97 protein-coding genes and 1 pseudogene (1 of these 98 running past the window's edge) are annotated in these 115,343 nt (G+C 40.2%); 45 read left to right on the forward strand and 53 right to left on the reverse strand.

Translation table 11 applies throughout. The annotated features are described in order from the left end of the window. The coding region (locus P162_RS15895) for a tyrosine-protein kinase family protein (protein WP_031428806.1) at positions 1–642 on the forward strand (642 nt) is incomplete at its 5' end. A 95-nt stretch (positions 643–737) separates the two neighbouring features. On the opposite strand, the gene P162_RS15900 is transcribed toward P162_RS15895, so the two are convergent. Further along, entirely contained in the window at positions 738–1,481 is a 744-nt protein-coding gene (locus P162_RS15900) for a tyrosine-protein phosphatase (protein ID WP_031428807.1), read from the reverse strand. Between the two features lie 79 nt (positions 1,482–1,560). Between P162_RS15900 and P162_RS15905 the strand changes: the two genes are divergently transcribed. Then, entirely contained in the window at positions 1,561–2,898 is a 1,338-nt protein-coding gene (locus tag P162_RS15905) for a capsule assembly Wzi family protein (protein ID WP_031428808.1), read from the forward strand. Positions 2,899–3,038: 140 nt separating this feature from the next. On the opposite strand, the gene P162_RS15910 is transcribed toward P162_RS15905, so the two are convergent. From P162_RS15910 to dnaA, 4 genes are all read right to left on the reverse strand, one after another. Further along, on the reverse strand, positions 3,039–3,764 hold the full coding sequence (locus P162_RS15910; RefSeq protein WP_031428809.1) for an SAM-dependent methyltransferase: 726 nt from the start codon (positions 3,762–3,764) through the stop codon (positions 3,039–3,041). Between the two features lie 2 nt (positions 3,765–3,766). Further along, positions 3,767–5,152: a PQQ-dependent sugar dehydrogenase gene (locus P162_RS15915; RefSeq protein WP_031428810.1), complete on the reverse strand. Its 1,386-nt coding sequence runs from the start codon at positions 5,150–5,152 to the stop codon at positions 3,767–3,769. 49 nt (positions 5,153–5,201) lie between these two features. Next, entirely contained in the window at positions 5,202–5,654 is a 453-nt protein-coding gene (locus P162_RS15920; RefSeq protein ID WP_031428811.1) for a low molecular weight protein-tyrosine-phosphatase, read from the reverse strand. 110 nt (positions 5,655–5,764) lie between these two features. Next, positions 5,765–7,195, reverse strand: a complete 1,431-nt coding sequence (gene dnaA / locus P162_RS15925; RefSeq protein WP_031428812.1) for a chromosomal replication initiator protein DnaA — start codon at positions 7,193–7,195, stop codon at positions 5,765–5,767. 201 nt (positions 7,196–7,396) lie between these two features. Here dnaA and P162_RS15930 point away from each other — a divergent pair, with 201 nt between their 5' ends. After that, positions 7,397–7,804: an acyl-CoA thioesterase gene (locus P162_RS15930; protein ID WP_031428813.1), complete on the forward strand. Its 408-nt coding sequence runs from the start codon at positions 7,397–7,399 to the stop codon at positions 7,802–7,804. Here P162_RS15930 and P162_RS15935 read toward each other — a convergent pair. The 4 genes from P162_RS15935 to P162_RS15950 all read right to left on the reverse strand — a co-directional run bounded on the left by P162_RS15935 (position 7,801) and on the right by P162_RS15950 (position 10,844). Further along, entirely contained in the window at positions 7,801–8,412 is a 612-nt protein-coding gene (locus P162_RS15935; protein WP_031428815.1) for an IMPACT family protein, read from the reverse strand. The two genes, P162_RS15930 and P162_RS15935, sit on opposite strands and share 4 nt — an antisense overlap. Before the next feature lie 228 nt (positions 8,413–8,640). Further along, a complete protein-coding gene (locus P162_RS15940; protein ID WP_051908098.1) occupies positions 8,641–9,234 on the reverse strand; it encodes a DUF4136 domain-containing protein in 594 nt (197 codons plus the stop codon). A 132-nt stretch (positions 9,235–9,366) separates the two neighbouring features. After that, entirely contained in the window at positions 9,367–10,230 is an 864-nt protein-coding gene (locus P162_RS15945) for an EamA family transporter (protein ID WP_031428817.1), read from the reverse strand. Continuing rightward, complete coding sequence (locus P162_RS15950; protein WP_031428818.1) at positions 10,230–10,844, reverse strand: HAD family hydrolase; 615 nt, start codon at positions 10,842–10,844, stop codon at positions 10,230–10,232. Before P162_RS15950 ends, P162_RS15945 begins: the two co-directional genes overlap by 1 nt. Before the next feature lie 389 nt (positions 10,845–11,233). On the opposite strand from P162_RS15950, the gene P162_RS15955 reads away from it, so the two are divergent. Next, on the forward strand, positions 11,234–11,776 hold the full coding sequence (locus P162_RS15955) for a ferritin (RefSeq protein WP_031428819.1): 543 nt from the start codon (positions 11,234–11,236) through the stop codon (positions 11,774–11,776). Between the two features lie 145 nt (positions 11,777–11,921). Here P162_RS15955 and P162_RS15960 read toward each other — a convergent pair whose 3' ends face one another. Continuing rightward, positions 11,922–12,083 (reverse strand): DUF1328 domain-containing protein, encoded by a 162-nt coding sequence (locus P162_RS15960; protein ID WP_031428821.1) that lies wholly within the window; start codon positions 12,081–12,083, stop codon positions 11,922–11,924. Positions 12,084–12,450: 367 nt separating this feature from the next. Then, positions 12,451–13,725: an alginate export family protein gene (locus P162_RS15965; RefSeq protein ID WP_031428823.1), complete on the reverse strand. Its 1,275-nt coding sequence runs from the start codon at positions 13,723–13,725 to the stop codon at positions 12,451–12,453. Between the two features lie 186 nt (positions 13,726–13,911). On the opposite strand from P162_RS15965, the gene cobA reads away from it, so the two are divergent. Continuing rightward, complete coding sequence (gene cobA / locus P162_RS15970; protein ID WP_031428824.1) at positions 13,912–14,679, forward strand: uroporphyrinogen-III C-methyltransferase; 768 nt, start codon at positions 13,912–13,914, stop codon at positions 14,677–14,679. A 17-nt stretch (positions 14,680–14,696) separates the two neighbouring features. Here the strand turns inward: cobA and P162_RS15975 are convergent, their stop codons facing one another. From P162_RS15975 to nirB, 8 genes are all read right to left on the reverse strand, one after another. After that, the gene (locus P162_RS15975) at positions 14,697–16,145 is read right to left on the reverse strand and encodes a rubredoxin (RefSeq protein WP_031428825.1); all 1,449 of its coding nucleotides are present in this window, start codon (positions 16,143–16,145) and stop codon (positions 14,697–14,699) included. After that, positions 16,142–19,663 (reverse strand): nitrate reductase, encoded by a 3,522-nt coding sequence (locus tag P162_RS15980; protein ID WP_031428827.1) that lies wholly within the window; start codon positions 19,661–19,663, stop codon positions 16,142–16,144. Before P162_RS15980 ends, P162_RS15975 begins: the two co-directional genes overlap by 4 nt. A gap of 126 nt (positions 19,664–19,789) precedes the next feature. Beyond that, positions 19,790–21,217, reverse strand: a complete 1,428-nt coding sequence (locus tag P162_RS15985; protein WP_031428828.1) for an MFS transporter — start codon at positions 21,215–21,217, stop codon at positions 19,790–19,792. 347 nt (positions 21,218–21,564) lie between these two features. After that, positions 21,565–22,257 carry a response regulator transcription factor gene (locus P162_RS15990; protein ID WP_241077817.1) on the reverse strand — a complete coding sequence of 231 codons (693 nt, stop codon included), beginning with the start codon at positions 22,255–22,257 and terminating at the stop codon, positions 21,565–21,567. A gap of 32 nt (positions 22,258–22,289) precedes the next feature. Continuing rightward, the gene (locus P162_RS15995) at positions 22,290–24,092 is read right to left on the reverse strand and encodes a type IV pili methyl-accepting chemotaxis transducer N-terminal domain-containing protein (protein WP_241077818.1); all 1,803 of its coding nucleotides are present in this window, start codon (positions 24,090–24,092) and stop codon (positions 22,290–22,292) included. Positions 24,093–24,101: 9 nt separating this feature from the next. Beyond that, positions 24,102–24,677 (reverse strand): DUF4202 domain-containing protein, encoded by a 576-nt coding sequence (locus P162_RS16000; RefSeq protein ID WP_031428832.1) that lies wholly within the window; start codon positions 24,675–24,677, stop codon positions 24,102–24,104. 14 nt (positions 24,678–24,691) lie between these two features. Continuing rightward, positions 24,692–25,069 (reverse strand): nitrite reductase small subunit NirD, encoded by a 378-nt coding sequence (gene nirD / locus P162_RS16005; protein ID WP_031428833.1) that lies wholly within the window; start codon positions 25,067–25,069, stop codon positions 24,692–24,694. 37 nt (positions 25,070–25,106) lie between these two features. Beyond that, a complete protein-coding gene (nirB, locus tag P162_RS16010; protein WP_031428834.1) occupies positions 25,107–27,611 on the reverse strand; it encodes a nitrite reductase large subunit NirB in 2,505 nt (834 codons plus the stop codon). 391 nt (positions 27,612–28,002) lie between these two features. Here nirB and P162_RS16015 point away from each other — a divergent pair, with 391 nt between their 5' ends. The 11 genes from P162_RS16015 to P162_RS16065 all read left to right on the forward strand — a co-directional run bounded on the left by P162_RS16015 (position 28,003) and on the right by P162_RS16065 (position 38,893). Next, positions 28,003–29,016 (forward strand): XdhC family protein, encoded by a 1,014-nt coding sequence (locus tag P162_RS16015; RefSeq protein ID WP_031428836.1) that lies wholly within the window; start codon positions 28,003–28,005, stop codon positions 29,014–29,016. A gap of 2 nt (positions 29,017–29,018) precedes the next feature. Then, on the forward strand, positions 29,019–29,624 hold the full coding sequence (locus P162_RS16020) for an NTP transferase domain-containing protein (protein ID WP_051908101.1): 606 nt from the start codon (positions 29,019–29,021) through the stop codon (positions 29,622–29,624). Continuing rightward, positions 29,621–30,799 (forward strand): gephyrin-like molybdotransferase Glp, encoded by a 1,179-nt coding sequence (gene glp / locus P162_RS16025; protein ID WP_031428838.1) that lies wholly within the window; start codon positions 29,621–29,623, stop codon positions 30,797–30,799. Before P162_RS16020 ends, glp begins: the two co-directional genes overlap by 4 nt. Positions 30,800–30,831: 32 nt before the next feature. Then, complete coding sequence (locus P162_RS16030; RefSeq protein ID WP_031428840.1) at positions 30,832–31,068, forward strand: MoaD/ThiS family protein; 237 nt, start codon at positions 30,832–30,834, stop codon at positions 31,066–31,068. Positions 31,069–31,070: 2 nt separating this feature from the next. Continuing rightward, positions 31,071–32,111, forward strand: a complete 1,041-nt coding sequence (locus tag P162_RS16035) for a HesA/MoeB/ThiF family protein (protein ID WP_031428841.1) — start codon at positions 31,071–31,073, stop codon at positions 32,109–32,111. Beyond that, the gene (locus tag P162_RS16040) at positions 32,108–32,542 is read left to right on the forward strand and encodes a molybdenum cofactor biosynthesis protein MoaE (protein WP_031428843.1); all 435 of its coding nucleotides are present in this window, start codon (positions 32,108–32,110) and stop codon (positions 32,540–32,542) included. The genes P162_RS16035 and P162_RS16040 overlap by 4 nt, the downstream gene beginning before the upstream one ends. A gap of 186 nt (positions 32,543–32,728) precedes the next feature. After that, positions 32,729–33,631 (forward strand): bifunctional molybdenum cofactor biosynthesis protein MoaC/MoaB, encoded by a 903-nt coding sequence (moaCB, locus tag P162_RS16045; RefSeq protein WP_031428845.1) that lies wholly within the window; start codon positions 32,729–32,731, stop codon positions 33,629–33,631. 1 nt (position 33,632) lies between these two features. Further along, positions 33,633–34,640: a GTP 3',8-cyclase MoaA gene (moaA, locus tag P162_RS16050; protein WP_031428847.1), complete on the forward strand. Its 1,008-nt coding sequence runs from the start codon at positions 33,633–33,635 to the stop codon at positions 34,638–34,640. A 136-nt stretch (positions 34,641–34,776) separates the two neighbouring features. After that, the gene (locus P162_RS16055; protein WP_051908103.1) at positions 34,777–35,553 is read left to right on the forward strand and encodes a 2Fe-2S iron-sulfur cluster-binding protein; all 777 of its coding nucleotides are present in this window, start codon (positions 34,777–34,779) and stop codon (positions 35,551–35,553) included. A gap of 100 nt (positions 35,554–35,653) precedes the next feature. After that, positions 35,654–36,646 (forward strand): FAD binding domain-containing protein, encoded by a 993-nt coding sequence (locus P162_RS16060; RefSeq protein ID WP_031428849.1) that lies wholly within the window; start codon positions 35,654–35,656, stop codon positions 36,644–36,646. Positions 36,647–36,718: 72 nt separating this feature from the next. Then, a complete protein-coding gene (locus P162_RS16065; protein ID WP_031428850.1) occupies positions 36,719–38,893 on the forward strand; it encodes a xanthine dehydrogenase family protein molybdopterin-binding subunit in 2,175 nt (724 codons plus the stop codon). Positions 38,894–39,211: 318 nt separating this feature from the next. Here P162_RS16065 and P162_RS18090 read toward each other — a convergent pair. From P162_RS18090 to P162_RS16100, 6 genes and pseudogenes are all read right to left on the reverse strand, one after another. Further along, positions 39,212–39,274 (reverse strand): annotated as a pseudogene (locus P162_RS18090) (hypothetical protein); the annotation flags it as partial. A 440-nt stretch (positions 39,275–39,714) separates the two neighbouring features. Then, the gene (locus tag P162_RS16080; protein WP_031428851.1) at positions 39,715–41,862 is read right to left on the reverse strand and encodes a cation:proton antiporter; all 2,148 of its coding nucleotides are present in this window, start codon (positions 41,860–41,862) and stop codon (positions 39,715–39,717) included. 1,034 nt (positions 41,863–42,896) lie between these two features. After that, positions 42,897–43,451, reverse strand: a complete 555-nt coding sequence (locus P162_RS16085) for a DUF6933 domain-containing protein (protein ID WP_031428852.1) — start codon at positions 43,449–43,451, stop codon at positions 42,897–42,899. Between the two features lie 201 nt (positions 43,452–43,652). Continuing rightward, positions 43,653–44,783 carry an epoxide hydrolase family protein gene (locus P162_RS16090; RefSeq protein ID WP_031428853.1) on the reverse strand — a complete coding sequence of 377 codons (1,131 nt, stop codon included), beginning with the start codon at positions 44,781–44,783 and terminating at the stop codon, positions 43,653–43,655. 851 nt (positions 44,784–45,634) lie between these two features. Next, positions 45,635–45,799, reverse strand: a complete 165-nt coding sequence (locus tag P162_RS17770; RefSeq protein ID WP_164076281.1) for a hypothetical protein — start codon at positions 45,797–45,799, stop codon at positions 45,635–45,637. Positions 45,800–45,864: 65 nt separating this feature from the next. Beyond that, positions 45,865–47,532 carry an alpha-amylase family glycosyl hydrolase gene (locus P162_RS16100; protein ID WP_031428855.1) on the reverse strand — a complete coding sequence of 556 codons (1,668 nt, stop codon included), beginning with the start codon at positions 47,530–47,532 and terminating at the stop codon, positions 45,865–45,867. A gap of 138 nt (positions 47,533–47,670) precedes the next feature. On the opposite strand from P162_RS16100, the gene menA reads away from it, so the two are divergent. The 5 genes from menA to P162_RS16125 all read left to right on the forward strand — a co-directional run bounded on the left by menA (position 47,671) and on the right by P162_RS16125 (position 52,772). Next, positions 47,671–48,573 carry a 1,4-dihydroxy-2-naphthoate octaprenyltransferase gene (gene menA / locus P162_RS16105; RefSeq protein WP_031428856.1) on the forward strand — a complete coding sequence of 301 codons (903 nt, stop codon included), beginning with the start codon at positions 47,671–47,673 and terminating at the stop codon, positions 48,571–48,573. Between the two features lie 504 nt (positions 48,574–49,077). Then, positions 49,078–50,112: an o-succinylbenzoate synthase gene (gene menC / locus P162_RS16110; RefSeq protein WP_031428857.1), complete on the forward strand. Its 1,035-nt coding sequence runs from the start codon at positions 49,078–49,080 to the stop codon at positions 50,110–50,112. Positions 50,113–50,115: 3 nt separating this feature from the next. Beyond that, positions 50,116–51,099, forward strand: a complete 984-nt coding sequence (locus tag P162_RS16115) for a CPBP family intramembrane glutamic endopeptidase (protein WP_031428858.1) — start codon at positions 50,116–50,118, stop codon at positions 51,097–51,099. Positions 51,100–51,110: 11 nt separating this feature from the next. After that, the gene (locus P162_RS16120; RefSeq protein WP_031428859.1) at positions 51,111–52,193 is read left to right on the forward strand and encodes an AMP-binding protein; all 1,083 of its coding nucleotides are present in this window, start codon (positions 51,111–51,113) and stop codon (positions 52,191–52,193) included. A 102-nt stretch (positions 52,194–52,295) separates the two neighbouring features. Next, positions 52,296–52,772, forward strand: coding sequence for a hypothetical protein (locus P162_RS16125; protein WP_051908105.1), 477 nt, complete (start codon positions 52,296–52,298; stop codon positions 52,770–52,772). A gap of 90 nt (positions 52,773–52,862) precedes the next feature. Here P162_RS16125 and P162_RS16130 read toward each other — a convergent pair whose 3' ends face one another. Then, positions 52,863–53,438 (reverse strand): PepSY domain-containing protein, encoded by a 576-nt coding sequence (locus P162_RS16130; protein ID WP_031428862.1) that lies wholly within the window; start codon positions 53,436–53,438, stop codon positions 52,863–52,865. 293 nt (positions 53,439–53,731) lie between these two features. On the opposite strand from P162_RS16130, the gene P162_RS16135 reads away from it, so the two are divergent. Further along, positions 53,732–55,045 (forward strand): M24 family metallopeptidase, encoded by a 1,314-nt coding sequence (locus P162_RS16135; protein ID WP_031428864.1) that lies wholly within the window; start codon positions 53,732–53,734, stop codon positions 55,043–55,045. Positions 55,046–55,380: 335 nt separating this feature from the next. On the opposite strand, the gene P162_RS16140 is transcribed toward P162_RS16135, so the two are convergent. The 11 genes from P162_RS16140 to P162_RS16190 form a co-directional block, all read right to left on the reverse strand. Then, on the reverse strand, positions 55,381–55,938 hold the full coding sequence (locus tag P162_RS16140) for a hypothetical protein (RefSeq protein ID WP_031428866.1): 558 nt from the start codon (positions 55,936–55,938) through the stop codon (positions 55,381–55,383). A 55-nt stretch (positions 55,939–55,993) separates the two neighbouring features. Continuing rightward, complete coding sequence (locus P162_RS16145; protein WP_031428868.1) at positions 55,994–56,218, reverse strand: DUF6095 family protein; 225 nt, start codon at positions 56,216–56,218, stop codon at positions 55,994–55,996. Beyond that, on the reverse strand, positions 56,205–57,029 hold the full coding sequence (murQ, locus tag P162_RS16150; RefSeq protein ID WP_031428869.1) for an N-acetylmuramic acid 6-phosphate etherase: 825 nt from the start codon (positions 57,027–57,029) through the stop codon (positions 56,205–56,207). The genes P162_RS16145 and murQ overlap by 14 nt, the downstream gene beginning before the upstream one ends. Before the next feature lie 42 nt (positions 57,030–57,071). Next, positions 57,072–57,878, reverse strand: coding sequence for a DUF4249 family protein (locus P162_RS16155; RefSeq protein ID WP_031428871.1), 807 nt, complete (start codon positions 57,876–57,878; stop codon positions 57,072–57,074). After that, entirely contained in the window at positions 57,878–60,253 is a 2,376-nt protein-coding gene (locus P162_RS16160) for a TonB-dependent receptor (RefSeq protein ID WP_031428873.1), read from the reverse strand. The genes P162_RS16155 and P162_RS16160 overlap by 1 nt, the downstream gene beginning before the upstream one ends. Positions 60,254–60,338: 85 nt before the next feature. Next, positions 60,339–61,211, reverse strand: a complete 873-nt coding sequence (locus tag P162_RS16165) for an ATP-binding cassette domain-containing protein (RefSeq protein ID WP_031428875.1) — start codon at positions 61,209–61,211, stop codon at positions 60,339–60,341. 9 nt (positions 61,212–61,220) lie between these two features. After that, complete coding sequence (gene modB, locus P162_RS16170) at positions 61,221–61,895, reverse strand: molybdate ABC transporter permease subunit (protein WP_031428876.1); 675 nt, start codon at positions 61,893–61,895, stop codon at positions 61,221–61,223. Continuing rightward, a complete protein-coding gene (locus tag P162_RS16175; RefSeq protein ID WP_031428878.1) occupies positions 61,892–62,293 on the reverse strand; it encodes a TOBE domain-containing protein in 402 nt (133 codons plus the stop codon). The genes modB and P162_RS16175 overlap by 4 nt, the downstream gene beginning before the upstream one ends. Beyond that, positions 62,290–63,063, reverse strand: a complete 774-nt coding sequence (gene modA / locus P162_RS16180) for a molybdate ABC transporter substrate-binding protein (RefSeq protein ID WP_031428880.1) — start codon at positions 63,061–63,063, stop codon at positions 62,290–62,292. The genes P162_RS16175 and modA overlap by 4 nt, the downstream gene beginning before the upstream one ends. 26 nt (positions 63,064–63,089) lie before the next feature. Beyond that, on the reverse strand, positions 63,090–64,427 hold the full coding sequence (locus tag P162_RS16185; RefSeq protein WP_031428881.1) for an MBL fold metallo-hydrolase: 1,338 nt from the start codon (positions 64,425–64,427) through the stop codon (positions 63,090–63,092). Between the two features lie 94 nt (positions 64,428–64,521). Beyond that, positions 64,522–65,397 (reverse strand): sterol desaturase family protein, encoded by an 876-nt coding sequence (locus P162_RS16190; protein WP_031428883.1) that lies wholly within the window; start codon positions 65,395–65,397, stop codon positions 64,522–64,524. Between the two features lie 202 nt (positions 65,398–65,599). Between P162_RS16190 and P162_RS16195 the strand changes: the two genes are divergently transcribed. Together P162_RS16195 and P162_RS16200 are read left to right on the forward strand one after the other, a co-directional pair. Next, entirely contained in the window at positions 65,600–66,610 is a 1,011-nt protein-coding gene (locus tag P162_RS16195) for a dipeptide epimerase (RefSeq protein ID WP_031428884.1), read from the forward strand. 1 nt (position 66,611) lies between these two features. Continuing rightward, positions 66,612–67,670 (forward strand): pyridoxal phosphate-dependent aminotransferase family protein, encoded by a 1,059-nt coding sequence (locus tag P162_RS16200; protein ID WP_031428885.1) that lies wholly within the window; start codon positions 66,612–66,614, stop codon positions 67,668–67,670. 95 nt (positions 67,671–67,765) lie between these two features. Here P162_RS16200 and P162_RS16205 read toward each other — a convergent pair whose 3' ends face one another. From P162_RS16205 to P162_RS16220, 4 genes are all read right to left on the reverse strand, one after another. Then, positions 67,766–69,274, reverse strand: coding sequence for a SusD/RagB family nutrient-binding outer membrane lipoprotein (locus tag P162_RS16205; RefSeq protein ID WP_051908106.1), 1,509 nt, complete (start codon positions 69,272–69,274; stop codon positions 67,766–67,768). Between the two features lie 3 nt (positions 69,275–69,277). Beyond that, the gene (locus P162_RS16210; RefSeq protein ID WP_031428887.1) at positions 69,278–72,373 is read right to left on the reverse strand and encodes a SusC/RagA family TonB-linked outer membrane protein; all 3,096 of its coding nucleotides are present in this window, start codon (positions 72,371–72,373) and stop codon (positions 69,278–69,280) included. A gap of 307 nt (positions 72,374–72,680) precedes the next feature. Beyond that, on the reverse strand, positions 72,681–73,406 hold the full coding sequence (locus P162_RS16215; RefSeq protein WP_031428888.1) for a YebC/PmpR family DNA-binding transcriptional regulator: 726 nt from the start codon (positions 73,404–73,406) through the stop codon (positions 72,681–72,683). Between the two features lie 162 nt (positions 73,407–73,568). Further along, a complete protein-coding gene (locus P162_RS16220) occupies positions 73,569–73,853 on the reverse strand; it encodes a 4a-hydroxytetrahydrobiopterin dehydratase (protein WP_031428889.1) in 285 nt (94 codons plus the stop codon). A gap of 140 nt (positions 73,854–73,993) precedes the next feature. On the opposite strand from P162_RS16220, the gene P162_RS17775 reads away from it, so the two are divergent. From P162_RS17775 to P162_RS16240, 6 genes are all read left to right on the forward strand, one after another. Next, positions 73,994–74,134 carry a hypothetical protein gene (locus P162_RS17775; protein WP_164076282.1) on the forward strand — a complete coding sequence of 47 codons (141 nt, stop codon included), beginning with the start codon at positions 73,994–73,996 and terminating at the stop codon, positions 74,132–74,134. Positions 74,135–74,511: 377 nt separating this feature from the next. Next, the gene (locus P162_RS16225; RefSeq protein WP_031428890.1) at positions 74,512–75,975 is read left to right on the forward strand and encodes an aminoacyl-histidine dipeptidase; all 1,464 of its coding nucleotides are present in this window, start codon (positions 74,512–74,514) and stop codon (positions 75,973–75,975) included. Positions 75,976–76,154: 179 nt separating this feature from the next. Continuing rightward, positions 76,155–76,643 (forward strand): hypothetical protein, encoded by a 489-nt coding sequence (locus P162_RS16230; protein WP_031428891.1) that lies wholly within the window; start codon positions 76,155–76,157, stop codon positions 76,641–76,643. Positions 76,644–76,700: 57 nt separating this feature from the next. After that, the gene (locus P162_RS17965) at positions 76,701–76,835 is read left to right on the forward strand and encodes a hypothetical protein (protein WP_262493931.1); all 135 of its coding nucleotides are present in this window, start codon (positions 76,701–76,703) and stop codon (positions 76,833–76,835) included. A gap of 169 nt (positions 76,836–77,004) precedes the next feature. Then, positions 77,005–78,351: a DEAD/DEAH box helicase gene (locus tag P162_RS16235; RefSeq protein WP_031428892.1), complete on the forward strand. Its 1,347-nt coding sequence runs from the start codon at positions 77,005–77,007 to the stop codon at positions 78,349–78,351. 417 nt (positions 78,352–78,768) lie between these two features. After that, complete coding sequence (locus P162_RS16240) at positions 78,769–79,149, forward strand: hypothetical protein (protein WP_031428893.1); 381 nt, start codon at positions 78,769–78,771, stop codon at positions 79,147–79,149. Positions 79,150–79,222: 73 nt separating this feature from the next. Here the strand turns inward: P162_RS16240 and P162_RS16245 are convergent, their stop codons facing one another. From P162_RS16245 to P162_RS16255, 3 genes are all read right to left on the reverse strand, one after another. Beyond that, positions 79,223–79,597 carry a DUF2237 family protein gene (locus P162_RS16245; protein WP_031428894.1) on the reverse strand — a complete coding sequence of 125 codons (375 nt, stop codon included), beginning with the start codon at positions 79,595–79,597 and terminating at the stop codon, positions 79,223–79,225. Positions 79,598–79,707: 110 nt separating this feature from the next. Further along, positions 79,708–80,052, reverse strand: a complete 345-nt coding sequence (locus P162_RS16250) for a DoxX family protein (protein WP_031428895.1) — start codon at positions 80,050–80,052, stop codon at positions 79,708–79,710. Continuing rightward, positions 80,053–80,397: a DoxX family protein gene (locus tag P162_RS16255; RefSeq protein WP_031428896.1), complete on the reverse strand. Its 345-nt coding sequence runs from the start codon at positions 80,395–80,397 to the stop codon at positions 80,053–80,055. It lies immediately after the preceding gene. 178 nt (positions 80,398–80,575) lie between these two features. On the opposite strand from P162_RS16255, the gene P162_RS16260 reads away from it, so the two are divergent. The 12 genes from P162_RS16260 (at position 80,576) to P162_RS16315 (ending at position 98,004) form a co-directional block, all read left to right on the forward strand. Next, positions 80,576–81,838, forward strand: coding sequence for an NAD(P)/FAD-dependent oxidoreductase (locus P162_RS16260; RefSeq protein ID WP_031428897.1), 1,263 nt, complete (start codon positions 80,576–80,578; stop codon positions 81,836–81,838). A gap of 20 nt (positions 81,839–81,858) precedes the next feature. Next, complete coding sequence (locus P162_RS16265; RefSeq protein WP_031428898.1) at positions 81,859–82,077, forward strand: VF530 family DNA-binding protein; 219 nt, start codon at positions 81,859–81,861, stop codon at positions 82,075–82,077. A gap of 38 nt (positions 82,078–82,115) precedes the next feature. Next, on the forward strand, positions 82,116–83,678 hold the full coding sequence (locus tag P162_RS16270; protein ID WP_031428899.1) for an NAD(P)/FAD-dependent oxidoreductase: 1,563 nt from the start codon (positions 82,116–82,118) through the stop codon (positions 83,676–83,678). Positions 83,679–83,860: 182 nt separating this feature from the next. Further along, complete coding sequence (locus P162_RS16275) at positions 83,861–84,808, forward strand: alpha/beta hydrolase (protein WP_031428900.1); 948 nt, start codon at positions 83,861–83,863, stop codon at positions 84,806–84,808. Between the two features lie 15 nt (positions 84,809–84,823). Next, positions 84,824–85,180, forward strand: coding sequence for a response regulator (locus tag P162_RS16280; RefSeq protein WP_031428901.1), 357 nt, complete (start codon positions 84,824–84,826; stop codon positions 85,178–85,180). A 175-nt stretch (positions 85,181–85,355) separates the two neighbouring features. Next, positions 85,356–88,478, forward strand: a complete 3,123-nt coding sequence (locus tag P162_RS16285) for a SusC/RagA family TonB-linked outer membrane protein (protein ID WP_051908108.1) — start codon at positions 85,356–85,358, stop codon at positions 88,476–88,478. A gap of 5 nt (positions 88,479–88,483) precedes the next feature. Continuing rightward, a complete protein-coding gene (locus tag P162_RS16290) occupies positions 88,484–90,070 on the forward strand; it encodes a RagB/SusD family nutrient uptake outer membrane protein (protein WP_031428903.1) in 1,587 nt (528 codons plus the stop codon). A 187-nt stretch (positions 90,071–90,257) separates the two neighbouring features. Continuing rightward, complete coding sequence (locus tag P162_RS16295; RefSeq protein WP_031428904.1) at positions 90,258–91,682, forward strand: glycoside hydrolase family 125 protein; 1,425 nt, start codon at positions 90,258–90,260, stop codon at positions 91,680–91,682. 99 nt (positions 91,683–91,781) lie between these two features. Then, the gene (locus tag P162_RS16300) at positions 91,782–93,971 is read left to right on the forward strand and encodes a GH92 family glycosyl hydrolase (protein WP_031428905.1); all 2,190 of its coding nucleotides are present in this window, start codon (positions 91,782–91,784) and stop codon (positions 93,969–93,971) included. A 27-nt stretch (positions 93,972–93,998) separates the two neighbouring features. Next, entirely contained in the window at positions 93,999–94,817 is an 819-nt protein-coding gene (locus tag P162_RS16305; protein ID WP_031428906.1) for an alpha/beta hydrolase, read from the forward strand. Positions 94,818–94,824: 7 nt separating this feature from the next. Next, positions 94,825–96,780, forward strand: a complete 1,956-nt coding sequence (locus tag P162_RS16310; RefSeq protein ID WP_031428907.1) for a glycoside hydrolase family 97 protein — start codon at positions 94,825–94,827, stop codon at positions 96,778–96,780. Positions 96,781–96,870: 90 nt separating this feature from the next. Further along, positions 96,871–98,004, forward strand: coding sequence for an ROK family protein (locus tag P162_RS16315; protein ID WP_031428908.1), 1,134 nt, complete (start codon positions 96,871–96,873; stop codon positions 98,002–98,004). Positions 98,005–98,057: 53 nt separating this feature from the next. Here P162_RS16315 and P162_RS16320 read toward each other — a convergent pair whose 3' ends face one another. From P162_RS16320 to P162_RS16350, 7 genes are all read right to left on the reverse strand, one after another. Beyond that, entirely contained in the window at positions 98,058–98,738 is a 681-nt protein-coding gene (locus P162_RS16320; RefSeq protein WP_031428910.1) for an SGNH/GDSL hydrolase family protein, read from the reverse strand. Between the two features lie 89 nt (positions 98,739–98,827). Next, positions 98,828–99,640, reverse strand: coding sequence for a sugar phosphate isomerase/epimerase family protein (locus tag P162_RS16325; RefSeq protein WP_241077822.1), 813 nt, complete (start codon positions 99,638–99,640; stop codon positions 98,828–98,830). 250 nt (positions 99,641–99,890) lie between these two features. After that, positions 99,891–102,212, reverse strand: a complete 2,322-nt coding sequence (locus P162_RS16330; protein WP_031428914.1) for a GH92 family glycosyl hydrolase — start codon at positions 102,210–102,212, stop codon at positions 99,891–99,893. Between the two features lie 245 nt (positions 102,213–102,457). Beyond that, on the reverse strand, positions 102,458–104,758 hold the full coding sequence (locus tag P162_RS16335) for a GH92 family glycosyl hydrolase (protein WP_031428915.1): 2,301 nt from the start codon (positions 104,756–104,758) through the stop codon (positions 102,458–102,460). A 4-nt stretch (positions 104,759–104,762) separates the two neighbouring features. Beyond that, the gene (locus P162_RS16340) at positions 104,763–105,737 is read right to left on the reverse strand and encodes a glycoside hydrolase family 43 protein (protein WP_031428917.1); all 975 of its coding nucleotides are present in this window, start codon (positions 105,735–105,737) and stop codon (positions 104,763–104,765) included. A 74-nt stretch (positions 105,738–105,811) separates the two neighbouring features. Next, positions 105,812–106,891 carry a Gfo/Idh/MocA family protein gene (locus P162_RS16345; protein ID WP_206340706.1) on the reverse strand — a complete coding sequence of 360 codons (1,080 nt, stop codon included), beginning with the start codon at positions 106,889–106,891 and terminating at the stop codon, positions 105,812–105,814. Between the two features lie 23 nt (positions 106,892–106,914). Beyond that, entirely contained in the window at positions 106,915–107,952 is a 1,038-nt protein-coding gene (locus tag P162_RS16350; RefSeq protein WP_031428921.1) for a LacI family DNA-binding transcriptional regulator, read from the reverse strand. Positions 107,953–108,586: 634 nt separating this feature from the next. Between P162_RS16350 and P162_RS16355 the strand changes: the two genes are divergently transcribed. Together P162_RS16355 and P162_RS16360 are read left to right on the forward strand one after the other, a co-directional pair. Continuing rightward, positions 108,587–111,265, forward strand: a complete 2,679-nt coding sequence (locus P162_RS16355; RefSeq protein WP_051908110.1) for an MGH1-like glycoside hydrolase domain-containing protein — start codon at positions 108,587–108,589, stop codon at positions 111,263–111,265. A 289-nt stretch (positions 111,266–111,554) separates the two neighbouring features. Beyond that, a complete protein-coding gene (locus P162_RS16360; protein ID WP_051908112.1) occupies positions 111,555–112,580 on the forward strand; it encodes an endonuclease/exonuclease/phosphatase family protein in 1,026 nt (341 codons plus the stop codon). A gap of 7 nt (positions 112,581–112,587) precedes the next feature. On the opposite strand, the gene P162_RS16365 is transcribed toward P162_RS16360, so the two are convergent. Further along, positions 112,588–113,772: an MFS transporter gene (locus P162_RS16365; RefSeq protein WP_051908114.1), complete on the reverse strand. Its 1,185-nt coding sequence runs from the start codon at positions 113,770–113,772 to the stop codon at positions 112,588–112,590. A 1-nt stretch (position 113,773) separates the two neighbouring features. Then, positions 113,774–114,640, reverse strand: a complete 867-nt coding sequence (locus P162_RS16370) for a hypothetical protein (RefSeq protein WP_031428926.1) — start codon at positions 114,638–114,640, stop codon at positions 113,774–113,776. A 405-nt stretch (positions 114,641–115,045) separates the two neighbouring features. On the opposite strand from P162_RS16370, the gene P162_RS16375 reads away from it, so the two are divergent. Beyond that, positions 115,046–115,343, forward strand: the 5' end (the start) of a protein-coding gene (locus P162_RS16375) for a sugar phosphate isomerase/epimerase family protein (protein WP_031428928.1). 566 nt of this gene lie beyond the right edge of the window; only the first 298 of its 864 coding nucleotides appear in the window; it begins with the start codon at positions 115,046–115,048; its stop codon lies off the right edge, out of view.

Genomic DNA, 115,343 nt, shown 5'->3' on the forward strand with positions numbered 1-115,343 from the left:
AAATTACAAAGTTCTAAGGTTCTCTATATAACATCAACCATAAAGGGGGAAGGGAAGACATTTACAGCCTTCAATCTTGCATTAAGCCTCAATAGTACTGGAAAGTCTGTTTTAATTATTGGTGCAGACGTTCGCAATCCGCAATTACATAGATATATTGGCAAATCTGAAGCTACCAAAGGGCTTTCAGAATATTTATATGATGAAAGTATCGATATAGAGTCTATTACGAACGATCTTGAAATCAACAGGCATCATCTCAAAATCGTACTTTCCGGGAGAATACCACCTAATCCAGCTGAATTGTTAATGAGTGACCGTTTTGGTAAACTAATAGAAGATGCAAAAGAGCGCTATGATTTTGTGATCGTAGATACGGCACCCACCATGCTGGTTACTGATACCTTATTGATAAGTCAGCATGCTGATCTCACCCTCTACGTCTGTAGGGCAGAATACACTGATAAAAAACTTTTAAATTACCCCAAAGAACTTCACACAGACAAAAAGCTCAATAATATGGCTTTTGTTGTCAATAATGTGAGTTACTCAAATTTTGGTTATGGTACAAAATATGGTTATGGCTACGGAGTAGATGAAGAGAGCTGGATAAAGAAATCTTTGAAGCGTATACTCAAATAATAAAGGAGTTTTTTTATTAGTAAGAAGGGCTATATTTATTTTAAATGCTACTATAAGAATACTAAGGTTAGGTTTCAAACTTTAATGAGTAATTCTTATAAAGCAAACGAATCCGTAGTTTGATAAATAACTTGTTGCAGGAGTTTTTTATACTTTTTCTTAAAAATTATTTTTTTAAGTTGGGTGATATGCCTGAAGGAATGAACATCTGTTCCTAGAAAAGTGTATTGACCGTTTTCAAGGAGTTCTAGTGCCATTTTCTTTACAGAACTACCATAGTAGTCGCTCAAAGAAAGTGCATTTAATTGCAATAAACATCCTAGGCGCTGCAGTTCAGCGTAGTATTCTGGTCTTTTATGATAATAACTGTAACGTTCTGGATGGGCAAGAATAGGGATGTAACCGGCATGGGTAAGATCAAAAAGTAGCTCCTCTAAATTAATAGGTGGCTGTAGATAGGATATTTCGATTAGGATATGCTTATCTGAAGTAAAAGGCATTAAATCCCCGTCTTTAAGATGCGTACTGAATCCCTCGTCAAGCATATACTCAGAAGATGTTTGTATTAGGGAAGTATTGCCCTTTGCCATTAGGGATGTGCGTAAAGTGTCAGCGGCGTTATTAATAGTTTCAGGGGTATTTGGATAATAATCGCCCATGGTATGCGGAGTACAAATAAAATTACTGATCCCTATTTCATTAAGCTGACTGACAAGCGCTACAGATTCCTCCAAATTTTGAGCTCCATCATCAATACCGGGAAGAATATGATTATGGATATCTGTATAACCATCAAAAAGATTAACCAGGTAATTTTTTGATTTTAAAATGGAAAGCATAAAGGTATTTTATCTAAAATTAAACTAAGTAAGTTGCCATGAATTCAACAGAATATCCAGTTTACAAATATATTCATTTATGAGGAGATGGTGCGCATTACTCCTTTCTGCTATTCCTTTAATAGCTTCTTCCCAGGAGAATTTCTATGGAAGCCTCTCTTCAATGAGCAATGTTTCAAATAGTAGCACAAATCCATTCTGGACGTATGCCAATAAATATGGTCGTCTGGATAAGGAAAGTACTTTTTTCATTTTAGGAGAAGCAGGCTACGGTACTCAAATTAATAGTTCTAATCGCTTGGAAGTGCATGGAGGCTTGTTTAAAGGGGATGGATCAAACCGATCTTTTAGAATAGACCAGCTTTATGCAAAGTATACGTATAAAAATATACTCCTTAATATAGGATCCTGGCATCGTAGTGTGGAGCTTCATGATTTATCCAGTGTGGGAGGCGATATTATATGGAGTGGAAATGCCCGTGCACTCCCGGGGGCTGAGTTACAATTTCTAAAGGGTACGCACATTTTTAACTGGCTGGAATTTAAAGGTAAATTGGGTCATTATTTTTTAGGTAACGACCGTTATGTTGAAAATGCTCAGGTACATTATAAAAACCTGACTTTCGTAATGACCTTATCTGAGAAAGATCTATTTACCATAGAATTAGATCATTACGCGCAATTTGGCGGTACATCTAAGACTTACGGTAAGCAACCGAGTGCTTTTTCTGATTATTTAAGAATATTTATAGGCAGTAATGGTGGGGCAGGGGCTACAGAATCAGACCAGGCGAATGCATTGGGTAATCATTTGGGCTCTTATACATTTACATATGATATGCAGCGCAGTGACTATGATATAAAGCTTTACCATCAAACTATATTTGAGGACACATCAGGAAGGGAATTCCGGAATTTTCCCGATGGTGTTTGGGGAATATATTTCAAACCTCAGAAAAAAGGCTTCGTCAACGCATTCCTATATGAATTTGTACAAACAGTGTCTCAAAGTGGAAAGTTCGTTCCACCACCTAACGGTAATTTTAGAGGTGGGGATAATTATTTCAACAATAGCATGTACCAATCGGGATGGACGTATAAAGGACGTATTATAGGTTTACCTTTTATTATACCGAATGAAAATGGTAGAGGTATAAAGATAAACCGATCTTTTGTTCATCACTTAGGTTTATCTGGTAGTTTTTATACTATTGAGTATACTTTAAAAACAAGTTATGTGCGTAATCTAGGAACTTATAACAAACCATTCGATGCTATAGAAGAAGCGGTCTATTCTTATCTGGGATTTGATTATCCTACAAAAGTTGGCGTTTTTAAAGCACAATTTTCTGCCGACTTCAGTAATCAGACAGACAGGATATTGGCTATTGGGTTTGGGTATCGTATAAATTTCTAGAAAAGAACCTTTCACTAAGGGGAAATAAGCAGTTCGACACGTAAGATATAACTTCCAGATTAACGCAATATGATTAATTCTGTCCTCAGATATATACGTTACTTTGCTACAGGATTAAGTGTATAAAACCGTAATAAATACTAGCCAATCTTTTGAATAATAAAAATTGCCGGTCTTTTGTGAAGGTCTGGCAGGTTTGATCCCCATTCTGATATGGACTTTGTAATGATATATTCAGTTGGTAAGGAAATATCGCAGGCTACACATAGTTGTGTCTGATCGTTGAGAGTTTTGCTCAATTCTTCCAGCATTTTATTATTGCGATACGGCGTTTCAATAAAGGATTGCGCCTGATTCAATTCTGCAGAAATGCGTTCCAATCGTTTTATCTCTTTTCGCCGTTCTTGTTTATCAATCGGCAGATATCCATTGAAGGCAAAATTTTGTCCATTAAGTCCACTTCCCATCATGGCCATAAGTATGGAAGATGGCCCCACAAGTGGTACTACCTGAATACCACGGCGATGCGCAGCCGCAACAACTTCAGCCCCGGGATCTGCAATGCCCGGAGCACCAGCTTCCGAAAGGATACCTATGGATTTTCCATTCATACATGCGTTGAGAAATCCTGGGATGTCACTAGATTCTGTGTATTTGTTAAGTGTATGCAGAATGAGATTTGGCTGGGATTTTTCAGGTGTAATACTTTTGATGAATGCCCTGGCCGTTTTGTCGTTCTCAACGATATACTCATCAATTTGTTCTATAATTTGTTTAACCGTATGTGGTAAAACATCAAGTGGTGGAGTATTGCCTAAAGTTGTAGGTATGAGGTACAGTTTTCCCGTAGCCTTAAAAGTATGCATACTTATTTTACGATTAGTTTTTGTGTATAGGAACGTAATTCGGCACTTTCAATAGTTGCGAAGTATATTCCTTTTTTCAGATTTGATATGTTGACCCTGCTTTTTGCGGAAGTTATACTTTTTTCAAGAACTTTTTTACCCAAAATATCGAAAATAGCCAGGTTTACATTCCCCTCGTTTTCTCCTAAAGAAACATTTAAAACACCATTTGCAGGATTAGGGTACAAAGCTATATTTTGAAGCTGTTTTTGGTTCAAGCCAAGTGCATTTTGGTCTACAACAGCATAAATTATTCCGGAGATAAGACCAGCAACATAAAGTTCATTGCTGTTATTTATCCCAAAGCTACTAAATCCAGTATTGGGAAAAGGACCAAAATAAGCAATAGCATCAGAATAACCATTGACATCTAAAGTGCCCAATTCGTTACTCACAAAATCAGCAAATATATAAGTACCTTTAAGATCTGGAAACCGATCCCCACGATATACATAACCGCCCGTAATTGAAGCTCTGTTATTTTCATGGGGATAAACAGCAACAGAAAAGGTTAAATCTGAATCATCAGGACAATTACCATTAGCATTAAAAATGGTATTGCCTTCATAACATCTCCAGCCATAATTAGCACCGGAAAGGCTGAACGGTACTTTGTTAATTTCCTCAAAAGCATTTTGACCTACATCAGCGATCCAAAGGTCGCCCGTCGTACTGTCAAAAGAAAATTTCCACGGATTTCTGAGTCCATAACCCCATATTTCACTACGTTTAGTATCATCTCCTGCAAATGGATTCCCGTCAGGTATAGCGTAAGGTAAAGTTCCATTTACATCAATGCGTAAAATACTACCATATAAGGAAGAGGTATCCTGAGAACGGTTACCAGGATCACCACTATCCCCACCATCTCCCAATCCTATATACAAAAAACCATCTGGACCAAAGGAGAGACAACCTCCGTTGTGGTTAGAAAATGGTTGGGTAAGATTAAGCATTTCCAACTCGCTACCTGCGTTAGCCGCACTCACATCAGATGTATTTACGCTAAAGCGGGAAATTTGAGTATTCCCGTCAAGATCTGTATAATTGACATAAAATAGACCATTTTCGGCATAATTTGGATGAAAAACCAGACCTAATAGTCCGCGTTCACCTCCCATACTTATACGATCGCTAATGTCAAGAAAAGGAGAGGCGTTTACACTTCCATCGGATTGGATAATTTTAATGAGTCCACCTTGCTCAACCACAAACAGGCGGTCGTCGCCCGCATTTTGAATATTGAGGGGTCTATTAAAACCAGTAGCAAAAGGTACAATACCTACGTCCTGAGAATAAAGGATAGCGCAAAAGAGAAAGAGAAAAAAAGAGTGTAGTAATTTTTTCATAGGACATCATTTAAATGCCCTGAAAGATAGATTATTGTATATACTTATCCTATAGCCTATTAGCGATTTTTGTGGTTGCTTCGTCCAGCATTTGATACACATTTTCAAAACCCTGTTCACCGCCCGTATAAGGATCTGGAACATCAACCTGTTCGGCTGGAAAAAGCTCATCAAGTATAAGTTTTACTTTATCGCGCTGTTCTTGATTATCAGCCATACGTATCACATTTGTATAATTGGATTGATCCATAACAAATATGTGATCGTACTGTTCAAAAAGGGATGGCTTAAACTGCATTCCACGTTGCGCAGAGATATCTAAATTGTGTGCCTTCGCTACTTTTACGCTACGAGGATCTGGAGGGTTTCCTACATGCCAGTGACCAGTACCTGCGGAATCAACTATAAAATTTTCAGTATCAAGTTTTGACTTCAGCAAACCTTCTGCCAGCGGTGATCTGCAGATATTGCCCAGACAAACCATAAGTATCTTAGTTTTCATAGGTTTGGGTAAAAAGATGGTTAATTGTATCGTATTTGAGAGATATAGTTAGTAAACTAATCTACACATACGATACATTTTAAAAAGATTACAAGGTGAAATTTACAATTTTAGGAAGTCAGTTTTTTATTCAAATCTTCAACATATTTCTTGAACTGCTTATCTGTAGTAGATAGATTATCTACCGTTTTGCATGCATGTAAAACGGTTGCGTGGTCACGCTGACCTATTTGAGAACCTATACTTGCCAGGGAAGCTTTGGTTAACCTTTTCGCAAAGAACATAGCGATCTGTCTCGCCTGTACAATATGTCTTTTTCGGGTTTTTGACTGTAGGGTTTCCACATCCATTTGAAAATAGTCACTTACCACTTTTTGTATATACTCTATTGAAACCTCCCTTTTGGTATGTTTCACATAGTTTTCAACAATTTTCTTAGCCAGGTCTAATGTAATCTCTTTGCGATCATAAGAGGAATGCGCGATCAATGAAATAATGGCACCTTCCAGTTCCCGAATATTGGTCTTGATATTATTTGCAAGGAATTCTACGATTTCTTCGGGCATTTCTACCCCATCCTGATACAACTTGTTTTTAATGATACTTACACGTGTTTCAAAACCAGGCGATTGCAACTCTGCTGATAATCCCCATTTAAAGCGGGAAAGCAGGCGTTGCTCAATGTCCTGCATATCAACGGGTGCTTTATCACTGGTGAGCACGACCTGTTTGCCATTTTGATGCAGATGGTTGAAAATGTGAAAGAAAACATCTTGTGTGCCAGCCTTACCTGAAAGCAACTGAATATCGTCAACGATAAGCACATCAATGATTTGATAGAAGTGTATAAAATCGTTACGATTGTTCTTCTTGACGCTCTCTATATACTGCTGTGTAAATTTTTCGGCGGAAATATAAAGGACGGTCTTATCTGGATATTTATCTTTTATCTGAACGCCTATGGCGTGTGCCAGGTGGGTTTTGCCCAGTCCTACACCACCAAAAATGAGTAGTGGATTAAAAGAAGTGCCTCCCGGTTTGTTTGCGACTGCAATACCTGCGGAACGTGCCAATCTATTGGAATCCCCTTCAAGGAAATTATCAAAGTTATAGTTGGGGTTCAATTGAGATTCAATCTCCAGATTACGTATCCCTGGTATTACAAAAGGATTTCTTAACTCGGGGTTTTTATTTTTAGACGGGGCGTCAACATCCTGGGATTTATAGGAGTTGGATCTGTTAGAGCTGGGTATTTTTTCCGTAAAGGGCTGCTTATTGCCATAAGTGTTTTCCATCCTTATGACATAGACCAGTTTAGCGGTTTCCCCAAGTTCCTTTGTGAGTGAAACTTTAAGGAGTTTTACATAATGTTCTTCCAGCCATTCATAAAAGAATTTGCTGGGAACTTGTATACTAAGGGCATTGTCTGTTAGCTTTACGGCCTTGATAGGCTCAAACCAGGTTTTGTAAGCCTGCTTCGTGATATTGTCCTGTATAAACAAAAGACAATTATCCCAAACTGATTGCGCAGTCATACTCATGGTGGTGGTTAAGTTTAAAGTTTTGTTATGTAAATAGAAGATTAAAAAACAGCAAGATTAGGGACCTTTTTCCATTCTTTAATACAGGGCAAATATGTGAACAAAATATGTAAATAAAAAAATTAATAAGGTTGTATTTCCTGTATTTTTTTCGCATACTCCATTGTTTTAAATCTATTCATTTTAATTGTTAATAAACTTATGTTTACATACAGATCAACGCTACGGGTGCGTTACGCAGAAACTGACCAAATGGGCGTCGTACATCATGGTAATTATGCTTCTTATCTAGAATTAGCTCGCATTGAATGGCTTGAGAATCTGGGATTTTCCTACAAAAAATTGGAAGCCGATGGTGTAATGTTGCCTGTTTACGATTTGAAGTTTTCCTTTAAAAGTCCGGCGTATTTTGATGATACTTTGACGGTTGAAACTACACTTGCGACACTGCCCAGTGCGAGTATAATTTTTGACTATAACATCTATAATGAAGACCAGAAATTGATCACCACGGCGCAGAGTACATTAGTATTTGTTGACATGAAAACAAGGCGTCCCATACGCTGTCCAGAGAACATCCTTGATCGACTTAAACAGGAGGGAAGTTAATTATCTAAAACTTCTACGGCCATACCATGAATTGCTTCAAAGCGCGCTTTAATTTTAGCAAGTTTCAGTTCTCTTACAGCAAGGTCAATTGTGCAATTTAAATGCATTTGCTGATCTGTAATTTTAAGGTTTTGCTCTTTGATGATGCGCATCGCGACATTCATGAGCGCGTATTCAAACTGAAGCCTTAGTGTTATTTTAATAGTTCGGGTTACAATATTTCCGCTTTCCAGCGTGAGCTGGGCACACGTTTTATAGGCGGTAATTAGTCCGCCCACGCCCAGATTTGTGCCACCGTAGTAGCGTACAACGGCCACAAGGACGTTAGTAATACCAGCGCTTTGTAACTGACCATAAATAGGCATCCCGGCAGAATTATTGGGTTCTCCATCATCATTCGCTCTATAGTGTTCATAACGTTTGCCCAGTTGCCAGGCATAACAGATGTGAGAAGCTTTGGGATGTTGTTTCCAGAGTTGTTCTAGGCGCTCTTTAGATTCTTCTTCAGTAGTTATGGGATAACCATAACCTAGAAATTTGCTGCCACGGTCTTTGACCAGACTTTCAGGACTGGGGGCAGCGAGTGTTTTAAACGTATCCTTTTGCAAAATATAAGTTTTGAATAGCTGGCACTAAATTTCAAATATAGGAAAGAAAGGTTTTGGAGTATGCAATCTTACATGCTGATTGCCTATGAAAACCTTTTACTTTTTAAATAAATACATAAAATAGAGCAATATTTAATAAAAATTGCCCTAAAATCGGCTTGTAGAGGCGGTTTTTAGGGCAATTTAGCATGTTTAGGAAACTACAGAAGTGAAAAAAAATTATTCCAATCAATCCCTTATTAGTGGGTATTTTTTAAATATTTCGTTCACAAGGTTTGCGATAGCATCCGCTTGATTTTCATCGTACAGACTCTCTGAGCTTGTTCCTTTCCATACGGTTTTCTTTGTTTTGCGATTGATTATATCAACGACAACTGTACCATTTTTATACGAATAGCTATCTGTATTATAACCTTGTATCCCACCGTAATTTGCATAATCAGCATAGTAATAATCACCATAATACGTACTAACTGCAGTAGCCCCCGTCGTATAGGGATAGCTCGCATAGGATGTAGCGGGTACGGTCTCACTGTCATAGTTGACTTTTGTACTTACTAAAACCAGTAGGTCAGGATTATTTCTATTGATGGAGTAGCCTGCGTCCTGTAGGTTTGAATTAATGGTTTTTATCACCAGTTCATTGACGTCCTCATCATTTTCATTGACCTTAGGCACTTCTATACTGGTATTGGGCAGATATGCGAAAGTGTTGAACCTGCTCAAATTCACATCCTCTTGTTGCGAAGTACGCACCGTAGGGCCACAGGCTGTACATATCATAAGTAAAAAAAGTGCCGCGGTACAGTGTATTGCTTTCATAAATGTTGATTTTGTTAAAAATTATTCAATTATACTGTATAAAACGGTACCTGTAATCCTGTTTAGCTAGAGTTTAACGGTAGGTAACAGCGCCTTTTGCAAGGCGTTTCAAGCCTAAATACCGAGTTGTACTTATTTTGAGAGACTTACCAGTATAATGCCCACGATAGCGAGCAAAAGGCCGAACCAATTTTTCCGGGACATTTGCTCTTTGAACAAAAGAAGGGCGATCAACGTTGATAAAACCACAATTCCCACATTGTTGATAAGAAATACGGTGGAGCTTTCCCAGCCGTTCCGTAACGCGCGTACCAGGAAAAAGATCGAAAAATAGTTGGGCAACCCAAGTGCTATTCCCGCCAGTATATTTTTAAAATCGAATTTTGAAGGTTGCTTTCTAAAACGGAAAATCAATAATACCAATCCTACGACGAAGGCAAAAGCAAATATTACTGCCGAAAATAGGGGAACATCCTTTTGCGCTATGTAAGTCTCTTCAAGAAACTTGATACTCGTATCTATAATCCCGCTTCCCATAAAAACCAGTATGGGCAATATCAGGTTCTTCCTGTCAAGACCCAAACCCAAATCAGTTTTAAGGGATACCAGATAAACTGCCAGCAAAGCGAGAACAATGCCAAGAAGTTTTATGGCGTCAAGTGAATCCTTAAAATAAACAATTCCGAAAGCGACTGGAATGACAACGCTCATCTTGGTAGCCACAGATACTACCGCGATGCCGTTACGCTGGGTCGTGAGCGCCATGAGATAGAATATGGCAATAAAGAGAAACCCAAGTAAAAGTGCACCAGGAAACCAATTTTGGTTCACAATCTCCAAATAACTAAAAGAGTGTTGGTAAAAAAATAGCCCCGCAAAACAGGCCACCATGTAGTTGACCACAATGGCCTGTAAACGGTCTATATTAAACCTGGGAAACAGTTTAAATACGATAAAAATAATGGTGGAAGAAAGGATGCTATACAGCAGGTACATTAAAAGAGTTCCTTTTTGAGTTTAAACAGTTGGGTGATATCCTCTTTTCCTGGTTTGATATTCCATGTTTTTAAGCCTATTTTTTCTGCTGCGCGTGTGTTTTCCGGTATATCATCAATAAATAGTGTTTCGTTAGGTTTTAAGTTATTCTCCCGTATGACATATTCAAAGATTTCAGGATTTGGTTTGCGCAATTTCAGATCCTGGGAAAGGTAAAATTTTTCAAAGGCACTTTTAAACTGTATAAAGCGGGATTCATCCATATTTTTCATGACCCTTTCCATATGAAGATCATTGGTATTGCTCAGCAGAAAAAGCCGATATTTTCTGGATTGGGCCAATTCTTTGATCCAGTCCAGCCGTTTTTGAGGAAAGTACTGTATAATGCTGTTCCACGCTGTGGCAAAGGAGATGGGATTGAGCCTAGGGAAGCGCGCAATATAATGGTCTACAAAGGCGGAAGTACTCAACTGGCCACGTTCATAATCCAGGTTCCACTGGCGCATTTCGGGATCCATTTCATGAATGTCAAAACGGGAAAAGAATTCTTTAGGTGCATTTTTATCAAGATCTATAAAAACATCTCCAAAATCAAAAATAATATTCTTAATCATATGCAATTGGGTGCTAATTATTAAAGCCGCCGCTGGGTTGCGATCGTTCGCAATTTAAGTGATACGGTATATTTGCTGAAATCCATACGATGTTATATATCGGTTAAATCTTTATTTCAACGATGTTATTTTTTCGAATCCTTAATTATTGCGGTAATTTCTAGAGATTTAATAAAATCATAGGTCCTTGGGAATAATAAGTACTGAACAAAACCCCTTCGTGGATGCTTTTATTAGACGTAGGTACCATTTATCTCGGTTGCATAAAACAATCTTAAAAATTAAATAGTGTACTTCTATATTCCGAAATTTAAACTTTGAAATGACCGGTGAATAAAAAGCAAGATCCACCAGTTCAAAAGCTATGTAACAACCTAAATTTTTAGAATATGAGTACAAAAAGAATATCTGATGCTATGGAAAAAGCACTCAACGACCAGATGACCCGTGAAGCGTTTCAGGCGCAGGTTTATCTTTCCTACGCTTCCTGGGCAGAGGTGAACAGTTTCTCTGGTATAGCAAATTTTCTATACAAGCATATGAATGAAGAACGTGAACACATGTTCAAGATTTTAAAGTATATCAATGACAGGGGAGGGGAAACAAAAATTGAGGCCATAGGCGCTCCTCCAGAAAATCCAAGTGACATCAAAGATTGTCTTGAGAAAATCCTACAGCACGAGGTCGATAATTCTGCTGAGATCGATAAATTAGTGAATCAGGCTCATGAAGAAAAGGACTGGGCAACGTTCAGTTTTACGCAATGGTTTGTGAAGGAACAAATAGAAGAAGAAAGCCTTATTAATGGTTTACTGGACAAATATACCCTTGCTTCTGAGCAGAAAGAAGGTAATGCCAATTATTATGAACTGGATAAAGATCTCAATAAGGCCCCACAATCTGCTGAAATACCAAGGGAAGAAAAGCTGTAACTGTTTGTTATTGAACGAGAAGCATGGGAATTTGTAATTCAATCCACATATTTCACTTCTCAATTTAATCAAATAATTAGAATACCAAACGAACATGAAAAAGGGCTTTTAAAGCCCTTTTTTTTATTGTTACTATTTATTAAAATTATAATTTCTTACGCCCCATAATCAGGGTTATAAGGAAGAGTACTAGAAATATAAAAAATAGCACTTTAGCAATACCGGCAGCGCTTTCAGAAACTCCGCCAAAACCAAAAATAGCTGCTACTATGGCAACAACAACAAAAATAATAGTCCATCGTAACATGATTCGTGTTTTGATTAGTACTTTAAATGTATTCATTTCTAATAAAATTTGACGTAGATTTTACCTGGATATTCATTATTTTATCATTTATTTTGGAAATGTTTTAAATATCTCATAAAATTTTCTAATCTTTTAAAGAACTTTCTAAGAAATATTTATTCAATGTTTAATATTCTTTACTCGATAAAGTGAAATATAAGTATTCTTAAACAAAATTATTATATGGAAAATCTCTCCTATATATTATAATTAATTCAAAAATTCACTATTTAGGGTTAAAAACCTTCTAATTTCAATCAAAAATGGTTGGTTTTATTGATAATTAGGTGTTTATAGTGGTATTTTGATTCTTTTTTGAACGTTCATTTCATTTTTCAAAGTTATAGTTAAACAATCTGGGGTTTATGACTAACATTGCCCAAGCCCAATTGTTAACATTTTCTGTAGTCGTTCCTCCTTTTATAAGACCCATGCTTTCAGATGCGAACATGTGGGAATACCCTACTTGTAAATTGACATCTTTGAAAAGGGGCTGGGTGTAGACCAAATCAATTTCGGTACCTAAATAGGAATTCGCATCTGCAGCTAATTTGCCATTTGCTGCAAAGTAATGCGCAGCAAGTAGTAGGTTAGAATTTTCACCGGTCTTTAGAAGTGCACTGGTATAAAAATCGTTAAGTCCCACACTATTTAGATGGTTTCCTACATAAAAATAATCCATAAACCCATTAAACTTATGATTGGTTCCGTATAAAGGAAAGAAAGACCAGCGTGCCGAACTTCCTTGATCAGAACCGCTTAGTAGTTCAGCACCTACTTTAAAAAGGATTTTTCCCGTGGAATAATTAATTTCTAAAGTTGCTTGATAAGCAGATAAATTTTCGGCTATGGGATAAGCGTCGCCCAACTGATAATATGCGCTCCCCGTTATAGACAAAGGACCTACCGGAAAAGTAAAATACGATCCCAGTGTTTGCATATAATACATGCCATCCGCTAAGGTGTTTTCCGGAAAATCTTCGAAATTTTGATAGCCTGTATTTAAGGCTAATAAACTTAGGGATGCTTTTGCCCAGGACTTTTTAAAATAGGCATATTGCATTGTTTTATAAGTAAAAAAACCCGGAATAGTGTACGTATTGCCCAATGTAGGCTCTCCTTGTTGACTATAGGCAACCCCTAAATCCATTTTAAAACTTTGTTTGTTATATTTAAGTAACGCAGCATCGTGAAAACGTCCCTGCATCGCCCAATCCAATCCACCAAAAATGCGCTGATCATCGTAAGCAATAACCTGTCGGCCCAATTTAACGGACCAGTCCTGAGTTATGGTTAGCGCCTCCCAGGCCTGAAACAACATGAAGGAGTCATTGCCGTCTATACTTAAAATCTGCCGGGTATCGCCCCAGGTACTCACATCTTGTAATGCTATGAAAACCTGCAATTTTTCCGCGGAATAGTTAAAATTCAATCGGGCACGTTGCCTTACAAATGCAGCAGGTTCTGTATTATCTGGAAAAAGAGTACTAAAACCATGACGGTATTCAAAGCGCTGCCTCAAATCTGCATCTATTTCAAATACCTGAGCATTTAAAAAGGTAACTGTCAACAATGTAAAATAAAAAAGAATAGTTTTTTTCATGTTTTAATTGGATTTTATTCCGAACAAATATATCTAGAAATTGTATTATTAAGTATAAATACTTAATATATTTGAATATTTTTATAATTATGGGGAATAACTTAGCATCTAACTTCTATATATTACGTATTTTGGACTTTTAATACGTACTAATTTGTTTTCGTGTACTTAATTTAAATGTTTCTCATGACTCACATACAATCAAAAATTATGCTTATTGGAGCAGGACCCGGTGATCCTGAATTATTAACGCTTAAAGCAGTACAAGCGCTTAAGGAAGCAGCGGTTGTTTTATATGACGCCTTAGTAAATCCTGAAATTTTAGAACATGCCCCATCACAAGCCGAATTAATCTACGTAGGTAAGAGAAAAGGTTGTTATGCTTTTCAGCAGGATCAAATTAATGAACTACTTGTCGCGCGCGCCAAAAGTAAAGGTTTGGTTGTGCGGTTAAAAGGGGGTGATCCCTTTATATTTGGTCGGGGATCTGAAGAAATGGAATATGCTCAAAAGCATGGAATCCCTACAGAATTAATTCCTGGGATCTCGTCTTGCCTGGCAGTGCCGGCCCTGCAAAATATTCCGCTTACTAAGCGCGGTGTTTCTGAAAGCTTTTGGGTAATAACGGGTACAACTAAAGATCATGAACTATCCCAGGATGTTCATCTGGCCGCAAAGAGCAATGCTACGGTCGTCATACTTATGGGTACTGCTAAACTTGCAGAAATCGTTGCCATTTTTAAAGGGCAGGGCAAAGAAGAGCTACCCGTTGCCATTATTCAAAATGGGACAATGCATAAGGAGAAAATTGGCGTGGGTACTGTGAATACCATTCAGCAGATCTATACGGAAAAAGGTTTGGGAAACCCCGCCATTATTGTTTTAGGAGCAGTTGTGAATAACCGAAGGGAGATGCATATGCTTATAAAGCATACGGCTGTAGCTGATGGCTAGAAATCCCTCAGTCGTTATTATCTCGATTCCATTTGCTTCTCTACCAGAACATTTTTTTCATATTCCTCTTTAGGTGCATCGCAGAGGGAACAATTGTAATTTTCCGGCAGTTCAGAAAACAGGGTGCCTACGGGTATATCTTGGGTACTGTCCCCGTATTTTGGATCATAAATAGTACCACATAATGTACATTGATGTACCGTAATTTCCTGTGCATTTGACACTGTTTTTTTTGGAGGTTGCAGAACTGGAGCCATACCCAGATTCTCAAAATAGAGTCGGCTTAACTCCATCAACAACTGCGGTAATTTTACTTTAACAATATCCTGTACATAGAAAATGTAATCCCTTGTGTTGGGATCAAAATCCCGCGCGTAGAGAATGTTATAAGTAGGCGGAATATTTAAATTTAAAGCAAAATTTGTGGGCAGGTTACGTTCAATGACAATAGAGGTAAAGTAAGAAACCCGCTGGGCGACATCTGTAATCCCAAAGGTGAGTCCGTAGGTGCTTATATCGCTATTATTAAAAGAATTGACCAGATATTCCTTTAATTCAAGGGCATCAACATTCGCTACGGGCATGTGCCAGTTCAATTCTAACATGCTGTGACGTACGTTTATACCTGAAACTCCTAAAAACTTTTCCCATTTCAATTTATCTTCGGAAGGTATTCCTTTTACAATAAATGAGTTAAAAGGGGTGATTGATATTTTTCCTATTTTAGCTTCTGCACACAAATCACAGAGCTCTTTTAGAAACTTTATATCGTATTTGTTGTTTCTCCAGTATAATCCCAGCCAGTACCTGTCTCCCGCCATACGGTTCATACCCTCATAATAGGGAAAAGGCCTAAAATCTACTTTTAATGATTTATCTAGAGTCCGACTGTTCAGGTCTATGGCGTCTATCACTAGGGAAAAAACCATTTCCACGCTTTCTGGCTCTTCCTGAAGAAAATTTTCGATGGCTTTTGCAACTTTTGCCAGATCCCAACTGTAGATAAGTACAGGATATTCCTGTATTTTTCCCCACTTCGGAAGGCGTAGATAGAGATACCAGTAATCATCAAAAGCAGAAGCTACAAAATTTAAATGTCCTGTAAATAAAGGTACCAGACGCTGCTTAGGATCAACAATATTGATTTTTAAATGCGGAGTGTTCTGAAATTGTTCGAGTAAATATAAATACCGGTCTGCGGTCAACCACGAGGTGCTGGGAAACAGATCACTGGATACATAAGACGAAACAATGTTTTCTACACGTTGAACAGAGGCGGTAACCGACTCAAATTTTTGGTTCTGTAGTTGTTCCGGTGGAATTTGTTTTTCAAAGACTATATCCTGACGAGAACCAAAGGCAATCGTTTTTAGTCCAAAGTGTTCTGCGGCCTCCAGTATATTTTTGAGTTCCAGGGGGGATAAAACGCCACCTTTAACAATTACACGTGAGAGTTGTTTTTTCATACTACCTCTAGATTTTGCATTAAAATATCCCGCACTTCGGTTTTGCAACTACCACACCCTAAACCCGCGCCGGTCTGGTTACATAAGTTCGTGAAATCTACACAGCCTTCTGCGATAGCTTCTTCAATATTACCGGTTCCTACCTGACTGCACGAGCAGACCAGCTTCCCTTTTAGAGGTTGTTGCTTGGAGGCACCGCGCAAGAGTTGGTCTCTTTTTTCTGCAAGCTCAATTTTACTTTCAATAAGGTTTTTGAATTCGGCAAACTCTTGTTTATCCCCAATCAAAACAGCTCCGACTAAAAGGTCGTCTTTTATGATGCACTTTTTATAATAGCGTTTGGCCACGTCCATAAAAATAACCTCTTCGTAAGATAAATTATCCTTGGGAACCTCAATATTACCGATACTGCATAAGTCCAGATCATCAAATTTGAGAATATTCATCAGGACAGAACCGTTGTACGATGTGCTAATATCCCCACTTAAGTAGCCCGCCAAGATAGCGGCCTGTTCTTCTGCCGCCGCGGTAATGCCAAAAGTCTGGTTCCTGAACTCTGCAATTTCCCCTAGGGCAAAAATGTCGGGATCTGAAGTTTGTAAAAATTCATTGACTTTTACGGCCCGGCCCATTTTTAAACCTGCCGTACGCGCAATCTCAATATTGGGGCGTGTACCTATTGCATAGACAATGGCATTTGCCTCTAGTACTTTTCCGCTTTTTAGGGTTACTTCGAGGATACCGCTTTCATCAGTATCAAAGACAGTACTCACTTCATTATCAAAGTATATTTGAATTCCACGCTCCTGTACATCCTTAGCAAGCATCCTACTCGCCAGTTTATCCAGCTGCCGCTCCATAAGATGCGATGAACGTTGTATGATAGTTATTTTAACCCGCTGGTGCCGCAAAGCAGCTGCAAGTTCAAGGCCTAGAAGACCGCCGCCAACAATAATAACCCTTCTTTTTTCAATCGGGATTTCAGTTTTTTCGAGATAGGTTTTGAACCGGTCAGCATCTTCCTTATCCCGCATGGTAAACCTTCCGGGAAGTTCTAAATGGGCATCTGGGGGCACAAAGGCCCTGCTTCCCGTAGCGATTATCAGCTTATCGTAAGTATACGTTGTACCCTTGCAGTCTTTCACGGTTTTTGATGCACGTGCTATTTCGGTTATAGAATTTGAGGCGTGCACGGTAATGTTCAAAGTCTTGAGACGATCTTTTTTTGTTTTGAGCAGTTGTTCCCAGGTAAGTTCTTCGGTGATATATTCAGGAAGGAGAACACGGTTGTAAAAGGGATTTTGCTCTTTCGAAAAAACAATAATTTCGTCAATTTTGTTACTTTCACGATAGTTTTCCACAAAACGAAAGGCAGCGGCACCAGAACCGATAATTATAATTTTCTCCTTTTCTTTCTGATATTCTTTGACCTCAACAGCTGTGAATTTAAAATCGGGTTCCTTGCTTTGGGGATCCACCATGTTTTGAGTGAGGTTATTGGCTCTGTTGAGGTCTTGACCCAACTTTTTACCCCAGTGCATAGGCATAAATACGACTCCCGGCCTTACATTTTCGGTAAGGTTGGCCTGCACGCGCACCGCTCCATTTGCACTAAGTACTTCTACTACGGTTCCTTCCTTAATGTTTAAAGGCAAAGCATCTGCTGGATTAATTTCAAGCACCGGTTTGGGATAGTGGGTGTTTAAACGAGATACTTTTCCGGTTTTGGTCATGGTGTGCCATTGATCGCGCACCCGCCCGGTGGTCAAAATAAACGGATACGCTTTAGAAGGCATAGTGGAACAATTGGTAATCGTATATGGGGTATTGAATATAGCCTTCTGCGAGGGGGTATAAAATTTTTTGTCCTCAAACAAGCGGGGAGTACCTGGGTGTCTATACTCATTAACGGGCCATTGAAAGGTTCCTTCAGTTTTTAAACGGTCGTAATTAAGGAACGATATGTCAATTTTAGTCCCTTTGGTCATGGCGCAATACTCCTGATAAATTTCTTCCGTATTGTAGTAATTAAAGGCGTTGTATCCCATACGCTGCGCAAAATCACAGAGTATTTCAACATCGGGTCTTGCCTCGCCAGGGGCGGGGACGACCTTGGGTAAATACGCGATACGCCGTTCAGAATTGGTCATGGTGCCTTCCTTTTCCAACCATCCCGCTGCCGGAAGTACAAGATCTGCAAATGCCAGGGTATCCGATTTGTTTGATATGTCCTGAACCACGACAAATTTTGCATTTTTCAGCGCCTTTTCAACCCGGGACAAATCAGGCAGGCTCACTGCGGGATTCGTACAAATAATCCAGACAGCTTTTAGTTTTCCACTTTCCAGCTCCTGAAACATTTCTGTCGCCGAATAACCGGGTTTTGATGAAATCTCCTGTACTCCCCAAAACAGGGCAACTTCCTTGCGATGCTCGGGATTCATCAGGTTTTTATGAACAGCGAGTAAATTCGCCATACCACCCACTTCACGCCCTCCCATGGCGTTGGGCTGTCCCGTTAGCGAAAAAGGCCCCGCGCCAGGTTTGCCCACCTGTCCGGTAATGAGGGACAAGTTAAGAAGCGCAAAATTTTTATCTGTACCTATAACGCTCTGATTGAGTCCCATGGCCCACATGCTCATAAAACCTTTGGAAAGGCCTATCAGGTCTGCCGCTTTTTTAATATCGCTTGCCGGCACCCCACAAAGTTTAGAGGCTTCTTTAAGCGATGTTTGATTGATTTGCGCTTTATAGGATGCAAAACCTTCGGTATGCTTGTTTATGAAGTCCTTATCCAGAAGACCGCGCTCCATAATACGCCTTGCAATAGCATTACAGAGAATAATATCAGTTCCAGGTATGAGCTGCAAGTGTAAGTCTGCCGCTAAAGCGGAATCTGTACGCCGCGGGTCAATCACTATAACCTTTACATCCGGATTTTTTTCTTTGTGCTGTTCTAACCTTCGGAATAAAATAGGATGGCACCACGCAGGGTTTGCACCGGTAATCAGAAAACAATCGGCAAGCTCAATATCAGCATATGCGATGGGAACGGAGTCTTCTCCAAATGTTTTTTTATAGCCTACCACAGCACTGCTCATGCATAGGCGCGAATTCGTATCTATATTATTTGTTCCTAAAAATCCTTTGACCAGTTTATTGGCAATGTAATATTCTTCCGTAAGGCACTGCCCAGAGACATAAAAACCCACACTATCAGGACCATGTTTTCTTATGATACTTTTAAAAACCTGTGCTGCACGGTCTAGGGCGGTATCCCAACTTACCTGTTCCAGTGGGTGGGACTTACTCCATCGCATTTGTGGGTGCAGGAGCCTGTCTGAAGTGTCGTTTACCACATAATGCAAATTCATCCCTTTAGAACAAAGCATGCCCCGGTTGACAGGATGGTCAGGATCTCCGGATACTGTAACTTTCTCATCAGCACCTTTGTGTACCAGAATACCACATCCCACACCGCAATAAGAGCAGGTAGTTTTAATGGGTTTATCGGTCATAATAATGAAATTTTGAATACTAATTTTATGTTTTTTGAATAGAATTCAAAGATTTAACTGTCGATTTGCCAAAACATTAGAAAATCTGGTTAAAAACAGCAAAAAAAGGATATTAAAAGCCCTTTTTTAAGCATTTAGAGGTTGCAAACCTTCGGTGGAAATGGTTTCAGTATCTTCCATGGCATTTTTTTCATCCTCAGTTGAAAAACGAATGGCCAAAGCAAAAACTCCTGTTACAAATACAGAAATGCCCAGTATAAAATATCCACTCGATACGGCGAGCGCCGCGGCTTCAGATTGCGCCATTCTTGCCACCTGCTCATCCATTCCTGCATGAGTGGACAGTGCAGCCTGTTCTGCGGCAGCCGACTTCGATTTTAAGAGCATTGCAGCGAGAAATGCCCCTACGTTACCACCAGCACCCACAATACCAGATATAGAACCAATGGCTTTTTTATTTATAAAAGGGACCACCGAAAATGTTGCACCTTCTGCCATTTGTACCGAAAGGCTAAAACCAATAAGAAATAAAATCCCTGCTACCAGACTGGTAATCATAGAGAATGTCATGAGCATAACCCCTTCTATGGAAAGAATGACCACTAGAAATAGTACGCGACCGCGAAGTCCTTTTAACTTTCCGAATTTGTCACCAAAATAGCCCCCCAGCGTACGCGCAAATAGATTCATAAGCGCAAAGGAAAGCACAATATTACCTGCCGTAATGCGGCTTAAACTAAATGTATTCTGAAGATAATCGTCCATCGTACCGTAAACGGTAAGCTCCATACCAAAACAAGCCGCATAGACTACAAAAAGAATCCACACCCGGTAATCTTTTAGCGCTTCCAGAAAGCCCACTTCATCCTTTTTCTTGCCTTTTACAGTCTTGCCCGCTTCTTTGAGTTCCTTAAAATTTCCTTCTGGGGTATCTTGTGTAAAGTAATAGTATACTATTCCCATAAGAAAGCAGGCAATACCAGCGATTATGAGAGAATATCTCCAGGCATTCATCTCGGCAACCCCCATCCCTATAACAGCGGCTGCTATTAAAGGCATTCCGAGACGGTTTGCACCACCTCCTAGATTTCCCCAGCCCGCAGAGGTTGCATTAGCGGTACCTACGATTGTAGATGAGAACATAAGTGAGGTGTGTACTTGTGTAATAACAAAGCTTGCGCCTATAAAACCAATAAATAGCCTGCATATTAAAAACTGTAGCGGTGTTTGAACCAGGCCACAAAGGATCACTGGTATGGCCCCTAGGATGAGCAACCAGGTATAGCATAGTCTCGGACCATACATATCGCATAGTTTACCTATGATCAACCTTGCGAATACGGTACCTGATACCGCCAGTATAACCGAGTTCCATTTTTGCGAGGGTGATAATCCTAAATCACGAACTACATCTGGCATAAAGGGCACCACGCCAAACCAAGCAAAAAAACATAAAAAGAACGCAAAAGAGGTGATCCAAAACGTTCTCATGGGAACGCTGGTAAAATCTTTCAAATTGAGGCGGTTAGCCTTCTTAGATGTAATTGTTTTCATAGTTAAGTGTTTATACAAACAAATATAAGTACAAATACTTAATTTTATCTAAGTAGTAGGTAGTTTTAAGGATATTAAAAATTGGGAGCAATAAATCTTACACATCAATAATATAACATTGAAAAGAACCTTGTTTTTTCCAAAAATCAATAATAGAATGGAAGCTGCTTTCTGAAAGTAAAGAAAATTTTTGAAGGTTAGTTACGTATATTCAACCAAATAACTCCCGTTTGGATTGCGGTATGCCAATTAAAAAAAGTGAACTTTTAATGATGAAGTATATTCTATAAAAAAGAAATAGCCATGCATAGTATCAATAATGGGCAGAACTATACACCACAATATCCCTAGGCAACATTATACTTAGTTGCCTTATTGGCCAATTCTATTAAATTTTTTACATCTAACTTTTTCATTAGATTGAAGCGGTGCACTTCTGCAGTGCGTTTACTTATAGACAGCTTATCGCCAATTTCTTTATTGCTTAGACCCTCAAGAACAAGTCCCAGGATTTGGTGTTCGCGTTTGGTTAGGCTGTATTCTTCCGTAATAGATTCTTGTGCAGGTTCTGGTTGGCCGGTGGTTTTCCCGTTGACGAAATTATTAATGATGATTGAAGAAAGTTCACCAGCAAAATATTTCTCTCCGGAAGCTATGGTTTGAAGCGCTTTTAAAAACTCTTCCTTACTGGATCCTTTGAGTAGATAACCATCTGCACCAGCCTGAATAGATTGTAAAACGTACTCCTCGCTATCGTGCATAGAAAGTACCAGGGTTTTGACGTCAGGGAAATCTTTTTTAACGGCATGCACTACCTCTATACCATTTAATTCTGGCATACGTATATCTACCACGAGCACATGGGGCTGGTGTTTAGCAATGACCTCAAGAGCCTCCCTACCGTTAGAAGCTTCATCAAGAACGTGAATATCACGCTCATCTTCCAATAGCGCTTTAAGGCCATCGCGTACTAAAACATGATCATCTGCTAATATTACCTGAAGTGTTTCCATAGCTATAGTATCCTTTGTTAGTGGCATAAATCTGTTTTACCACATCTTTATTAAGACCATTATTGGTCTATAGGAATATTTAAGGTTATACGTGTACCTTTTTCAAGCTCCGAATTTACGAAAAGTCTGCCATTAATGTAATTGGTACGCTCCCGCATGAAGGTCATTCCCATACCGCCATCTCCGCGACGCTCCTTTTTTGTTTCTTCAGTTTCAAATCCTTTACCGTTATCATTAATGGATATACTCAGTAAGTTTGGACTATGCGCAATCCGAACGAGAATATAATCTGAGGCTGCATATTTAATGGCGTTATTAATCGCTTCCTGAGTAATACGATACGCGTTGATTTCAATAAGCAGATCCAGGCGTTTATTAAAGTCCGTTTTGTTTTCGAGCTGTATGGCATTACCAGTGAGATTACTAAGTTCTTTGGCAAGTTTTGCCAGTGCGGGTACCAGACCGTGGTCTGTGAGTTCTGGCGGGGTGAGATTAAAGGTGGCCGTACGTATGCCCTTGATAATTTCAAGGGAAAGCATTTTGAGATTTTCTAATTTTTTCTCCGTTTTTTCTAAATCGCTGAGGTCTATGCTCTCCAGGTTGTATTTTAGACCCGTAAGCATTTGCCCTATACCATCATGTAGATCTTGTGCGATTCGTTTTTGTTCTTGTTCCTGATTTTCAATGAGCTGTCTGGAAATTGTCTTTTGATGAATGATACGCTCTTCAAAACGCGCTTTGGTAAGGCGTTCTATTTCTTCGTGCGCTTCCCTTCTTTTGGTTATATCCAGGAATATGATCAATAATTCACTTTTGTTGTTGCCACGCATAAATGGAAGCAGGGACATTTCAAGCCATAGATCCCTACCGCTGGGGGCGGTTGCTTTGAGTTCTCCCTGCCAGCCGGTCTTGCGGTGATCCTGTAGAATCTGCTCCAGCGCGCGTTGCTCTGCTACAACGGTAGAGATCACCTCGCTCAATTTTTCTGTTCCGTTAAGGAAACTCAGGTTAAATAGTTTTTTGAATTTGTCCCCTGTGTGGAGTAAATTTCCATCAGTATCTACGCGTACAAAGAGCAAAGTCTTATCCATAGCCTGGTTTAGCGCTGTAGACTCCCAAAGGAGTTTTTCTTTTGCTTCTGAGAGGGAATCAGCATCCAGGGCCATCTTCTTAGAACGTTTTTCTGCCGTAATTAGTTCTGCCATTACCTTTTTGACCATTTTTGCAGTGGGCCAAAAAATAAATATAAACTCAAGCAGCAGCAGTAGGAGGGTGATAATGACCAGCACAAGTTCCACAGACCGCAGTCGTTCAATTTTGGCTTCTGCTTCCTGATCGTATTGGTTCACGATATGATCCATCAAATCTAAAAACTGCCCTTCATAAGCTTCAATGTTGGTTAATGCTTTTTGAAGTTCAACGTTAGAAACTTCATTATCTATGGTATCCGCTACCAACACCTCAGCTGCTTTATAAATGGAATCAAAAATGGGATTGATTGTCTGATAGGAGGTTGCTATTTTTTTAGAATTCTTATCAGGAATATCCAGGGAATCGCTACCGCGCTGCAGTGCTAGGTGACTATCGCGCCATAGCTGCCGTGTGGCTTTGAGGGTGTCTTGAAGAATGGAACGGGATTCAGCATCTGTGCTATTTACTAACTGATACGCTTCTTTTGTAAGTTTCTGGCTCAGCATACGCTGTCGACCGGCAATATTTATAACTGTTGAATCTGTTGATTGTGCGTCCAGAAATTTACGTACCAGGGACTGGCTTATAAGTACAGAAAGTGCAATAAGACTTAAGGCAATTATATATAAACGCCTGAGTTTTTTAAAGGTGCGCTGGTCTAAGCTTAACATATGTTCCATTTAAGCCAGGGCTTTGCCCACAAGATCTTTAGTCCTTTCGCTTAGTGGAAGTTTTAAAGCGCTGCGATGACCTTTAGGAGACATCTTTGACCATGTTTTCTGAATAATATCGATTATTTTTTCATCGGGGTGTTTTGAGGCGAAATGCTCAAAGTAATACTGAAGAAAAACAAGGCATATAACATCTTCGAGTATTTGTGATTCTTCTTCTTTCTTGATCATTTTTTTACGTATCAAAAACCTGACCCTTTCAATAGCCTCTTTTGAATAGTGCAGGCCTTCCAAAATACTTCCGGTTAGTTCTGCATGCATTTTTTTTAAATCTTCGCGCCATTTTAAATAACCTACCCGATCTTGAGGATAAGCATCCCGCGGACTCTTCCAGCGGCATATATGCTGTGCACGTGCAGCAATTTGCAGGGCCTCGCTTGCTTCGGGTTCAAAATGAAGCAGTTGTTGCGTCATGCGCTGGGAATATAATAATTCCTTTGGAACTTTATTTCCATTGACTTCCTCGTGATTGGGGTCTTGCGCATTATGTGCATCTATAGCTTCTAGGGCTTCCTGTAGCGGCATGGTATATAATTTTCTTATTCTGCAAAACCAATATACACCATATTATCCTCAATTTTTACGGGATAGACAGCGATTTTATAATCTTCGCCATTTAAATTGGAGCCATCTTCAAGGGAAAAGGTTTTTTTATGTAATGGGCAGGCAACCTTTGGGATGCTTTCCATATCACCTATCATACCGCGGGAAAGTACCATCTCCATTTTATGCGGACATAGATTCTGGCAGGCATACCAGCTAGATTTTAAGGTGAAGTTGAATACGGCTATTTGTTTGTTCTGGTGCTTTATACAGGCGCCCCCATTTTCGGGAAAATCGTTAATGTTGCCTACTTTGACCCATGTTGCGGCTTCACTGGGCCGCACAGTATTGTAGTTATTGAGCAGTTCTTCCATAATCAGGATAGGATTTTAAGTTTGGTGGTTGAGGTTATTACCATTTTTTTGGCATTTTTTGATCTCTTAGGGAAACAAATTCAACGTTGTCATCGGTATCGTCAGAATTTACAAAATGCTTAAATCTGGACATCATCGCAGGATCTTCAATGGCTTGTTTCCATTCACATTCATACTTATTGACCAACTGTTGCATCTCGTGTTCTAGATCTTCCGCAATTCCCAGACTGTCTTCTAGGACCACTTTCTTGAGATATTCAATACCACCATCCAGTTTTTCCAACCAGGGCGCGGTACGCATCAAGGGCGCCGCTGTACGGATGTAAAACATTAAGAAACGGTCCAAATACTTAACACAAGTCTCGTCATCTAATTGTTCTGCCAGTAGAATAGCATGTCTGGGCGTTACGCCACCATTACCGCATACATAAAGATTCCACCCCCCATCTACTGCAATAAGACCAAAATCTTTACCCCGTGCTTCTGCACATTCCCGAATACATCCGGAGACTCCGCCTTTAAGTTTATGGGGCGAGCGCAAGCCCCTGTACCGGTTTTCTATCTCTATCGCAAAGCTTACCGACTCGTGCATCCCGTAGCGGCACCAGGTAGAGCCTACACAGCTTTTTACGGTACGCAAGGATTTACCGTACGCATGGCCGCTCTCAAAGCCAACGGCTATAAGTTCTTTCCAGATAAGGGGCAGCTCGTGAAGATGGGCACCAAAAAGATCGATTCGCTGTCCGCCAGTGATTTTAGTATAGAGATCGTACTTTTTTGCCAACTGCCCCAAGACGATAAGTTTATCTGGCGTGATCTCGCCGCCGGGTACCCTGGGCACAATAGAATAGGTCCCATTACGCTGAATATTTGCTAGAAAACGGTCATTTGTATCTTGAATAACCGGTTGTTTATTGGCCGTTTCCATATAAATACTGGAAAATATGGAAGCTATTACCGGCTTGCAAATCTCGCAGCCACAACCTTTGCCCAACTGCGACAGGGCTTCTTCAAAATTTTGTAATTTCTTTACTTTTACCAGATCGTACAGCTCCTGCCGACTGTATTCAAAATGTTCACAAATTGTGTCTTTTATTTCTTTTCCTAAGGATTTTAAGGTTTCATTGACCAGATCTACCACCATGGGCTTGCAACCGCCACAGCCAGTGGTAGCTTTAGTATTCAATATAATGGATTTTAAATCCAAACAACTTCCATTTTCAAGGCTGGTGCAGATTGCGCCTTTTGAAACACTTTCACAAGAGCAGATCTGCGCTGTATCAGGTAGGTCGAGCACGCTACCAAGAATGCTCTCCCCGCCACGGGATCCCAGGATAAGATCTTCGGGATTCTCTGGAAGTTTCATTGCATTATAATAGATCTGGAACAAGCTGTTGTAGGCAGAAGAATCACCCACTAGTATACCACCAAACAAGCGTGTACCATCTTTTGCGACGTTGATGCGCTTGTAGATTCCGCTATGTTTATTCACATATGTGATGGCAACGACTTCTTTATTTTCAATAAACGGGTCACCAAAACTTGCTACTTCGGTACCTATAAGTTTTAATTGGGTTGACATATCTATAGAAGCGGCCATGGTCTTTTGTCCCCCTGTAATCTGCGCTACTGCCACGTCTGCCATCTCATAACCAGGCGCAACCAGTCCATAAATACCTTCATTATACAAGGCTACTTCGCCTATTGCATAAATACCTTCCTGTGTGGTCTGCATTTTTTCATTAACATAAATACCACCTCGCGGACCTACTTGCAAACCACATACTCTTGCCAATTCGTCCCTCGGGCGTATTCCTGCGGAAATAATAAGCATATCCGCATTCAGGTGGGTATCATCTGAAAAGTCCATACGCTGTATTGCATCGTCACCACTAATTTCTTTGGTAGCTTTGTTTAAGTGAATCCCTATCCCCAGAGCTTCTATTTTAGATTGCAGCATATCGCTCGCCGCCTGATCCAGTTGACGCGGCATTAGGCGGTCTGCAAATTCTACCACATGGGCATCCATACCTAGCTCTTTTGCTGCGTTTGCAGCTTCTAAACCTAATAAGCCGCCGCCCAGGACTACTGCGTTCTTTTTACCTTTTGTTTTGAGCTTACCCGCGTAGGCCTTCATAGCATCGAGGTCTTCTAAGGTTCGGTAGACAAAAACACCTTCCTTGTCAGCGCCTTTAATGGGTGGCACGAAAGGGGAGGAGCCCGTTGCAAGAATCAAATAGTCATAGGTCAGTTCATTTTCTTTATGGGTACGTATTTTTTTGGCTTCGACATCAATAGCGGTTACCAGTTCAGAAGTACGTAGGCTAATGCCATGGTCTGCATACCAGTTTAAGGGAGCAAGAAGCAGCTCATCAGCAGATTTCTCTGAAAAATATGCACTTAGGTGAACCCGATCATAAGCAGGTCTTGGTTCCTCACCAAATACCGTAATTTCAAAGGCTTCAAAATCAACGTGTGCAGCGAGTTTCTCACAGAATTTAAAACCCACCATACCATTTCCTATAACAATGACTTTTTTCATGACCTACGTATTTTGATTTAAATTTAAGTAAATATACTTAATTTAATATACGTAGGAACCTATGGACTTAATATTTTTTAATAATGGAAATGTTTTTCAGTAGGAATAAACCTGGTTTTATAATCCAAAATTCTTGATGCATTTTCTTGCGAAACTTTCTCGATTTCAAAATTGTACACTATTATTCTGTGTAAACACTTTTAAAACCCCTTAAACTCTTCCTAATCCGCAAAATGGGTTAAATCCGTTGCATTAACTTTACAGGTAAAGAACAACTGTAAAATGTAAGTTTTGTAGTGAAATATCGATTAAATTAAAGGGAAAATGGCTTTCTTTATAAAACGTATAGGACTATTCCTTTTCAATTACCTACTTTATAAATAGTTTATCAATGACGCATGAATTTATAGCCATAGTGGCGCAGGCGAGACGCGATCAGGAGAACGGAATACAGTCCGTACTCGCCACCGTGGTTGCTCTTGACGGTTCATCATACCGCAAACCTGGCGTGCGCATGTTGCTTTCAGAAAATGGACTGATGACTGGTGCGGTGAGTGGCGGCTGTGTTGAGAAGGAAGTTCAGCATCGCGCAGCCACGGTGTTTAAAGATCAAAAGCCAAAAGTGATCACGTACGACGGTCGCTATAGACTGGGCTGCGAGGGAATTTTATATATTTTACTGGAGCCTTTTACGCTTTCTACGGAATATGTAACGCAATTTTATAATGCAATCAACCAGAGGCGTCCATTCTATATAAGTAGTTTTTATAGAAAGGAAGATGAAGCGTATGGCAATTTTGGTTCGGTATTTTATACCGAACATGGTGAAAAAATGCCTTTTTCGACCAATTTTTCACCTGATGGATCAAATTCCCAATTTGAACAGACCATGCAGCCCCTTTTTAAATTGCTAATCATTGGTGGGGAACACGACGCCGTGAAGCTTTGCAACAGCGCCGCATTATTGGGCTGGCAGGTGGATATCATCACTTCGGTAAACGATCCTAAAACGGAAATGAATTTTCCGGGTGCGGCAACAGTTTCTTCCGCAACTCCTGAAACACTGGTAATGGAAACTCTAGATGAGCAAACCGCTGTAGTCCTGATGACCCACAATTATGCGCAGGATCTCAAGTTTTTATTGCGCTTACAAAGCGTGGATGTGGCATATTTGGGACTTTTGGGTTCATCGAAGCGCAGGGACCAGTTACAAAATGATCTTTTAGAACATGCGCCAGAACTTGCGCTTGAATATCTGGAAAAAATATACAGTCCAGCGGGACTCAACCTGGGGGCGATTACCCCGGAAGAAATAGCGCTTTCCATCCTTTCGGAAATTGTTTCGGTCACCCGTGACAAAACCCCTTATTCCCTAAGGGAAACTATAGGGCAGATACATTCCTAGTTATGACATCACAAAATATAAAAATACTTGTACTGGCGGCAGGGAAATCCAAACGCATGGGCAAACCAAAACAATTGCTGCCCGTAGCAGATTTAACCCTCATCGAACTGGCTTTGCGCTCTGCAGAAAAAGCGCGCGTTTCCGGAGTTTATTGTGTGCTGGGCGCCAACGCCGAAGCAATAAAACCGGTAATTGCAAATCATGACATTAGCATTATCGAAAATGCGCAGTGGGAAGAGGGAATAGGCAAAAGTATTTCTGAAGGGGCAAAAGCCATTCTTGAAAGGGAACCGAAAACTACCGGAATTCTTATCCTTTTAGCAGATCAACCGAATATTGATGCCAACTATCTCGAAAAAATCATAACCAATTTTGAGGAACGTCCAGATACGGTCATTGCTTCTGATTATGGCGGTTTTTATGGCGTTCCTTCTTTATTTTCAAAACCGTATTTTGATATTTTGACAGGATTCACAACCGATTCTGGAGCAAAAGATTTTCTCAATGATCCTTCCATTCCCGTTATTGGTGTTAAATCGGTTGAAAAACTAAATGATATTGACACTCCAGCCGATTATGAGGCATTTCTAAAATCCCAAAATATATGATTGCAGTCAAAGAGGCACTAAAATGTATAGAGGAGCAAACGCAAGCCGGTAAAAAAGTCAAAATTCCTATTGCAGAAGCTTTTGCGCATGTTTTAGCTGAAGATGTGTTTACGACTATTTCCATGCCGCCCTTCCGGCAATCTGCAATGGATGGATATGCCATAAAATGGTCTGATGAAAAAGAATATACCGTAATTGGGGAAGTCCAGGCGGGTGCTGCAACAGATCAAGCACTCAACCCTGGCCAGGCCGTACGTATCTTTACAGGTGCGCGGGTTCCAGATGATGCAGATACCGTAGTCATTCAAGAGCATACTTCGCGTACCGACGAGATAATGCTTATCGATAAAATGCCCAACAAAGGTTCGAATATCAGGCCCATTGGGGAGCAGGTAAAAAAGGGCGATTTGGTACTTGAGGAAGGGACATTACTTAATGAAGCTGCCATTGGTTTTTTAGCGGGCTTGGGTATTGACGAAGTATCGGTTTATAAATTTCCAAAGGTTGGTATACTCGTAACCGGTAACGAACTTCAGGAGCTGGGCAAGCCTCTGCAGGAAGGTCAGATTTATGAAAGCAACGCCATCACCCTACAAATGGCGCTTAAACGTGCCGGTATTCATCAGATTGAAGTGAAAAAAGTGGGTGACGCTCTTAAAAGTACCGTAAATGCCATTCACGGATTGTTGGAACGTTGTGATTTTGTGCTTATTTCAGGTGGGATTTCAGTGGGCGATTATGATTTTGTGAAAGAAGCGTTGGAAATCAATAAGGTGGAGGAGTTTTTTTATAAAATAAACCAAAAACCCGGTAAACCCCTTTGGTATGGTAAAAAGGATCAGAAACATGTATTTGCGCTTCCCGGCAATCCTGGTTCTAGTCTGACCTGTTTTTATGTTTACGTCTGGCCCGCTTTACGGAAAATAAAAGGCTTCAAAGATTATAAAAACAAGTTGCAAAAAGCAGTACTGGAAACACCTGTTACGAATACCTTTGGTAAGGTTTTGTTCATAAAAGCGACCGTATATGAAGGGAAAGCCCATCAGTTAACGGGACAAGCGTCTTCCATGCTAAAAGCGTTTGCGATCTGTAATGCTTTGCTGATCGTTCCTGCCGAAACAGCCCAATTAGAAAAAGGAAATGAAATTGAATATATAGCACTGGATCAGTTTTAAAGCCTGAAATTTTAAACCTACAAACCCACACCATGCAAAAAGTTCATTATTACGGTGAAATTGCCGATAAGACCGGTTGTGAAAGTGAGCAACTCACGCTGCCTAATACCACGTTATTCAATTTACTTCTAGAATTACAAAAAAAATACAACCTTGAACAGGGCGATTTTCAGGTGGCGTTAAACCATAATCTTATTGATCCCACACAGGAATTAAAAATAGAGGAAACAGACGAAATTGCCATATTATCGGCTTTTGCAGGAGGATAAAAATGATTGAAAACAACAGATACAGCAGGCAGGTTAATTTGCCGCAAGTGGGAATGACAGGACAGGAAAAATTAAAAAACGCACGCGTCCTGGTTATAGGAGCTGGCGGACTAGGATGTGCCGTTTTACCGTATTTGGTCGCTTCCGGAATTGGTCATATTGGACTAATGGATGGCGATGTGGTTTCCCAAAGCAACTTGCACAGACAAGTGCTTTATACCGATGCCGATATTTTAAAACCGAAAGTTACTATTGCCGAAAAAAGATTAAAAGCGCTCAATCCAAATGTCGAAATTGCCGCAATAAATGGCTATTTTACCGGTAAAAATGCCCAGGAAACGGTTAAATCCTATGATTTGATCGTAGATGCCACTGATGCCATTGCCGCACGTTATCTGATTAACGATGCCTGTGTTCTTTGCAACAAGCCTTTTGTACATGCTTCCATTTACCGTTTTCAGGCGCAGGTTTCGGTGTTCAATTATAACAACGGCCCAACATACAGGTGTTTATTTCCCAATCCGCCAAAAGAGGCACCAAGTTGTGCGGAAGCCGGAGTTCTTGGTACTTCTGTGGCACTGGCAGGGATGCTACAGGCGAATGAAGTGATGAAAATAATTTTGGGTATTGGTGAAGTACTTTCAGGGCAATTGCTTCTCAAGGATGGGTTATCGAACAAGCAGGAAATTTTTCGGTTTAAAAAAAATGAAAGGATCAGTATTACCCAACAGCGTTTTGAAAAAGAACATTTGCAGGAACTGCGCATGATTGATTTTTCTTCCGCAAAGGAAAAAAACGGAATATTTCTGGATGTACGTGAAAAACAGGAAAAACCGACTATAAAACTGCCTAATTTGGTTCAAATTTCGGTTCAAAACCTGCGTGATGCACTGGGCGAATTGCCACGTGACCAACCTATTTTTATTTTCTGCCAGAGTGGAAAACGAAGTAAAAGCAGTTATAAACTGCTTAAAGAAAGTGATTTTGACGAGGTGTACTGTCTCAAAGAAAATGCACCAGAACTAGAACAATTAGTATCATGAGCAAGAAAAATATATTCATAGACGGCGCCATACCGGCGCAATTCATAGCAGATTCAATTGCCAAGCATCAAAGTAAGACGCGTATTGGGGCGCACAATATTTTTTTAGGTCAGGTGCGCGCAGATACTGTTGATAAAAAAACCGTTACAGGTATTGAATTTTCCCATTATGAAGAAATGGCGGAGAAGAAAGTAGCGCAGATCAGGGAGGACGCTTTTGATAAATTTGACCTGGTATGTATGCATGTTTACCATAGTATTGGGAAGGTTGCGGTAGGGGAAATTTGTATTTTTGTATTTGTTTCCGCAGGGCACAGGCCACACGTTTACGAAGCCACGGAATATATTGTTAATCGAATCAAGACAGAAGTTCCGCTTTTTGGAAAAGAATATTTTGATGATGCGGATTATCAATGGAAGAAGAATGGTTGATACTTTTTTGATTTCGCTATCGCTACACCAAAAACACTCATAGTAATATAGTAGCTTTATTATACTATTGATTGGTACGTTGGAAATTAGTGATATTGATTCTACCCTCAGCCAAAAGAAATAAACAATACCCAAAATAATTTCAATAACAATACCAATAAAAATACCCAATAATAATACTTAAGAATGGTTGATATTACCCATAAATCCAATACGTTACGCAGCGCGACCGCCCAGGCTATTGTCAAAGTAAGTCATCAGGCAACTATTGAGGCCATTAAGGAAGATAAAGTGCCTAAAGGGAACGTTTTTGCGATGAGTAAAGCCGCCGGATTACTGGGTGTAAAGAAAACCGCAGACCTGTTGCCGGACTGTCATCCTATGCCCATAGAATTTACGGGCATTGAATACGAAATACAAGGACTGGAAATTTTGGTAAAAATGACCGTTAAAACCATTTACAAGACCGGGGTAGAGGTAGAAGCCATGCATGGTGCAAGTATTGTTGCCCTAAATATGTATGATATGTTGAAACCTATCGACAAAGGGATTGAGATAGGCAGTATCAAACTTTTAGACAAAAAAGGCGGCAAAAGCACCTATAAACCACCAAAAACAGACGGAATTAAGGCGGGAATCGTCGTTTGTTCAGACCGGGTTTCCAAAGGAACTGCAGAAGACAGATCAGGCAAACTGATTAAAGAACGTTTGCAACAGTTTGACATAGCCGCTCAGGTCGTAGTGATTCCAGATGAGGTTGATGCCATACAGCAGCAAATCAAGGAACTGGTCAAAGAAAGAAATTTTGTTATCATCAGCGGCGGTACAGGATTGTCCCCCAGGGATGTTACGCCAGAAGCGCTTCTACCACTACTTGATAAGCGAATCACCGGGGTGGAGGAAAAAATAAGAAGCTATGGTCAGGACCGCATGCCTTACGCGATGCTTTCCAGAAGTGTGGTAGGTACGATAGGCAACAGTTTGATCATGGCATTGCCCGGTAGTTCAAAAGGGGTAGGTGAATCGCTAGATGCGGTTTTGCCGCACTTATTTCATATATTTTCAATTTTAAAAGGAGAAGCACATTAATATGGGTAACACCACAGCTATTTTACAGGATTCTTTCGGAAGACAGCATAATTACCTGCGCATTTCACTTATAGAAAAGTGTAATTTGCGCTGTACCTATTGTATGCCAGAAGAAGGGGTCATGCTTACTCCTCGCGAGCAATTGATGACCGCTAAGGAAATAATCGCAATTGCGCGTATTTTTGTGGAAAATGGCGTGGATAAAATACGCCTTACCGGTGGCGAACCCTTACTGCGAAAAGATTTTTCTGAAATTGCCGCAGCACTTTCAGAACTCCCGGTGCGTCTTTCCATAACGACAAACGCTATTTTAGTAGATCGTTATCTGGAGGATTTTAAAAAATATCGTATCTGGGATATCAATGCCAGTCTGGACACCTTAAAAACCGATAAATTCAGGACAATAACCAAAAGGGATCAGTTTCACCGCGCGTTCAATAACATTAACAAGCTTATTGAAGAAGATTTTAATGTTAAGCTTAACGTGGTCCTGATGAACAATTTCAACCAGGAAGAAATCACAGATTTTATTGCACTTACGCAAGACCGAAAGTTGAGCGTACGTTTTATAGAATTTATGCCCTTTGACGGCAACCAGTGGAACAAATCAAAACTGGTTTCTGAACGGGAGATACTTGATCGAGCAAATGCTTTCTTTGGAGAGTCACGTGTGGAGCGACTTCCCAATGAGAAAAATTTTACCGCGCGCAATTATCAGGTCAGCGGTTTTAAAGGGAATTTTGGGATCATAAGTTCGGTTACCAATCCTTTTTGCGACTCGTGCAACCGTATACGGCTAACCGCAAATGGAACGATAAAAAATTGTCTGTTCTCAAATAATGAAACCAATTTATTGGAAACCTTCCGCAACGGCGGAAAAATAGAACCGCTTATTCAAAATCTTTTACTAAAGAAAAAAGCAGTCCGCGCGGGGATGAATACTTCTGAGAAGCTGGAAAATCCTGAAAATCATTCTAATAATCGCAGTATGATCACCATAGGGGGTTAGCGATTAACTTAAATATAACATTTCTGGGGCTTATTTACATTGATTATTGACACCTCACGATTTAACTTTATAACTTCTGAATTTTACACCCGTACGTTCTTTTTTTTGGGAAAGGACTGCACAATTTGCTATTATTATGAAAGAGTACAAAGATAATATGAATAAAGAATTACAGGCTGATGAGCAGGAGCTCCAGTTGTCAGCAGATGAAAAATCCATTTTTGACCAGTTGGGCATTTTTGGTAAATCCCGGCGTCGCTTTTTGGGTCAGAGTTCTGTTGCAGGTTTGAGCCTTATGGCTTCCCAATTGATTTCAATAGACAACGTATTTGCTGGTGAAAATGCAACTCTTACGCCTCCGGTTCCATATAAAAACTCGGTAGACGTTTCCTTTACCATTAATAAAAAGGTAGAAAACCTAAACCTGGATTCCAGGGTAACTTTGCTTGATACCTTAAGGGAGAGACTACAGCTTACGGGAACAAAAAAAGGGTGTGATCACGGGCAGTGTGGCGCATGTACGGTTATCGTAGATGGTAAGCGCGTACTTTCCTGTCTTACGCTCGCCGCAAGTTGTGAGGGTAAACAAGTGACAAGTATAGAAGGTCTTGCAGAAGATAATGTACTTCACCCCGTGCAAAAGGCCTTTATTAAGAATGACGGATTTCAATGTGGCTATTGCACATCAGGTCAGATCTGTTCCTCGGTAGCGCTAATGGATGAGGCGAAAAACGGTGATGCAAGTTATGTGACCGAAGATATTATGGATGTTTCAAAAAACCTTACGCTATCTGATGAAGAAGTACGGGAGCGGATGTCTGGTAACATCTGTCGTTGTGGAGCTTATACAAATATAGTCGCAGCCATTCAGGAAGTGCATCAGGGAAGGGAAACGGATTATAACTGGCAATAAGTACGTAAATACCGACTGAAACGTACTAAAAACCGACGATTTTAGCTGAAAATCGGGCAATTTATCCCCTTTTTGAAGTAATTAATTTTAAAAGAAAAGCATGAGACCATTTACATATACTAAACCCGAAGATACCGCACAGGCTATGTCTTCCCTGGCGGAAAATAAAAATGCCAGATATTTGGCGGGGGGAACAAACCTCCTAGACTTGATGAAAGAAGATGTGGAGCGACCAGATGAGTTGGTTGACCTGGGAACCTTAGAGCTAAAAACAATCAAAGAAACCGATAAAGGTCTATCCCTTGGTGCTTTGGTAAGCAATACGGAAACCGCAAACCATCCCATGGTGAGGAAGAATTTCCCCATGCTTTCCCTCGCGATCCTTGCCGGTGCCTCAGGACAGATCAGGAATATGGCGACTAACGGTGGGAACCCAAACCAGCGCACACGTTGTCCCTACTTTTTTGATACGGCAATGCCTTGTAATAAACGCGAACCGGGAACGGGTTGCGGGGCTCTGGAAGGACAAAATCACCTGCACGCCATATTTGGCTGGAGCGAGAATTGTGTTGCAACGCATCCATCAGATATGTGTATCGCGCTTGCCGCTCTTGATGCTACCGTGACTATTGCAGATGCAAACGGTAATAAACGTACTATTCCTTTTGTAGATTATCACCGTTTACCTGGGGACGCTCCTGAAAAAGATAATGTGCTGGAACATGGCGAACTTATTACATCCATGGAGATTCCGGAGAATAATTTTGCAGCCAATAGCTATTATTTGAAAGTCCGTGATCGTTCGAGTTATGCCTTTGCGTTAATTTCAGTTGCAGCGGGACTGGAACTGGAAGGTAATACAATTAAAAAATCACGTATTGCCATGGGTGGTGTTTCCCACAAACCCTGGCGCGCGTATGCTGCTGAAAAGTTTCTGGAGGGAAAAGAAGCAACCGCGAGCAATTTTGAAGCCGCTGCAGATGCAGAAATGAACGAGGCAAAAACGCTGGAACACAACGCTTATAAAGTACCCATGGGTAAGCAATCCATTATACGGGCACTAAATGTGGCGCTTGCAGGCGATAAGGTATAACAAGAAACTATTCCATTGATGATCATAATATATACAGATCAAAAGAAGAAATAGTTCAATAAAATATTAGAAATGAAAGATTATAAATTATTAGGTTCTCCAGAGAGTAGGATAGAGGGTTATCTAAAAGTAACCGGAAAGGCCAAATACTCGGCAGAATTTCCAATTCCCAACGCCCTTTATGGTTTTCCTGTGCGCAGTACCATTTCCAAAGGAAGTATCGCAACAATTGATACCGAAAAAGCGGAAGCTTCTGAAGGTGTCGTTAAAATTATAACCTATAAAAATGCATTGGATCTTGGGGAAGACAAGAAAAATGACTCGGGCAAAATAAGCGAAGGAACCCGAAAAGTTTTACAGGACAATGTTATTAAAAGTTATGGTCAGTATATAGGGATCGTAGTTGCAGAAACCTTTGAACAGGCGCGTGCCGCTTCCCGAATGATCGAGGTTACCTATAATGAAGAAAAACCTGTGATCAGCTTTGAGGAAAATAGAAATAAGGCTTACAAACCAGATCCGGGAAGACCGTCAGGAATAGACACTTCACGAGGTAGTCTGGAGCAGGGTATCAATGAGGCCACCACAATGGTTGATGAGGTTTACAATACTCCAATAGAAGTTCACAATCCTATGGAGCCGCATGCCACAATTGCGGTTTTTGAAGGCGAAAAACTTACTATATATGATACATCCCAGATGCTTTACCGCACCATAGATGCCGTTGCTGAGGTATTTAGTATGCCGAAGGAAGACATTAAAGTTATCGCTACGTTTATAGGTGGCGGTTTTGGATCTAAATTGAGAGCCTGGGAACATGTAATGCTTACTATCCTAGCGGCAAAAATGCTTGATAAACCGGTAAAAACAGCAATTACCCGTCAAATGATGCAGACAAATGCCGGGATGAGACAGCACAACAGACAACATATCCGCCTGGGGGCAAATGACTCAGCAAGGTTAACGGCGCTGGCCCATGAAGTTGTGAGCCATACTGCCGTAGATGAACTTTACGTGGAAAAATCAGGATATTATAGCAGATCCATGTATGCAGTGCCCAACACACTGGTCACACACCGTGTATATGATACCAATATTCAGGTGCCTTCGTCCATGCGTGCGCCGGGAGAAGCTCCCGGTAGTTTTGCCCTGGAATCTGCCATGGATGAAATGGCCCATAAATTAAATATGGACCCTATAGAGTTTCGTATCAAAAACGAACCAGAAAAAGACCCACATACAGATAAGCCGTGGTCTTCCAGGTCTCTGATAGAATGTATGAAAGTAGGTGCAGAGAAATTCGGTTGGGAACGTAGAAAACAAGAGCCCAGAAGCAATCCTGACGGTAACTGGCTCATAGGGTATGGTATGGCGGGAGCCTCTCGTGGTGCTCCATATCAACAAGCTTCTTCCCGACTAATATTGAACAAAAAAGGGGATGAAGTAACAGCAACGGTAGAAATGGCCGCTACTGATATAGGTACTGGTAGTTACACGATCATAGCACAGACCGCAGCCAATACTTTAGGGATTCCCGTTGATCAGGTAGAAGTGCATATAGGTGATTCCAGCTTACCGAAAACTCCGGGTTCTGGAGGTTCATGGGGTGCAGGAACATTCTCAAGTGCAGCTGATGCGGTTTGCGAAAAAGTTATCAAAGACCTTAAGGAAAAAGCCGGTATCGCAACTGATCAGGAAATCAGTATAGGAGATCTGCTTGATGCGGCTAAGTTGGATACTTACAAAGCTGTGGCGACCGCTATGGCAGATGATGATGCCTCTAACTATTCTCATTATAGTTTTGGGGCTCACTTTGTGGAAGTTTGGGTAGATGAAAAGTTGGGTATCGTAAAAATACCGCACGTACTTTCTACTGCTGCAGTAGGAACGGTACTGAATCAAAAAACAGCCCGTTCGCAGGTTTTGGGTGGGATCATTTTTGGTCTCGGCCAGGCGATGACCGAAGAGACTTTACTGGATGAGCGTTATGGAAGTTATGTAACGCGAACGCTGGCCGATTATCATGTTCCCGTTAATCTGGACATAGGTAAAATTGATTTGCATTTTATTCCTGAAAAAGATGAGCATATTAATAGGATGGGGGTTAAAGGTATCGGTGAACTTGGTATTTCCAGTGTTGCTGCTGCAATTACAAATGCTATTTTTAATGCTACTGGAAAACGAGCTAGAAACCTGCCAGTAACACCGGCAAAAATGATAGCTATAGATGAAAGCGTAGCGGTCTAGATTTAAATTTTATCCAAAAAAGGCCTAAATTCTTAGAATTTAGGCCTTTTTTTATTCCCTTAGAGGCGTTTTGGTGTGTAAATGCTCCGTTTTCTGAGGCCAAATTCTACAATTTAGGTTTCATAGAATGCAAAATTAGCTCGCTGATGTTTAAAATATTAACCCTAAGTGATTTTATTGTTTCGCTGACATGTCCACTTTCACTTTTTGCCTCATTAAATGTATTGTCTTTTCTACAGCTTCACTAACATTTTGCATTCACTTTTAATCGTGATTCTTGTTTTATTGACATTTCGTCTGTTTTTTTTTAATAATTATTTATGCCTGAAGCGAAAGGCTTAAAAAAGTCCTTATCAATACTATCAAACCTAAAATAGCGACAGATTTTTAAGAGTGTTCTTTAACCACAGTGGCCATTATCTGCTGCGATTAATATATCTAATCCTAGCAGTATAGACTTGAACACAGCTTGACGAAGTTCTACATACATAGCATTATTTTTACTTCTTAAAAAAACAATAAATTTTAAAACGGAAAAAATGGAGTCAAAAAAATGGTCAAAATTCTAATAGCTTCCATCATCCTTGCGATGTAGTCAATATAATATTTTATGCTTTCCATTGCTATTATGCTTTTATTGGTTGGCGTATGAGCAAATACGTTGTCAGAAACTAAACTAGTAAACAATGACAAGCGGTAGAAAATTCCGGAGATTTAAAACTTAAAATTTTTAGTTTCTTTCAGCAATGTTTTCTCGCAGGCTAGTAATAGTGTTACCGGTTATGTCGCTTTTATCTAAAAAAATGTTGAGTATCTGGGCTTTATTTATTTCTAAATAGTCTTGCAACTGTTTTTCGCATATCGTCAAGTTTTTCAAGAGGTTCAATAAATGTTGGGTTTTTCAAATTAATTTGTGAACTGTCCGCAACTCCAGATTGCATGGGATAAATCAATATGTAACTCGTGTCTTTAAAATACTCGTTTAGGTAGGAAGGGATTTTTGTCATATTGCTATGGAATGATGGTTTATCTTTTCTACTCAAAACAATTATCAAATTGTCATCCTGATGAAAATTTCCTGCGAGTGTTAAAAAGTGATCCCAATTATTAAAGTTTCTAAATTCACAGGCTATCGGGTGTTTAGTTTGAATTTCCTGTATAAGATTCAGGGTTTCCTGAGCTGCATAAAAAATTAGTTTAGCGCCTGAATTTCGGGCTATGTTCCAAACTTTTATTATCCAAAATGGAAAGCCTATTTCATTCTCTGCATTTTCAGGTACAATGATAATGTGCCTTTTAATGGTCGAGAAAGGTTGGGCAGGTTTATATATCAAGCTTGTAGTATTGCATTTTGTCAAAATGCCTTCAGTTAAATTTCCTAAAAAAGAATCTGAAATTCCTTTGTTTACATGAAGTCCCAATATTAAATCTGTGATATTATGTTCTTTGGCCACACTGGTTATGCCATTCACAATATTGAGGTCGTAACGTAGTACCTGTTGTATCAAATTATCTGTTGCCGAAGCGGTTACCGCTGCTTTAATTAGAATTTTTCTTGCTTGTTTTTCTGACGATCCATCCATTTTATTGTTATCAACAATACTTAAAGCAAGCAAACCATCTTTATTCTTCTTTGATTTAATGGTAACTCCCAAATTGATGAGTTCATCTGTTGTTTCAATGTTGCTTATTGGAATTAAAATTTTTTCCTGACTTTTTTCCGTATCAGTTGTTGTGTCTGAGTTTTCCAGATGTGCAATATTTGTTGCTCCTTTTTGAGCAACAAAGGAGGCGATAGTACAGGTGAAAAGTATCATCAAAATAGTTCCGTTCAAAATGCTTTCATTTAGCAATCGGATAGGTTCTCCCGTTTCAGTTTGTCCAACAGTAATGTTGTAACCAATTAAAACCGCTGCCAGGGTTGCGGCTGCTTGCGCATTACTTAAACCAAAAATTAATCTTCGCTCGTCCACTGAAAACTTATACGTCTTTTGAGTCAACCAGGCTGCAAGAAATTTTGCTGTGGTTGCGACAAAAATCATTACCGATGCGACCTTTATTGTTTCAAAATCCTTGAAAAATACCCGGTAATTAATGAGCATACCTACACCTATAAGAAAGAACGGAATAAAAATAGCGTTGCCTACAAATTCAATTCTGTTCATCAGGGGTGACGTATGCGGAATCAATCGGTTAAGGGCCAATCCAGATAAAAACGCTCCAATGATTGCTTCAATACCTGCCAGTTCTGCGAGAACTGCGCCAAGAAAAACCATTACCAAAACAAAAATGTATTGAGAAACATTGTCGTCAAACCGCTTAAAAAACCAACGACCGATAATGGGGAATATCAACATTACAATCAATCCAAAAACAAGAATAGAAACAGACAATCGTATCCAAAATGCAGTATTAACCTCCCCAGTTGTCATTCCTACGATAACTGCAAGAACCAATAGGGCTAAAGTATCCGTTATCATTGTTCCGCCCACAGTTATATTGACGGCTTTGTTTTTTGCCACGCCCATTTTACTAATTAATGGGTACGCAATTAGTGTGTGAGAAGCAAACATACTTGCCAATAAAACCGATGTTGGTAAGGAAAATTTTAAAACATACAATCCTGTTATTATTCCCATGGTCATTGGGATCAGGAATGTATATAAGCCAAATACCAGACTTTTTTTACTATTTTTCTTAAAGTCTACCAGGTCAATTTCCAAACCTGCAAGAAACATTATGTATAGAAGCCCCGCTGTTCCTGAAAGGATGATACCACTGTCTCTCTCCATTAGATTGATTCCATTAGGTCCTATAATCGCGCCTGCTATTATAAGTCCTAGAAGATGAGGGATTTTTATTTTATTTAGAAGGATAGGGGCGAATAGAATGATTACCAATATCAAAAGGAATTTCACTACCGGATTAGTAAGGGGTAAGGTTGTTTCTAATACGCTTGATAGTATCATTATTTTTCGCTTTTAAATCTACCGTATCGGCTTCTGTCCAGTGCTAAAATAGGTTGACCATTTAGGTCTACTACGTTACGCTACTGAGCTACTAATATCGGTATTTTTCTGTACGGTATTTACTTCTGGTTTTAATTAATGTTAGGGCAATCTATTTTAAATTTAAGGCTTAAACACATGCGTTTTAATTATAGATTGTGATTGGCTTGTAGCCCTTCTGAACTAGGATGAGGTTTACAATTGTAGAGTCGCATCAGGGTTTCTGTTTGCATATTCCGTAGATAAGCGTTGTTACAGGGATAGTATTATTATTTAAAACTGACGTTGATCCCGTTTGTTTCGGCCAAGTGGGTAGAGGTAGGGTTACCGTATTGCAAATCTGGTTGAGAGGGGAACCTTCTTAATAATCTCGAATTCTTTGATCTTGTGTTGTAGCTTTTACCCTCATTTAGTTTGCCCCTACCTTTTTTCTTTTGCTTTGAGCTATTTAATTTTATAGGCAATACAAAATTTTGAAAAATTGTAGGTTTGACGGTATAATTAATATTATTGGTGAATATACCTGGGATAATGAAGATAGCTTTATTTTTAAAATTAATAAAGATGGGTTTACCAAGTTAGAGGGGACCTTAAAGTTTTGCAGTTATGTAGAAATAATCATAAGGGAATCTGGAGTACTTTAAAGGCAGGAGTGGAATAAATCTTCTTCTAGCGAGTGAAAAATGGCCGAAAGTAAGGCTGTAATAAATAGCTCAGAAATATTTTGCTTTTATGTGCGTTCAATTCCTACCAGTATAGCAAGGCTTGCCATAATTTTCATGAACGGATTGTAATTAAAAGCATGTGCAAGAAACTGTCATTGATCTTAGTGGTCAATAGCTCTTGAAACAGGCATTAGCGATTTTGAAATCCGGTTTGCCCTACGATGAAAACCACGTGTCTGTTTTGTTAAAAGGGTAGGTCAAAAGTGGAATAAATGTAACAGCTAATATCTGGAATTGTAGATTTTAGCAACGGACAAATAGGTCTCAGATTTAATGTTGAAAAGAGTTAGTTTTTACCTCAGTTCTTTGCTGTACGTAGGCTTTTATCGTTTCGTTCATTACTTCCTTTGGGTATTTCCATTTTAACATTTGGTTTGGTGAACTGTTCAATCCGCTATTTATTTTTCGGAAAGGCAAATTTTCAAAACTTCCGTAATCAATTTTCCATTGCTCAATGCTAAACATACAATTATTCAGAGAACCATTCGCACTTCGGTCATTATTTGTTTCGCACAGTTTTATTTCTCCAATTAACGCACTCAAATTTTCGTAATCAATTTCAATTCCATCACTATTTAATTGGGAATGAAGAGTTTCTGTAAATATTCGTGAGATATTATTCAAATCAAATGTTTTTATGTCTGGCAATATCAGCAAATATTTGGTCAGTTTGTTTACTATCAGCCAGCATTTTTTTCTGTCCACATAAAAAATGGTTGCAACCCATTCGCCCAGGATTTTATTATCGGCTTCACTTTTTTTGACAATCGATTTTTGTATCGTTTTTTCAAGTTTTCGAGTTGTATATATTTGAGTGCAATTCATTCAGTATGTTGGTTTTATGCGTGTTTTTAGTAGCTTACTTACAACTTCTGGTATAAGATTAGTCGCGAGTGTCAGCAACTAGTTTAGCAAAACCACACCAGATAAAAAATTCGATGGGATTATTGTAAGCTAGGCCTGCACTAGCAATTCATTTATACTATGTTAACCGCCGTTTTTTCTTTTTTTTAATATATAGTTTTTTTAAATAGCTAATTCTTTAAAAAAATCCTTTATATCTTTTGCTAATAAATCTGGTTGCTCCATTGCTGCAAAATGTCCACCAGCAGGCATTTCCGTCCAATGGGTGATATTGAAACTTTTTTCGATGTATGAACGTGGTGGTGTAGGCAATTCTTTTGGGAATTTGGCGAATCCGACAGGAACTTTAATAAAATCGGTCTTACCAAATTTCAAGGGAAGTTTACTGTTTTCATTATACATTCGGATTGACGAATGAATACTTTGTGTAATCCAATAAAGCGTTACGTTTGCAAGCAATTCATCATTAGTGAAAATAGAATTAATGTTACCGTTATTTTCACTCCACGTATTGAATTTTTCTATAATCCAAGCACACAGTCCAATTGGCGAATCATTTAATCCGTAAGCCAGAGTCAAAGGTTTTGAGCTTTGAATATAAGAATATGCACCTTCTTTTGAAGCCCAGTCCAAAGCAAATTTTTGAAATGTTACAACTTCTTCAGTTAGTTGTTCTCCATCCTTTAAGTACGGCTTATAAGAACCAGAAATATAGTTTAAGTGCAGGCCAAGTACATTTTTAGGATATTTTAAAGATAGCCAAGTGCTTATTCCTGAACCAATATCTCCACCTTGTGTTCCATATTCCTTGTATCCCAATTCTGTCATTAATTTATGCCATATATCGGCAACAAGTGCAGAATTACAACCTTCAACTTTACTTGGGCTTGAATAGCCAAAACCAATTATTGACGGAATAACCAAATCAAAAGAAACATCTTGGTCCTCTGTTAATAAAGGTATTAGTTTCATCATTTCCAAAAATGATCCTGGCCATCCATGTGTAATAATTAAAGGAATAGATTTTTCCCCTTTTCCTTTTATATGCATAAAATGAATATCGTGATTGTCAATAGTTGCAATAAAATTTGGAAAGGAATTTATTTCTGCCTCAACTTCTCTCCAATCGAAACTGTTTAGCCAATGACCGGATAATTTTTTCATAAATGAAAGACTCGTTCCATAACTCCAATTGGAGTTGGATATTTCGTCTGGCCAACGAGTATTCTTAATTTTATTCTTTAAGTCATCAAGAATTTCTTCAGAAATATTTGCTACAAAAGGCTTTATCATTTTTAATTTAGATGTTGAATTCTGTCTTATGATGGCAGTTAACGTATTTGCTATATACTGCTTAAGTTCGATGCTCTTTAAATTTAGATATAAATCAGGAAGAACAAAAAGAGGATTAAGGTTAATATATACGTTGAAGCGTTAGACTTCATCAACACATTAGACTCCGCCCAGTCCAGGCATTGATAACCCCCTCTCTCTTTTTATTACTCTTAGCACGTTCAGTTCTGTGAGGCCTAGACCTCGTTTTTAAGCCTGCGCTGAGATTGTCGATGTGTTGTTGTGATCAAAGTAGCTTACTCTTTCTCAAAAGCAGTTGTTATGAATATATATAAAGAAACTTTTGGAGTTGATATCAGTACGGATTTCTTTGATGTTTATGGTAATGTTTGCGGTCATTCTCAATTTAAAAAGAGGAGCAGGGATTTAATTTATTTGTTAAGACAATAGCTTTAGATTTTCTGGTAGTTATGGAAGCTATCAGTTATTATCACTATTGACTAGCACAGTTTCCTTATAAAACTGAAATTACCGTATTTGTGCTGAACCCTTTGGCGGTCAGGCATTTTATACAAATAAAACTGGCCAGGATAAAGACCGATAAGAGCGATTCCAAAGCTATCTGTAATTTTTTTAGACTTATTAAGTGCAAAGATCAATTCCTTTTTATTATCAAATAAATGTTCTGGAATTTCACTTTCCACAATTCCTTATATTCATTTATTTTGACTAACAACTTGTCAAATTTAATTGATTGTTCTTTGGTTAGATTTAATTCCATACGCTACTTAAATATTTGCTAAAAAATGGCTAAGAGTAACCTTACCCTTAGCCATTTTATAAACTACCTTTTATCCCCTTGATTTCTCGATCTCCCGGGCAACCTGGGTGGCATCCCATTTTTTTTGTTCACTTTTTTCGGGATCGCTTTCTTTCAGGTCTTCTGCTTCTTGCTTTAAATTTTCGTACTTTTTAAGGAGTTCGCGTACTTCAGAATCTGGTGTGTTACTTTGCATAGTGTTTTTTTATTTGAAGATAAGCCAAAAACTGCAGAGCGCTTCGGCTTTAAGATTATTTACAATTATATTTTTTCAAGTAAAACAAGCGTATTTGGCGTATTTAAGGTGATTTTCTGATCTTTTACAACCGTTTCTGCGCCGCTATAGGTATCCCTTAGTTTCGTTCCTTCTGGAAAAACTGTGGCCGTTTTTAGCGTTTTTTCGCCTTTTGGCAAATCCAGTCCCACGAGCACATCGTCTGTATAGTTATCCTTTAAAAAGCTACGGTGAAAAACATACGGCTGCTGTGTGATCATTTTGTGCCTTCCGGCGCCAATTGCGGGGTGGTTTTTTCTAAAGCTGCCCAACTTCTGCCAGTGCTCTAAAATGTTTCGCGTAGCGGTAGCATCTATCGCATCCCAATTCATAAAAGAGCGCAATGTGGCATCACCTTCCGTGCCTGCAATGCTAAGGTTACGTGCAGTCTCGTCGCCGTAATAAACCTGTGAAAGCCCTGGGGTCAACAATAATTTTGTCCCGGTTTCATAGGGTTTTTCACGGTTTTTGTCAAAAGGGTCCCCGTCATCGTGGGAGGTTGCGTAGTTGAGCACGCTTTTCCCTTTTAAACTGCTGTGCAGGATGGAATCATATTTTGCAAACAGGGTCTCATAATCGCCCTGCGCATCATATTTAAACTGAAAGTTGATCAGGTCGTCAAAACCGTGCGCATAATAATCTACCGCGACCTCGCCAAAATTGAATTCCCGCCCGCCATCAATACTATAATTATAGACTTCGCCAAGCATAAAAAAGTCGTTGTCGTCAAGCACTTTTGCTGCATTTGCCTTTTTCCAGTCTGCAAATGCGACCGCCGCCTGTTGTTTAAGAACGCTCCATGCGCCTTCATTGACATGCTTTGCGGTATCCACGCGGTAGGCATCAATTCCCAGTTCACGCACATAATCGGTCAACCATTTGACAAGGTAATTCGTAGGTGTTTTTTTGAGTCCGCTGCTGGAAAAAAACGTGTTTAATTCTTCCATTTCCTGTTTAAAACGGCCTTCTTTTTGCCATTTTTCGGCTAAAAAAGCCGGAATTTCAACTTCTTCTTCGCTATCAGTTTTAATATCGGGAAGGTTTGCCACAAGGGTACATGCTACCGTAGATTCGTAGCTTTCATAAGTACATTGCGGTTGCTGCCGGGCCCAGTTTTCACCCCAGAAAGGATCTTTTTCGGTTACGGGTCCCGTATGGTTGAGCACCACATCCATGACTATACGTATCCCGTGATCGTGCGCTGTTTGAACCAATTCTTCAAGCGCTGCGAAGGTGCCAAAGTTGGGGTCCAGCGCGGTCCAGTCTTTTGCCCAGTAGCCGTGATAGGCATAGGTATTGCCCGTCCCTTCGTCTACCGCGCCGTGAATTTGCTCTACTACCGGCGTGAACCATAATGCATTGATGCCCAGCTTGTCAAAATAACCTTCTTCTATTTTAGCGGTGATCCCTTTAATATCGCCTCCTTTAAAATCCCGAAGTACTGCGGTTTCCTGGTCACGTTCAAAGTTAAGATCGTTTGTGGTATCGCCATTGTTAAAGCGGTCTGTAAGAAGAAAGTAAACGTTTGCGCCCTCCCATACAAAAGGGGTTTCGGTTTTGAATTCTGTTTGTTGTGGTGTCTCTTTGGTTTGTGTTTTGCATCCGCCAAGGGCAAAAATACCGGTGATCAGGATGATTTTAAATAGTTTGCACATGTGCTATAGGTTTAATTTTTCTTCGGAATTTTATTTTGTCCGAAAATAATCTTTTTCTCACAAATTTCACTTACAACACGCCCACGTGACCTTTTTTATTCTGGGCGTTAACCGTACTTTTGCCACTTATAAAGGAGCATGATAAAAGTAAAAGCATGGATTTCCGCGGCGCGCCTGCGCACACTTCCGCTTTCCGTGTCCGGGATCATAACCGGTAGCGCAATGGCACAGGCGGCCGGTTTTTTTCAATGGGATATAGGTATCCTGGCGTTGCTGACAACCCTGGGTTTTCAAATACTTTCCAACTTTGCAAATGATTATGGCGACGGGGTAAAAGGTACTGATAATCACGAGCGCGTAGGCCCCATGCGCGCGATGCAGAGCGGACTTCTTACCGCTACCGATCTTAAACGCGGTATGATTTTTACCATTCTGGTCACTTTATTGCTTGCGCTGGCCCTTATATATACCGCTTTTGGCAGTAAAAACTTTCTGGTTTCGCTCATCTTTTTTGTTTTGGGCATCGGTGCGATTCTGGCCGCGGTAAAATATACGGTGGGGCGTAGTGCGTATGGCTATCGCGGGCTTGGGGATATTTTTGTCTTTTTGTTTTTTGGCTTGCTTGCCGTTGTCGGAAGTTATTTTCTTTACGTGGAACAGTTGAACGGACTCGTTTTTTTACCGGCGATCGCCATTGGTTTGTGGAGCACTGCGGTGCTCAATCTAAATAATATGCGCGATCGTATTCCAGATGCGCGCGCCAATAAAAATACACTGGCCGTTTATTTAGGGGAGAAAAAGGCAAAAATCTATCATATTTCGCTAATTTTGATCGGTTTTTTGGCTGTTTTGCTCTATTTTTTGATTTCAAAGGATTGGTTCTGGGCCGGTATTTCATGTATCGTTTTTATTCCTTTTGCCTTGCATTCGAGTACGGTGATCAAAAATGAGAGCCCCGCATTATTGGATCCCGAACTTAAAAAAGTTGCCCTGACTACTTTTTTCTTTTCGGTGCTATTTGCTTTGGGCTATCTCTTTTAAAAAGCGTAAAAATGGTATAATGTAAAATGTAGCATGTATATTGAAAAATAATGGTAAGCATTTCAATATCAATTAGATAGAAATTAAATATTGTACAATCGTATTTGTCTTTCCATTGTTAGTTTTTAGCATGATTTTGAGTAGATTGAATGCGCTTAATCTGTTTCTTAGCGTACCAAAGACTTAAATAGAATAAGCTGAAATTAGGGCAGTATAAAACTAAAAACTATGATTTGAATCAAATCTTGCGTTAGGGATTGAAGAGAATTTTCTGCCCTTACCGGGAGGAAGCCTTTTTGTGAGGCACGAGTAAAAAGATTGCAACGTAAAGCCCGGCCCGTAGGGAAACGCCCAAAACATCCCTCAAAATAAAATAAATAATCGCATTAGAGATTGCAGCGTAAAGCCCGACCCGTAGGGAAACGTCCCAAACAGCAGCGTATTTAAATAGGGTGATATAGTAAGCCTGGTGAGGTATAAAAAATAGTATAAAAATTAATGGTTTTGAAAGCTTCCTATAAAAAATACATTCTCGATTTTAAACGTCCCAGCGGAACCTCACGTGGGGTTCTTACCCAAAAGGAAACCTGGTTTATCAAGATCGAGGAAAATGGTAAAACGGGATACGGAGAATGCGGGATTTTACGCGGACTCAGTATGGATGACCGGCCAGATTATGAGGAAAAACTTTCCTGGGCCTGTACACATATAGACCGCGGTTTAACCGATTTATATTCAGAATTGACCGATTTCCCCAGTATTCAATTTGGTCTGGAAATGGCTTTTTTATCGCTGGAAGCTGACAATCCTTTTGTTTTATTTCCCTCAGCATTTACGCGAGGGGAAGAGGGGATTGCCATCAACGGACTCATATGGATGGGAGAATCTGCTTTTATGCAGGAACAGATCACCGAAAAGCTGGCTGCTGGTTTTGATTGTATAAAAATGAAAATAGGCGCCATTGACTTTGATGCCGAAATAGATTTACTGAAAGGCATCCGCAATCAGTTTTCCACGGAAAAAATCACCCTGCGTGTTGATGCAAATGGCGCTTTTGCCCCAGAAAATGCGCTTCAAAAACTAAAAATCTTGGCAGATTTAGGATTGCATTCCATAGAACAACCTATAAAACAAAAACAGATCGAAGCGATGGCGCAGCTTTGTAAGCATACGCCACTTCCCATTGCCCTAGACGAGGAACTTATAGGCATTACAGAATTTACTGAGAAAAAGGCTTTGTTAGAGTGTATAAAACCGCAATATATCATCCTAAAACCGAGTTTAATTGGTGGTTTTCGCGGTAGCGAAGAATGGATCTCCATCGCCGAAGATCTGGGCATAGGTTGGTGGATCACATCTGCGCTTGAAAGTAATATGGGACTTAACGCCATCGCGCAGTTTACACATACTAAAAAAACCACGATCCCGCAGGGATTGGGCACCGGCGGGTTGTTTGCAAATAACGTATCTTCGCCTTTAACTATCAACAATGGCCAGCTTTTTTACGATGCGCAGGCATCCTGGTCCTTTCAATTTTAATTTATGTTCATAGCGCAGGCTTATAGGGGGAAAAACGAATTCTGGAGATACCTTATCGGGTCTTTGGTCATAGGTGGTGCGGCAGTTATAGGCCAACTGTTTTTTGTCGTGGCAATTGCAGTAAAAGTTGGTTTTAACGAAAATGGAAATTGGGACCCTCAGAACCTTTCAAAATTAAGTTCATTTTCCGAAACGGATTTTATGCACGTTTTTGATTCTAACGTGACCCTGCTCTTGTTGCTATCCAGTTTTGCCCTTGGTTTTTGCGCGCTGCTTCTGGTGATAAAACATTTTCACCATTTAAAATTGATGGATGTTACCACCACGCGTCCCAAATTTGACTGGGGGCGCGCTTTTTTTGCCTTTGGTATGATTGCGGTTTTCACGATTGTTACCACCGCTATTGATTATTATTTCAGTCCAGAAGATTATCAGCTCAACTTTCAGTTGGTTCCCTTTCTCATTTTATGCGTTATTGCCATCCTTTTGATCCCTATACAGACCAGTCTGGAAGAATATATATTCAGGGGATATTTAATGCAGGGATTTGGGATTTTGGCAAAGAACAAATGGTTTCCATTGCTGATGACTTCGGTGATATTTGGCGGAATGCACCTTTTTAATCCTGAAGTAGCCAAGCTGGGCTATATCATCATGGTCTACTATATAGGTACGGGTTTTCTACTGGGCATCATGACCTTAATGGATGAGGGTATGGAACTTTCCCTGGGTTTTCACGCGGGTAATAACCTAATTGCAGCGCTGCTTGTAACTGCGGACTGGACGGCATTTCAAACAGAATCTATCTTAAAAGATATCTCAGTTCCTTCTGCTGGTTTTGATATTCTTATCCCGGTTCTCATTATTTATCCTATTTTCTTAAGTATATTAGCATACCGTTATAAATGGACGGGCTGGCGCGAGAAATTGCTGGGCAATGTAGAAGAACCGGTAAATAACAATGCAGATCCATTGATCACCGAATAAAAATAGGAGGGATGGCAAAATTAAGAGTACACCCCGATTTTCATCTAAATGGAAACCCGCTCAAGGTTTCAGAACTTAAAAAAGTTGCCGTTGATTTCGTAGAAACCGGTGAGCAACACGAGGAAGAAGTTGGTCATTTCTTATTGTCCTGGCTTGACGATAAAAAATATGTGCTTGTAAATACTTCCGGTTCTACCGGAAATCCCAAAGAAATACGTCTGCTCAAAAAGCATATGGTAAACAGTGCGAAGGCCACTGCCAAACGCCTTAAACTTCCCGAAAAAACAACTGCGTTACTTTGCTTGCCTTCCCGCTACATTGGCGGTAAAATGATGCTTGTGCGGGCAATGGTTCTAGGATGGAAAATTGATCTGGTACCGCCAAAATCCAATCCGCTGGATGCCGTTTTTAAGCGATATGACTTTTGTGCCATGATCCCATTTCAGCTGGATAACAGCATCAACAGATTGCATTTAGTGTCAAAACTGATCATAGGAGGCGGTGTATTTTCCGAAGCGCTTAAAAATAAGGTTCAGGACATTGATACAAAAATATTTGAGACCTACGGCATGACCGAAACTATTTCCCATATAGCCATACGCCGGGTCAATGCCAATAATGAGAACAGTAATTCCGTTAGGCCGTTCAAGGCTTTGAAAAATGTTAGTTTTGCCAGTGATTCGCGGGGTTGCCTGGTCATAAAAGCACCCAAAGTGAGTACAGATCCCGTGATCACAAATGATGTGGTAGAACTCCTTTCCTATAAGAAATTCCTTTTGCTGGGGCGCATTGATAATGTGGTGAACAGCGGGGGCATAAAACTATATCCAGAGCATATTGAGACAAAACTTTCGCCACAGATAGAAGTCCCTTTTTTCCTGGCCGGCGAGCCTGACATTGCGCTGGGGGAAAAATTGATCCTGGTTATTGAAAGTGAGGCCATTGACGGTGTAGCCCTTGATTTTGCCATGCTGGATAAATATGAGATTCCCAAAGCCGTTTATTTTATCCCTAATTTTGAACGCACCGGGAATGGAAAGCTGAGAAGGGGAGCCACGTTGAAAAAACTGAACAGCGCCGCAACTTCCAAATAGGCTGAATTTTAGCATATTGCAAATAGCGGTATAAAATTTGTTCCCTCAAAGAAGAATTATAAAGAACTTGAATTCTTAATATTGCAACAAAATAAACCAACGATGAAAAAATACTTAGTTTTAATACTATTCAGTGTGCTGGCCATTAGTGAATTACAGGCGCAGTACGGCGGTTACGGCCGTGGTGGTTATGGCAACGGTTACGGTAGGGGAGGCTATGGAAGTCAACGATCTTCCATACCAAGTGCGGGTCCCACCCAGGCAGAACCGGAAGAGGTAAAACCTTCTGATATTGTTGAGGAGCGCCTGCCAGATTATCAAGCTGAATTCAATCTTGATGCGTTTAAACTGGAAGTATTGCGCAACATTCTTGAAGATTATTATGCCACTCTTATTGCGCTTCAAAAGGATAAAACGATGGATGCGGAAAGTATGCGCAAAAGCTATGAAAGCGAGCAGAAAGATCTCAAAGCAAGCCTGACCGGTATACTGAGTAAAGAAGATGTTGAAAAACTGGTAGCGATGGATTTTAGCCCCAAAGCGGTCAAAAAACGTAAAAAAGCCAGGGAAAACGAATAAAAACAAAGCGTTTTTGAGCGTTTTTACAAGATTTATATTTGCTGATAGCAGCTTTTAAAATTCATTTTTTGCAAAAAAAAATGAATTTTTTTAATTTCTGGCTGCGTTCTTCATACGTTTTGGGCCATACCATAGCCAGAAACCGGTAAGGGAAAAGAGGAGGAGGGCAATACCCATCATAGTGGTGTAGGTTACTTTGATAAAACCGTTTGAGATGTTGAAATAATCGTCTAAAATAGAGCCATCATGTACTCTTTCAATAAAATCAGAACGGCGGATACCTATTTGTAAAACCTTTCCCGTGGCGCCGTCCAGTTGAATACTATTGAGATGTTCGGCAAAAATAAACTTGACGATCCCTTTTTCCTTACGTACATCAATGCGATCCAGACTAAGCGATAAATTATCGTCCACAGAATCATGAAGAACCTGAAAAGCTCTTTCCTCCAACTCCTGGAGGGGTAACCATTCTGCTAATTCAGTAGATGTTCCTTTTGTCGTGGCGGGCAATAATACACCGTTGCTATGTTTTTTCCATCCCAGCAATATGCCAGATACCGAAATGACGATAAAAAAGACAAAAAGCAAAATACCCATGATACGATGAACCTTGCGCGTTGTCCTCAAAAACTTAGCTTGTTTTTTTCTAGAAGTTGGTTCCGTCATATCAATAGGTTCTGAAATGCTCGTTGGGATTCTTTAAAACAGGTAGCACGAAATGCATTATTCCGCAAAGGCTCAAAAATAGAAAAAATTGTGGTCTGACTTATGCATAGTGAAATAATAACTTCCAACTTTAAACAACCTATAAAAGTATTGGATTTCTTCTTATTCTTTACAGAGAGGGGGACAGGTAGCAGATTTTGCAAATTTTTTCTAAAAATCAATGAACAATATATGCTGTAGATCGCTTGTTTTAGACCAATTTTAGGTAGTTTTAAGCGTTTTAATACTACTTTATGATTCGTACGCTTACTTTCCTGTTACTTTTTGTCGCTTACAATTTGAATTCACAAATCCTTCCGGAACGGAAGCGCGCCACCCTGGTAGATCAGGTACTCAAAGAACGTTTTGAGACCGTACTTCCTAACATGATGTACCGCACCGGTATAGATATGTGGGTAATCATTTCCCGTGAATATAATGAAGATCCCGTAATGCGCACGATGTTGCCGGCAGAATGGCTCAATGCGAGAAGGCGCACCATTTTGGTTTTTTACTGGGACGAGGCCAAAAATAAACTGGAAAAGATGGCCATTGCCCGCTATGATATTGGTGATAATATCAAATCGGTTTGGGATAAAGAAAAGCAACCCGACCAGTGGAAGGCGCTCGCTGAACTTATTGAAAAAAGGGATCCTAAGAAAATAGGCCTCAATTATTCCGAAGATTTTGGAATTGCCGATGGTATTGTGAAAACAGATTACGACGCCTTTATGAATGCTATTCCCCCAGCAGATCAGGAGCGCGTGGTTTCAGCCGAAAAACTGGCCATTGGTTGGATAGAAACCCGTTCCCCGCTTGAAATGCGCTTGTATGGTGAACTTGTTGACCTTACGCACAGTATTATAAAAAAAGCCTTCAGCAGCGCGGTGATTACGCCCGGGGAGACTACGACAGACGATGTGGTCTGGTACCTGCGCCAGCAGCTTACTGACCGCGGACTGGAAACCTGGTTTCATCCCACTGTAGATATTCAGCGTACAGATGAAGAACTGGCGAGTCATATTACTTCATTTTCCAGTGGATATGGCGATAAAATCATTCAGCCTGGGGATTTGCTCCACTGTGATTTTGGGATTACTTATTTAAGACTGAATACAGACTGCCAGCAGCATGCCTATGTTTTAAAGGAAAATGAGACCGAAGCACCACAATTTTTGCAGGATGCTTTTGATAAAGGGAATAAATTACAGGACATTTTGACCTCAAATTTTTCAACCGGAAAAACTGGAAATGAGATTTTAGCAGCTTCGCTTGAAAAAGCGAAAGCCGAAGGCCTGCAACCGTCTATTTATACACATCCTTTAGGTCTTTACGGGCATTCGGCAGGTCCTACGATTGGCATGTGGGACAGTCAGGACGGTGTGCCGGGAACAGGTGATTATAAACTCTATGAAAACACCGTGTACGCCATAGAATTAAATACAACCATAAACCTTCCGGAATGGAAAAAAGACATTCGCATCATGCTGGAAGAAGACGGTTTCTGGGGCAAAAAAGGGTTTAATTATGTCAGCGGAAGGCAAGAGGACTTGTTGCTCGTGGATTGAGTTGAAGTAATGTTTTAACAGCAGTTAGAACTATTATTTGAACACCTGGAAAGCATTACAGTATAAAAATAAACGGGTATTAAACACTATTTTTCTTTGGATTCTGAATCATTCTTTGGTTTTCTTATTATTTTTCTTTTGGGCGTTTCCCTATGGGTCGGGCTTTACGTTGCAATCTTTTTGCCCGTGCCTTACAAAAAGGATTTTCACTTCAATCCCTAACGCAAAATTTGAATTTAAATCAAAGGAGGGATGCACAAACGCACTTTTACAAACTCAAGGCATAGTTTTGCAGGTCTTATGACTCTAAAATAAATAAAAAGCTTCGAAATCAATTATGCGATCTCAGCTCTGACATAATTTGTACACTCAATTGGCGAATACTCAGAATTATCTATCAAAATTGCTGCACCACCTGCTTTAATTTTATTTTTGACATGTTTTAAAATTTGTGAGGCATTATTTGGGTTTTGTCCTAATAAATCAAAAATAATATAATTAGTTTTATTAAAAACAGCTGAAATTTCTAAGAGTTTCCTTGAGTAAATAGGTAAATTTTTGATCAGTCTTTGAGAATTAGTTATATCACTATCATTAAAAAAAGATTTATTACTTATATTTCCCCCATTCCTTTTTAGATATTGTTTTACGGTCGTAGGTGCGAAAATCGATTTAAATTTACCTTCCTCGAAACGGTCTGCAAACAAAAACCCTTTTTTGATTTGAACAGCAGGATTTATTTTTTGTTGTGTTAGAATATTAATAAGTTCCCTTTCCAAATTTTGAAAATGATTACCGCCATCAATACATATACCTAAAATTTCACCTTCAATTAATTCAAAGGGTGATATCTTAAAATTTTGAATGTTGATACCGTTGCATTTTACTACCACATTTTAAATTTTGAGAGATTGTTTCATTTGATAATTTTTATTTTAAAGCTTTAAATCAGCGCTCCCCAAAAACAGCCTTCATAACCTTCGAAATCCCTTTAAAACCAAAGTAAATGGCCGCGATAAAGCAGATAATTCCAACAATTAGCACGACCAGAAACAGGGGATGATCCTTATTGCTAAATGCCTGATAAAGGAGTCCGGGTCCCAGTAATACAAACAGTAAACACATGGCCAGGGTTTGCAGGCCTTTTAAAAGTTTTTCTTTATCTGTTCCCATCTTTTGTGGCTGCTTTTAGTGCATTTCTAACATTTTTATGCTTCTCCAGAAGCGTTTTAGCTTCGCTTTGCGGGATATTCAGTTCTTTCATGAGCATGCGTTCCCCACGATCCACCAGCTTGGTATTGCTAAGCTGCATGTCTACCATTTTATTTCCTTTGACCTTGCCCAGTTGTATCATCGCAGTTGTAGAGATCATATTGAGTACCAGTTTTTGAGCCGTACCCGCTTTCATACGGGAGCTACCGGTTACAAATTCTGGTCCTACCACCACTTCGATAGGATATTTTGCTGTTTGCGCCACAGGACTTCCTGCATTACAGACGATGCAACCAGTTGGAATTTCGTTTGAATTACAGGCTTCCAGGGCGCCTATAACATAGGGCGTAGTGCCAGAAGCCGCGATACCTATGACAAAATCATTTTCACTTATATCATATTCCTGAAGATCTGCCCAACCCTGGGTCGTGCTGTCTTCGGCAAATTCTACCGCTTTGCGTATGGCTTTATCACCACCGGCGATCAATCCCAGTACCCAATCGTGCGGAACTCCAAAAGTAGGAGGACATTCCGAAGCATCAAGAATCCCTAAACGGCCACTCGTTCCTGCACCCATATAGAAAAGTCGGCCACCGTTTTTCATTTGTTTTACCACGATTTCTACCAGTTTTTCTATCTGGGGCAGCGCTTTTTGTACTGCCTGTGGCACTGTTTGATCTTCACTGTTAATTTTTTCAAGGAGTTGCAAAATGTTCATCTTCTCGAGATGGTCGTGGTTTGAATCCTGTTCGGTTGTCTTTATAAATTTCATAATGATAAAATTCTTTTTTCAGTAATCCTTCGTCAAGTTTGCTTATTCCGTGGTAATGGTGGCGCTGTATTGTTGCGCAATCGCAAAATAGCCCAACGGATAATTCTCTGGGTTGGTCGTATTGATAATATTGCCACGCGCTTCTGCTGGTGGAGCCTGAAAAGGGCCCCCGGCGTCCTGACCAGATTGCGCTATGAGAATACTCATATAATCGTAAAAAGGTTTGTCTACCCCAAGTATGCTAATAACTAAGACTGAACCTGGTTCCAAATCATCGTAAAAATAAGAAAAGCTAAAACTATTTCCCTGATAGAAGCGGTCATCACTGAGCAGGTAAAAGTTAAAGTCCAGATCAAAAAGATAATAATCGGTAGTGGGGGCAGGATCTGTGTAGCTTACAATGATTTCGGTTTCATCACCAGAAAAGAGTGTTCCCGTGCCCTGGCTAAGGCTATCTATGGGCACGGTATGCTGCATTTTTGAAGTGGCCGCATAACGCTCCCCATTATACTCGATAATAAGTTCTAAATTTTCTGTTGTAATGACTTCTTTTGGAAGTTCGCCACTATAAAAACCTGGCGCTTTTTCGTCTACAAAATAGGTTCTACCTGCAGCTTCAACAGTGATCTGAGCTCCTGTAACCTGAGGAACATCTTGTGTATCAAAGGGCGCAGTAGTAGTTAACCGCACAGCCACAGGAAAATATTGCTCCCTATCTGGCACCTTGATAAGTGCATCAACGACCAGGCGTGGCTCGCTTTCTGGCAGGTCAACATCAATTACATCCTGGCAGGAAAATAAGGTGCAGCCCAGAGCAACTAGTACTATTATATCGCGTAATTTTTTCATCAGAATTTAAAATTAAGGGTTACTGACGGAATAACGCCAAAAATAGAAGTGCGAATGGCCTCATTGACTCCGGTGTCTTCATTTCGTTCAAAGTTATTCGAAGCCGCATTTTTTTTATTGTAAAGATTATAGATACTAAAAACCCATTCAGTTTTAAATTTTCGGTTTTTGTTATTTTCGGGTTTGAGTGTTGCGGCTACATCCAGTCTGTTATACGCAGGAAGGCGCTGCCCGTTACGGGGACCAAAATTTGGAATCACGAGTCCCTGAAATTGCGACTGATTTACGGGATAATTGGTAGGCTGCCCCGTCTGGTAGAGAAAATTGGCGTTGAAGTTCCATTTTGAACTGTGTTCGTAGTTTATATAAAGACTCAAATCATGCGTCTTATCATAGGCCGTGGGATACCAGGCTCCATTATTGATCCCAATTTCCTGTGGCGTTCTGCCCGGGGTGCGCTGCTCGCTACGGGATAGGGTGTAGGCCAACCAACCGGTAAAGGCACCTTCATTTTTTTTAAATAGGATTTCCAGGCCGTAGGCTTGTGATTCCCCCGCAAGAACTTCACGTTCAACCGCGCGGGTGGCTATAAGCTGCGCCCCATTTCTATAATCCAGGCGGTTGTCCACTTTTTTATAAAAAGCTTCGGTTTCCAGAGAATATTGACCATTTTTAAGGTTTGTATTGTAGCCCAGGGCATATTGATCAAGCAGCTGCGGTTTGAGGTATTTTCCGCTGGGCGCATACACATCAAGAGGGGTGGGGGAATTGGTATTGGAGATCAAATGTAGGTATTGCGCCATGCGGTTGTAACTTGCCTTAATACTCTTATCATCGTCAATAGCGTAAGCAAGGGAAAAGCGTGGTTCAAAATTGGTAAAGGTTGCAATCGCATCACTGCGATCATAGGTTAAGGTGGCGATGGGCTCCGCCGGTTCATATATTCCCAGAGCGGCATTATAATTCAGGGGGTTATCATTAGCGTAACTGTTGAGTTCATCCTGTCCCAGTCGTGTAAAATGGCTTAATCGCAATCCATAACGCAAACTGAGCGAAGTAGTAATATCGTGTTCAGCTTCCGCGTAAACAGAAAATTCATTTGCATACTTCTGGGTCAATTGTTCTTCAATTATGCCAGAATCTGCCCTGTTCGGTTTGATAAATCCGGGATTAAAGCGATAATAGACGTTGTTTATGCCATAATTCAGCCGAAAATTATCTTTTATATAATGCTGAAAATCATATTTCAGGTTAAAATTGCGAATACCAGAGTCATAATTAAACCCAACGAAATCGAGTAAAAGTCCGTAATAATAATCCGAATATATCAGTGAAAGATTACTGAAAATCTTGTCTGAAAATAAATGGTTCCATCTCAGGTTCAAGGTGGTATTTCCATAAGTGTTTACAAAGCGCTCGCTAATATCAAAAACATCCCGACCAAAATAGCCTGAAAGGTACAGGTTGTTGTTGTCGTTTACTTTATAATTGACTTTGGTATTTAAATCATAAAAGTAAGCCGAATTATCATTGTCGAACAATGGAAGGAAAAGGTGGGCATAACTTGCCCTTCCGCCCAGTAAAAACGCGGCTTTGTCCTTTACAATAGGTCCTTCTACCAGCAGCCGGCTGGCAACCGCTCCTATACCACCTTCTGCGTGGAATTCTTTACTGTTTCCTTCCTTTTGATAAATGTCAAGTACCGAACTTACTCGTCCACCGTAACTCGCGGGAATCCCACCTTTGTACAATTTGAGATCTTTGATCGCATCAGGATTGAAAACCGAAAAAAGACCGAACAAATGCGAAGAATTGAAAATAATGGCCTCGTCAAGCAGAATCAGGTTTTGATCTGCCGCTCCGCCGCGCACATTAAAGCCAGAAGCGCCCTCGCCACCGCTGGTGACCCCGGGCAATAAGAGTATTGATTTTAATACATCTGCCTCGCCCAGCACGACGGGAATCTGCTTAATGGTTGAAGCGCTCAACGCATTTACGCTCATTTGTGGCTTTCTGATGCTTAACCGTTCCACATCTTCTTTGATGACTACTTCATCAAGTGCTTCGGCGGCTTCTTCCAGTGAAAAATCGATACGCTTATCAGCATTGAGCTCCAAGGTCTGGGAAATGTTCTGGAATCCCAAGAAGCTGATTTGCAGATCGTACGTCCCACGGGGCAATGTGATGGAATAAAAACCATAGCCATTCGTGACGACACCTTTAGCCAACTCAGGGAAAATCACATTCACACCGATAAGCGTCTCATTGGAATCTGCCGAACTTATGGTGCCGCTCAGCGTAAATTGTTCCTGCCCATAACTGATTACAGAAACAAAAAAGGCAAGAAAAAGTAGGGAATATAATTTTTGGGGCAAGATATTTTTGTTTAAAAATACAGTACGCAATCCTAAGCGTGAAGTGAAATCTACAGTAATTAAAAAAGCTTTAATCGATCTGTCTTTAAATCTTGTAAATAAGCGGATTAAATCCCTTAGAAGCAACGATCACCTGATCCCCCGGTTGTAGGTCTGCCACAACTTCTGGCGGTACGACCACTTTTATGAGCCGGTTGCCCACTAGCAGGTCTAGGATGAATAAAATACCCTCTTTACTACTATTGATTATTTCGGCTTCAAACTGAAATTTACCGCTTACCGCATTTCCTGTAAAAAAAGAAGCCGGTTCCCGTGGCGGTTGCAGCTGGCCATCTTTTAGCTCAAAAAGTTGCTGCGAGACCCTTAAGATTTCGCCCACATCGTGACTTATCAAGAGTAGCGTAAAACCAAATTCCTGCTGTACTTTGGTTATATAGCGCTGCAAGGTCAAACGCATGGTTTTGTCAAGTGCTGCCAGCGGCTCATCCAGTAAAACCAGTTCAGGTTTATTTACCAGTGCACGTGCCAGCGCAACGCGCTGTTGCTGTCCCCCAGAAAGTTCTTGCGGGTTGCGGTGCTGCAGTTCGTTAAGTTCAATTATCTCCATTAAATGATCAATAATGGACTTATTTTGACCCTTTTTTAGTGCAAAATTGAGGTTTTCACGTACGCTCATGTTAGGAAACAGTGCATAATCCTGAAACATAAAACCCACATTGCGCTGTTGTGGTTTAAGATTTATTTTTTCTTCGGAATCGTACCAAATCGTTCCATTAACTGTAATACGCCCGCAATCTGGTTTCATCAGGCCAGATAGCATTCTGAAAATAGAGGTTTTTCCCGCTCCGGAAGCGCCATACAGTGTGTACGCAATTTCAGGCTGCAGGTTGAAGTCTGCCTCTAAAACACTAGCGCCTTTTGCTAAATTCAAGGCTTTCCGCAGGGATATTTCGATCATACTATTTCGTTAAGGAAGAATTTTTTTAAAGTAACCTCCATTAAAAAGATAAACCAATAATAGCAGGGAAAAGGTTATGGCAAAAAGTATAAGAGAATATGTGTTCGCAGCGTCATAATTGAGCGCTTCCACCTCGTCATAAATGGCGATGGAAGCCACACGCGTGCTGTTGGGGATATTACCGCCTATCATCAATACAACGCCAAATTCACCCACAGTATGCGCAAAAGCGAGCACAATACCGCTGAGCAGGGCAGGTTTCATATTGGGCAACAGCACCCGGATCATAGTCGTTAAGCTGGATTTCCCCAGGACGTAAGAGGCTTCTTTGAGCGAAACGGGCAAAGCAGCAAACCCAGCCTGAAGAGGTTGTACCATAAAAGGAAGGCTATAAATAATCGAACCAATTACCAGCCCTGGAAAAGAAAACAATAATCGAATTCCCAGTGCATCATCAAAAAACCGACCTATGGGATGCCCGGTGCTAAAGGTGACCAGAAGATAAAAACCAAGCACTGTGGGCGGCAGTACGAGAGGCATACTGACCAGCGTTTCCAGTATAGGTTTAATACGGGAACGGGAGTAGGCCAGATAATAACTTAGCGGGATGGCTATGATCAATAACAAGCAGGTCGTGAAGCCCGCAAGTTTAAATGTTAGCAACAAGGGATCCCAGTTTATCATTGCGCAAGCATGATTTCGTTCATTTTTACCAGTGCGAGAACCTCATCGCCCAGACCAATTTTCAAATTCCGGAAGGTTTCTGAATGTACGAGTGCCGTAAGTCCGCCCATGGCGCTTTCCAGGTAAACGCGCGTCAAAAAAGTGTCCTGTTCCAGTTTACTGATTTTTGCATGAATTGCATTTGGGATCGCGATATCTTTTGAAGTTGGCAGCGCAAGAATGACTTCGGTTTCCTTAAAAATTGCACGTACCGTATTTCCTTTTTGCAAATAGCTGGCCGTTTGTGGCGTATCAATGACGAGCAGTTGCAACAAAATGTTTGCTTCGGTTTCCAGCGTGACCAGCGTGATGCTGGCGCTACATTCAAGTTGTACTATTTTTGCCCTGACCGTATTCATAAAGAAGGTGTCGTGTAACCCTGTTTTTTTAGGATATTTTGCCCTTCCGCTGAAAACATAAAATCATAAAAAGACCGTGATGCTTTTTCTGATTTTTCATCTCGTTTTATACGTACGATACCTTGACTTAACTTCTTATAGGCGCTGTCATTAATGGCTAAAAAAGTACCTTTATTTTTCAGGGCAGAAGACAAAATCACCGATTTTGCCGTAAAGCCAACTTCTGCAGCTTTTGAAGTAATAAACTGATTGGTCTGGGCAATACTTTCACTAAAAACCAACTTATCACTTACCTCATCGCGTAATTTATAATAATCAAGCGTTTTTATGGCAGCTGCACCGTAAGGCGCGGTTTTAGGATTTGCCAGCGCAATATGTTTCACCCCGGGAAGTTTTAGCGCTTCCATAGTAAGTGAAAGCGTGTCATTGAGAGTCCACAAAACCAATTCTCCATACGCATAGACTTTTGGTTTTTCATAGGTCAGGCCACTTTTATACAATTCTTCGGGATATTTCATATCTGCGGAAACAAAAATGTCATAAGGTGCGCCCGCCTTGATCTGGTTGGTCAGCTTTCCGGAAGAGCTCACGATCATGTTGCAGCCTATTTTACTTTTAGCCGAAAATTCACTGATCAGTTCCTGCATGGCGTATTGCATATTGGCCGCGGTGGCAATGCTCAGATTTTCATTTTGCTCTTCGGCGCAGCCTAAAAACAACCCAAAAACGGCTAAAAATGGCCAAAAACAGCTAAAAATTCTTCTTTGCATGCTTAGTTGTGTTGTTTTATTAACCTCTACTGAAATTTTTTGACAGCATCGCTAAGGTCGTAAATCATCGTATCTTTCAGATGGTTGGCCACGATACTGCTGCCGGCCGCACTACGATAACCACCAGCACAGTGCACAACAATAGGCTTTTCTGCCGGAATTTCATCCGCACGTTCCCGTAATTCATGCAATGGGATGGTCAAAGCGCTTGCAAAAAATTTGCTTTCATCAGTTTCTTTTTTATTACGTATATCCACTATAGTGTACGCATCTGTATGTTCTTCAAAATGGGAAAGATCCAGGGTTTGAAAATGCTTTAAGGCGTGTTCCGGTAGGGTGAGAAGGCCTTTAACCTGCCGCTCAAATCCTATTTTAGCTACCCTTTGAAGCGATTTATAAACGTTTTCTACAGTTTCCGAAACGAGATAAAATTGTTCTCCGGGTTTTACGATAGCACCCAGCCAGGTTTCAAAGCTCATTTTTACACCGGTTGCCATGATGTTAAAACTTCCGGGAAGGTGATTCTTTTTGAAAGCGGCCTCATCCCTCGTATCTATAATTAATGCGCCCGCAGGAACAGCATCTGAACTCACCTTCAACGGAATTGCACTTAACGCCAAACTCAAATTTTCTGCCCCTTCCTTATTCGTATCTACCGCATGGCCAAAATAATGCGGAATAAACGCCTGCCCCTCAAGAAGGGCATCAACAAATTGCTCTTCCGTTTGCTCCTTAAATGCCCAATTGCCCTTACGTTCATTGCCCAGTGTGGATGATGATGCGTCTCCCATACTTTTTCCGCAAAGCGAACCCGCGCCATGAGCGGGATAAATAAGGGCTTCATCAGGAAGTTTGTCAAATTTATGCTTAATACTGTGGTACATTTGCCTGGCAAGTTCCATACGGGTGGCTTTTTTGTTGCCATTGCTCTCCCGCAAGTCTGGCCTGCCCACGTCGCCCACGAATAAGGTATCACCGGTAAAAAGTACTGTTTGGTCAGCATTTTTGGCAACTATGGTAATACTGTCTGGAGAATGACCGGGAGTATTGATCGCTTCAAAGCTTATATCGCCCAGCTTAAAGTGATCGCCATCATCAAAAGCAGTATGCGCATACTGTGCCCCCACGTTTTTACTTGTGTAGATTGTAGCACCCGTTTCTTTATGAATTTGCAAGTGCGCACTTATAAAGTCGGCATGGGGATGGGTTTCTATAACAGCGGTGATCTTCGCTTGATTTTCTTCGGCAAATGCATAATATATGGCGGGATCACGCTCTGGATCAATAATGGCCACTTTTCCATTACTTACGATCGCGTAGGAGAAATGGGAGAGGGCTTTATCTTCAAACTGCTTGATTTTCATTGACGCTTAACTTTAAGGTTGCTGTAAAAATAAAATATTGTTGCCTAGTGCGGCTTTTAAACCCAGCAAAATTAAAAAGAACCCCCTGCAAGCATCATTCTTTGCTCTTAAAAGGATATACTACCTGACCTGTAAAATCTTTGGGGAGTTTTTCTTCTCCATGAAATCCCAGTTCGATATCCCGCCCATCTCCCGGAACGTATGCCGTACCAAAGAGATAGTCCCAGATGCTTAGGGTGAGTCCGTAGTTCATTCCGTAAGGATGTTCTGCCGGCAGTTCTTTCGCATGATGCCAGATATGCATATTGGGATTGTTGAAAAGATAGCCCAGTTTGCCATAATTCCAATTTACATTGGCATGATTGAGGTGTCCTACGAAGACGGCGAACATGTGTACGATAAAAAACTGTTCAATACCAAAGCCTATCATGGCCAGTGGAATGTACTGTACGGTTTTGTACACAAGGGTTTCCATAAAATGGAACCGAAACTGCGCGGCAAAACCCATTTCCTTAACGCTATGATGTACTTGATGGAATTTCCAGAGCCACGGTACACGGTGCAACATTCGGTGAACGTTCCATTGTATAAAATCTGCAATGACAAACATAATGGCGAGCTGTCCCCAAACGGGAAAAGACTGTACCTCAAAAGCCACGATATTTTTTATACCAAATAAACCTAGAAAATCATTGAAAAGCTGCACGCCCACATTCGAGATCGCGTTGTAGCCCACAAGGGAAAAAAGGAAAAAATTAAACAGGATATAAAAAGCGTCAAGCCAAAACCCTTTGCGCAAAATGGGTTGTTTTTTACGCCAGGGAATTACGATCTCTATCGTAAAAACAAGCAGCGATAGCGCGATCAGCCAGTAGAAGTAATTTGTCCAGCCGGGGTTCACTATTTCATCACCCAGATAGTTCCAATACCCGGTAAAAGAATCTTTTATGATGGTGAAATAATCTTTCATAGCTAGACTTAAGTCGTATAAATGGAAAGAACCTTAATGATATTCAAAAATAAGGTATTTATTTTCCCATTATTCAAATAATAGGTCGTAACCCAATCGCTAACTCATAAATATGTTCAAATAACCTTAATTTTCGGTGATTTTAGACCTAAAAAAGACCGATTTTCGGTATTTTCAGTCCTTATTTTAACCAACTTGAATCATGCAAATCACCTTAAAAAAATATACGCTCGCGCTCAAGCACACCTTCAGCATTTCGAGGGAATCGCACGATTTTCAGGATACGCTTATTGTTTCCCTTCGCGACCAGGGGAATATAGGGCATGGCGAGGCGACTTCAAACCCGTATTACAACATCACGGTGAAAAGTATGATGGAGGAAATTGAGCAAAATCGCACCCAGATTGAAGCCTATTCCTTTAAAAAACCAGAAGATTTTTACTCCTTTTTAAAGACACTGAAGCTTAGTAATTTCGCCCTCTGCGCGTTAGATCTGGCCGCAAATGATCTTTACGGAAAAATTCAGCGGAAACCGCTTTATGAACTTTGGGAAACCACGACCGCGCAGTATCCAAAAACCAACTATACCATAGGTCTGGACACCGTGGAAAAAATGGTCGAAAAGATGCAGGAACTGCCCTGGCCGCTCTATAAAATCAAACTGGGCACGGAAGACGATGTTGCCATCATAAGCGAACTGCGTAAGCATACGGATGCTGTTTTTCGGGTGGATGCGAATTGTGCCTGGGGCCCGGAACAAACCATTGAAAACGCACCGATCCTAAAAGAAATGGGCGTTGAATTTATCGAGCAGCCTTTAAAAGCCGACAATTGGGAAGACATGAAGCGCGTAATCAAAGAAAGCGCACTGCCCATAATCGCAGATGAAAGCTGTATCGTACCAGAAGATGTGGCCAGATGTGCCGGTCATTTCACCGGTATCAATATAAAATTGACCAAATGTGGCGGACTAACACCTGCACGGAAAATGATTGCCGAAGCCAAACAAAAAGGACTAAAGGTAATGGTAGGCTGCATGACGGAATCTTCCGTGGGAATATCTGCGATTGCGCAATTGTTACCGCAGCTTGATTTTGTGGATATGGATGGTGCGATGTTACTTAGGGAAGATATTGCAAAAGGGGCAGAGATCAAAGATGGGGGCGAAGTGGTATTTCCACAATTGGGCGGTTGCGGGATAACCTTATTCTAAAATGGCTATTTATCTCAAAAAAGTACCCGCGAGAACAATAACCGAAAACGGCCGGGAATACCTTTATTTTGGTGGGACTTCCTATCTGGGGCTTCAACATCATCCCGAATTTGAGGATCTACTAATCAAAAATATCAAGGAATATGGTGTAAGTCACGGCGCTTCGAGAAAATCGAATATCAGGCTTAAGATCTATGACGAGGCAGAAACCTTTATGGCAAACTGGACCGGTGCTGAAGCCTCGCTAATAGTCTCTTCGGGGTATCTGGCCGGGCAGTTGCTGCGTGATTATTTTGATGAAGATGGTTACGCGGTTTTTTATATGCCCCACACGCATACGGCGCTATCGCGGAAAAGGGATCTTTTTTATGGTTCTAACGCTGATTTAGAGCATGCGCTAGAAAAACACCTCAATGAAAACCCGTCGCAAACACCAGTTTTATTCCTGGATACTGTAACTTTTTCAAATGAAAATTTCCCCGATTTTGAATTTTTAAAAACACTTCCTTTAGATCGAATTATTCTTGTGGCAGATGATTCTCATGGCATTGGAATCATAGGGGAATACGGTAGCGGAGCATTCTCAAAATTGTCTCTTCTGGGTGCACGGGAACTTCTGGTTTGCGGTTCCCTGAGCAAAGGGCCCACGATTCAGGCAGGTTTTATTCTCGGTGAAATTAATCGTATCGATCACCTTAAGAACAGTTTGCCCTTCGGGGGTTCTAGTCCGGCGTCGCCGGCAAGCATAGCAACACTTCTGGAGGCCGATTCAATTTATACGCAACAGCGCAAAAAACTGGCGGAAAATGTCAATTTTTTCCTCGATTTGGTCAATAATAAGTCGTTTTTTCAATATACGGCAGGACATCCGGCATTTGCCTTCCGCAGTATACAACTTGCTGAATATTTAAGGGAAAACAGCGTTTTAGTAACCCATTTCAACTATCCCAATTCTGATGCGGTGGTACTCAGCCGAATTGTCCTTAGCGCCGGGCATACCCCGGAAGATATTGCCAATTTATGCGGACTGATAAATGAATTTTTAGCTAAAAATGCCTGATTTATTGGCATAAAGCACGAAAAAACGGCCATTTCTAAAGGTTTTTTACTCAAAATCCTTAAAATGACCGTTTTTGTAAAGTATAACTGTAGGGATTAATCTTTATCCCACCATACGCCTTCACCTATTCCTTTAATAACCCTTTCAACTTCTTCGCCATTACGGGTTTGTTCGGTTGCGGGATATTGTGCCCGGCGAACCCATTGATTATTCAATATCTCGTTGTGATTAACCGGAAGGGCCAATCCAGCAAATACTTCCGGATTAAAGTCGTAGCGGCGTAAATCAACAAAAGATTCTGGATTCAAGAACGTTGCAATATATTTTTCACGCATAAGGAGCGCAAGCGTAAGATTGTTTGCGCCTACGGCCACGGAAGCGTCGGCAAGATAAGCGTCACGTGCTGCCGCATCAACACCAATTTTATCAAAATTTGCACGTATGCCATCCAGATACGCTGCGTAGCCGGCAGCGGTTGTTCCGGTAGAATTTGTCCCGCCACCATTCTGTAGAAAAAGAGCTTCGGCCTGCATAAATTTCAATTCAGAAAAACTTCCGATAAGAACAGGAGCAGTTTGGGAACTGTAGAAATCTGTAGCGCCAAAGTCTGTGGTAGCGCCCACATTGGGATCATCATCGGTAGCTCCAAAAGCGTGAATCCCGGCACTACCGTTAATGGCGCCTAAATATTGTGTTTCCTCACTTCCCAAAGTGGTTATCAGCGGAAGGCGGGGATCCTGATCAATGCCGTCAAATGGAAATTGCGTCCCGTCCATAAGGCTTATGAGCTGATCAGAAAGCAAAACAGAGGCATTTCCGGTAGCATTGGGAAGCACAACCCCGGCATACCAGGGGTTGAAATTACGGGTATTGTATACAAGTTGGTAATCATCATCATTGCTTGTAAAAGCATTTTGATACGCAGCAAGAACCGCGGTTACCGCTGCGTTTTGATCAATTTCTGTAGTATGCAGGGCATATTTTGCTTTTAGGAAATAAGCGGTTTTTATCCATTTTGAAAGATCACCACCGTAGATCAGGTCATCTTCGCCTACGGTTAGACCCGAGGTATCATCCTGCTCCAGCAAAGCAATGGCATCGTCAAGAAGCGTATTTATAAAAGTGTATACGTTTTCCTGAGATTCAAATGTGGGCGTAAAATCTTCTTCTCCCAGCGTAGCCGCACTCGTGGGAATAGCACCCCACTGGTCTGTTGCCAGCCCCAGGTTTGTGGCTTGCAATATTTTTGCAATACCTTGATAGGATGTAGAATTGCGTTCTACCGCGAGCTCTTCCATGGTTTGAATATCAGGGAGTGCCTGTAAATAGATAAAAGACCAACCGCCAGTTATCTGAATTTCTTCCTGCGTATCTGCTCCAGGTTGAAAATACGAGGCGATCTGCTGGGAATACTGACAAATATTTACACCTATATTATAGTACCCCGAAGAGGTATAAACTATAGACGTGGGCAACAGGTCTGAAGGTGAAAGATTCTCTTCAAGTTCCTGATTGGGATCAAGATTGTCCCCTAAATAATCATCACAGCCCGAAAATACCAAAAGGCTCAGAACTGCGATCGCATATATGTTTACTTTTTTCATCGTTTAGAAGTTTAGGTTTACGGAAAATAAATAGGAACGCGTATTTGGAATATTGAGACCTGTAAAGCCATACGCATTAGACCCGGCACTAAATTGAGTTCCCTCGGGATCATAGCCCCTAAAAGGAGTATCGATCCATAAATTAGTTCCTGTCAGACTAAAAGTGACGCCGTTAAATGGAGTTTTTTGGATAAGTTTCTCATCCAGGTCGTAGGACAGGGTCACATTGCGCAAGCGCCACCAGGAACCATCCTGTACCAGTATTTCCGCAGCGCGGTTGTAAAAGGAAGAACTGCGGTAATAATCCTGGGTAATGGTTACCGGTATATTGTTTGGTGTTCCGTTTTCCAGTACGCCGTCAAGGATAACTTCTTCGCCGCGTTGTTCTGTTATTTTTAAATTTCCATTTCTTATACCATTGCGCTGACCGGAATCATACAGATCGCCACCTTCCCTGCGTTCTAACAAGAAGGAAAATGATAGGCCTTTGTAAGTAAAAGTACTACCTATACTTCCCAGCCAGTCAGGCATGGCGTTGCCCACTTTTACCAGATCTGAAGGATTATCTGCCTGTACGCGTGGAAAACCATCTTCCTGAATAATCCGGTTGCCATTTTCATCGCGTTGCCAGATATACCCAAAAAGATCTCCCGGTGCACCGCCCACCTGAAGTTTTGAAACAATACCTGCAAAACCACTGTCAGCAAATACAATCTCGTCAATGCCTGCCGGAAGGGAAAGCACTTCAGAATTTACGGTAGACCAGTTGACATTAATGTCCCATCTAAAGTCTTTGGTTTTCACGGGTACAATGGTCATTAATGCCTCAAAACCTTGATTTTCTATTTCCCCGGCATTAAGCACAAATGTGTTAAAACCTGAGGTTTGTGCTACCGGAACCGGTAATATTTGATCTTTACTGTTCTGTTTATAATAGGTAAGGTCAAAACCTAACCGACTTTTGAAAAATTTAAACTCGCCACCAAATTCAAGGGAAGCAGTGCGTTCTGGTTTTAACTGATCAGAAGCACCCTGGCTGTTACGGGAATAGCCATCTATGGTGCCAAATGGGAAATCTGTGGGTTGATCATAATAGATCCCGAGATAAGGGGAGGCATCTTTTCCAACTTCTGCATACGAAGCCCTCAATTTTCCGTAAGAGAAAAAATCTGGTAGGGCATCTGCATTTTCCAGTGACTGGGAAAAAACGTAGCTCAAACTTGCTGATGGGTAGAAAAAGCTCCTGTTCTTTTTGGGTAGGGTAGAGGACCAATCATTACGGCTGGTAATATCCAGATACAGGACGTTTTTATATTCTAGTCTCAAATTCCCGAAAATCCCTACGATGCGTTGTTCGGTGCCACCGCGATCATCAAAGAAGTTGGTTGCCTGACCAAAAACCGTGGGAGCTGCAAGATCCAGTCCTTCGCCACGGCGCGTAAGGCGTTTAGAACGTATGTCTGAAATTTGATTTCCCAAAAGGAGTGATGCCGAAAAATCTTCGCTCAGTTTTTTATCAAAGGTCACAAACAAGTTTGAAGTGACCTCATTGTAGTTAAGACCTTCCCGTACGATAAAACCATTTGTGGCAGAACCGGGATCGATGTCACTGGGAACAAAACGAAAACGGTCATCGTGATAATTGTCAATACCTATCTGGTATGAGATATTAACCCAGTCGGCTGGTTTGTAATTAAGTTTTGTATTAGCCAGGATGCGATCAACATCACTGTCTAAATAGCTAACTTCGGCAAAATAGCGCGGGTTGTCTGCAACGCCAGCGGTATAATTTTGCTCACTGCCATCTGCGGTAAGATAATCGTTTACATCAAAAGTAGGCGTCCAGTACGATAGCGAACTCATTATGGATTTGTCGCCACCATTGGGCATTCTTCCTTTAGATTTGATATAAGATATGGATGGATCTATGGTGAATTTTGGAGTTATGTTTATCGAACCGTTCAATTTTAGTGTGGTACGGTCAAAATTGGTATTGGGAACGATCCCTTCATCATCAGACCGCACGATGGAACCAAAATACGTATAGGTTTCACCACCTCCGCCTAAGCTAAAGGTATTTGTAGATGTGAAGCCTTTTCTAAAAAGATCCCTGAAATTGTTATAAATGGGTTCCCCCGAGCGGTATTCTGGCCCAAATGACCAAAAACCAAAGGTTTCACCTTCAGCATAATCGTAGCCAGAAGGCGCATTTTCATTAGGGGTTGAAATAATTTTACCATTAAAACCTTCCCGCCATTTGGTCTGTATGTCCGGGGTTTTGCTTACCTCACTAAAACCTACCGTAGATTTGAAATTAAAATTCATCGTGTTGTTCTGTCCTCTTTTGGTAGTGATCAGAATGACCCCATTTGCCGCACGCAGACCATAAAGGGCGGTTGCTGCCGGACCTTTAAGAACACTTACACTTTCAATATTGTTGGGGTTAAGGTCGGCACCCCGGTTTGTAAAAGAAAACTGTTCAGAACTTGAAGGAGCATTGGATCCGGTACTTGGTAATAGGCTGCCCGATGGCGCCTGATTGCTTATGGGAATCCCATCCACAACAAATAAAGGTTGGTTGTTTGCGCCAGGATTGAGGGAGGTGATACCACGTATAATAATATTAGATCCTGCACCGGCTGCCCCACTGGAAGAATTAATATTTACCCCGGCAATTTTTCCCTGCAAGCTGCCCAGCACGTCATTATTACTGTTTCTGGTGAGTTCTTCATTATCAAGTTCCTGAACGGCATAGCCCACAGAGCGCTTTTCTTTTTTTATACCAAGCGCGGTTACCACAACGGCGTTGAGCTCCTGGGTATCATCTTCCATTTGAATATTGATGGTTTGATCTGTGCCTACGGTAATGGATTGCGTCTGCATGCCTATATAGGTAAACTCCAGCACGTCGCCGGCAGAGGCATCTATAGTGTATTTACCATTAAAATCTGTAGTGGTGCCCCGGTTTGTTTGCTGGACGAGAACAGAAACGCCTGGAAAAGCGATACCGGTAGGATCTGTGACCGTACCGGTAATATTTTGACCGTAGGAGGCAAAAAAATAACAGAGGAAGAATATCCCTAAAGCGAGATTTTTCATAGTGTTAAGGTTTGTGTTGGAAGGTCTAAATTGCTTAAAAAAATTGGATTAAGAAAACTTTAATAGTTTTTTATAAATATTTTGATTTCCTGTTCTATTTAAACCAAATACTGAATTTACCTTGATCTTTGTGTCGTATTTATGCTAATCCTTTAATCTTGACAACCTAACTACTACGCAGGACTATTATCTTTTTGAGTGTTTTATATAACAAAAAAGCCATCATTACGAGGTAATGATGGCTATGCTTTAAAAAGTGCCTGGCACTCAATTGATATTCTATAAAAAACAGGAAGTAAAAACGATGTTATTCCCCGTCAGAAGTTTCTTCCATAGAATGATAAACATTCTGTACATCATCATCTTCTTCTAACTTTTCCAGTAATTTTTCAACATCCTGCGCATCTTCTGCAGAAAGAGGTTTGGTAACCTGTGGAATGCGCTCAAAGCCGGAAGAAAGAATCTCAATATCCTTTTCTTCGAGCGCTTGCTGAATGGCGCCAAAACTTTCAAACGGACCATAGATTAAAATGCCGTCCTCGTCTTCAAAAACCTCTTCTGCACCATAATCAATAAACTCAAGTTCTACTTCTTCGGGATCAAGTCCTTCAGCGGGAATCCGGAAATTACAGGTGTGGTCAAACATAAATTCAACTGATCCTGAAGTACCCAGGTTTCCGTCACATTTGTTGAAATAGGAACGTATATTGGCCACGGTACGGTTATTATTGTCGGTTGCGGTTTCTATCAATACGGCAATTCCGTGGGGCGCATAACCTTCAAAAAGTACTTCCTTAAAATCGCCAAGGCTTTTATCACTGGCGCGTTTTATGGCGCGCTCAATGTTATCCTTCGGCATATTGACGCTCTTCGCGTTTTGAATAACGGCCCGAAGTCGGGAATTTGTATCTGGATCAGGACCGCCATCTTTAACGGCCATCACGATATCCTTACCTATGCGGGTAAAGGCTTTGGCCATCGCGCTCCAGCGCTTCATTTTTCGTGCTTTCCTAAATTCAAATGCTCTTCCCATAAATAGAATTGTTTCGCGCAAATTTAACTAAAAGCTTATAAAGTAAAAACGTTTTTTAGCGGTTGCTAAGTACACAAAAAACCCGCCCTTTTCAGTCAATTTTTGACCTAAAAGGACAGATTTTGCTTTGTTTTTAAACTATTTTGTTGCTTTTTTCAACGTTTAGCCGTTGATTATTTTTTCGATCGCGTGGGCAAGTTTGAAATCTTTTTCGGTTACTCCGCCCGCATCGTGGGTGGAGAGCGAGATTACAAGTTGGTTGTAAGTATTGGTCCATTCAGGATGGTGCTGCTGGTTCTCGATCTCAAAAGAGATACGCGTCATAGTTGCAAAAGCTTCTTTAAAGTCTTCAAATTCAAGCGAGGTATGAATCGCGTTGTCCTCATATTCCCAACCGTCAATTTTTTCCAGACGTTCGTTTATGGTATTTTCATCTAATTTATCCATGATTTTGGTTTTTTGTTTCTTAAAAATAGAATCCTCCCGCGCCATAGCAAACCATTTAAGCGAAGATTAACGTTAAATATTTTTCAATAGTCATTAGGTTGTACCAAGAATCCTCTTGATTTTATGGAAATTTTCTGGATATGGAAACGAATCTCGCGTTAGGGATTGCAGTAGCCCTGCAAGATCCTACCGGGAGGAAGCCTTTTTGGGAGACACGAGCAAAAGATTGCAACATAAAGCCCAACCCGCAGGGTAATGTCCAAAAACAGCTCAAAATTTGACTAAAATTGCCGAAAAAAAGCCGATTTAAGCCATAAACTACTTCAAAAAATCTACGTATTCCGCGTTAGGGATTGCAGTAGCTCTGCCAGACCCTACCGGGAGGAAGCCTTTTTGTGAGGCACGAACAGAAAGATTGCAACGCAAAGCCCGACCCGCAGGGTAACGCCCAATATCAAAAAGAACTGAAGAATCAAAAAATACAAGTAACCCTTGAGAACGTTCTAATATCCTGAAACACTTTCTAAATATTTAAAATATATACTAAAAGACCTGTTTTCTAGCCTCAAAATGCTAAAAAATAGACCAAAAACGCTAATTTTCTATTTCCTTGAATTCGCTTCGGAAACCCGTATCTTCGCGCCAAATTTTATTTGCAATGAACAATACCGAAATACGCAACCTGGAACCGAAAGCCGTCTGGAATAAATTTGCCGATCTTAATGCGGTACCCCGCGCTTCTAAAAAAGAAGAAGAGGTGATCGCTTTTATGAAGGCTTTTGGCGAAGGATTAAACCTTGAAACAAAGGTAGATTCCGTAGGAAATGTGATCATAAAAAAACCGGCCACAAAAGGTCAGGAAAACCGTAAAACCGTTGTTTTACAATCGCACCTGGATATGGTGCACCAGAAAAACAACGATACCGATTTTGATTTTGCCACCCAGGGAATAGACATGAAAATTGAAGGGGACTGGGTAAAAGCAAAAGGGACCACCCTGGGGGCAGATAATGGGCTGGGCGTTGCCACCATTATGGCGATCCTTGAAAGTGATACTATAGAGCATCCTGCGCTGGAAGCGCTTTTTACCATTGATGAAGAAACCGGGATGACCGGCGCGAAAGGACTTAAAAGCGGACTTCTCAATGGCGAAATACTATTGAACCTGGATACCGAAGAAGATGATGAAATAGGTGTAGGTTGTGCTGGTGGCGTAGACATCACTGCGACCAGAACGTATGAGGAAGAACAAGTTGCCACAACTAAAAAGGCGTATACTTTAAAAGTAAACGGACTTACCGGAGGTCATTCCGGGATGGAAATCCATAAAGGACTGGGCAATGCCAATAAACTGATGAACCGTTTGCTGGTCAGTGCTTTTGAAGATTTTGGTTTGCAATTATCAAAAATAGAAGGTGGTGGTTTGCGCAATGCGATCCCACGGGAAAGTGTGGCGCTTGTAGTTGTGGAAGAATCAAAAACCGAGGCTTTTGAAAAACACATAAAGACCCTTGCGGAAGCTATAAAAACCGAATATCAAAAAACCGATCCTGAGCTTAAAATCCAATGCACAACGGCTGAAGTGCCAGGAAAAGTAATGAATACCGAAGTACAAAAGCAATTTGTGCGTGCTATACAAGCCGCCTGGAATGGTGTTTTTAGAATGAGCCCAGACATTGAAAACCTTGTGGAAACCTCAAACAATGTCGCCCGTATCACTGTTAAAAACGGGACTATTGAAGTGCTTTGCCTAACACGATCATCGGTGGAATCTTCGCGTGAGGATCTTGCAAAAACCTTACAGGCTGCTTTTGAGCTTATGGGTTGTGAAGTTTCTTTTTCGGGAGAATATCCAGGTTGGAAACCGAATATGGACAGCGCTGTTTTAAAGGTTCTGGTTGATAAATACAAAAAACTCAATGAAGAGGAGCCTGAAGTCGCTGCCTGTCACGCCGGACTGGAATGTGGTATTCTAGGTCAGAATTATCCAGAAATGGATATGATTTCCTTTGGACCCACCATTCGTGGCGCACATTCTCCAGACGAGCGCGCCAGTATAACTTCATTGCAGAAGTTCTGGACGTTTGTTCAGGAAATTTTAAAGGATATACCTGTAAAGTAGTTTGATGTTGTACACTGTATATTGTAAGGTGTAGCTTGTGTTTTTAGAATGAAGAATGAAGAATGAAGAATGAAGAATGAAGAATATATAAAAACCTGCAAGGTGTTGCCGACGGTAGGAGGTCTCCTTGTAGGTTTATATTTGGAGATATAGCAATTCTTATTAGTAAAATAATCTAAATGAATAAGTTAGAAGAATTAGTAATTGAATGTGATGAAAGTATAATTTTCTATACGAGACATTTGGAAAGAATGAGAAAACAAATTTCTTTGATCGAAAAGTCTAAAAGAGTCATTAAAAATTGCAATTCAAATGCAGACTTAGCAGAATTTATTGAAATAGAGAATTTAAATAATTATAACGGTTATTTGACAATTTCAACTTTGGATTTGGCTGTGAATCTTAAAAATTTAATTTCAGCAAAGACAGATTGGGAAAAGATATTTTTCATTAAAAATTCCTATTTGCTAATTCATGAGACGTTGAATAAGCTAAAACCTCCTCAAAACAAAAATTTTTTAGAGAAATCAATTAAAGAAAGCTATAAAAGTCTAGTTGAAGAATTTGAGGAATTAATGCAGGAGATAATTTGCTTTAAAAATACTTCAGAATATAAAAAAATTAAAAGGTCAGACATTACACTGCGGGACATATTGTCGATAGCTTGAAAAGGTATTATGACACAATTAAAGATTTAGACGGCAGGAAAAAATATTGTTAAATTTATGAGTATTTCTAAAAAAGCACTTTATTTAATTAATAGCTATGGAATTTTGGCAAATAATAAAAGTTTAGAAAAAGGAAAGGATATCGAACGAAAAATAAGAGAAACGATAGAAAAGCTGAACAATTTATTATAAAAACAGATTTAGTTTATTTCTCTGCGAAAACAATTCTTTGGAGTGATCATTATATCCGATATTATCAAGCCAATTAAACACTTACACCATAAAATATTTCATCCCGTATTTTTACAGTTTATAACAAGCCTGCAACCTTCAACCAATAACATTTAACCAAATTTCCCCCATGGAAGAAAATTTCGATAATTTCAAAATATCCAAGCAATTGCATTATGCGATAGAAGATTTGGGCTTTAAAAAACCTACCCAGATTCAGGAAGATGCATTTTCCGTGATTCGCTCGGGTAGGGATGTGGTAGGTACTGCCCAGACCGGTACGGGTAAGACCTTTGCGTATATGTTGCCCCTGCTGGAAGGTTTAAAATTCTCCAAACAGGATAATCCACGTATTTTGATTCTTGTGCCCACCCGCGAACTTGTGGGTCAACTTGTGGAAAATATCCAGGGTTATGCAAAATACATGTCCGTTAGGGTAACCGGCGTTTTTGGAGGGGTGAACATCAATCCACAAAAGGAAGCGGTAGCGCAGGGGCTTGATATTTTAGTTGGGACACCTGGTCGATTGAATGATTTGATCCTCAGCCGTACGATTCAGTTAAAGTCCATCAAACATTTTGTGGTTGATGAAGTAGATGTGATGTTAGATCTTGGTTTTCGGCATCAGCTCACGAATATTTTGGATATGCTTCCGCAACGACGGCAAAATATTCTTTTCTCGGCCACGATGACTGATGATGTATCCGAGTTGATTGATAGTTTCTTTACCGCGCCAGAACGTATCACGGTAGCGCTAAGTGGGGAACCTCTTGAAAATATTGAACAGGTTTCCTATGCGGTCCCCAACTTTTATACGAAAGCAAACCTTCTTATTCATCTGCTGAAGAAGACTGAATTTAAAAAAGTTTTGATTTTTGTTTCCAATAAGAAAAGCGTGGAGCGGTTACAAAAGGAATTGGTCGCGAATGGCGTTAGGGAATTGGATGTTATTCATTCAAACAAGACACAGAATTATCGTTTAAATGCCATCAAGTATTTTGAGGAAGGCAAAACCCGTATCCTGATCGCGACAGATGTCATGGCGCGCGGGGTAGACCTTGATCAGGTAAGTCATGCGATTAACTTTGATGTGCCCAGTTTCCCTGAAAATTATATGCACCGCATAGGCCGTACCGGTAGGGCGGGGCAGGAAGGGCATTCCCTTTTGCTGTACACCCCAAAAGAACAGGAGGCTAAAGAAGGTATTGAGCAGTTGATGAAAACCACTTTGCCCATAATGGAGCTGCCGGAAGAAATAGAAATCGCTACGCGACTGGCACCTGAAGAACGCCCCGAAATCAAAGAAGCCAACAATCCAAACAAACCAAGTGAAACGAAAGGGGCCAGTTTTCATGAGAAAAAAGAGAAAAATCAAAAGACCAATCAAGGTGGTTCCTACAGGAGGGAAATAGCAAAAAAATACAAGAAACCGAAAACACGCGGAGATAAAAATTACAACCGAAGAAACAAAAAATAATTGGTATCCATTGAATACGTATTTTAACTTTTAAAGCCAATCTATAGCGTAATTGTATTTTATATTTTTAAAAAGCAAATTTGACCCAACTTTAAAAAAGTCTAATAGAATTAAAAAAAGATCCATATTGGATCTTTTTTGTTTTTAATCTTTTTATCGGATTAATATTGTATATTAACTGATATAAACGAATATTGAGTTTATTTAATGGGACTAAAAGTTAATTATTTTAATAAAATTTAAATATTTTATCGTTAATTATTTTTTATTGGTCTTATAATCAGAGCATTATACAAACAGAGGCTAAAGTGAAATTTTATCATTTGTTTTGTAAGAATTAAACTACTATATTTGTTCAGTAATTATAATATGAATGCTTGAAAAGTAAATGTTAATCATCCCCCAAATTATTAAATTATGAACACAGTTTTTGTTTCCGGAACACTTAAGACAGCAGCTCAATTAAAAATGGGTGATCAGGGTTATATTGTAACCTTTAAAATGGTACATGAAGATGAGATGAAAGATTCTAATGGTAGCATTAAAGCAATTGCAACTGATTGGTCTGTTTCCCTTCAGTATATTGAAGAACCCAGTGATATAATCAGTAAGTTGGAAAAAGGGGTGAAAGTACTCGTTAAAGGAACTTCTGAAATATCGCATCAGGAGGAAGGTGGTACTTTTAAAATGAACTGTACCCTGAATGGGGAAAGTCTCAATATCATGGACACCGCTTCAAAGAAACTTCAGCAAAATATTCAGCGTCAGTTCGCAGATCGCCAGGCAATGGCAAGTTAAGATCATATTTGTCCAATAAAATAGAACCTTCGTATTGTTTTAAATAAAGCAATGCGAAGGTTTTTTATTGCAACTATTCTTTAAACTGATATTGTTCTAAAAGTTCGAGATTTGCATAGAGCAAAACGTCCTTATGGCAAGACTCCAACACGATTTTAGGTGCTTTGCCGGCATCTACAGCTTCTAACCAGCGATTAATACAAAGACACCATTTATCACCGGCTTTAAGTCCGGGAAATTGCCATTGCGGCTTGGGCGTAATCAGATCATTACCTTTTAACGCGGAATAGTTCAGGAATTCACTGGTCATGATTGCACATACGATATGTGTCCCCTGATCTGATAAATCTGTATTGCAGAAACCGTCCCTAAAATAGCCCGTAACAGGATCTAGGCAACAGGAAATCAGATTAGTTCCCAGTATATTTTTTGAAGTTTTCTTTTCCATTTTTAATTATGTGAAAAATAAATTGATTATTTAGCCTAATCAAATAATTGAGAAATAACGTTTAAAATTTCGTGAATTCGTAAACTAAAAATTAAATTCAACCTACGGATTTAAAGCAATTGAAAATTGCAATAACTTAAGTATGCATTGAGAAGCATCAATATAAAGGAAGGGGCAGAGGCTTTAATACCATCGTTGATTTTCAATCGTGTTAAAAACCCTAAAAACATCAACAATGCCAAACCCAGCGCTGCAATAGCCCCTATCATTGAAATCTTGACACCTATCGCCAGCCCAAGCGCTCCCAGGATTTGTAAAATACCTGTAAACACGCGCCACTTTTCCAGACCAAAGCGTATAAATTCCTGTTGCATACGATCACTAAAGATACAGCTAAAACCATATCCTAAAAAGGAAGCAGCCACAACGAGCATAGTTATATGGAGAAAGCTCATTTAAAGTACTTCTGAATAAACCCCAGCCACGTATAAAGAAAGGACTAAAAGTGCCAGAGAAGGTAAATATTTTACAAAAGGATTTCTTACTTTAATATGTGCAACCTGTGCGCAAAGCATCAAAAATGCCATTGCCAGTGTTGGCCAGACTACAGGCGAGTCATACCATATGCCTGCAACCAGTAATGTGGAAATCGCAATCTTTGCGGCCCCTACCATATTGCGTACAATGTCAGGTAAACCATACTGCTTAAATTCCTTTACAATATTGTCAAACCGAAATACCCAAACAATAATAATGGAAACTGCTATAATTAAAATAGCAAGTGTAGATAATGTTGTCATAGTTTTTTTTGTTTAAATTTAGGTAAAAAAAGTTAGACAAAACTATATTTAGATAAAGCTCATTTCAACGAAGTACAGACAGCATAAAAACTACTACGCCCAATTTTTTTTTTGCGCTATTAACCTGTTCCAGTTCACAGGCGATCCGATAACATTTAGCTATTTTTACAAGAAAATTATGGAAGGGAACGAAAAGAGTACCGTGCATATCATAGGCGCGGGAATCAGCGGTCTTATCGCTGCGCTGGTACTGGAAGAGCAGGGCTACGCTCCGGTTATATACGAAAGTACCAGCCAAGAAGGGGGACGTCTTAAAACGGAAATGCATAATAACTATCAGTTGGATCACGGTTTCCAGATTTTACTGGGCGCTTATCCTAAAGCAAAGCAATATCTGGAGTACGACGCATTGGATTTACAGGAAATTCTGCCAGGAGCGGTAGTGTTTTTTAGTGATAAAAAAAGCACTATAGGCGATCCTTTACGTCAGCTGTCATTTTTAGTGCCCACGCTCACATCTTCACTGGCGAACTTAAGGGATAAAGCGAAGATGATTCAACTTTATATGAAACTGAAAAATACTTCTTTAAACGCTATTTTTGAAGAGAAGGAACAGACTTCATTAGAATTTTTGAAAGATTTTGGGTTTTCAGAACGTGTAATCCATCGTTTCTTCAGACCCTTTTTCAGCGGAATTTTTTTAGAGCCTAACCTGGCCACATCAAGCCGTATGTTTCAATTTGTTTTTAAGCTCTTTGGGGAAGGTAGCGCGTATATCCCTAAAAGGGGAATTTCGGCAATACCGAAACAATTGAAGGCAAAGTTGAAAAAAACAAAATTTCATTTCAACACCCCTGTAGAACGTGTTGAAGAAGGCACTATTTTCTTAGAAAATGGTACTGTTATTCCCAGTGAAAATACCATTATTGCCACAACCGCAAGTAATCTTGTGACTAATCTTAAAAATCAGGAAATTCCCTGGAAATCTTGTATAAATCTCTATTTTGAAGTTGATAAGAGAAAAATTCAAAAGGCCATAATTGGTTTAGTTGCAGATACAGAATCCCTGATAAATAATATTTTCTATCATACTTCGGTAAAAACCGAAGCGCAGGGTGCGCGTGAATTATTGTCGGTCACTGTGGTAAAACCGACTAATTTGACCGAAAAACAGTTGGTAGAACGTATACTTGCAGACTTGGAGAAGTATTGTAAGATCACGGGAGCCACGTTTTTGAAACAATTCACCATTAAAAAAGCACTGCCGGATATTTCACAATTGCAGTATGAAATGTCACCCACGGAAACACAACTTACAAATGGTATATTTCTAGCAGGCGATCAATTGCTCAATCCCTCATTAAACGCAGCGATGATTGCGGGCGAACGGGCCGCAATGGCAGTACTGAAAAAAATACAGGGTGGAACGATCCTGGGCTAATTTTAAAAACCAAACCTTTTATGGAAGCACAACCCAATAATCCCCTACACGGCGTAAAACTTGCTGAAATCCTCGATTTTCTAGTAGACAAACACGGCTGGACCGCCCTGGGAGACCGTATCAATATTAGATGTTTTACCCATGATCCATCGATAAAATCCAGCCTAAAATTCCTTCGGAAAACGCCGTGGGCCCGTCTCAAAGTAGAGGAATTATACCTAAAATCGGTTAAAAAATAGCCTTTAAGACCCGTTTTTCACTATAATCAGCCAATTTTATGAGTACACTGGTACAAATTTCCATTCTTCCGCAGGAAGTAGAAGATCGCGCGTTACTGCTTAAAAAAGCACTTTCTAAAGGGCGCCTAAAGGAAGCAAATATTAGGGAATGGCGTATCAGAAAACGTTCTATTGACGCAAGGCAAAATCCCGTAAAACTTCAGGTGCAAATTGAACTATGGCAAAAAGATGAGGAACGTGGCAAACTTCCACCTTTTCAACCAGAACCAATTCGTAGTCAAAACGAAATAATCATCATAGGTGCCGGTCCCGCCGGGATTTATGCAGCCCTGCGCGCACTGGAAGCCGGTATAAAACCTATCCTTTTTGAACGTGGTAAAGATGTACGCGAACGCCGTCGTGACCTGGCCATTATCAACAAAGAACAAACCGTCAATCCAGAATCCAATTATTGCTTTGGTGAAGGAGGAGCGGGTACGTATTCTGATGGGAAATTATACACCCGTTCTAAAAAACGCGGCAACGTACTTAAAGCGCTGGAATGGTTTGTGCATTTTGGCGCAGATCCAGATATACTGGTAGATGCCCATCCCCACATAGGCACAAACAAATTACCGAAGATCATTACTGCGATGCGCGAAACGATCTTAAATGAAGGTGGCGAGGTGCATTTTAATTCGAAATTGACAGATATAAGGCTAGCTAATAAAGCGGTCAATGCCATAGAGATTAATGCCGAAAAATGGTACGATGCAGAAAATATCATTCTCGCCACGGGACATTCCGCCCGCGATATTTTTTATCTACTTCATGAAAAAAACATAAAGATCGAGGCAAAAGCTTTCGCGCTGGGCGTGCGTGCCGAGCATCAACAAGCGCTTATCAATAAAATACAATATCACGGCGATCAAGACAATCCATACCTGCCGCCTGCGGCATACAGTCTGGTTGAGCAGGTAGATGGTCTGGGTGTTTATTCCTTTTGTATGTGTCCCGGGGGTATAATCGCTCCGTGCGCTACAGAACAGGAAGAAGTGGTGACCAATGGATGGAGTCCCAGCAAGCGCAATAACCCTTATGCAAACAGCGGTGTTGTAGTAAGTATAGAACCGAAAGATTTGCCGAATTTTGACCCTGAAAACCCATTTATTACGCTTGATTTCCAGAAAATGGTGGAACGCAGATGTTGGGAAGCTGCCGGTAAAACCCAGCAAGTACCCGCCCAGCGCATGATAGATTTTGTGGAAGGAAGAATATCGAGGGATTTACCTAAAACCTCTTACCAACCCGGAATTGTTTCTGTAGATCTTAATGATGTACTTCCGCCTATGATTGCTCGCCGATTGCGAAAAGCCTTCGTCCTTTTCGGGAAAAAGATGAAAGGATATTTGACTAACGATGCTATTTTGCATGCGCCGGAAAGCAGGACTTCGTCTCCGGTTTCTATTCCACGTGATATGAAAACCCTGGAACATATCGAAATCAGCGGACTTTATCCTTGCGGGGAAGGAGCAGGTTATGCAGGCGGGATTATGTCTGCCGCCATTGATGGAATCAACTGTGTAGATGCAATTGTAGAAAAGTTAAAGGCGGAAAGTTAAACTCCTATAGGGTTCTTTTAAAAATCCATCTAATGAATACCTCTGTTTCATTATTTGACTAAAGAATTATTTTGTCGCTGCTTAGAATGGTGTGTGAGGTATTTTATCATATTAAAATATCACAATTTGTTCCTCTATAGTGGAGAATAGGCTATTTTTAATAGCTATTCAATAAATATGATATGAAAAACTATAAAACCATCAAAAAAGATAAAAAAACAGCATTTATGGTACTTATTTGTTCATTATTAATTTCATCTGCTCACACCCAGGAAAAAATAGAACTTTGGGAAGGTGGAATTCCGGGAGAAATAAAAAGTGCTACCTATACAGAAAAGCAGGAGATGGAAGGCGAACAACTCGTAGGTGTCAGTCAAGTTACGGTCCCAGAAATGACCCTTTTTAAACCCAGTAAACCCAACGGTACGGCTGTAGTAATTTGTCCAGGAGGCGGTTATGGCTTTTTAGCTATTAATAAAGAAGGCTTTAAAATTGCACAATGGTTTAATGAAAGGGGAATCACAGCTTTTGTACTAAAATATCGACTTCCCAGCGAAGAGATAATGGAAGACAAGTCAATAGGCCCACTTCAAGATGCACAGCAAGCGATACGCTTGGTTCGTACAAACGCTAAAAAATATGGTATTGATGAGAATAAAGTAGGTATTATGGGATTTTCTGCAGGAGGGCATTTGGCAAGTACGTTGAGCACGCATTACAATAAAAAGGTCTATGAAAATTCAAGTGAAAGCAGTGCGAAGCCAGATTTTTCCATACTTATTTATCCGGTTATTAGTATGTTAGATGACATAACACATAAAGGTTCGCGTGAAAATCTCCTGGGCAAATCCCCTACTATGGAACTCATGGAAAACTATTCAAATGAAAAACAAATAGACAGTGCTACTCCCAAAACATTTTTGATACATGCGGCAGACGATGGCGCCGTGCCCGTAGAGAACAGCCTTACATATTTTACCGCTCTGAATACCTATAAAGTACCCGCAGAAATGCATATTTATGAAAATGGTGGTCATGGTTTTGGCCTAGGTACTGGAGCTACTCATAATGCATGGCCAAATGCGTTAAATTTATGGCTTCAAACGCATAAATTGTTACCTCTAAAATAGCGGAAAGGAATATTGATGAAAAGGATTTTAATTGTTGATGATGATCATATTATTTGCGAAATGCTCGAATACTTTTTTGAGCACAAGGGATACAAGGTTCATATCATTGAAAAATTTGAAAATAGTTTTAAAAATCTTAAACTTCCGGAGGTGGATCTTATTTTGCTCGATAAGCGTCTGGGGAATTTAGATGGCACACTTTTGTGTGAAAAAATCAAATCTAGTTATGTTACTTCAAAAATTCCAGTAATTATGATGTCTGCTCTAGAAAGTGCGAAAAAGGGATGCCTACTCTCCGGTGCAGATGATTTTTTAGAAAAACCTTTTGAAATCCAAAATATGCTTTTTAAAGTAGAACATTTTCTATATTAATTTATCAGGTTCAATATCTGCCATATCATTTATGTGTGGTTGTTTTATTTATAATTTTTCCAACATTAGGGCATATAATCAACAAAGTTGAATGTTAAATTTTGATAATTTAATATTATTTGCATTGTCATACTAAAAGGTTTTAGTAGTTTCGGTTAATCTAAATATATAACCTATGACAAATTTGTACTACTCTGAATTTGCCTATGTCTTTCAGCGGAAAAGACGTAAGCACGGAAAAATTGAAAAAGTAAGAGCACTAAGTTTATTGCTCTTCATCACATTTACTTTTGCTATGCCTTTTATGGGTCATAGTACATTGCAAAGTCAAACAACCGTTACCGGTACTGTTACAGATCCAACCGGGATGGCTTTGCCAGGTGTGAGCGTACAGGAGAAGGGAACAAATAATGGCGTTGTAACAGATTTTGACGGTAATTATTCAATCGATGTAATTGAAACTGGAGCGAGCCTGGTTTTTTCTTATGTGGGTATGGTCAACCAGGAAAAAACGGCCAGTTCAAGTGGATCACTTGATGTCCAAATGGAAGGAGATACCGAAGCTCTTGAAGAGGTTGTTGTGGTAGGGTATGGTACGCAGCGTAAATCTGATGTAACAGGATCCGTTTCCAGCGTTCAGGGAGAAGATTTGCTGCAAAGACCTGTTACTAACGCTTTGCAGGGTTTACAAGGTAAAGTTGCGGGTGCAAACGTGTACCTTAATTCCGGTAGTCCTACTGCGGCGCCCAGGGTGATCATTCGCGGTTTGGGAACGATCAATTCAAGCTCTTCTCCGCTTTATGTAGTGGATGGTGTAGTAATGCAGGATATCCAATTTTTAAATCCTAACAACATAGAAAGTATGGAAGTACTAAAAGATGCATCTTCTACTGCTATTTATGGTGCCCGTGGTGCAAATGGGGTAATCCTGGTAACTACAAAGAGAGGGGCCAAGACTGAGGGTGTTTATGTGTCTTATGACAGTTACATGAGTATAGGTAGCCTACGTAAAAAGATGGATCTCCTAAATGCCGAAGAATGGCTGGAAGTTGTGGAAACCGGTTTTGCGAATGCGACAAAATATAACCCCAATGAGCCGGCTCCTGTATTCACTAAATCTGACCCCAATATCTTTGACAGCAACGGAAATCCTTTATATGATACTGACTGGCAAGAAGAAGCCACACGTACCGCCATATCTCATAACCATCAACTTGCTGTTCGGTCTAATAATGGAAAATCTTCTGTAGGTGCCTTCCTAAACTTTTCGGACACTGAAGGAATTATGTTGAACAATGATCTGGAGCGATGGAACGGTAAAATAACGTACGATTCAGAAATAAAGGACTGGTTGTCCTTTGGTGCCAACTTACTTGTCAACTATACAAAAGAAAATGGCTACGAAGAAGGCGGCGGTGGCCAGGTACCTCGTCGTACCATGATCGAGATGCCTCCTATTTTCCCGGTTCGTTTTCCTGACGGAACCTATTCTAACAGTAGGATGATTACAGATCCTTATAACATTGAATCCATGGCAAACCCTGTTCATGTGATGGAAACGCAAGTGCGTAATAACCTGCGGAATCAGGTTTTTGGAAATGTATATTTTCAGTTCAATATAGCGGATGGCCTGGACTTTAAAACACAATTTGGTGTTGATAAGCAGGACAGGACTTTCAGGTATTTTTCACCTAATGATCTCTTAAATACGTCGGCGCCACTTGGTTCCGCTAGTGTTTCAGAAGAAAAATATACCTACTGGCAACAAGAAAACTTTCTTTCCTATAACAAATCGTTCGGTGACTCCCGTGTAAATGGAGTTCTTGGTGCTAGTTGGCAAGAGCGTGATTTCTTTGCATTTAGCGCTAGATCTGAAGGTTTTCCGGATAATTCACTGTCCTTTTATCGTTTACAGTCTGGTAGTGTTTTTGGCGAGCCTCGCTCAGAATATAATTCTTGGTCCATCAACTCCTATTTTGCGAGAGCTGGCTATACTTACAAGGACAGATATTTGGTAACCTTGACTGGTAGGGCTGATGGTTCGTCCCGTTTTGGAGCCAATAATAAATACGGTTTCTTTCCATCGATTGGTTTGGGCTGGGTGATTTCTGAAGAAGGCTTTCTTTCGGAATCCAATTTCATTGATCGTTTAAAATTAAGGACAAGCTATGGTATCACCGGTAATACGGAAATTGATCCTTACTCTACGCTTGCAACCATATCTTCTGGAACTGCATTGGTCAATGGCCAGCGTGTAAATGATAGCTTTGTTAGCCGTATCCCTAATCCGGATGTAGGCTGGGAAACCACAACTCAGTTTGACGTGGGTATGGAAATTTCCACACGATCCAATCCACGTATTAGTTTAGAAATGGACTATTATTATAAACTTACGGAAGATTTGCTTTTAGACAGGCCTATTCCAAGATCTACCGGTTTCTCTACAATCAGGGATAACATAGGTTCCATATCTAACAAAGGGGTTGAATTTGCTTTAGGTTCTACATACTCAACAGAAACATTTTACTGGGAGTCAAAAATCAACTTGAACTTCAATCAAAACAGAATCGAAGAATTAGGTGCTAACAATGAAGATATCTTTCCTGGGCCAAATTTTGTATCGGGCAGTAATACGATCCTTCGTGTAGGGGAGCCCGTTGCTTCTTTCTGGGGTCTGGAGCGTTTAGGTACCTGGGGAACTGATGAAGTTGAGGAAGCTGCCGCAGTGGGTGCTATACCTGGGGAGGCAAAACGCTCTACCGAAAGAACGATCATCGGTAATGGCCTTCCTAAATGGACCGGTAGTTTTATCAACAATTTCAGATTGGGGAATTTTGATTTTGCCGTAGACCTGCAATTCGTTTACGATGTTGACATCCTCCAGCAGGCAACCCACTCCATTGAAGATAGAACGGGTATCGCAAACGGTTTAAGGACTATCCTTACACAAGGATGGACTCCAAACAATCAAGACACTCAAGTACAGCAAATCAGAAATCAGGGTCTCTCTGGGCAGAACAGTCAGGTAGACAGCCATTGGGTTGCTGACGGTTCTTATTTAAGAGGAAACCTATTTACGTTAGGATATACATTTCCAAATGAATTTGTTACTTCTTTAGGTGTACAGAGCTTGAGGATCTATACAAGTGTTGACAATGCTTTTGTGGTACAGTCTGACGATTTTCAGGGTTTTGATCCAGAAGGATCTTCGAATGATAGCCAATTCGGCCAGAATATTTTCTTTTTTCAATATCCAAGACCAAGAACGTTTACCCTTGGTTTCAACTTTAAATTTTAATAGCTATGAACTATAAAAATATAATACCTTTTTTCATCCTAATGGCGTTTACGGTATCCTGTTCAGAATTTCTGGAGGAGGAACCCAGGGACTCCTTAGGTGTAGATCAATATTTTACAGAACCCGGCCAGGCAGAAAGTGCCGTAAACTATTTATATCAAAATGGTGTGCCTCAAATGTACCTGAGCGGTGGTGTCTTTAATGGTACACAAGTTATGTACCTTCAATACCTTTCGGGCTTCTTTAGCAACGAGTTTAATGGTCAGGAAAGACAGGTCAATCTGGCACAGCAGTTATTGATCACTCCTAACAATGTTGATGATGACCTTAATAGGATGTGGGCTGATCTTTACAGAGGGATTGCCGGAGCGAACATAGCGATAGCTAATATTCCAGATACTCCTGGTTTAACAGATGTAGAACGGGTTAGCCTAACTGCACAGGCTAAATTTTTTAGAGGATTCGCCTATTTTTATTTGGTACGCATATTTGGTGATGTACCTCTTATATTAAATCCTATTGAAAATATAAATGAGATTTATCCACCTCGCGATCCAATTGCTTCAATTTACGATCAAATTCTTTTGGACCTGACCGATGCTGCGGCTACTGGTAAACTACCTAATGGAAATATGGTAAACAACAATTACCGTATTACGAGGGAGACCGTTCAAATGGTTCTCGCTGATGTATATTTGACCATGAGTGGTTTTCCTCTACAGGAAAATAATTATGCAAATGCGGCTGCTGCAGCACGTGCGGTGGTAAATAGTGGTGCATTTACACTAACGCCTCATGAACGTGATGATAATGGGGATGTGGTACTCGAAAATAGTGCTTATAACCTAATCAGAAAGGAACTGGCAGTAGGTAATGAATATGTGTATCAGGTTGAATATGAGGCGGGAATTAGGACTTCACCTTTTCCACAGTGGTCTTTTCCAGCTTCCACCAGTGGTAGTGTAGGATCTGCTTATGGTAATATTCAAAATGCATACGGTCCCCGAGCAGAATTGTATGGTCAATATGACCAGGACCTTGACCTTAGGGTACAGGAAAAACAATATTTTCACACGTCCTATGTCACAGATGATGGGGAAGAACTCAATTTTCCTGTTACGCCTTATATTTGGCTAGATGAAGAAGCATTTTTTACCACGGCGCAATCTTCAAAGAACACCAGGGTATATAGTTATTCTGAAGCGCTGCTTGTAGCTGCTGAGGCAGTTGCACTTTCTGAAGGTGTAAACGCAGAAGCCGTTAATTATTTGACTCAAGTGCGCGCAAGGGCTTACTGGAACACAGATCCTGAAACGATAAGGGCACAACTTTCTGGATTATCAGTGAATGATTTTGTAGAAGAAGTCTGGACAGAACGTAACCGGGAATTGATTTTTGATATGAAACTTTGGTTTGATATGGTACGCACGCGTAAAATATCAAATGGAGTAAATGGCAATACTTCCTTTAAGAATATCGTGGGAAGTCAAAATACTTTCGGTAAAACTTTTGAAGAAAAGAACTTATTGTTGCCTATCGCCCAATCTGAGATTCAACGTAATCCACAATTGACTCAAAACCCAGGGTATTAGACCAATAATTCCAATCTATTTTATCACATAGATCTGTAATTAAAATCAAGAATCATGGGCATAAAGCGCCCATTAAAAAGGTCTTTTCATTATCCTGAAAAGACCTTTTTTAATTTAAGAAAGACTCTTCTGCATTTGGCAACTTTTAATTTGGAAGAGATCGATAAAAAAATAATATCTCAATAGCATGCAAAGAAGAAAATTTATACAAAATACCGCACTCGCAAGCGGATTGACATTTGTCAACCCTTCACATTTAATGGCAAATCCATTTACTAAAGATTTTCCCGTGGTACGTACTGCGAAAGGAAAACGCAATTTTGAAAGCCCAGCGATAGAAAACGCGATCAAAACCTTTCAGAAAAATGTAAAAGATGAAGAACTGGGCTGGTTGTTCAATAACTGTTTCCCAAATACCTTAGATACGACCGTAACCTACAACACCGAAAACGGCAAACCTGATACTTATGTAATCACCGGTGATATTGACGCCATGTGGCTGCGTGACAGTTCGGCCCAGGTATGGCCTTACATGCAGTTTACCGGCGAACATAAAGAACTCAAAAACCTTATTGCCGGGGTGATCAACCGGCAAACGCAGTACATTCTTAAGGATCCGTATGCCAATGCATTTTACAACGATCCCAATAAAGAAGGGGAGTGGATGAGCGATTTTACAGATATGCAACCCGGCGTTCACGAACGTAAATACGAGATTGATTCCCTTTGCTATCCCATTCGGCTTGCTTATAATTACTGGAAAAACACGGGCGATACGGCTCCGTTTGATAAAAACTGGCAACAGGCCATAAAAAACACGCTGAAAACTTTTAAAGAACAGCAGCAAAAAGAAGATCGCGGTCCATATTCTTTTCAGCGGCAAACGGCGAATGCAACTGATACCCGACCGCTAAAAGGTTATGGCTATCCGGTAAATCCGGTTGGTTTGATTGCCTCAGCTTTCCGTCCCAGTGATGATGCCACTGTTTTTTCATTTTTGATTCCGTCCAACTTTTTTGCGGTGGTCAGCCTCAACCAGGCGGCAGAGATGATGCTGGAAATCGCTAAGGATGCCGATACTGCGACAGCATTAAAAGCACTGAGTGATGAAGTAAAAGAAGCGCTGGCCAATTATGCGGTTGTTGATCAGGAAAAATACGGCAAAATATACGCTTTTGAGGTAGATGGTTTTGGCGGAAAATTACTTATGGACGATTCTAATGTTCCCAGTCTTTTATCCCTTCCCTACCTGGACGCGGTGGATGCAAATGATGAAATCTATAAGAACACGCGTAATTTTGTACTTTCAGAAGATAATCCTTTTTTCTTTAAAGGTACCGCGGCAGAAGGCATTGGCGGGCCGCACGTGGGTATGGACTATATTTGGCCCATGTCTATCACCATGCGCGGACTTACCAGCAATGATCCTTCAGAAATCAAAGAATGCATTAAAATGCTGAAAAATACGCACGCTGGGACCGGCTTTATGCACGAAGGCTTCCATAAAGATGATCCATCAGACTTTACCCGTAAATGGTTTGCATGGTCCAATACATTATTCGGTGAATTATTATGGAAAACCTATACCGAAAATCCCGAAGCACTTTCTTAAAGTAAAAAGCTCCCCTCCTTATAAAGGAGGGGAAAATTTCGACACTGTCGGAATAAGGGGTGGTTTTTGCCTTCTTTCAGTTTGCTCAATTTCAGTATTATGAAAAATAATTCAATATTCTTTTTATTCAGTGTGCTCGCACTCTTTTCCTGTGAGAATAAAATCCAGGAATCACAAAAGGAAAACGAAAATACGTTTGTAAGGTCTCCGGTAGATTATGTGAATCCATTAATCGGCACAGCACCGCTCACAGATCCTAAATTTATAGGCTACACACCGCCAGAAGGCTGGCGTGTGTGGGCAGGATTGACCTATCCGGGTTCCACGTTGCCAAACGCGATGGTACAGCTTAGCCCCATTACCGAATACCATACGGGTGCGGGTTATGAATATGAAGACGATACGATTTTAGGCTTTACGCACACCAATAAAGGCCACTGGAATCTCTGTAATATTCCTGTTTTACCCGTTTCCGGCGAAGCCGAAGCCCCATTCAAATCGGTTTTTTCTCATGATACCGAAAAAGCTTCCCCGGCGTATTATGAGGTAGTTTTGGAAGATTATGGTGTAAAAGCCCGACTCACTTCTACGCTGCGTGCCGGCGTACATGAATATACTTTTGAAAGTAATAAAGAAAGGAAGATTTTATTTGATCTGGCCAAAGCCAATAATCGCGTCAACCATTGGGAACTTACCCAGGAAGGGGACAGCGCGGTCGCTGGTTTTCAGGATATGGGCCGCGAAAAGATCTATTTTTATGCTGAAATCAACCAGAAAATAGCTCAAATCGACCAGAAAACGGGTGAAAATGGGCATGCTTTGGTAAAAATAACTGACAGCGAGAATGATCCTATTGTGCTTAAAATTGGGCTTTCTTATGTGAATGTTGAGAATGCCAAGGCCAATCTTAAAGCTGAAGTCGGTAATAAATCTTTTGATGAAGTACACGAAGCAGGAGTAGCAGAATGGGAAGAAATTTTGAATAAAATTAAGGTCAAAGGTGGTTCTGAAAAGCAGAAAGAACTGTTTTACAGTTCGCTTTACCGTTTCATGCAATGGCCGGCACTGCGCAGCGATACCAACGGTGATTTTACAGATGAAGCAGGGAAAGTGCAGAATAAAAACTTTAAGTACTATACAAATCCATCCCTGTGGGACACCTATCGAAATAAGCTTGTACTGTTAGCAATGTTGCGCCCCGAAGTGACTGCAGATGTGATTCAGTCGCTCATAGATAAAGGCGAGATAACCGGTTTTATCCCTACTTTTTTTCACGGTGATCATGCCGCACCATTTATCGCCGGTTCCTATCTTATGGGCATTGACGGTTTTGACGTTGACAAAGCGTACGAATTGTTGCTCAACAACGCGTATAAAGAAGGTGGAACCCGGCCGCATATCAAAGAATACATAGAAAAGGGATACATTTCTACCCCGGAAATCAAAAATCCAAACACCGAATCGAAGGCTAAAGCCGGAGTTTCCAAAACGCTGGAATTTGCCTACGACGACTATAGCCTTGCGCTTTTGGCTGAAAAAATGAAGGATTCGGTGCATTACAACGACCTGAAGCAACGGTCTCAAAACTATAAAAATGTCTTTGATAAAAAGTCGCATTTCATGCGCGGCCGCATGGCCAATGGGGAATTTGTAAACCTGTTTGATGCCGAATACCCGTATTACGAATACATGTACCGCGAGGCGAATGCCTGGCAACTTTCGTTTTACGTACCGCACGATATGCCCGGTCTTGTCCAACTTTATGGCGGCAATGAAAAGTTTGAGGAAAAACTGGATTCGCTCTTTACTTATCCCTGGAATCCCGAGCATATCGCACGAAATATTTCCAGTTTTATAGGTCAGTATGCCCACGGAAACCAGCCAGATCACGAGGCTCCGTTTTCCTATTATTTCATCGATAAACCCGAAAAATCACAAAAAATAATTGACACGATTTTGAATCACTATTACGGCGTAGGAGAAGACGGACTCGCACTTCCCGGTATGGATGATGCCGGGGAAATGTCAGCCTGGTATGTTTTTGCCGCTGCAGGGATTTATCCGCTTTCTCCTGCAGACAATAAATTGTTGGTTACCATTCCGGTTTTTGATGAGTCTAAATGGAATTTGAATGGCAACGAGGTGATGATAACTAAAAAGGGAAATACCCGTCAACTAGATTCCATTAAGATAAACGGAAAATCGCTGGAGGGTTATTTTATTTCACAGGAACTGTTTAAAACCGGTGGGACTTTAGATATCTCTACGAAGGAGTTATCAGGAAATTAATTTGAAAGACGTAAAAATTTGTATCACATGAAAAATATAGTGTTCTGTATATGTATACTTCTAAATACCACATTGGTTTTTAGTCAAAACACAACCTATAAACTGGCCGAAAACCTCTTTTATTACCCCGAAAACAGCCAAAAACCGACCGATTATCAGCGAAAAATGGCGGTTTTAGATGTGTATTATCCGGAAACTGAAGAGCAAGTTCCGGTGATTATCTGGTTTCATGGCGGTGGCCTTACCGGTGGGGACAAAGAAATTCCGGAAGCTTTAAAAAAGCAGAACTACGTGATCGTGGGTGTGCAGTACCGGCTCGCGCCAAAAGTAAAGGCCGAAGTTGCCGTTGCCGATGCCACCGCTGCCGTGGCCTGGGTTTTTAAAAACATAAAAAAATACAACGGCGATCCCGATAAAATTTTTGTTTCCGGGCACTCGGCGGGTGGATATCTTGCATTGATGACGGTGATGGACAAAAACCGATTAAAAGAATACGATATTGAAGCGAATCAAGTGGCGGGTTTGGCGCCTTTCAGCGGACATACGATCACGCATTTTACCATGCGCGAGGAGCGAGGCATTCCCGGTGAACAACCCATTGTAGACGAGTGGGCGCCGCTGTATTATGTGCGAGGCGATGCGCCGCCTACTTTATTGATTACCGGTGACCGCGAGATGGAAATGCTGGGCCGCTATGAAGAGAATGCTTATTTCTACCGTATGATGAAAGTCGCCGGGCAGGAAGATATCACGCAATTTGAGATGCAGGGGTATGGCCATAATATGACCCATCCCGCATTTCCGCTTTTATTAAATTTTGTCAAGGAAAAAACAACGAAAAACTAAGTCAACCATGTTTCAAAAATCCCTTCTGCTTGCTTTTTGCCTGTTGTTCGGTTTAGCCGCATTTTCGCAAACCAAGACCGAAATCGCATCTCCAAATGGCAAAATTAAAATTGAAATTATACTGAATGATCAGATCAATTATTCGGTTTTTTATGATGAAATCAAGCTTTTAGAACAGGAAAACCTGACAATAACAGTTAAAAATCAGGATATTTTAGGTGAAAATCCGAAGCTTAAAAGTCAAAAACGGACGGAAGTTAATGAAGAACTGACGCCGGTGGTTCCTTTGAAATTCAGTACGGTTTCAAATCATTACAAGGCGTTAATCCTTAACTTTAATGGAAAATATTCCGCTGAGTTTCGGGTTTTTGATGATGGCTACGCCTACCGTTTTATCACAGATCTGAAAGGAGATGTAGAAATTATGGATGAAAATATCGATTTAAACTTTCCCGATAATTACACGGCAACCCTTCAACAAACAGAATCTTTCAAAAGTTCGTATGAACAGCCGTACACGCATTTGCAAACCGAAAATTTTAGTTCAGAAACCACAATGTCCAGCCTGCCAGTGCTTTTAAGTTCACCTGATGGAACAAAAATTTTATTTTCAGAATCAGACGTACTCGATTATCCCGCATTGTTCTTAAAAGCGAATGAAGAAAATAGAATGTACGGTGTTTTCCCCAAAGTGCCCTTAACCTTTGAAGACGATGGCGACCGTAGTGTAACTTTTACAAAAACCGCCGAATATATCGCAAAAACTACTGGAAAACGCGGATTTCCGTGGCGTTATTTTGTTATTTCCAATGACGACAAGGAATTGCTTACCAATACCATGACGTTTAAACTAGCTCCCGAAAATGTGTTGAAAAATACAGACTGGATCAAACCGGGAAAGGTAAGTTGGGAATGGTGGAACGGCGCCTCGCCCTATCACGTAGATTTTAAAGCGGGTTATAATGAAGAGACCTATAAGTATTTTATTGATTTTGCTTCAGAATTCGGTATTCCGTACATCATCATGGATGAAGGCTGGGCAAAAACCACTACAAATCCCTACACGCCCAATCCAGATATTGATCTTTTTGAACTCATACGTTACGGAAAGGAAAAAAACGTAAAAATCGTGTTGTGGCTTACCTGGCTTACCGTAGAGCACAATTTCGACCTGTTCAAAACCTTCAACGAATGGGGAATTGCTGGTGTGAAAATCGATTTTATGGATCGCAGCGACCAGTGGATGGTGAATTTTTATGAACGCGTGGCTAAAGAAGCTGCTAAAAATGAAATGTTTGTTGATTTTCATGGGGCTTTCAAACCTGCCGGACTGGAACGAAAATATCCGAATGTGCTTTCTTACGAAGGCGTTCTGGGCCTCGAACAAATGGAACGAGCTACTCCTGAAAATAGTTTGTATCTTCCCTTTATACGCAATGCCGTGGGCCCTATGGATTTCACCCCGGGCGCCATGATCAACATGCAACCGGAAATTTATTACAGCAGAAGGCCCAATTCTGCCGGGATGGGAACGCGAGCGTATCAGATGGCGTTGTTTGTCGTTTTTGAAAGCGGTCTGCAGATGCTTGCAGACAACCCAACAAATTATTTAAGAGAACGGGAATGTACCGAGTTTATCACCAGCGTTCCCACAACCTGGGACGAGACCATTCCGCTGGAGGGAAAAGTAGGTGAATATGCCCTGATTGCCAAACGAAAAGGGGATGTTTGGTTTATAGGTGGGATTACTAATGGAGAAAAAAAAGAGCGTACGTTTACTGTTCCACTTAATTTCTTAAAGCAAGGCCAAAACTATGAAATGACTTCCTTTGTAGATGGGATAAATGCAGGCACGCAGGCACTAGATTATGAAAAAAAATCACAAATTGTGGAAAAAGAAAGTAAAATTGACATAAAAATGGCTAAAAACGGAGGCTTTTCAGCAATTTTAAAATTAAAATAATTGAGAATTTATTAGTTAAACAATTTTTGCCAAGTCACGAGTATGTTAAGTTTGCAGGTTGTAAATTCCAAGAAAAAAAGCAATTGAACTATGAAAGAAATGAATGACGATAGAATTGTAATGACTCTTGATGCAGGGGGCACAAATTTTGTGTTTTCTGCATTGCAGGGAGGCAAGGAAATTATACAACCTATCGTACTGGATTCAAATTCTGATAATTTAGATAGTTGTCTTCAAACGATTATAACCGGCTTTAGAAGTGTAAAAAAAGAATTGCTTCCCAAAATTCCCGTGGCCATAAGTTTTGCGTTTCCTGGACCCGCAGACTATAAGAATGGTATTATAGGCGATTTGCCCAATTTCCCCTCGTTTAGAGGGGGTATTGCCCTTGGGCCCATGCTAAAAGAAATTTTTAACATCCCAACGTTGATTAATAATGATGGTGATCTTTTTGCTTATGGTGAAGCGGTAGCGGGCTTTTTACCGCGTATAAATGGACTTTTGGCTGAACATAAGATTGAACGGGAGTACAAAAACCTCATAGGGATTACGCTAGGGACCGGTTTTGGGGCAGGGGTCGTTATCAATCACCAAATTTGTCTCGGAGATAATTCCGCCGCTGGCGAAATCTGGCTCACCCGCAACTATATTGATCCTTCATCAATTGCCGAAGAAAGTGTAAGCATACGTGGAATCAAACGTGTGTATTCTAGAATTTCAGGGGATGACACGGATAAATCTCCTCTGGATATTTATGAGATCGCAAAGGGAAGACAGGGAGGAGATAAAGAAGCTGCCCTTCAGGCCTTTAAAGAATTGGCACAGGTTATGGCAGAGTCACTAGCAAACGCCATTACGTTACTTGATGCACCTGTGGTGATAGGTGGAGGGGTTTCCGGAGCGGCCGAATTCATAATTCCGGAGTTGATCGCCCATTTTCAAAGTACCATAAACGATCAGGGAAAAAGGTTACCAAGATTGATTGCTGATGTTTTTAACGTAGAAGATCCTGCTACTTTAAAAAAATTCCTCAATAGTGATACAAAATATATTGAAGTTCCATTTAGCAAAAAGACCGTCTCTTATACGCAAAAAAAATACGTGCCCATAGGCATTTCCCACTTGGGCGCAAGTAACGCGATAAGTCTGGGTGCTTACACACTGGCCCTTGATTACCTTGATAAGAAAAATCTTTATGCCAGCGCGCTACAGGAACACGTCTGATTTAAATTCAAATGAGGAACTGAAATTACTTAACAGCTAGGGCAGCATCTCATTTACTTGATTAGTGCTTTTGCAATAGCTTCTTTGACTAAAGGTTCCATAACTTTATAGCCAGCCATCGTAGGATGAACACCATCGTCTGCAAGTTCTTTTGCAAAACCCTGCTGGTCATCTGCGGTTGCCGGAAAATAATCCAGGTAGATTATATTTTTTAGCGCGCAATAGTTTCTTAGTAGGATATTGAGTTGTGCAATTTTTTCTACCGGTTCAATTTCTGGTTTCCATGGATATCTATAGACAGGAAGCACAGAAGAAATTACGACTTTGATATCATGGGCAAGGGCAAGTTCTGCCATACTGAATATATTTCCTGCTGTCTGTTCTATAGTCATAGGTCCCGTATTGCCCGCTATGTCATTTGTTCCGGCAAGAATGACTACAACGGCCGGGTTAAGATCAATAACATCTTGGCGAAAGCGTAAAAGCATTTGCGGGGTGGTCTGGCCACTAATTCCCCTGCCAATGTAATTATTGTTTGTGAAAAAATCTGGATCCTGACCAGCCCATCCTTCCGTAATGGAATTCCCCATGAAAACAACCCGTGTTTCTGCTGAGGCGGTATCTATTGTTTTATTGGCTGAACTATATTTCTCAAGATTAGCCCAGTCTTGCGCATTCATAAAAGACGCGACGAGAATAGCACTACAGAAGATTGTTTTTTTTATAAATTTCATAGTTGTTGGACTTTAGCAAAATTGTATTGAAAGATAAAAAAAACCGACTGATATCAGTCGGTTTTAGGGTGATTTTGGTTGGTTTTTAACTATTTAAAGCCGATTTCTTCCAGGCCTTTGTGGCTTACTTTAATGGCCTCTAAGGGCTCCATATTGAAGGTTTGATCCTGCTCTACAAAATAATATTTCATTCCAGACATTTCTTTTTCGGTAAGGATTCTTTTAAAATCAACAGAACCGGTACCTACAGGAGCAAAGCGCCCCTGCTCGTCCATATCTTTTACATGCCATTCTTTAAAACGACCTGGATATTTTTCGAAATAGGCAACTGGGTCTGCGCCTGCTTTGGTTACCCAATATAAATCCATCTGAAAATTTACAAATTTGGGATCTGTATTTTCTAACAGATAATCTATGGGCGTAATTCCGTCTTCATTCTTTTTATATTCAAAGTCATGATTGTGGTAAAGGAGTTTTAATCCATTTGCCTCTGCTTTTGTACCTAATGTGGTAAGAATTTCAGCAAGTTCTTCTACGGTACCATTCATACCCAAAGTCATTGTGGCCTGATCAAAAGTGAACATGCCCATAGGTGGCACAGGAATCACAAAATACTCAAAACCAGCCTCTTTAACGTCTGCCATCATGGCATCTGCATTTTCCATGGTAACTGTTCCCTGGTGGGTACTTACTGGTTTTAGTTTTAATTCATTGAGCATAGCTTTAAAGTCTGCAGGATCCATATTATAAAATTTACCGTCAACATAACCCGCTGCTTCAATATTCTTATAACCGGCATCCGCAACTTGTTTTAAAGTACCCCTGGCGTCTTCGTTCATCGCATCGCGTACAGTATATAGTGCAAGGCCGCCAGATTTGCCGGGTGCACAACTGGTAAGCATGGCTAAGAATAATGCGGCCAGAAGTGTTGTTCTTCCAGTATTCTTAAAGGAAATTTTGATCATTTTTTATGTTATTAAAGTTAATGTTGGTCAAAAAAATATTTCTATTTCTATCAAGAAAAGTACTTAATTTTGAGAAATATTGAAATAATTAAGGCACCAAATTTCAAAATTATAAAATATAAAAAAATCCCTCTTGATATTAAGAGGGATTTCAGATTACATTTTTTTTGAAATATTGTCTTTAAAATTACTCATATACTGTTTTATTAGGTTTACCACTCATATAAAAAACCAATTTACCGCCGTTCATAATATTCTCATGCTTGATAAATGGTGTTTTCAACTCTTTACCATTCAGCTCCACTTTTTTTACATAAACATTTTTATCGGATTGATTTTTTGCAACGACCTCAAAAGTATTTCCATTTTCCAGATGCAGGGTCGCTTCTTTTATTGCCGGACTGCCCAATGCATAATCTACAGAACCTGGTGCCACGGGATAGAAACCCAGACTGCTAAACAAATACCAGGCGCTCATCTGACCAAAATCATCGTTACCGCTCAGACCATCATCGCCGTTCTGGTATTTTTCACGTAAAATCATACGTATTTTATCCTGCGCTTTCCAGGGATCATTGGTCCAGTTGTATAAATAAGCGACATGATGGGAAGGTTCGTTACCATGCACATAATTACCTATAATTCCCTCGCGCGAGATATCTTCGGTATTAGCAAAGTATTTGTCTGGCAGGTGCATGGTAAACAGCGAATCCAGATGTGTGGTAAACGTTTCTTTGCCGCCCATTAATTCTATCATTCCCGCGGGATCCTGCGGAACGTATAAACTGTAGTTCCATGAATTTCCCTCAATAAAACCCTGACCGTGCGTGTTTAGTGGATCAAAGTCTGATTTAAAGCTTCCATCGGCCAATTTTGGTCGCATAAAGCCGGTTTTTTTATCATAGACATTTTTGTAATTCTGAGAACGTTTCATGAATTCGTCATAAATGGCATCTTTGCCCAGTTTTTTTGCCGCTTGCGCGATCGCCCAGTCATCGTAGGCATATTCCAGCGTTTTGGAAACCGAAGCACCATCTTTATCTTCAGGCACGTAACCCGTATCAATATAACTACCTATACCATCAAAATAGCGCGTATTTGCAGTTTGTACACACGCCTGTAGGGCTTTTTCCATATCAAAATCGGCATTTCCCTTCACAATGGCATCAGCGATAACAGAAACGCTGTGATACCCAATCATACACCAGTTTTCATTGCCATAATGCGACCAGACCGGCAACATATGATGCACACTCTGTTCCTGATGTGCCATCATGGATTGTATCATATCCTGATTGCGCGCCGGCTGCAATACATTAAAAAGTGGGTGAAGGGCACGATACGTATCCCATAGGGAAAAGCTGGTATAATTTGTAAATCCATCTGCGGTATGACGGTTACGGTCTATTCCCATATATTCATTATCAGTATCCATATATACGGTAGGGCCCAGGAAAGCGTGGTACATAGCCGTATAAAAATTGATTTTATCTGAATTCTCCAGGGTTTCAATAGTTACTTTTTGCAATTCTTCGTTCCACAGTGCGCGGGCGTCTGCTTTTACGTTATCAAAATCCCATTGCGGTATTTCGGCTTGCATATTCGCCAGGGCACCTTCAGTACTTACAGGCGAAATAGATAGTTTGGCCTGAATTTTTTCTCCTTCTTCCGTATTAAAATCAAAGTGCAGGCGAAGTTCTTCACCGGCCATTTCGGGGAAATTATGGGTCTGGTCAAAACGTCCCCAGAAGCCACGATAGACTTTTGTGGGCAATTTTTCCTGCCCATAACTTTTAAAGGCTTTGTTAAACTTTAAAGCGAAATATACCTTTCGCGTACGCGCCCAGCCGGTAGTTTGGCGATAACCGGTGATGGTTGAATCATTTTCTACCCGAACGAAGGTCCATACATTCTTGTCGTCATAATTGTAAATCCCGTGTTTGAGGTCTAAAATTACGTGGGCAGAATCACTTTTTGGGAAAGTATATTGTTGCATTCCCACGCGTGTACTGGCGGTCATTTCTGCTTCAATATTGTAATCCTGAAGTTTTACCTTATAGTAACCCGCTTCCGCAGTTTCTTCCTCGTGCGAAAAGCGGGAACGGTAGCCACTGTCAGGATCTAAGGCCGTACCCGGATTAAGCTGGAGTTTCCCCACAGTAGGCATCATCAAAAAATCCCCAAGGTCTGAATGTCCCGTACCGCTAAAATGGGTATGGCTGAATCCTACGATCGTCTTATCGCTATATTGATAACCTGCACAATACTTATAGACATCTGGGTTATAATGACCATCTACCGCGTACGGAATAGTATCTGTATCAGGACTCAACTGAATACTCCCAAATGGAACGGTAGCACCGGGATAGGTATGCCCCATTTTTGCTGTTCCTATCATGGGATCTACATAGGTAGCCAAATCTGATTCCTGTGCAAAAAGCACTGTTTTTGTGCTAAAAGTCACCAAAAACAGGAGGAAAAGGGAGGTTTTTATACGTGTATTATTCATTTTCTACTATTTAAAATGTTTTGACCAATTTAGTTATATTCATATAAAACCCCTTTTAACGTGCTATTTTTAATGGTTGGAAATCAAAAATAGTTGCTAAAAGGGGCAGGGGGGAATTCGTACTTCTTAATATACTTTTAAGTTTCGCTATCGCTATCGCTATACTCAAAACCACTAGAACTGATTTGGACGTATGTCAGGTCGAGTGAATATTGAGGCGGTGGCCGAAAAATTTGTAACAAGACCTATTTTTTCAATTCCGTAGAAAGCGAATATGGGAAATCTGCTTTTTTAATACCACGATTTTTATTGGGGCTATCGCTCATTTTGTAATCAATGTTCATACCTTTCATCAATTCCTTGTGGCTAATCCAGGTTTTAGTGTAGTCTTTACCATTTACGTTCATAGAATGGATATAACGGTTTTCCTGACTGTTTTCTGGTGCGTTAATTTTAACTTCTTTACCATTTTCAAGCGTTAAAGTAATTCTTTGAAATAAAGGTGCGCCCAGCGCATATTGATCTGTAGCGGGAGCGACGGGATAAAACCCAATAGCAGAGAAAACATACCAGGCCGAAGTCTGCCCATTGTCTTCGTCACCTGCATAACCGTCTGGTAGCGGGGTGTACATACGGTTCATAGTTTCACGTACCCAGTATTGCGTTTTCCAGGGTTCACCAGCATAATCATATAAATAGATCATGTGCTGTATGGGCTGGTTACCATGTGCATATTGACCCATATTTGCGATCTGCATTTCCCTGATCTCGTGAATGGTGCCGCCATAATAACTATCGTCAAAAGTAGGGGGAAGGGAGAAGATAGTATCCAGCTGTGCCACAAATTCTTGCTTGCCACCCATTAGATCAATAAGGCCCTGAATATCATGAAAAACCGACCAACTGTAATGCCAGCTGTTTCCTTCTGTAAAAGCATCGCCCCATTTAAAAGGATTGAAAGGTTTCTGAAATTCGCCGTTTTTATTTTTCCCGCGCATCAGGTTGTATTCAGGATCGAATAAATTCTTGTAATTCATACTGCGCTTGCGGTATTTTTCGATCTCCGCTTTAGGTTTATTCAACTTTTTTGCCAGCTGATAGATGGCAAAATCATCATACGCATATTCCAGTGTACGTGCGGCATTTTCATTGATGTCCACATCGTAGGGTACATAACCTAGATCATTGTAATATTCAACGCCGGCGCGTCCTACCGCAGGCATGGGACCAGCATTGTTCGCTCCGTGAATAAGGGCATCATACAGATTTTCTATGTCATAATCATACGCCTCACCACTTTTTAAGTACGCTTCTGCAACCACAGAGGCAGAATTGTTGCCCACCATCACACTGCGCAGGCCAGGGCTTGCCCATTCTGGCAACCAGCCGCTTTCTTTGTACGCATTAGAAAGCCCTTCTTGCATGTGGCCGTTCAACTCAGGGTACATCAGGTTGAGAAATGGGAACATGGCGCGGAAAGTATCCCAGAAACCAGTATCTGTGAACATGTAACCGGGAAGCACTTCACCATTGTATGGGCTGTAATGCACAACTTTTCCTTCGGCATCATATTCGTAGAATTTTCTCGGGAAAAGTAAAGAACGGTAAAGAGCGCTGTAAAAGGTCTTAAACTGATCTGAAGTTCCACCTTCTACCTGAATACGACCCAGTTCTTTGTTCCAGGTTTCGCGACCTTTTTGCTTAAGGGCATCAAAATCATCTTTTCCTATTTCTTTTAAATTACGTTCGGCCTGCTCATAACTGATAAAAGAACTTGCTACTTGTGCGTTGACCTGCTCACCTCTTTTCGTTTTAAAACCTATAACCGCACCGGCGTGGTTGGATTTTTGTTCCAGTGCATCCGTAAGGGTAGAGTCAGTAAAGGTTTTGGTGAGATCAAAATCTTTATCAAAAGTAACTACAAAGTAATTCTTGAAATTATCAGGAACACCACCGCTATTTCTTGTGGTATAGCCAATAATTTTCTGCTCTTTCGGAAGAATTTTTACATACGAACCTTTATCAAAAGCATCAATAACTACATATGAACTGTCAGTTTCCGGGAACGTAAACCGAAAACGTGCGGCGCGTTCTGTTGGTGTAATTTCAGTGGTTACATCGTGATCTGCCAGATATACGCTGTAATAATAGGGGGTAACAATTTCCGCTTTATGGGAGAACCAACTCTGGCGGTCTTCTTCGGTAAATTTTAAACTTCCGGTAACAGGCATGATCGAAAACTGACCGTAATCGTTCATCCATGGCGAGGGTTGGTGGGTTTGTTTAAAACCGCGAATTTTAGTAGCATCATAGGTGTAGGCCCAGCCATTGCCCATTTCCCCCGTCTGGGGTGTCCAGAAGTTCATGCCCCAGGGCATGGCGATGGCAGGGTAGGTATTTCCGCTGGAAAGTTTATAATTAGAGTCGGTGCCTATCAGCGGATTCGCATAATCTACGGGATTATCTATAGATTGTATGACTTTCTGCGCTGAGGCAGTTATGAATCCGCTTAAAGCGAAAAAGAGTATTCCTAAAGTTTTTTTCATGGTTTTAATCTTGGTTTTTTATGGTAAGTGGATTGCTTTTAACGCCTTCACGGGTCATAATTACGGGTTGGATATGACCATTTTTATCAAAATACATACGGTCTATACAAGTTTCGCGAGAGTCTCGGGCATCTGTATCTATTGGGCGGCGGTGGTACACCATATAGTAATTATCTGAGTCTTTCTCGTGTATTACGCTGTGATGGCCTGCACCCCTCGCAATATCCATATCCTGTTGCAGAATTTTGTCAACGCGCTTAAAGGGTCCCATTGGGGAGTCTGCAATGGCATAGGCCACACTATAATCTGGTCCTGTCCAGCCGCCTTCAGACCACATAAAATAATATTTGCCATCGCGAATAAACATAAACGGACCTTCCACATAACTATCTGGAGTAATTTCTTTAAAGGTAGAACCGTCTTCAAAAGGTATAAAACCGGTAAAATCATCATTTAGTTTAGCAACATTGCAATGCTTCCAACCCCCATAAAACAGGTAATATTGACCGTCCTTGTCCTTAAAAGCAAATTGATCAATAGGTTGTGCACCATTATGGAATTTGTCTATAAGCGGTTTTCCCAGATGGTCTTTAAAAGGTCCACCGGGATTATCACTTACAGCGACACCAATACCCCCTTCTTCCTCATCGCCCTGAATATCATTAGCACCGAAGAATAAATAATATTTGTCATCTTTTTCAATAATGGAAGGTGCCCACATTGCCTTGTGCGCCCATTTTACTGCAGATGTATCCAAAACCTTAGGGTGTTTAGTCCAATTAACAAGATCTGGAGATGAAAAAGCATCTAAAAAAACCTGCTCTTCATAAGGTGCGGAAAAGGTAGGGTAGATCCAGTAGGCATTGTCAAAAATAATTCCTTCAGGGTCAGCATACCAACCAGGAAACACCGGATTATTATTTTGAGCGATAGCAGGTAAAGCTGCCATTACTAAGGAAAAAAGGAGAATTTTTTTCATGAAGCTAATATTTTGGGTCTAAATATATGAAATTCTCAGAGTAAATCGTTTTAGCAAATGCATATATTGTTAATTTAAAGTTTTACACGTTCTCCAGTTTTAGCGCTTTTCTTAGCTGCTTCAAGTATTTCTACCACAATCAGATTATTTTCAAGGGAAGAAAGATCGTTCTTTGTCTCTACATTATGATTTATGACAGCTTGTAAATAGGTAAGATGATCTTTATGGAAATCTTCCGTAAGCGTTACTTTTTCGGCATTTTGAGCCTGTTTTTGATACTCAAGGGTATTTCCATCAACTGCGTTAAATGAAGAAGAATCTCCATATACCTGTAAACCCTTAATACCATATGACCAGTCCCACGAAGCTTCAATGATTCCATTGCCATCCTCGTATTCCAAAATAATCGTAGCGTCATCGTCTACTTTTGGATAAACATCAGGCTTTAAATTTCGGGTAACCGCGGTTACGGCAATAGGTTTTTGACCGTTTTTTAACCAGGTCATTAAATTTGCACCATAGCAACCAAAATCCATAATTGCCCCACCACCATTTTTTACAGGATCAGTAAGCCAATCTAGAAATTCTGCACTGCAACCTATTTCTTTAGGGCCTTCATGACCATCTTTGGCAATCATTTTTTTGATAGTTCCAAAGTTGGTATTTTTTACTTTTACCGCCAGGGTCTGGTTACTTCCATACCATGTCGTCTCATAATTGGTAAGCAGGGGAGTGGAGTTGTCCCGTGAAAGCTTTGCCATCTCCTTTGCATCCTTAAGGGTAGTTGCAAGGGGTTTTTCTACCATTACAGGAATTTGCATGGGCAAGGCAATACGGGCAACATCTATATGTTCAGAAACCGGATTGTAAGCAAGAACCGCATCAGGTTTTAATTTGTCAAGTGCGGTTTTTAAGTCGCTATAAAAAATAGAACGATCGAGCTTGTAACTTTTACTATAGCGTGCTATGAGATCTTTATCGCTTTCAACAATACCAGTAATACTTACTTTGCCCTCTTTATATTCGTTCATGATCACATGTGCGTGGTCGTGACTAAGACCAGCGACCACTACCTTGAGTTTTTGCTGGGCAGTTATTGCTATGGTGACAAAAATGAATAAAAGAGTAATTATAGAGGTTTTCATGGTGGTCATATTTAAAAGTTTTAAATGTATTTCTAATCCTGGGGTATCTTGATTCTAGAAGACTCCCGTTCTATAAATCTTGCATCCAGTACAATCTGTTTCGTAGGGGTTCTGTTATTTTTTTCTTTCAGCATTTTGAGCATGATTTTCATGATTTCTTCACCCATTTGCTTTAATGGCTGGGCCACTGCAGAGATGGATGGAGAATGTATCTTGAAGAAGTCGTTATCATCAAAAGCGACTATACCAAGTTTGAAGACATCCAGATGTTCCAGTTCTCTAATGATTTCGAGACCGTGTTGTGTAAGATAGTTAGTCGAAAAGAATACGGCATCAAGCTCTTCCTGATTCTTAAAAAACTCCCTTATTAAACTTTTTCTTTTTTCAGAATTGAGATGTAAATAGGGTACTTGAAGTACATTAGGTTCTAAGTTAGCTTCTTTAATTGCTCTTTTATAACCTTCTAAACGACCCCGCATTTGCATTTGCTGGGCATCTGTAGTAATAAAAGCAATATTTTTAAAGGCACCTGCTATCAATTTATTAGTAGCTTTAAATGCAGCATCTTCATTATTAATGACGACCGCACTGGTATTGAGATCTTCAAAATACCTGTCAAACAAAACTACGGGGATATTCTTGTCAATGAGTTGGGCAATGTCATTTCTGATACCGCCAGAGGGGATAATGATAAAGCCATCTACCCGTCTTTCATAGAAAAGGTCAATAAGTTCGCGGGAACGCGCATCATCATTTTCATTGCTGCAAAAAAGGACTTTATAATCTTTTTTGTAAGCGATATCTTCGATAATGCGGGCCAATTTTGCAAAGAAGTAATTGCCTATATCCTCAACCATGAATACTATGATTTTCGATTCGCCTGTACGTAGGCTCTGTGCTACCCTGTTAGGCTTATAGTTGATTGATTCTGTATAATCAATTACTTTTTTGATTACAGCATCAGATATTTTTTTTTCCTTTCCCTTCCCATTTAAAACAAAGGATATGGTGGTTACAGATACGTTTAATGCGTTTGCGATATCTTTAATTGATGTACGGCCTTTTTTCATTGTTTGGGGTAGTTTTAAAATATATGTTAGAAGGTCTCAAATGCTTAATATTTTTGATTTTAGAATTAAATAGGAAATTAACTCCAACTCGCTGACCAAATTGATTTTATACGATAGACTTTTTAATAGGCAAATTAGGTTAAAATAAACAAATGATGCCTTTAAGTCCACAGTGCTTTAAATTTGTAACTTTCAAGTGTAAAATGACATCTTTTAAATGTTATTAATTACCGTAACTATCGTCTATTGAGTTCAGGAAAATTATATATTTTCAAAAAATAACGATTCTATTCCATTAAATTTAGTAAACCTGGACTTTTTGATATGTGATTAGAAAACACCTTTTATATAGAATTTGAAAAACTTTAACTTCGAGATTGATAATTAGGCAAATTATTACGTATCCTTCGCTCTGTTGGAATTTATAACGTACTTTACCTTCAAACTAAGACTGAATAAAAATAATTAAACGCATTTTAAATGCGCTATAAATGAATATAAGGAAAGGTTATTAAAGTCAATCAAACTGGTACTTTATAGTAATAACTTAGTACTAAAAGCTTAACTGATAAGGAATTTTATTTCGTTGTAAATACCAAGTTGTATTTACAAAAGTACACTGCAATACCATTATATGAATAATAAACTAACTGAGGCCGAACGACTGGCCGTATCTGATAACTATAAAAACTGGAAAAGATGGGGTCCTTACCTGGCAGACAGACAATGGGGTACGGTAAGGGAAGATTATAGTAAATTTGGCCACGCATGGGATTTTGTAAACCACGATAAAGCCCGTAGCAACGCGTATAGATGGGGGGAGGAAGGCATTGCTGGATTTTGTGATTCCCGTGAGATATTGTGTCTGGCGCCCGTATTCTGGAACGGTAAGGACAAAATACTTAAAGAACGCCTTTTTGGCCTCACAAATGGACAGGGAAATCACGGGGAGGATGTTAAAGAACTTTATTTTCATCAAGTTTCAAGTCCTACACATTCCTATTGTAAGTATTTATATAAATATCCTCAGAAAAAATTTCCGTACGCTGAACTTGTCCGGGAAAATAAACGAAGCCGGGAAGAGTCCGAATTTGAAATTTTGGATACGGCAGCTTTTGAAAAAAATAATTATTTTGATTGTTTTATTGAATACGCAAAGGCAGATGTGGGCGATATATTGATGAAGATCACAGTGGTTAACAGGGGAAAAAAAAGAGCCGACCTTCACGTACTTCCCCACTTATGGTTCCGTAATTACTGGAAGCATAATGAGCGTTTTGACCGTCCTGAAATTAAAGCTGTTGCTGATGATTGTCTTGTTTCCAGAAGTATACGCAATGGGAACTATTATTTCTATCATGAAAATGGCGAACAGTTATTTTGTGAGAATGAGACTAACAATGAAAGAATCTACAAAGTTCCCAATGATGATGACTATGTAAAAGATGGTATAAACGATTATGTTATTCATGGTGAAAAAACTGTCAATCCAGATAAAAAAGGTTCAAAATCAGCGATCTGGCATTCTTTTTCTCTTGAAGCAGGTGAAGAAAAAACAATACGCGTACGCCTTAGTAAAGGGAAATTAGAAAACCCATGGTTAGATTTTGATCAGGTTTTTAAAGAAAGAATTACGGAATGCGAACATTTTTATAACAGAAAAATTTCAGAAAACCTTCCAGAAGCACATAAAACCATAGCAAAAAAGGCATTTTCAGGCTTGTTATGGACAAAACAGTTTTATTATTATGATGTGTACAAATGGCTTTTTGGTGGGCAACAGGAATCAGAACCTAAGCGTGTAGATCCACGAAATAGTAGTTGGCAGCATTTAACAAACAGACACATTATTTCAATGCCAGATAAATGGGAATACCCGTGGTATGCTGCCTGGGACCTGGCGTTTCACATGGCTTCTTTTGTAGAAATTGATCCCTATTTTGCAAAAGAGCAGCTCTTGCTCGTACTTCGCGAGAGTTATATGCATCCCAATGGGCAGATTCCAGCCTATGAGTGGAATTTTAGTGACGTTAACCCTCCCGTGCATTCCTGGGCGGTGTGGTCTGTTTATGAGAAAGATCTGGAAACTACCGGCAAAGGCGATACTTCCTTTTTAGAGAAGGCTTTTCAAAAACTGCTCATTAATTTTACCTGGTGGGTAAATCAGAAAGACAAACATGGAACAAATCTTTTTGAAGGTGGCTTCTTAGGTTTGGATAATATTGGTGTTTTTGATCGTAACCATATGCCGCCGGGCATTACCAGAATGCAACAGGCTGATGCGACAAGCTGGATGGCCATGTTTACGCTCAACATGTTGCGCATGAGCCTTGAACTTGCCAAAACAAACAAAATTTATGAAGAATCCGCTGCAAAATTCTTCAGGCATTTTCTCAACATTGCCGGGGCTATGCACCATATAGGTGAAAAAAATATTTCGCTTTGGGACGATGAAGATAAATTCTATTATGATGTTGTCGAAATGTCAAATGGTAGGACGAGCAGGTTAAAAGTCCGCTCCCTTGTGGGCATCATTCCCATGTTTGCCGTTGAAGTCATCCCAAAAGATCTTTTTAAAGAACTTAAGGAATTTAAATACCGTGCAGCGGAAATTATACGAACCAGACCAGATCTGGCCTCTTTGATTTCCCGTATTGAGGAAACTAACATTGATGGCAAATATCTTTTTTCCATCATGCGTGGGTTCAGACTGGAACATTTGCTCAAAAGGCTTCTTGACGAAAAAGAGTTTTTATCTGATTACGGTATACGATCCCTGTCGAAGTATCATGAGGCAAATCCTTTTGTTTTTAAACATAATGGGCATCACCAGATTCAGTACGAAGCGGGTGAAAGCCGTTCAAATATGTTTGGAGGTAATTCAAACTGGCGTGGGCCAATCTGGATGCCGTTAAATTATATGATCGTACAGTCCCTGCGTAAGTTTTATAGTTATTATGGACCAGAGTATGTCTATGAATTTCCTACAGGATCTGGTAATAAATTAAACCTGAATGAAATTGCAGATGAACTGACCAAAAGGCTGACACGTCTTTTTGAAAGAGACGAAAATGGTAAATTTCATTATCATAATGAAGATCGCAATCATGTGTTCTCATCTAATGAGCATTTTAAGGATGAACATTTATTTTATGAGTTCTTTGATGGCGATACGGGCAAAGGCCTGGGCGCATCGCACCAGACGGGCTGGACCGCCCTCATTGCAAATTTAATAATGGAAATGGAACAAAGTAAAAACAAAGAAGAAGTTTTGGGTTTAAAATCCACTAAAAATAATGTAAAACAAGCCTGAAAATTGGCAAAATCAATTTAAATTTTTTAGGAAAAATTTGTCTTTGTATCAGATACTCTTAAGAATTTCGATGTTAAATGGTCCTATTATTTTTGGCATCTTTTATATTCATAATAAAGGAAGATCAACACTTGTGAACGGTACACTTTAAATATCCTTTAATTAGTTATATTTTAAATTAAATGGACAAACTTTCCATAATGTCTTTTTATTACAGCAACCCAAAATGATCTTTAAAAGAATTGTTCAGTTTTTATGTGTTTTAGCGTCACTTTGCGCTATAATACCAATGCTGCCCATAAATATCTGGTGGATTGATATATTTGATTATCCATTAATTGAATTTACCTTATTCACATTTATCACCTTGGTGCTTTATGTGATCTTATTCAGGAAGCAAAATGTTATAGATTATTTATTTCTAGGCGGACTTTTTATTTTATTGATTTTACAGGTTTCCAAATTATTCCCCTACAGTACGCTTGGGAACAAGCAACTGGGAGACTCGTCTGCCCAGGCAGAAGTTTCCATCAAAATATTTGAGGCTAATGTGCTTCAAAAAAATGAGAGGTCAGAAAAACTCTTGCATCAGATCAAAAATGACGATCCCGATATTTTGCTTTTAACGGAAATCAACATGCGGTGGCAGCGCAGCATAGATTCTGGCATAGGTTCATCGTATAGATACAAAGTGCGTGTACCTCAGGATAATACCTATGGGATGCTGCTTTATTCGAAATTAAAATTAGAAAATGCCAGGGTGAATTACCGTGTTGATGGTAAGATACCTTCTATAAATACAAACGTTATTTTATCTGACAGTACGGCCATTCGCCTGTATGCCATTCATCCCACACCTCCAGATCCCGAGCATAAAAGTTCCAGTTCAGATCGCGGGATAGAAATGGTAAAAACAGGCCTTATGCTTATTGAAGAAGAACAGCCAATAATCGTACTGGGGGATTTTAACGAAGTGGCCTGGTCGCAAAACGTATCCCTTTTTCAGAAAATTTCAGGATTACTCGATGTGCGAAAAGGTAGGGGATTTTACAATACTTTTGATGCTAAAGTACTTTTCATGAAATGGCCGCTGGATCAGGTTTTCGCTTCGGAACATTTTCGTGTAGAAACCATTAAAACCTGGGATTATATGGGTTCAGATCATTTTCCATTTTCTGCTACATTGACCTATGAGCCCATTCGCGCGGCTGATCAAAAACCACATCCCATAAATAAAGATATGCTGGAAATGCTGAAAAAGAATGTAAAAGACGAAGAATTGAAAAGGGGCGAAGATTCAATAAAAATACTCTAGAATCTTCCTATTTTAAGATGTTTTTGACCATTTTTAACTGAAAACCGCCTATTTTCCATAGTCCAAAAGCCGGACCAAGAGCGAGTAGCAAGTAGCCGTATTTTACTGAAAAGTCTTGCGGTAAATTTCCCAAAACCTGAATACTAACAACACTGATTCCAAAACCGATACAGTTGACAAGCGTTAGTGCGCTGCCGCGTGTTTCAGGTGTGGTATTCGCAGCGATCATTCTCGAAAACTGCGGACTATCAGCAACTACCGCAGCACCCCACAAAAGTATAAATACCAGAAATAAAAAAGAGGGAAACATGATGGCAAATGGTGAAATCAGACAACAAAAACCTGAAATCCTTAACGATAAACCAGCAACCTTTTTACTGCCCCATGTTACACTTAAATGACCGCCCAGGGCGCACGAAAGGGCTCCAATTGCAATACCAAAAAACGACCAGAGCGCAACATTGAGTCCGGCGTTATTTATTTCAGTATAAGAATGTATCAGAACAGGTAAAAATGCCCAGAAAGCATACAATTCCCACATATGTCCAAAATAGCCGTAGGCGGCTTTCCTAAAATTTTGAGTCTTGAAAAGTAGCGCAAATGCATTCCATTTAAATTGTTGCTGTTTTCTCCTAAATGGCCCATCTGGAATGCAAAAACCGACCAATAATCCGCCCAAAAGGGCTAAAAAACTGGTTATTACGGTGATTTTTACATAATCAAATTGGAACCCAAAGCTATTTAAAAAGTGTGGAAACGCAGTACCCAGCACAAGCGCCCCTACGAGATAGCCCAGGGCAAGCCCCAAACCTTTTTCATAATAATCTGCTGCTATTTTCATTCCCACAGGATAAATTCCTGCAAGAAAAAAACCGGTAAAAAACCTAAAAGTTAAAATCGTATAAAAATCAGGATGGGGCAGAAGCAGGCCCATATTGCAAAAGGCAGCCAGGAGAGCACTGCATAAAAATACCCGTGAGGGTGAAAACCTGTCAGCGATCAGTAAAAAGGCATAAAGGAGTGTACCTAGTATAAAACCGAATTGTACTGCCGCGAGCACGTTAGAAATCGCCGCGGTGTCCTGAGCTTCCGCGATGGGGAGCTGCGGAATGCTGATATTGCCTACAAACCATAGGGAAGTTCCCAGAAACTGGGATAAAATAAGTAATACGGTAATGCTTTTTTTCCCCATGCTAAGGTTTTGGTACATGTGCCACTACCGCAAGTTTACGACCATTGGGACTTACCGCCAGTCGGGTAATTTGTTCTAATCCGTCCGTTTCTAAAGTAGCTGTTTTTTCCCATTTTGGTTCGCCCAGGGTATCATAAATAAACAACTGATTGCGACTTCCTATCAGGATCTGGGCGCTATCAAGCCAGGCATAGTCCTGTATCCCAATGGGAAGCGTACATACAAAATAGCTGGTCATCCCTTCATCTATATCCAGTAAATAGATATCCAGTTCGCCAGTTTCATTCACAAGCGTGTAACTCATAAAGGTACTGTTTGGAACTTTACGAACGCCGCGGCCCACATTGGTAATAATGAGGCTGTCTTTTTGTGTCTTTAGATTTATAAAATGCAGGTTCATACCACTGGGATTGACTACTGCCGCAAGTATTTTTTCTGCGGAATAGAAATCAAAATAACCTACTTTGACCGCAGATAGCAAATTTGTAGAATCCTTTTGAGAATAGCTGTACAATCGCTGGGTACCATCTTCATCAAGCCGAACTGCAGCAACTTCTTGAGAACCGGGAATGCGCAAAGGCGAAAATTCTGATCCTCCCAGGCTTTTGTTTAGAAATGAAGTGGAATCCTGAGTGATATCATATATTCCTATATCCGTCTGATCTTTCCTGTTTCTTGAATATAGTAAAGTCTTGTCATCATAAAATGACGGTTGGTTGTTATATCCGTCATTCCGTGAAATATTTCTACCATTTTCAAAAGAAACGTGGCGTTCTTCTCCTTGCACATCAAAAAGAAAAACTGCATGTTCTGGCTTATTTTGAGCAAGAACTGGTGAAAACAGCAATAAAACGGCCCACAACCTCATAAAATGACATTTTGGCGAAAGTTATAAAATGTACTTATCTAAATGTATTTTCCAGACATTTATTTGAAGTTGCGAGTCAAAAGTAAATTGTTCTGATTCGCATGAAACGTGTTTTATTTGAATACCTATCAACTCATAAAGCAATAAACAATTCCTGAGTGATTCGCGTTATTATGTATATAACAAAACAAGTTGGTTATGTATGTTGCGTTTTCAAAGATATTTTAACAAAAATTTTATGAATCTTTTGAATTTAATTTTATTCGGTTATATTTGTAAGTGTATTTTTTGCATTTATAACTAAATTTCAATCGTTTGAATTTACGCAGCAATACAGCTTTTCAATTATAGTTGAGTGATAATCTGGCGTTCATATTGCGCTTATACACAAAATAATTTTTTAATATGGAAATAAAATTAGGAGTGAGTACCTGGTTGTGGAGTTCTCCATTTACCACAGAGACCATAGCGCTTTTTCCCAAAATCAAAGAAATGGGTTATGAGATTGTTGAAATTCCGGTTGAAGATCCCGCGTTGATAGATGTTAAAAAAGTAAAAGAAGCCTTAGATATATATGATCTAGATGTTACTATTTGTGGGGCTTTTGGCCCTAGCAGAGATTTTACAAACGACGATTCTTCCTATCACAATACAAGTTTTGAATACATAAAATCCTGTCTGGCTATTTGTAATGATCTGGGCG

It is taken from the genome of Flavimarina sp. Hel_I_48 (genome assembly GCF_000733945.1).
Classification (GTDB): Bacteria; Bacteroidota; Bacteroidia; order Flavobacteriales; family Flavobacteriaceae; genus Leeuwenhoekiella.

Coding starts and splice junctions, on each gene's coding strand:
- P162_RS16030 (WP_031428840.1), top strand. CDS start 30,832: ATGCAAAAAGTTCATTATTACGGTGAAATTGCCGATAAGACCGGTTGT.
- P162_RS15945 (WP_031428817.1), bottom strand. CDS start 10,230: ATGTACCTGCTGTATAGCATCCTTTCTTCCACCATTATTTTTATCGTA.
- P162_RS16200 (WP_031428885.1), top strand. CDS start 66,612: ATGGCTATTTATCTCAAAAAAGTACCCGCGAGAACAATAACCGAAAAC.
- P162_RS16185 (WP_031428881.1), bottom strand. CDS start 64,427: ATGAAAATCAAGCAGTTTGAAGATAAAGCCCTCTCCCATTTCTCCTAC.
- P162_RS16295 (WP_031428904.1), top strand. CDS start 90,258: ATGCAAAGAAGAAAATTTATACAAAATACCGCACTCGCAAGCGGATTG.
- P162_RS16195 (WP_031428884.1), top strand. CDS start 65,600: ATGCAAATCACCTTAAAAAAATATACGCTCGCGCTCAAGCACACCTTC.
- P162_RS16165 (WP_031428875.1), bottom strand. CDS start 61,211: ATGATCGAAATATCCCTGCGGAAAGCCTTGAATTTAGCAAAAGGCGCT.
- modB (WP_031428876.1), bottom strand. CDS start 61,895: ATGATAAACTGGGATCCCTTGTTGCTAACATTTAAACTTGCGGGCTTC.
- P162_RS16215 (WP_031428888.1), bottom strand. CDS start 73,406: ATGGGAAGAGCATTTGAATTTAGGAAAGCACGAAAAATGAAGCGCTGG.
- menA (WP_031428856.1), top strand. CDS start 47,671: ATGATAAAAGTAAAAGCATGGATTTCCGCGGCGCGCCTGCGCACACTT.
- moaA (WP_031428847.1), top strand. CDS start 33,633: ATGGGTAACACCACAGCTATTTTACAGGATTCTTTCGGAAGACAGCAT.
- P162_RS16240 (WP_031428893.1), top strand. CDS start 78,769: ATGAACACAGTTTTTGTTTCCGGAACACTTAAGACAGCAGCTCAATTA.
- P162_RS16305 (WP_031428906.1), top strand. CDS start 93,999: ATGAAAAATATAGTGTTCTGTATATGTATACTTCTAAATACCACATTG.
- P162_RS16135 (WP_031428864.1), top strand. CDS start 53,732: ATGATTCGTACGCTTACTTTCCTGTTACTTTTTGTCGCTTACAATTTG.
- P162_RS16290 (WP_031428903.1), top strand. CDS start 88,484: ATGAACTATAAAAATATAATACCTTTTTTCATCCTAATGGCGTTTACG.
- P162_RS16350 (WP_031428921.1), bottom strand. CDS start 107,952: ATGAAAAAAGGCCGTACATCAATTAAAGATATCGCAAACGCATTAAAC.
- P162_RS16325 (WP_241077822.1), bottom strand. CDS start 99,640: ATGCTTACCAGTTGTGCACCCGGCAAATCTGGCGGCCTTGCACTATAT.
- P162_RS16060 (WP_031428849.1), top strand. CDS start 35,654: ATGAGACCATTTACATATACTAAACCCGAAGATACCGCACAGGCTATG.
- P162_RS16255 (WP_031428896.1), bottom strand. CDS start 80,397: ATGACAACATTATCTACACTTGCTATTTTAATTATAGCAGTTTCCATT.
- P162_RS16335 (WP_031428915.1), bottom strand. CDS start 104,758: ATGAAAAAAACTTTAGGAATACTCTTTTTCGCTTTAAGCGGATTCATA.
- P162_RS15950 (WP_031428818.1), bottom strand. CDS start 10,844: ATGATTAAGAATATTATTTTTGATTTTGGAGATGTTTTTATAGATCTT.
- P162_RS16175 (WP_031428878.1), bottom strand. CDS start 62,293: ATGAATACGGTCAGGGCAAAAATAGTACAACTTGAATGTAGCGCCAGC.
- P162_RS16235 (WP_031428892.1), top strand. CDS start 77,005: ATGGAAGAAAATTTCGATAATTTCAAAATATCCAAGCAATTGCATTAT.
- P162_RS15960 (WP_031428821.1), bottom strand. CDS start 12,083: ATGTTACGATGGACTATTATTTTTGTTGTTGTTGCCATAGTAGCAGCT.
- P162_RS16275 (WP_031428900.1), top strand. CDS start 83,861: ATGAAAAACTATAAAACCATCAAAAAAGATAAAAAAACAGCATTTATG.
- P162_RS15910 (WP_031428809.1), bottom strand. CDS start 3,764: ATGCATACTTTTAAGGCTACGGGAAAACTGTACCTCATACCTACAACT.
- P162_RS16015 (WP_031428836.1), top strand. CDS start 28,003: ATGACGCATGAATTTATAGCCATAGTGGCGCAGGCGAGACGCGATCAG.
- P162_RS16065 (WP_031428850.1), top strand. CDS start 36,719: ATGAAAGATTATAAATTATTAGGTTCTCCAGAGAGTAGGATAGAGGGT.
- nirB (WP_031428834.1), bottom strand. CDS start 27,611: ATGAAAAAAGTCATTGTTATAGGAAATGGTATGGTGGGTTTTAAATTC.
- P162_RS16285 (WP_051908108.1), top strand. CDS start 85,356: ATGACAAATTTGTACTACTCTGAATTTGCCTATGTCTTTCAGCGGAAA.
- P162_RS16245 (WP_031428894.1), bottom strand. CDS start 79,597: ATGGAAAAGAAAACTTCAAAAAATATACTGGGAACTAATCTGATTTCC.
- P162_RS15985 (WP_031428828.1), bottom strand. CDS start 21,217: ATGAAAACAATTACATCTAAGAAGGCTAACCGCCTCAATTTGAAAGAT.
- P162_RS17770 (WP_164076281.1), bottom strand. CDS start 45,799: ATGCAAAGTAACACACCAGATTCTGAAGTACGCGAACTCCTTAAAAAG.
- P162_RS16300 (WP_031428905.1), top strand. CDS start 91,782: ATGAAAAATAATTCAATATTCTTTTTATTCAGTGTGCTCGCACTCTTT.
- P162_RS15900 (WP_031428807.1), bottom strand. CDS start 1,481: ATGCTTTCCATTTTAAAATCAAAAAATTACCTGGTTAATCTTTTTGAT.
- P162_RS16360 (WP_051908112.1), top strand. CDS start 111,555: ATGCTGCCCATAAATATCTGGTGGATTGATATATTTGATTATCCATTA.
- P162_RS16370 (WP_031428926.1), bottom strand. CDS start 114,640: ATGAGGTTGTGGGCCGTTTTATTGCTGTTTTCACCAGTTCTTGCTCAA.
- moaCB (WP_031428845.1), top strand. CDS start 32,729: ATGGTTGATATTACCCATAAATCCAATACGTTACGCAGCGCGACCGCC.
- P162_RS16020 (WP_051908101.1), top strand. CDS start 29,019: ATGACATCACAAAATATAAAAATACTTGTACTGGCGGCAGGGAAATCC.
- P162_RS16270 (WP_031428899.1), top strand. CDS start 82,116: ATGAGTACACTGGTACAAATTTCCATTCTTCCGCAGGAAGTAGAAGAT.
- P162_RS16210 (WP_031428887.1), bottom strand. CDS start 72,373: ATGAAAAATCTCGCTTTAGGGATATTCTTCCTCTGTTATTTTTTTGCC.
- P162_RS16155 (WP_031428871.1), bottom strand. CDS start 57,878: ATGAAAAAATTACGCGATATAATAGTACTAGTTGCTCTGGGCTGCACC.
- P162_RS15905 (WP_031428808.1), top strand. CDS start 1,561: ATGAGGAGATGGTGCGCATTACTCCTTTCTGCTATTCCTTTAATAGCT.
- glp (WP_031428838.1), top strand. CDS start 29,621: ATGATTGCAGTCAAAGAGGCACTAAAATGTATAGAGGAGCAAACGCAA.
- P162_RS16230 (WP_031428891.1), top strand. CDS start 76,155: ATGAATAAGTTAGAAGAATTAGTAATTGAATGTGATGAAAGTATAATT.
- P162_RS16250 (WP_031428895.1), bottom strand. CDS start 80,052: ATGAGCTTTCTCCATATAACTATGCTCGTTGTGGCTGCTTCCTTTTTA.
- P162_RS16080 (WP_031428851.1), bottom strand. CDS start 41,862: ATGATACTATCAAGCGTATTAGAAACAACCTTACCCCTTACTAATCCG.
- P162_RS16320 (WP_031428910.1), bottom strand. CDS start 98,738: ATGAAATTTATAAAAAAAACAATCTTCTGTAGTGCTATTCTCGTCGCG.
- P162_RS17965 (WP_262493931.1), top strand. CDS start 76,701: ATGAGTATTTCTAAAAAAGCACTTTATTTAATTAATAGCTATGGAATT.
- P162_RS16085 (WP_031428852.1), bottom strand. CDS start 43,451: ATGAATTGCACTCAAATATATACAACTCGAAAACTTGAAAAAACGATA.
- P162_RS15965 (WP_031428823.1), bottom strand. CDS start 13,725: ATGAAAAAAACTATTCTTTTTTATTTTACATTGTTGACAGTTACCTTT.
- P162_RS16190 (WP_031428883.1), bottom strand. CDS start 65,397: ATGAAAGATTATTTCACCATCATAAAAGATTCTTTTACCGGGTATTGG.
- P162_RS16090 (WP_031428853.1), bottom strand. CDS start 44,783: ATGATAAAGCCTTTTGTAGCAAATATTTCTGAAGAAATTCTTGATGAC.
- P162_RS16000 (WP_031428832.1), bottom strand. CDS start 24,677: ATGCCGCTACAGGAAGCCCTAGAAGCTATAGATGCACATAATGCGCAA.
- P162_RS15940 (WP_051908098.1), bottom strand. CDS start 9,234: ATGAAAGCAATACACTGTACCGCGGCACTTTTTTTACTTATGATATGT.
- P162_RS16035 (WP_031428841.1), top strand. CDS start 31,071: ATGATTGAAAACAACAGATACAGCAGGCAGGTTAATTTGCCGCAAGTG.
- P162_RS16125 (WP_051908105.1), top strand. CDS start 52,296: ATGAAAAAATACTTAGTTTTAATACTATTCAGTGTGCTGGCCATTAGT.
- P162_RS16345 (WP_206340706.1), bottom strand. CDS start 106,891: ATGACCACCATGAAAACCTCTATAATTACTCTTTTATTCATTTTTGTC.
- P162_RS15920 (WP_031428811.1), bottom strand. CDS start 5,654: ATGAAAACTAAGATACTTATGGTTTGTCTGGGCAATATCTGCAGATCA.
- P162_RS16310 (WP_031428907.1), top strand. CDS start 94,825: ATGTTTCAAAAATCCCTTCTGCTTGCTTTTTGCCTGTTGTTCGGTTTA.
- P162_RS16205 (WP_051908106.1), bottom strand. CDS start 69,274: ATGAAAAAAGTAAACATATATGCGATCGCAGTTCTGAGCCTTTTGGTA.
- P162_RS16100 (WP_031428855.1), bottom strand. CDS start 47,532: ATGTGCAAACTATTTAAAATCATCCTGATCACCGGTATTTTTGCCCTT.
- P162_RS16340 (WP_031428917.1), bottom strand. CDS start 105,737: ATGAAAAAAATTCTCCTTTTTTCCTTAGTAATGGCAGCTTTACCTGCT.
- P162_RS16355 (WP_051908110.1), top strand. CDS start 108,587: ATGAATAATAAACTAACTGAGGCCGAACGACTGGCCGTATCTGATAAC.
- P162_RS15980 (WP_031428827.1), bottom strand. CDS start 19,663: ATGACCGATAAACCCATTAAAACTACCTGCTCTTATTGCGGTGTGGGA.
- P162_RS16365 (WP_051908114.1), bottom strand. CDS start 113,772: ATGGGGAAAAAAAGCATTACCGTATTACTTATTTTATCCCAGTTTCTG.
- P162_RS15990 (WP_241077817.1), bottom strand. CDS start 22,257: ATGCCACTAACAAAGGATACTATAGCTATGGAAACACTTCAGGTAATA.
- P162_RS16315 (WP_031428908.1), top strand. CDS start 96,871: ATGAAAGAAATGAATGACGATAGAATTGTAATGACTCTTGATGCAGGG.
- P162_RS15975 (WP_031428825.1), bottom strand. CDS start 16,145: ATGAAAAAACAACTCTCACGTGTAATTGTTAAAGGTGGCGTTTTATCC.
- P162_RS16260 (WP_031428897.1), top strand. CDS start 80,576: ATGGAAGGGAACGAAAAGAGTACCGTGCATATCATAGGCGCGGGAATC.
- P162_RS16055 (WP_051908103.1), top strand. CDS start 34,777: ATGAAAGAGTACAAAGATAATATGAATAAAGAATTACAGGCTGATGAG.
- P162_RS16130 (WP_031428862.1), bottom strand. CDS start 53,438: ATGACGGAACCAACTTCTAGAAAAAAACAAGCTAAGTTTTTGAGGACA.
- cobA (WP_031428824.1), top strand. CDS start 13,912: ATGACTCACATACAATCAAAAATTATGCTTATTGGAGCAGGACCCGGT.
- P162_RS16115 (WP_031428858.1), top strand. CDS start 50,116: ATGTTCATAGCGCAGGCTTATAGGGGGAAAAACGAATTCTGGAGATAC.
- modA (WP_031428880.1), bottom strand. CDS start 63,063: ATGCAAAGAAGAATTTTTAGCTGTTTTTGGCCATTTTTAGCCGTTTTT.
- murQ (WP_031428869.1), bottom strand. CDS start 57,029: ATGAAATTTATAAAGACAACCGAACAGGATTCAAACCACGACCATCTC.
- P162_RS16220 (WP_031428889.1), bottom strand. CDS start 73,853: ATGGATAAATTAGATGAAAATACCATAAACGAACGTCTGGAAAAAATT.
- P162_RS16225 (WP_031428890.1), top strand. CDS start 74,512: ATGAACAATACCGAAATACGCAACCTGGAACCGAAAGCCGTCTGGAAT.
- P162_RS15930 (WP_031428813.1), top strand. CDS start 7,397: ATGTTTACATACAGATCAACGCTACGGGTGCGTTACGCAGAAACTGAC.
- P162_RS15955 (WP_031428819.1), top strand. CDS start 11,234: ATGAGTACAAAAAGAATATCTGATGCTATGGAAAAAGCACTCAACGAC.
- P162_RS16145 (WP_031428868.1), bottom strand. CDS start 56,218: ATGGGAACAGATAAAGAAAAACTTTTAAAAGGCCTGCAAACCCTGGCC.
- P162_RS15915 (WP_031428810.1), bottom strand. CDS start 5,152: ATGAAAAAATTACTACACTCTTTTTTTCTCTTTCTCTTTTGCGCTATC.
- P162_RS16120 (WP_031428859.1), top strand. CDS start 51,111: ATGGCAAAATTAAGAGTACACCCCGATTTTCATCTAAATGGAAACCCG.
- P162_RS16040 (WP_031428843.1), top strand. CDS start 32,108: ATGAGCAAGAAAAATATATTCATAGACGGCGCCATACCGGCGCAATTC.
- P162_RS16330 (WP_031428914.1), bottom strand. CDS start 102,212: ATGAATAATACACGTATAAAAACCTCCCTTTTCCTCCTGTTTTTGGTG.
- dnaA (WP_031428812.1), bottom strand. CDS start 7,195: ATGAGTATGACTGCGCAATCAGTTTGGGATAATTGTCTTTTGTTTATA.
- P162_RS16265 (WP_031428898.1), top strand. CDS start 81,859: ATGGAAGCACAACCCAATAATCCCCTACACGGCGTAAAACTTGCTGAA.
- P162_RS16280 (WP_031428901.1), top strand. CDS start 84,824: ATGAAAAGGATTTTAATTGTTGATGATGATCATATTATTTGCGAAATG.
- P162_RS15995 (WP_241077818.1), bottom strand. CDS start 24,092: ATGTTAAGCTTAGACCAGCGCACCTTTAAAAAACTCAGGCGTTTATAT.
- nirD (WP_031428833.1), bottom strand. CDS start 25,069: ATGGAAGAACTGCTCAATAACTACAATACTGTGCGGCCCAGTGAAGCC.
- P162_RS17775 (WP_164076282.1), top strand. CDS start 73,994: ATGGAAACGAATCTCGCGTTAGGGATTGCAGTAGCCCTGCAAGATCCT.